Origin of the sequence: Priestia sp. TSO9 (genome assembly GCF_021029645.1) — a bacterium.
In the GTDB taxonomy this organism is placed as follows: domain Bacteria; phylum Bacillota; class Bacilli; order Bacillales; family Bacillaceae_H; genus Priestia; species Priestia megaterium_E.
The window spans coordinates 115,032-230,374 of sequence record NZ_JAJEKD010000015.1; the positions used below are offsets into that span (position 1 = coordinate 115,032).

Sequence of the window (115,343 nt, forward strand, 5' to 3'; positions counted from 1 at the left end):
ATTCTTCTGTTTCGTTTTTTACATCATATGTTTTTCCTGCTGTTAAAACATTTTCAACCACGAATTTTTTTGCATCTGTATGTATGCATTTTACTTGTTTAATTGTTGGACGATCGTTCCATTCTAAATGAATCATGTATGTACACTCCTTTGTTTTCATTCAAGATTCATTTTATCTTACTTGAAGTAAAAAAGAAACGGAGCGAATTTAAAAATTAAAAAATTCGCTCATGCACTTTTTTTTTGGCAACTGTTGCTTGTACAAACTGTGCCGTTTGTGCAACAATTGTGTCTTTATCAAAATCCATCGACGCAACATGGTAAGAGTTTCGAAGCATGTGCTGTCTTTTTTCTGCTGATTGAATATGGTTTAAGATATAAGCTGAATTCTCAGGCGGTACTACGTTATCAACTGTTGATGTTAGGACTAAAGCAGGGCACGTTACATAAGATAAGCGTTCTTTTGTTTCGTCCATTAAAGAAAGCAGCTCACGCATAGAGCGCACTGGTACTTTGTCGTACGTAATTTCATGTACGTTTGGATCCTTAATATCAGGATGATCTTCTTTTAAATAACGAGGCGTATGACGAGAGCGGTAAGGCTCCATTGAAGGAATGGACGTCATAGCCGGATTGATGGCAATAACTCCGTCAAGATCTAATCCTTGGCTTGCTGTATGAAAGGTGAGAGTGCCCCCCATGGACTGACCCAAGATAAATACATGACGGCATTCTTGCTTCAAACGCTGATACCCATTTAAAAAGTCCTGCTTCCATTCCTCATACGTTGTTTGTTCAATATCATAGTAGTGAGTACCATGTCCTGTTAGTCGCAAACCGTACACAGTAAAACCTTTTTCAGCTAATTCTTTTCCGATATATTCCATACTTTGAGGAGTCCCCATAAATCCATGAGAAACAAGTATACCAATGTCGTTGCCTTTATAATAAAAAGATTCTGCGCCTTGAATTACGTCATAACGTTCCATTTTCTTCACCCTTTATCACAAATTTTCTGACTAAATGAACTATCTTTATAATACACCTATAATTCCTATAAGTCAACTGGGGTATTTATTTTTTTGCGATTCAAAAAAACGAAGCAAGAATTATCTCTTGCTTCGTTCTTTTTGAATATGTGGAAATACTAGCTCAGCAAACGTATATGCTTCTTCTAGATGCGGGTAGCCTGATAAAATAAACGTATCAATTCCTAGCTCTTTGTACTCTTTTAACCGATCCGCTACAATTTCAGGACTTCCAACAAGAGCAGTTCCAGCTCCTTCTCGTGCTAAGCCAATGCCCGCCCATAGATTCGGAGCAATCTCCAGTGCACCTCGATCTTTTGTGCCGCTGTGCAAACTTGACTGTGTTTTTTGAGCAGTGGAGTCAAATGAGGCAAACTTATCTTGAAACGCTTTGATCGTATCATCATTAACATGTTTAATTAATTTATCTGCAGATTCCCACGCTTCGTCTTCTGATTCTCTTACAATAACGTGCAGGCGAATACCGAAGCGAATGTCCCTGCCTTCGTTTGCAGCTTTTTCTTTCATCTCATCAATTTTTGTTTTAATCACTGCGGGCGGCTCTCCCCATAACAAATATACATCTGCATGCTTTGCTCCTACTTCTTTTCCTGCCGGAGAAGATCCGCCAAAGTACAGCGGAGGATACGGTTTTTGGATAGGAGGCGATGGAATGTACGCGCCTGTTACATCAACATGTTCTCCTTTATAGTCCACTTTTTTTCCTTCCATTACATCTCGCCAAATCGTTAAAAATTCATCTGTTAACTCATAGCGTTTATCATGGCTTAAATAGTTACCGTACGTCGCTTGCTCCACGGGATCTCCTCCCGTCACAATATTTAACATAAGTCGGCCGTTTGACATTTGATCGAATGTCGAAGCCATCCGTGCTGAAAGTGTTGGAGACATTACACCTGGGCGAAGTGCAATTAAAAACTTCAGTCGATTCGTAACGGAAGCAAGTGCTGATGCAATCACCCATGAATCTTCACAATTTGAACCAGTGGGCAACAAAGCGCCGTCATATCCTAGATAATCCAGTCCATGTGCGATTTGCTTTAAGTAGTGAATGTCGCTTGTTCTGCTTCCTTCGGTTGTGCCTAGATAACGTCCGTCGCCTGCTGTAGGGAAAAACCATAAGATGTTCATTTCTATTTCCTCCTAAATATTCTCGTATTCTATATAAAGCGTTTTCATATTGTTTGTTCAATTCTTGTCCGTTAATTACAGAGATGCATTTTTATATTAGCGTATGTAATACGACTCTTTTTATTTATTAAATTAGTAAAATCATAATACCTCTTTAACCTATATGTCAAGTATGAATTGGAATAAAAAAACAAGAATTAAAAGTAATTCTTGTTTGCTTTATTTCCTCATACGTGAAGCCATCGCGTTAGCAAGGGTTGATTTTGTTGAGATATTTTCAAACGATAAACCTAAATGAGAAGCGGTAATTGCGATTTCAGGACGTACCCCAGAGATAGTTGATTCTACACCTATTAATTTTAATGCATCAATCAGCTGGAAAATCTGATGAGCAACCATCGTATCGACAATAACTACTCCTGAAATATCAATATAAAGGTGATTCACTTGCTGTTCAGCGCAGCGAGTTAACGTATTTTCTAAAATGCGGCGCGCTCTTGCTGTGTCGATATCCCCAACAAGCGGAAGAATCGCAATATGATCGCTTAATGGAATAACTGGCGAGCTCAGCTCATTGATCAACTCTTTGTGTGCTTCAAGCAACCGCTTTGAATGCTGATGGTGCTCTTCTACAAATTTATAAACGGTGATATCAAACACGCGTACAATTAATTCGTTCCATTCGTCTAGTTCTTCTTGCGTAATATCTTGCTCGTACTCTTCTACAAATTGATTTAAATACGTTAAATACTGTTTTCTAACTCGGAAAAATTCTCGAATAATATAATGAATAGGCGTTCTTACATGCTCTCCGTCTTCCGCAATCTTTAAAATCCACGTTTCAAATGAATCAAAAAATTCTTTTTCACTTTTTATAAATACATCGGCTATGTATAAATGAAATTCATTATTTTGACCTTTTAATACTGAAATGACTTCTGGATGAGTAGATGCATAAACCGATTCTGGGTCATTGTCTTCAATGCTTTCATACCATTCTTCCGTCAGTTGATCTGCATGCTTTAAAAAAAACATTCGAAGTGCTTCATTTTTATTCAAAACGATTCCCCTTTCCATACCAGCTACTACTATCATTATAATTCAACTTTTTCACCCTTACTAGTTTTATAAAAAGAGAAGAAAGAAAATTATTTTTTAAAATACGTGCAGTTTATGATTTTATGCTACATTGAAAATAGCTATAAAAACACAAAGGAGTTTTCAAATGATACGAACGTTAGCTCTTACGAACGATGACAAACTTGTGAAACATATACAATTAGATCAGATTCACGATCCCTCTATTCAGTACTATTGGATTGACTTTAACTGCCCTTCGGAAGAAGAAGCGCTGCTGCTTCAATCATCCTTTCACTTTCATCCGTTAGCGATTGAAGATTGCTTTCATTTTCTGCAGCGCCCAAAACTCGATTATTATGAAGGATACAGTTTTTTTGTCCTTCACTCGTTAAATCGTCAAACGTTAGAAGCTGAAGAAGTTGACCTTTTTATCGGCGAAAATTATGTGGTTACTTTTCATTTTCACCCGTCAGCTGCAATTGATAAAGTATGGGAAAAGCTGCTTCATACACCTTCGATTCAAGAAAAAGGGATAAGCTATCTTGCGTATTCTGTGATGGATAAAGTGGTAGATGAATATTTCCCCACTGTATATCAGATTGAAGATGAGCTGAATGATATAGAAAACATAGATGCAAAAAAATCGATCTCTGTTTTAATGGAAGATGTATTCAAACTTCGAAGTGATTTGCTGAAAATCAGAAGAACCATTTTGCCTATGCGCGATTTATTGTACCGTATTATAAATTCTGAACGCCTAGATGTTCATCCTGAACAAAAAAGGTATTTTAAAGATGTCTATGACCACTTATTAAAATTAGCCGATATGATTGAATCAAATCGGGAAATGACGTCTGATATGCGCGATAATTATCTTTCTCTTAATTCAAACCGGATGAATTCAATCATGATGACACTGACTGTTATTTCATCTATCTTTATTCCCCTTACCTTTATCGTTGGCGTATACGGAATGAATTTTGAAAATATGCCTGAGCTAAAGTGGCACTATGGCTATTTCTTTGTGCTTGGCTTCATGGGACTGATAACGCTGGGGTTAATTCTATGGTTCAAGCGAAAAGGCTGGTTTAATACTGATAAAGAGCAGAAAGATTGAAACATAACGAAATCAATCAAATGTAAAGACGAACAAATTGGATAAGTGAGCTAGTGCTGTCAATTTCCGCGCAAGACTTCGCTTTCCGCCGGCGGTCGATGAGACTCCTCGTCGCTTACACTCCTGAGGAGTCTCACCTGTTCCGCTTTTCCCGCAGGAGTCTTCGCCTTGCCTCTAATTAACAGCTATTACATACGGTAAATCTACGTTCACCATCACAATGAAAAAATCCGAACGAGTTGAATTCTCCGTTAAGAATCTCGATTGATTGTTCGGATCTCCTTTCAACGAAAATAGGTTTTCCCAGCTTCTTCTCTATGGAAAGATAATTAGTTATTTCCCGAAAATATCCATAAAATAACGTGCTTACGTTTCCTTTTTCTAAAAAGTTTCATAAGATAGTGAAAATAATGCTCAAAAAGCAGGCTGAAGTAGTGGATATTAAAGGCAAACACTTGCTAATGGATGCGTTCGAATGCGATGAAGTGATATTAAACGACCCCTCACTCTTAAGGAGAATTCTTGTTGAAGCTGCATTAGATGCAGAGATGGAAGTTTTGCACTGTTATTTTCACCAGTTTACGCCCCAAGGCATTACAGGGATTCTCGTATTAGCTACCTCTCACTTGTCTATTCATACGTGGCCAGAGGAAAACTACGCTTCATTAGATTTTTATACGTGCGGAGACAAAGAAATAATTGAAATCGGTTATGCGTTGCTGAAGCAATTAGCTTCAAAAAAAGCTGTTGTGTATTCGATTTCTCGGGGAATTCAACACATCGAAACTCCAACAAAAAATCGTCAGCATGCTGAAAGCACGCTTCTTCTCAATCGTGGAGATGACTCAGATCACGTTAGTCTACAGCAGATCTTATCAGGCCAGCACGACGTTTTGTTTCATCAAAAAAACTGTATTCAAGATATTCAGTTGATCAAAGCATCTGATATTCGAATGTATTTGGATGAACAGCTGCAATTTAGTTCATTAGATGAATATGCGTACCATGAAGCTCTTGTACATCCTATCTTTGCAGCTTCCTTACGTCCTAACCGCATTCTTATTCTAGGCGGTGGAGATGGTTTAGCTTTACGAGAAGTCCTTAAATATAAAGAAGTTAAAGAAATAGACCTTGTGGAAATAGATGCTGACGTTGTAAATGCTGCGATGAATGTAGAAGAATTAAAGAAGTTAAATCAACGCTCATTTGAAGATTCTCGTGTCACCGTTCATATTCAAGATGCTATTGACTACCTCTCTTTGAATTCAGCGTGTTATGACATCATCATTATTGACTTCCCTGATCCTACTAACAAAAAAATAAGTGCTCTTTATACAAAAGAATTTTACGCACTTCTCCAACGTTCACTATCGCGCAGCTGCTTGGTCGTGTGTCAGTCAAATTCTCCTAGAGACACACCTATCGTTTTTTGGAGCATTAATAAGACGATGAAAGCTTCTCAGTTTTATACGTTGAGCTACCACACCATTATTCCTTCTTTTGGAGATTGGGGTTTTCACATCGGCTCGAAAACACCTTTGTCTGCCCCTATACTCTCTACTGATGTTTCATCTACTACGCTGCCACCAGACTTTACTAAGCTAATGCGTTTTTCTCCCCATTCTCTTTCTAAAAAACAGTTTGCAGTTGTGAACTCTGCTGAGCATTTGGTTCTGCATAAAATATTTAAAAAAGAAGGCTTATATTTGTAAAAAAGAAAGCTTGGCTTATACATTCCTTTTCTTTTGACATACTAAAACAGTCTCGTCACCACTGTGCAACAGAAAGGATTGTTATGAGAAAAATTTCGGTTTTTGTTATCTTAGTGCTAACTGTTATTTTACCTTCCCCCGCTTTTAGCCAAGTGAAAGTGCCCGTCCTGATTTACCATTCTATTGATGCCTACACAGGCCACGGGGAAAAAGAACTGTATGTGACGCCTGAAAATTTTGAGAAACAACTTCTTTATCTCAAAAAGCAAGGATATACGCCGCTAACATTTGAAAAATGGCAGGAACTAAAGCGTGTGAAAAAACCTATATTTATTACATTTGACGATGGATATAAAAATAATCTTACTATCTTGCCTATTTTTCAAAGAGCAGCCAGCCCTCAATTTCATCCAGCGGCTACAATTTTTGTGATTTCAGATTTTATCGGCCGTCCCAACCGTTTGTCGCCAGCCGATTTAAAAAAATTTGTTGATTCAGGATTTTTTTCCATTCAGTCTCATACCGCTACTCATCCGGATTTAACTAAGACGAAAAATGTATCCTATGAGCTAGCTGATTCAAAACGAAAAATTGAAGCCATCACGAGCCAGCGCGTTATTGCTCTTGCTTACCCTTATGGAAAGTTCAATAGCCGCGTGGTGGAAGAAACAAAAAAGAATTATACATTTGGTCTTTCAACGATTCCAAAATTTTTCACTGAGAGCGGACAAAAGAATGAAAACTATCTTATTCCTCGTCTGTACGTCACGTATTCTACAACGATTGAAGATTTTGCTAAGATGCTAAAAGGAAGCTAGGAGAGGCTAGGACAAAAGTATTTTAGTTAAAGGAAAATCCGAACGATGAATTGAGATTCTTGATAAAGAATCTAACTCGTTCGGATTTTTTTATTGATAGGGTGAACACAGGTTTTATGTATGTGACTGCTTTTAGCTGATGATTGGAGGGCAAGACGAAGACTCCTGCGGGAAAAGCGGAATAGGTGAGACCCCGCAGAAAGCGAAGTCTTGCACGGAAATCAACAGCGGTGTCTCAAGCGATTTAGCTCATTTCTCCTATTTGTTCGTCTTTAGATGAGATGAATTTAGTTATGTCTCAGCCTCTTTTAAAATTTTGTTATTTCCAGCCCTCGCTCTTGCTGCCATTCAGCATAAAAAACTTCGCTGTATTTTTTAATTTTTTTGATTGCAAGCTGTTTTTTTAACCATTTTTCATCTACGTTTGCTTCTTTCAAGTTACCAGGCACTACTTTTCCATCCATAATTAAAGCAATAGGTAAATTGGTTTGAGAATAAGGAATGTTTAAATCATTTTTCGTTGGAGGGCTGAATTCGTGTTTAGGAGCGACGCTCACCTCTCCATTTGTTTCTAAAATGACGTATTCTGCTTCGTACAGTGAAAAATACCCTTGCTGTCTCATTAGATGCTGAAGCTGATTCAAGTCCAAGTTGTTTTTCCTAAGCTCTTTATAAAGGATTTTCCCCTTATAAATAATCATTGAAGGCTTTCCTTCAAGAATTCCTCTAAATCCTGTAAAGGTTTGAGATAGCTTTGTCACTGCGTAGATCAGAAGCCCCCAAATCAAAATGCTATAAAGAATTTCAGTTAACTCTACTCCTTTTTCAAGAGCTGCATCCCCCACAATATTTCCCAGGACAAGCGTTGTAATAAAGTCAAACGGAGTGATTTGAGCAAACTGCGTCTTACCTAAAAGCTTCAGCATAATAAATAGCGCTAAAAATCCACATATCAGTTCAATCGCAATATCTTTATACATTGATACCCTTCCTCTATAGCAAGCATGTTATAGTATCAGTTTGTATCATATGTGAGAGTGATAAACCTGACTTTTGATTTTTCTTCGTTCTCCAGTTATAGAACTTTTGATTAAGCTTTTTTCTTACTTGCATAGGTTTCTAACGTTGCATATTGATTAAAAATGGATGCGGCTGCTTTTTTCCCTACATATCTAAGGTGCCATGGTTCGTATTTATAGCCGGTAACCTGCTCTTCACCTTCAGGATATCGAATAATGAATCCGTATTGATACGCATTTTTTGAAAGCCAATGAGCTTCTGGTGTATCAGCGAAGCAGTCTGCTGCAGCACACATTCCGCTTCCTCCCGTGACATCGATTGCTAGTCCCGTTTCGTGTTCACTTGTTCCAGGGTAGGCGCTATAGGTGCGTGCTTGTTCTTCACCGTCTCGCTTTGCGTAAAATGCAAAAAGCTCTTTTTGACGCTCGTGAGATCGATAACCGGATACACCAAGTAAGCTGATTCCCTCTTTTTCAGCATCTCCGAAAAGTTCTTCAAGCGCTTGTGCCGCAGGCTTTCTAAGCATTCGTTTTTCTATTTTTTCGTTGAAGATAAACGGAACGTCGGCATAGACTAAATCAGAAGGCTGATAGGATTCAGGAAGCTGATGCTTTTTATTAACTAAAGCCGTAACCGATTCTGGATTGGCTATTACCACTGTTTCGTCTACATTAGATTTCGTTAAAGATGAAGAAGCTGATGGGCTTTCTAGTTTTTGAGCCTGTCCATTTTTTGTGAATTCTCTGGCAGGCTTTGATGAAGAATTGCTTGTTCCGCACCCTGCTATCATCAGCGTAAAAGCTAAAGAACAAATAAATAAAAAGTATTTCATGATGTCTTACTCCTTTCTGTATAGGCTTTTGATGCGCTACAAAAGCCTATACAGAAAGGATAAAATATAAATGTTTCTGTCTGTTATTCAGTTGTTTCAAACTTGTAAACACTCTTAAAAAAATTCAAGGTGTGAAAAAATAGAAATAGACTGCCTAAGCAGTCTATTCCAAAAAGATAATATACGTATGAACTTGATTTTGCGTAAAGCTCGATGCAACTAGTTTATTTCCTGATTGACTCCAAGCAAGCTGATCAGCAGCATAGTCTAAATTTAGGTTTAAGTGTGTAACATCTCCTGTTAATCCATCTGCTATGAATATCCCTTTATCTCCCTTTTTTTCAGAAATAAAGTTATAAGCTAATTTCGAACCGTCGGGAGACCAGCTTACACCAAAAATTTGAGTAGACAGAGCAAGCTGAAAGGCCTCTGATCCTTTTAAATCTGTGATAGACAGCGTTCTCGTTTGGGCATCTTTTTGCTGAACGAGCGCTAATTGTTTTCCGTTTGGAGACGGGATAATAGAAACCACATTATCTCGGATTTTTTCAGGGTCCGTCTGTTCGTTATGAAGAAAAAACAGCTTGTTGTTTACACCAATATAATAAATGCCACCTATTCCTTTAACTGCATCTAAGATTCGATCGTCTCTGTGCAACAGAGGTTCTGCTTCTCCTTTTACATTTGCTTTAGAAAGCTTTCCTTCCATTGTAATAAACATTACTTCTGAATTATTAAGCCACTCTCCGCTTGATGGATAGAGCAGAACATTCTTTATTTTAACTGTTTTTTTTGTTTGAAGGTTCATCATATAACCAAATGTATCTTCGCCTTTTGCTACTTTATAAAAAAGATATTCACCGTTCGGAGAAAGCTTCGCCGCATGTTGAATTTCATTGCTTGGATGCAACACAAAAGTAGACTTGTTTTTTAGATTATAAGTAGCTAAATTCTGTGCATATACTTCTTTGGGACCGAAATCGTGCGAACGAAATTGTTTATTTTCTTTACTAACAATCATTGTGTTTTCGTTTAAAAATTGAAACGCCCTTACGCCGTTAATATCCTGAACGTCTTTCACTTCTATTTTTCCATCTTTATCTACTTGGTCCAATACAGTAATTTTCTTGTCGGGTTTTTCAATGGTTTCTCTATGGCTTTCTTCTTGTCCGCACGATGTTAAAATAAGAAAAGTGCTTGCTATACATATCATTAATCTATACCGTTTCAATAACGGTTCACTCCTTTTAGCTAACTCATTTCTCTGTTTTCAAAGGAAACGACACTTTGAAAATCGTCCATTTAGAATCAGAATGATGCAGCTTGATAACGCCTTTTTGCTTTTCAGTTAAGTCTTTGGCTAATGCTAAGCCAAGGCCTGTACCTCCGGATAAACGCGACCGATCTTTATTTACGGTGAAAAATGGTTGAAATAATTTCTCTTCTGCTTCGGGTGGAATCCCTATTCCGGTGTTAGCTACATCCACAATAATAGAATTCTCTAAAGTGTAAGACGTTACTTCCACTTTTCCGCCTGGTTCATTATATTTAATAGCATTGTCAATTAAATTGATAAAAATGTGTATTAAGCTTTCACGATCAGCCCAAACAACTGCTTCTTTTATATTTGTATGAAGAGTCAAATCAAATTTAGCTGCTTTTCCTTTCATACGATCGCATATGTCTTCTATAAGCCGCTTCAATTCAACTTTCTCTGGCCGCTGCTCGAAATCATATTTCTCAAGCGCTGAAAGTTTTAAGATTTTATCTACCATTTCATGAAGGCGATTCGTTTCTTTACGAATATTTTGCACGCCGTCTTCCATAAGCTGAGGATCATCTCGATACATATCAAGTAAGTCAACATAAGCTTTGATCGATGTTAAAGGCGTCTTAAATTCGTGGCTGATGTTACCGATAAACTGCTTTTGCTGCTGTTCGAGAGACTGCAGTTTCGAAATAGCGAACTCAAGCTTTCTTTTTTCTTCATTCATTTGATCGATATTTTTTTCAATCGACGTACTCATAAAAAACAAGCCTTGACTGAGCTCTCCAAGTTCATCACGTCGTTTGAACGGCACATCAGTTAAATAATGGCCTTTTCGAATCTGCTGTGAAGTTTTTTGAAGCGTAGCGATGAGCGAAGCAATGCGGTAAAAATAAGCGTAGCCAATTAAAAAAGCTGCTGCTGCTGCAATCGTTCCTCCCATACGAAATAAGTGCCTAATATCAGCTATAAACTGTTGATTATTTTTGAGGGAATGGTCAAAACGAATGGCTCCAATAAATTGATTATCGATTGACACAGGTGCAAAGTAAATAAGGGAAGAACCCGAGATTTGATAAGCTATTTTTCCTTTCAAAGCATAGCTAAGCGTGTCAGAAACATCCACATCTTTTTGGCCGATGGGAATAGAGCTTCCTGCTTCCTGTCCTTTTTGATTATATAGGACTGTTTGCATTCCGCTTTGTGATGCAATCGAAGAGGCAAGACGCTGTCCTTTTTGCTGAAGAAAAGAATCTGTATTCAAAGACGTGTCACCGGTTACATAACTTTGACGAATCGTCTGCTCGGCTGCTTTGCTTTTTTGAATAAGTTCACTTTCTAGCTGATCACGCTGATTTGTCTCAATTCCTTTTAACACAAGTACGCTCAGTACGGTTACTGTTAAAATAATTAAAAAAGCAAGAACGAGCCCCATCTTAGCTTTTAGGCTGATTTTCATTCATTGATCCCTGCTGTCGCTTTATATCCAATCCCATATACCGTTTGAAGCAAATAAGGCTCTGCTGCTCCTACTTTTTTTCGAAGGCGCTGCATGTGAATGTCTACCGTACGTGTACCGCCTGCATAGTCCATTCCCCAGACAAGATCTAGTAAATCTTCTCGTGTGTACACTCTCTCTAAATTGGCAAGTAATAAAGCAATAAGATCAAACTCCTTTGGTGTAAGCTTTACTAACTCATTGGCAACATGTAACGTGCGCTGAATTAAGTTCACCTTCACTTTTCCCACCGTGATTTCTCCCACAGCTTCAGGAGCTTCATTTTTTTCCATTCGCCGAACAAGTGCTTTAGCTCTAGCTACAAGTTCTCTTACATCAAACGGCTTGGTCATGTAATCATCTGCGCCTAACTCTAAACCTAGAACTTTATCGACGATGTCATTTTTAACCGTTAACAAGATAATCCCCATTCCTCTTCGATTCTCAAGTTTTCGGCATACTTCGTAGCCGGTTAATTTCGGCATCATCACATCTAATATCATCACGTCAGGTTGAAAGCTTTTTACTTTTTCAAGTGCTTCTTCACCGTCAGATGCTGTGTCTACAATATATCCTTCGCGCTTGAAAGCATAAGATACCGCTGTAGCAATACTTTTTTCATCATCAACTACTAAAATCCTTTTATTCAATGTATCACGTACTTTCATTTGATATTTCTCTTTGTCTATCTTATCAAACAGCTTTCCCAAAAACATCTCCAAGTTGTTTCGAAATTGTAAACAAAAATAAATAGATTGAGACATAACAAAATCAATTCAATCTAAAGATGAACAAATGGGGGCAATGAGCTTGACTGCTCGCTACACCGCTGTTGATTTCCGTGCAAGGCTTCGCTTTCCGCTGGCGGCCGATGAGCCTCCTCGTCGCTTGCGCTCCTGCGGGGTCTCACCTGTTCCGCTTTTCCCGCAGGAGTCCTCTAATCAAGCACGAGAATAAACTAAACAGAGGAGATATACGTTTACCATCAACATAAAAAAATCCGAATAAAGTTGATTTTTCTTGAAAAATCTCGATTCATCGATCCAATTTTCCTTCAGCTAAAATCATGCTGTCTTAGCTTTTTATTCGCGTTATTATTCGTTTGTAAAAGGAAGGATTTTATGCGTATTCAAATATTGATGAAGCAGATCTATACGCTGCTCGCTGCTAATAAAACCAATGTATCCGTCCGGTCTAATAACGTACAGAGCATCTTTTTGAAGCCCTGCTTTCTTCAAGTAAGGGTTCCAAGAAAACTCGTGCAAGGAGAAGTCTTTTTCTTGCATGCTCTTTTTTAGCTTCTCTGCTGCTGTTCCATAGACATGTATTTGCCAGTTTAAAGACTGTAAAGATTCAAAATTCCTTTCTACATAAGGTAATCGATCACCACTTTGCACATTTGTCCCTTGCCCGCTGCTTAAGTCACTATTTCGATACTTAATGCGGATTTGAGATAAAATCGTAAATGCTTTGTGACGGGGATAAGGGAAACGAAATAAAAAGGATAGTACAGGCGGAAAGACATGCTTCCTAAAAAATTGACTCGTTTTATCTCGTCCCACCATTCGCTTAAAAGCGCGATCAGTTGTATTTACAAGCAGCTCTGCAAAAGGCAACCTTTCTTCTTCGTATGTATCTAATATGGAAAGTGCCGCTTTGCGTTGAAGGACAGCTGCTAATTTCCATGAAAGGTTGATTGCATCTCCAATTCCTGTGTTCATTCCTTGTCCGCCTGCAGGACTATGAATATGGGCTGCATCTCCACTTAGAAAAATACGTCCCTGTCTGAAACGACTTGCTACTCTGTGATGGATATGATATGTCGAGAACCAATTTATACCCTCAACCTGGGCACCAAATGTTCGTTGAATAAAAGCGTGAATGTTTTCAGCTTTTACATCGTTTTGATCCTCAAAAGCTGAAGGAATAATGCCAATCATTCGATACGTTCCTTGACTTCTAACAGGCATACAAATCAAAAATTCTTCATTGCTAAATGAAATACTGATTTTTTGATCCTTCATCACTTCACCAGAGCCGTGAACATCCATCACATAAAAATGCTGTTTATATTTTTCTCCTTTAAACTCTATCTGCATTTGCTTGCGAACTGTACTGTGTGCTCCGTCACATCCACAAATATACTTAAAATAAGCAGTTTCCTCTTGCTGGGCTTTTAATAAAGTTTTTACCCCTTCTCCGTGTTCAGCTAGAGATAGTAACTCCGTCTTCCATTCTACTTCAATCCCAAGATTTTTTAATTTGTCAAGCAGAAACCGCTCGTGGTCATCCTGTGGAAATGTAAGAACAAAAGGAAAAGGACTTAACCCTTCTCCTAAAGGTCCTAGATGAACTTTTGCTTTTATTTTATTCTTCACTCGGACGTATACATCTTCCATCTTAATCCCGCGGTTTATGACTTCATCTGCAAAACCGAACTGCTGATAAAATTCAAGGGTTCGCGGTAAAATAGCCATTGCCCGGGAGGCTTGCCCAGGCCCGGCGCTTCTGTCAATAATTCGAAAAGGAATGTTATGTCTGGCTAAATTGTAGGCCATAACGAGGCCAGTAGGGCCGGCACCAACGATTAAGATTTGTGGATTCATCATTATCTCTCCTTTTCATTCAGTTACAGTATTTTTTATATTGAGCGAGACTCCTCTCTTTTCACAGAAGATGCAGGTAAAGCAGAAGCAAACAGAGCACACAAACTTACTAAAGAAATAAGAGCTAGAGCAGATACAGAAGGATTCCATGTCAGATGTTTTCCAAAGAAAAATAGTTCTCTTACCCCATCTACCATAAATCTCATTGGCAGCCACGGATAAATCCACTCTCTATAAAAATCAGGCATAATTTCTGGGGCCATTGAAAGCAAAGGTGCGCCAAAAAATAGAACAATAACGAAAATCGGAAGTCCCTTTAGTCCTAGCCATGAAAGTACGGCTGATATCAAGGTGAAAAAACTGAAGTAAGCAATAGCTAAGAATAGTGCTGTATCCAAAAATGAAGGAACGCTTATTCCAACTACTTCAGCCAGCCACACGAGCCCGAAACCAGCAGCTAAAGCAAGTATAGCCCCGATGACTATGAACCCTACTTGGTTAACGATTTTCTCTTTACGAGAAGAAAACGTGATTTTTTGAAGGCTGAGGAAGACCATTGCAGCACCGGCTATACTTGCCATCCACAGAGGCTGAAATAATGAAACGGGGGCATTTCCGTTGACACTATGAGTCCCTGTTTCGTTTACGTTTATCACTGTCTTTTGAATCGGTGCAGCGAGTGCTAATGCTTGGCTTGCACTTAGTTGCGTTCCGTTTTGTTCAAATCTTTTCACTAGCTGCAAGCGCATATTTTCATTCATCTTATCAACTGCTCCGTTTAGCACCTGACTTGCTAGTGCTGAAGCAGCTGTATTCATTCCTTGATTCACTAACAATCTAATAGCAGGTGCATCAGGCTTAGCCGTCTGAAGAGTCGCCTGTTTTTTGGTGAAATCTTTTGGAATGATAAGCGCCCCATAGTATTTTTGATTATTTAAGCCTTTTTCCACTTCTTTAGTATTTGAGACAAAAATCCATTTAACTAAAGATTGTTCAGTACTTGCCCGTTTCATATTTTGTTCCATTTGATTTCCTATATTTACATTACCCTTTGCTGGAACTGTCATTCCTTCGTCAGCATTTACGAATGCAATTGGTAAATTCTTAGGTGCTGAGCTTGCTGAAGGAATTAAGGTTAGAATAAAGATAAAAATAACAGCTACTACTATAATTGGTGAAAAATATATAAGCTTTTGATTACCTAATTTCATATAGATCTCCCCTTTATGTTTTAAGGATATACACGTTAACGAAAAGATAATGTACATGGTGTTGATTAGTGATCACTATGTAAATTATAATGAATTTATCTGTATTCTCAATATGCAATAATAGCGGGAATGTCGATTACTTAACACAAAGCATATAACTGTTCATTATTAAAGAAAAAAGTAGGTGTTTAAAAGCTGTGGGGAATTCAAAAACAGATCGCAGAATTATTCGAACGAAAAGATTTATCCGAGATGCCTTGACAGAATTAATGGAGGAGAAAGGGTTTGAAGGCGTCACGGTCAGGGATTTGACGAAAAAAGCGGATATTAATCGCGGAACTTTTTATTTACACTACCAAGACAAATACGATTTGCTTGAAAAAAGCGAAAATGAAGTCATTCAAGAGATAAAAGAATTTATCAAAAAAGCAAATCCAAATGAGATTGTGTCTGCTAATTTGAAAGAACAGCCTTTACCGTTTATTATTGCACTTTTTGAATATATTCAAGAAAATGCGCGTTTTATGCAGGTTATGCTTGGTCCAAAAGGAAATCCTGGATTTCATCTTAAAATTAAAGAGGTGATGAAAACCAATATGCTGGAAAAATTAGAGCTTATGGATAATAAAACGTCTCCGCTTGTTCCACTTGAACATTTAATGGCTTATGTAACGTCAGCGCACCTTGGAATCATTCAGCACTGGCTAGAACAAGGCATGAAGCAGTCACCGCGAGAAATGGCTCTGACACTCGCTAGCATGACTTTTTTGGGTCCTGCTTATGTTGCAGGCATTAAGCGAACATAAAAAGAACCTGCTATTCTCTAAGAGAATAGCAGGTTCTTTTTATTAACCTTCTAGTAATAAAGATTCTGGATCTTCTAATAGTTCTTTAACAGTAGCTAGGAAGCTTACGGCTTCTTTGCCGTCAACGATACGGTGATCGTAAGAAAGTGCAATGTACATCATCGGACGATTTTCGATACGATCTTCATCAATTGCTACCGGACGAAGCTGAACTTTATGCATTCCTAAGATACCAACTTGAGGTCCGTTTAAAATTGGTGTAGACATTAATGAACCGAATACGCCGCCGTTTGTAATTGTGAACGTTCCACCTTGTAAATCTTTTAATGCTAATTTGTTGTCGCGCGCTTTTTTCGCTAAATCAACGATAGATCCTTCGATACCAGCGAATGTTTTACGGTCAGCATCACGTACAACTGGAACAACAAGACCGTCTGGAGCTGACACAGCAATACCGATATCATAGAATTTTTTAATTAATAACTCGTTGCCTTGAATTTCAGCATTTAATAATGGATACTTTTTAAGTGCTGCTACTACTGCTTTTGTAAAGAATGACATAAAGCCAAGTCTTACGTCGTGCTGTTCAAAGAATTTGTCTTTGCGTCGTTTGCGAAGAGCCATAACAGCCGTCATGTCTACTTCGTTAAACGTTGTCAACATAGCCGCTGTTTGCTGAACTTCAACGAGACGTTTGGCAATTGTTTGACGACGACGTGACATACGTTCGCGTTCAACAGGTTTGTCGCTATTTTCACTTGCCGCTGGAGACGGAGATACCGGGTTAGCTGGCTTACTTGCTTGTGCCTGCTGCTTTTGCTCATTTGATTTTTGATCTGCATATGAATCAATATCATGTTTACGCACACGGCCAAGAGGATCAGTAGTTGGTACTTGATCTAGCTTGATTCCGCGTTCTCTTGCTGCTTTGCGAGCTGCAGGAGAAGCAATTAGCCATTGTTTTTGGTTTCCTTGCTGAGGCGCTTCAGCTGCTGGCGCTACTTCTTCAACAGTTTTTTGCTGAGCTGGAGCCGCTTCTTGCTTTGGTGCTTCCTCTGCTGGTTTTTCTTCAGCTTTTGGTGCTGCTGGTGCTGAAGCTCCTTCTTTCGCTTCAAGACGTGCAATTGTTTCACCAACTTGCACTGTGTCGCCTTCGCCAGCAAGAAGTTCCGTTAGCACACCAGAGTCTTCAGCTGTAATTTCAACGTTAACTTTATCTGTTTCAAGTTCAACGATATAATCACCTTTTTCAACGAAATCTCCTACTTGTTTTAGCCACTGTGCAACTGTTCCTTCAGAAATTGATTCTGCTAATTCCGGTACTTTAATCTCTCCCATGGTTCATTCCCCTTCCTTATCGTGTAACAACGTCGTTAGCAATTTCATTTTTAGTTAATGCATCTTGTAAAATACGTTCTTGTTCTTGTCTGTGAACTGTTGGATCTCCTTCAGCTGGACTTGAGCGTCTTGTGCGGCCGATGTAGTCAACCGTAGCGCATTCTGGTGCTACTTCACGCAGTCGATCTTCTACATAGTTCCATGCGCCCATGTTTTCCGGCTCTTCTTGTAACCAGACAATTTCTTTTAAATTTTTATAGCGAGCAAAGATTTCAGCAATTACGCGTCTTGGGAACGGATAAATTTGTTCTAGACGAAGGACGTGTAGCCAATCTTTATCATCTTCTGCTTTGTTCAAGCGTTCCGTTAATTCACTGCTGATTTTTCCGCTGCACAGAACGATTCGTTCAACTGCATCTTCTTTTTTGCCTAGTCCAGGCTGTTCTACTACTAAGCGGAAAGAGCCTTTTGTAAACTCTTCAAGGTTTGACACACTAAAAGCATTGCGAAGCAAACTTTTTGGTGTCATAACTACTAGCGGTCTTACTTCTTCGCGCTGTAAAATGGCAGCTTGTCGTCGAAGTAAGTGAAAATATTGTGCAGCGCTTGTTACGTTTGCAATTGTCCAGTTGTTTTCTCCAGCTAGCTGTAAATAACGTTCTAGACGAGCGCTTGAGTGTTCTGGCCCTTGACCTTCATGGCCGTGTGGTAGCAATAAGACCATTCCAGATTTTTGTCCCCACTTAGCGCGGCCTGCTGCAATAAACTGGTCAATAATAACTTGACCTGCATTGGCAAAGTCACCGAACTGTGCTTCCCAAAGAACAAGCGTTTCAGGAGCAAATACATTATAGCCGTATTCAAATCCAAGAACGGATCCTTCAGATAATGGACTGTTACGAATATCAAAGGAAGCGCTTACGTTCTTCATTGCGTGTAGTGGTGAGTAAACATCCCCTGTCTTATGATCATGAAGAACAAGATGTCTATGTGCAAACGTACCACGCTCAGAGTCCTGGCCTGTAATACGAATTGGCGTGCCGTCTCTTAAAATCGTAGCAAATGCAAATGCTTCACCCAATGACCAATCTACGCTTTCATTTTCTTCAAACGCTTTGGCACGTTTAGATAAGATGCGATCAAGTTTTGGAAATACGTTAAATCCTTCAGGATATTTCACTAGCTCTTGATTCACTTCAAACAGCTCTTCTTTTGTAACAGATGTATCAATGTCTGAAATTCCTTTGAAGACTGCTTGTGGCATTTCCATAATTCTATGTTGCTTTTCAGCTTTTGGCGGTACTTTCTCATAAGCTGCTTTTAACTTTGCTTGTAACTCTTCATTAATTTGATCTGCTTGGCCGCTTTGAATCACGTTTTGTTCTTCAAGCTGCTTTGCATACATAGCACGAACGGTTGGACGTTTTGTCACAATTTCATACATCTTCGGCTGCGTTACAGACGGTTCATCCATTTCATTGTGGCCAAATCGACGGTATCCAATTAAATCAATCAAGAAATCTTTGTTAAAGCGTCTGCGATACTCATAAGCAAAATAAGCAGCAGCTAAACAGGCTTCCGGATCATCCGCATTTACGTGAACAATTGGAATTTCAAACCCTTTGGCTAAATCACTTGCATATTTCGTTGAACGAGAATCGACGCTTTCTGTTGTAAATCCAATCATGTTGTTAGCAATAATGTGGATTGTTCCACCTGTTTGATAACCAGTCAATTGATTTAAGTTCAGTGTTTCTTGTACAATACCTTCACCAGGGAACGCAGCATCTCCGTGAATTAAAATCGCGAACGATTTTTTTACATCTTGTTTTGGGTATCCATTCACATCACGCTCATCTTGAGCCGCTCTTGTAAACCCTTCCACAACAGGATTAACAAACTCCAAGTGACTAGGGTTGCTAGCCAATGTCAAACGAGCTCGAACTGTGTTCTCTGCTTTAATTTGTTTGTCGGCACCCAGGTGATATTTTACGTCCCCCGTCCAGCCGTAGTTGATACCGATTGAACCTTCTGAAGGAACTAATTCCTTGTTAGGTGCATGCTGGAATTCTGCAAAAATCATTTCATACGGCTTGCCTAATACGTGTGCCAATACATTTAAGCGTCCACGATGAGCCATACCGATATTAACCGTTTTTGGGCTTGTTTCCACTGAGCGTGCAATCAGTTCATCTACAAGTGGAATTAACATATCTACGCCTTCAATAGAAAAGCGTTTTTGTCCGACAAATGTACGGTGTAAAAATTGTTCAAAGCCTTCTACTTCTGTTAAACGCTTTAATACAGAAGTTCTTTTCTCATTTGAAAGAGGTTGGAAAATAGCACCTGACTCGACCATATCAGTCAGCCACTTATTCTCTTCCATGTTATGTACGTGATGGAATTCAAACGCAATGGTTTTTGTGTAGACATCTGTTAAATAGTTAATTGCGTCTAAACCATTTTTGACGTGTGATGGCGCATTCGTACATAAAATATCAACCGGAATTGATTTTAAATCTTCTTGCGTTAAATTGTAATCTTCCAAGTGAAGCAAGACAGGATCTTTCTTCTCGCTTTCAAGAGGCTTAATTGATGCGTATAGATGACCATAAGCACGGATGTTTTCCGCTAGCTTAATAGCCGATGCAATTTTAGATGTGTTAGCTGAAGGTGCAGCCTGTGCGTATTCAGCTTGCTGAACCTGCTCACTTTCGTTTAATGGAGGAGCACCCCAATAATCAAATAATTCTTTTAACTCTGGATCTACTAGATCTGACTGCTCTTCATATAACTCATACTGTTCTAATACATAGCCATAGTTCGGACCCAAAAATCCTTGCCAAGGCTCCCCTCTATTCGACGTTTCGTTACCCATGATAAAACCCCCAACGAGTTATAATAATTGTCGTACTCAACAATCTTTCCATTTTGAATGTCGATTACCTTATCGTCTGACATCTTTACAACGAGTGATAAATCTCACTGCGTGTGTATCTGATATCTGCTTATATTTTACCACTCTTTTACTCGTCAATCAAAATGAAATCGCTATATTTCTTTAATTTTTTTTACTTTTTTAATAGTCTTACTACTTTTTGAAAGCGTTTTATAAGTAAAGCTGATTAAAGGTCGAATCAAGTGTTAATTAATTGTTATTGACCTAGCTTTTGACAAAATTAAATTGCTTGAAATATATTTTATGACTATTAAAAAAAGAAGCAGCGTTTTGCTTCTTTTTTAAAACTCATCTATGATTTTTTCAACGTCTTCAAAATAACCATCATCTACTTCTGTAAGCTTGCTGCTTTTCGCCGCTTCGAGTAAATGAGTGAACCAAGTTAGTTCTACTTTCAAATGCATAATCGTGCGCATAATGATCGACAGATTTGCAATGGAATGATCCACCTTTTTAATTTGGTACAAATTTTGCATTTTTTCTAAATAAGCAGCCGTTTCCTCAATCTTTTTTTCTAAAGCAGAAGCCACTTGTCCTTGATCGACGTAAGAAGTAAATGAAAGCGCAGCATAAACTGGTCTATGCATATGCTCTTTTTTTAACAGCTGTTCAAAATAAAGGCGCTCAAATTCTTCTTTTCCTGCATCCGTGATAGAATAAACGGTCTTTTCAGGTCTGTTCGTCTCTCGAATCACATCGACTACTTTTACCAACTGATCTTTTTCGAGCGTATCAAAGGCATAATATAAAGAGCCGCTTGCAAGTTTAATATAGTGCTTCATTTGTCTTTCATTAATGGTTTGCTGAATTTCATAAGGGTGCTTATTTCCTTCCATTAATAAGCCCAGTATGACTAATTTAACACTCATAACACCTTTCACCTCTTGACATGCATCTTATTTAGTAAAAAAAGCACGAACATCTTCGCGCTTTTTCTATTTTTGAGCTGCAGGTTCCTTAGCTTCTACCCGCTTTTTAGGGGGAACTTCCACTCGTTCACTTCCCATTAAAAAGACAGTAATGATAGCTACTGCAATTGGAATAAGAGCAAGCATAAATGCATACGTGATCGATGTAGACATAGCATCAACAATCTTATCTAATATTTGAGGTGGAATGCTGTTTCGGGCACTTGATTGAAAAACTGCACTCGGATCTCCTATTTGAGGAAATGCTCCTTGTGATCCATTTCCCATACCTTGAAAATTGCGCTGCAGCTCATTTGTAAATGTATTGCTTTGAATCGTTCCAAAAATCGTAACTCCCAGCGTCATTCCTAAAGAACGCGCAAATGAGTTCGTTGAGTTGGCAGAACCTCTAAACTGTGGATCCAGCTTATGCGTTGACGAAGTTGGTAAAAGAGAAAAGCTAAATCCTACGCCAAACCCAGTCAAAATCATAAATACCGTCAGCATCCAACGAGGTGTATCAGGTTCCATTGTTCCTAATAAAAACATTCCTACTGCAAATGAAAAAACGGACATAATCATTAAGTTTCGAAAACTTGTTTTTGTTAGAAAAATCCCGCCGATAGCACTTCCTGCTACCGAGCCTAACATCATCGGAGTTAAAATTAAACCTGCATTTGTAGCAGAACCTCCATAGACAGCTTGAACAAAAATAGGAATAAATACCGTTAAAATAATAAACGTTGCTCCGTATAAGAAAGCGAGAATTTGTGATGTTGCAAATAAACGGCGTTTGAACATCCAAAACGAAATAATTGGTTCTTGCGCGCGTTTTTCCACAAAAAAGAAGAGTGATAGCGCCACAGCAAAGATAGCAAAAAGAGATAAAATTTGCGGAGAAGACCACTCGTACTCTTTTCCTCCAAGTTCAAGAGCAAACATTAAACTGACTACTGAAATTACAAGAGTGGCTGCACCAGCCCAGTCAATTTTTTGGTTTTTATGACTTGTTGATTCTTTATAAAAGCGCACAATAAAAAATAACGATAAAAGTCCAATCGGCACGTTCACATAAAACACCCAGTGCCAGCTGATGTATTCCGTAATGTATGCACCAAGAAGCGGACCAAAAACGCTTGCTGAGCCAAAAACGGCACCTAATAATCCCGTCATTTTCCCGCGTTTCTCGGGAGGGAAAATATCAAATACAATGGTAAAAGCAATCGGAAGAAGCGCTCCTCCTCCAATTCCTTGAATCGCCCGGTAAATACTTAGCTGCACAATGCTTTGCGCTAGGCCACACAATGCAGAGCCAAGTAAAAATACCGTCAATCCAAAAATAAAAAACCGTTTACGGCCGTACATATCGGATAGTTTACCAAATATCGGCATACCCGCCATCACGGCAACCATATAGGCAGACGTCACCCAAACAAACTTATCTAACCCGCCTAGATCAGAAATGATTTTCCCCATAGCCGTCGCTACGATGGTATTATCCATGGCTGACATAAAAATACCGAGCAGCAATCCTGCTACGATAAAACGAATATTTTTTTCTGATGAAACCATTTCAGTTCCTCCTTTCGCGTCATCTTTTTGATGAACAGAAATGATAGCTACTTAAATTATTATATTCAAATTTGAGTATTTTACAATCTTAAATGTGCTTTTTTTAGCAATAAACATAAGAAAAGCGTAATGGGTCCATTACGCTTTTACTGTGAGCTGAGGCTCTAATTCAATCTCAACATTTCCTTGAATGGCTCTTGAAATCATACAAGATGTTTCTGCTTTTTTTATAAGTCGATTGATTTTTTCTTCTTGAGCCGCAAATTCAGATGTGATGATAACATGAGGTTTATGAATAATTTTTTCGTATGTGAATACGCCGTTCGTCACGTCCACAATAGCTTCTGATTCCATCGTTAAACCCTCCTGACGGATTCCGCTTCTTTCGAACATCGCTGCAAGCGTGATGATGTAGCAAGTGGCTGCTGCCCCTAGCAGCATTTCATCTGGATTTGTTCCCACCCCTGGCCCGTCCATTTCTGGTGGAATAGAAATTTTTGTTTTTAATTGTCCTGATTCAATTGTACCTACTTCATTTCGGCCTCCTGGCCAATTTGCTTGCAAATGAAAGTGATGTTTTGCCATAGTTTATCCTTCTTTCTTCTATATAATGATGTGTACCTAGCGTACCCTTTTTATATATAAAATAAAAATGTTCTGCTTGTCACAGCAAAAAGACTGCTAAACGGCGCAGTCTTTGTTTTTTCTTAACTTAAAGGTACTTTCTTTTCGCTTTCAACGAAAGCTTTGATTAATGATGGCAGCCAGTCCCGCAGGTTTGTAAATGAATATCCCCAAAAGCTAGCCTTTTCATTGCTCATCGTCCAAGAATGATCTACTCCGTAAGGAGAACTATTTTCATCTGTTAAACGAGAGGTTGTTTTTGCGGTTTTATTCGCTGCTTGTTCAATATATGAAAATAAATTTTTGAGTGAAATAGTACCATTTGAACAAGCGTTAATCGGTCCTTTTAGCTTCTGTTCTGCACACCAGACTAAAAATTCACCGGCTTCTTCCTGTGAAATGAAGTTCATTTCTGCTTCAATAGCCGGTACACCAATTTCTTCTTCATGCATAATTTTTTCTACGTGAAAACGTAAACGATCCGTATAATCATCTTTTCCCATTACAATTGGAAAACGGACAGCCGTTACCGAAAACGGTGCTTTTTGAAAGAATACAGCCTCCGCTTGGCGCTTTCCTTCTTGGTAGGAAATATTTTCACGACGTGTATATGAAATAGGATACTTGTATGGGTCAAAATCTTCTTCATAACACGTTTTTTCTAAAGAACCGTATACTGAAAGAGTCGAGGTGAGTACATAGTGACTCGTACTATGACGAAAAGCTTCAACAGCCACAGCTGCGCCGTGTGAAGAATAGCATATTTGATCGAAGATAACATCCCATTTTCTTCCTCGTGTTGTTTCGATTACAGAATCTTTTTCTACACGATCAAGAAAAATCCGTTCAACTCGGTTGCCGAAATCATCTGGTGTTTTACCTCGCGTCGCTAACGTAACCTTAACTCCTTTAGAGAGCAATGTCTGGACTAAATTTTTCCCAAAAAAACGAGTTCCACCTAACACAAGTGCTGTTTTCATCCTTTTCTCCACCTTTCGTATTTGATATGGATAACCATACCATTATTATCCAACTTTTTTGTTCATAAAGCTATGAATCTTTCCGCTTATTTTTTTATATTCCCACCTATTTTTTCGCCACTGTCGTGTTAAGATGTACATATCTAACAAAAAGGAGCGACAGTGATGAAGCCTTCTCCACTTCCCCTTAACGAACGCCTTGTTGTTCTTGATATTATTCGGGGTATTGCTTTGCTAGGCATTTTCTTAGTAAATATCCCTGCTTTTGCTTATCCGATATTTATTTTTCAGCTGTACGATATTCCTTATGAATATAAAGGAATCGATGCTTATATTGATTTATTCTTGCTGCTGTTTGTTCAAGGAAAGTTTTTTACGATTTTCTCTTTTTTATTTGGACTTGGATGCGGAATCTTTTTGCGTAGAGCTGAAGAAAAGCATTACTTTGCCGCTGCTTTATGGTCCAGAAGAATGGCTTCTTTGCTATTAATCGGACTTTTTCATCTTGTCTTTTTCTGGTATGGAGACATTTTGCATGTGTATGCTATTAGCGGTTTTTTATTGTTGTTTTTTTATAATCGAAAAACCAAGACGATTTTGCTGTGGGCAATAGGCCTGCTATGCTTTTTTTATCTTTTGGCTTGCATGCAGTTTTTTATTCCAGCCCACGTCTTGCAGGAGGCTCAGTTGGAGTATAAGGTTTTACAAGAACATGCCTTAGTCCAATATTTATCCACCTACAGGCAAGCAGACTATTTATCTTGGCTGTTTTATCGTTTGAATGTTGAAGTGGTACCTATGCTATTAAATCTATCGTTTTCTATCTTTCCCGTATTTTCTATGTTTTTATTTGGCTTATATACTGCTAAAAAAGAATTAGTACATAGTATCGAACAAAATCGTTCTTTTTTTAAGAAAATTCAGTTAATAACAGGCGCAGCAGGTTTTACTTTAACTATTATTCTTGCTATCTTAAAACTAGAAATTTTAAAATATGGACTCTATCAGCAGGCGGCCATTCACCTTTTTACAAGTTTGAGCGGCATTTTTCTATGTTTTTTTTATCTTACCACCTTACTGTTATTCCTGCAATTTTCTCCTTACGCTTCGATGCTGGGTCTTTTTAAGTATAGTGGAACAATGGCATTAACAACTTACCTTAGCCAAACTTTAATTTGCCTGTGGATGGTTAGAGCCTTTGGTTTATACGGAACTCTTACCTTAACAGAAAGCACGATTATTTGTCTCATTATATATACACTCCAGCTTTTTTTTAATAAGTGGTGGCTTTATTATTTCTATTACGGCCCGTTTGAATGGTTATGGCGGAGCTTTACATACCGATCTTTCCCGCCTCTCAGACGGAATAGAAAAGCTTCAGCTTAACAGCAAATCGGCCTTCAAATTTGAAAGCCGATTTGTCTCCTTTACTGCAAAGGCGGTATGGTTATTCGTTTAATTCCATTTGTTTCAAACTCTCGTATATACTCCATTTCTCGATGAAAAATTTGCATAAAAACTTCATTTTTTATTTCTTTAATGGGTCCTATTTGTTCTATCACATCTCGTTTAGCCATGCGATAGGCTAGCGCTTCCCAAAACACTTCGTTATCGTATTCTCCAATAATATCTTGAAGAGAATCTTCATGTTCTTCTGTAAACATAACCTCACTGTTTAGCGTGTGAAAAGGTCCTTTTTCAAGGAAAGGCTCTGCATGAGAAAACATTTGTTTTTCTACATCCGTATATTCTTGTGCATGCTCATCTTCCACTCCAGAACATGCCGTGACCATCCAGTTACCTAAATAAATTAAATCCAGCAGTTGAAAAAAATGCGTTTCAGATAGTTGAAGTTCAATATCGTTTTTTACAGGAGCTTTTGACATAAGCGCGGATCTCTCCTTTAATTTTGAGGGTAGTTGCTACTAAATAAAATAGCTAAAAGGGTTAGTATGCAGGCTAGCAGGAAAACTGAAGAAATGGCTTCACCTCTTTTCTGTAGTGTGAAAATAGAGGTACTGACATCCAAAGAAGTGAATACGAAGGGTGTAAACTTATCATAATCGAAATAAAGACAAGATACAAGACTTTTTTACTAAATTTTATGACTATTTTCGTCATAAATACCTATTTTTGTTTTGTTTATACTAGAAAGGTCCGAACATTGCGTGCGGAGCTGCCCAAAATAAAAAAGCGCTGAATCAGGCGCTTTAACGGTGTAAAAAAATAGATAAACCAATAAAAAAAGCAGCTAAAATAAAATCAAAAATCCATTGCCACTTTTCACGTTTTAACAATACGTGCTCTACTCCTGATAACAGCGAACTTATACTAACCAAAACAAAAATAAAGCTTAATTGGTTAAACGAAAATTTAGTGACAAAATTTGATACAAGTATGACTGCTACGGTGATGAACAGTGCCATTTGACTTATAAGTACCCATTTAATTCTCTGTTTATATCCGTCTTTTAAAGCTTGTAATAAATCGTTGCTGATCACTCTCGCTAAACCCCTTTTGTATTCCTATCGTCAAAAGTAAGAACGCAGCAAAAAACGCTTCTCTGCATCTTAACTACTTAGCAAAACTAGCTATTAAATTGAAACATAAATATCGACTTGACTGTACTCAGGATCAATACAGCGTTCATCATATAATTCAAAATCCATTTTATAGGCACGATGATTTTTTTTAGCCCACTCGCGAATATAAGCCCAAGCCTCTACGACTACCTGTCTAGCTGGCCCAACAGCTGTTGTAAACACCATGTATTCACCTTCTGGGATGATGAACTCTCTCATATCATCTTTCAGTTCGCCCCCGGGTAAAACTTCATATCCGAGAGCAAATGTAAAATCCATTTTTTGATTGTATTCAAATTCTGTATAAAGAGCAAATGTATTGCCATTTACTTTATTGGCGATTTTATTAGCTAACTGTTGTTTATAAAAAGTCTGCCAGTGCTCAGGAATAAGACCTGTGCCCGTTTCTTCCACAGGTTCATCTGTTCGAATAGGCACTCCTACAACAGTAAATTCATTTACCTTGACTACTTTTTGACTTACAACTAAGTCAGTCAACATATTGAGCCCCCTTAATTCTTCTTTTTCTGTAGTTACAATGAGGGAAATACTTCTTAATATGCATTTTATTTGTATTCAAAGAAAACGTCAACCTTTTGTGCAAATCCCTTAACGAAGGGGCTGAAGATCATTCTTCTAAGCTATAAAAAAACGATTCTATTTTCCTTGTACACATCATACGTATAAGATACCCCTAATTTACAATAGAGTGAGGTAAAAAAATGAAGATCATTGAACTTGCCGAATTCATTAAAACAAGTAAAAAAACAACTAAACTTGCTCTTTCCTCTTCTACAGTACAGTATACATTAGAAACAGATGATTTGAAAATTGAATTAAAAACAGGCGGCACGAATAAGCGAATCGTGTTTTTTCGCATCTTCTTAAAAGGAACATACAAGGATTGGATTTGTTATCACCGGAACGAACATCATATTTACGAATTGTATCAAAATATTTCTTTATCCCCTCAACTGCAAAAGCAGCTTTTGTACGCTATTGCATCATAAAAAGAGCTGGCTTAGTTAGCCAGCTCTTTTTATTTATGCTGTAGCTTTGTAAATGAATGTTTATGCGGCTTCACATGTAATTTTCCCTTTGTCCATTGAATCCCTCTATATAAATAGTACGAGCACCAAAAAACTGCTGGAACGATAAGTACGTAGGCAACGACACTATTTGTAAAGAAAGAAGAATCTATAGAACGAAGCAATCGATAGGTCTCATTTAATATACATATATGCACGACATAAATGCCAACTGAATTTTTCCCAACCTTTGAAAAGAATGAGTTTTTGCCAAGGCTTGGACTGCTCAATACGAATAAAAACAATGATGCCGATAAAAAAATTGTAGAAATAAAATAGTCTCCGGGCTTGCTGTGCTGGATATTAACCAACCAGTAACGCTCGACGATCTCTAATGCTGAAAACACAAAAAAGCTGGCTAAATAAATCATTGGCCTTACGTTTAATACTGACAGAATTTGCTTACCATAAAGGGCAAACATAGCTCCTAGTACTGTATAGAACAAACCAAAGAACAGGGCATCTCTCGTTTGAAAAGAAAGTGGAAAAAATAAAGAATAAGACTGCCCAAATAACCCAGTTACATATAATACGGTGCTGATAAGCATTAATAAGCCAATCTTTTTCCATCGTTGAAATAAGAACACAATGACAACAGCCCAAATTAATGCAATCAAGTACCAAAGCTGAAATCCACTTGTGTCACTTCCATAATAAAAGATATCTTTGAATGTGATGGATGATGTTAAATAATCAGCTACTGCACCTTTTCGTTCTGCTAATGTTCCGTGGTTTTGAAATAAGCGCAGAACTACACCAAACAATAAATAAAAGACGAACCAACATGCATAAAGTTTTGAAATATTCCACGTGTATTTTTTTAAGTATGCAGAAGGCTTTGGATGTTTTTGAATTTTATTCATAAACAAGTAACCTGATACAATAAAGAAAAAAGGAACCGCGAATCGTGCAAATGTGTCAACAATGACATCTAGCACATTTTCCTGGTTCCCTAAAAAGAAATCGTCATGTGATGGATTAACATGGATACAAACCACAAACACTGTAGCAAAAAACTTAATAAAATCAATTGAATAATTACGTTCCATCTTGTTGTCAGCTCCTTAAAATAAACTCGAGCTCTATTTTAGCATAATTATCCAAACGAAAAAGAGATTTTGGTAAAATTAACCTTATAGTCATGGAAAAAATTTCTTAACTTCCAATATTCTAGTCTTGTTTACTTGTATGATGTCTTTCAATATTCCAAATAAATGATTCTAAAGAACTACAAAACAAAAAAAACAGATTACGCGTAACCTGTTTTTTAAATTAACATTTTCCATGCAAACTTATTATCTTGTTTAATATCGACTTCTTTTTCATGCAAAGCTTGCACATGCTGTTTAATTTGTTTGAGAAACAGCATTACTTCTCCGCTTGATACTGCAGCTGAGTTGAGAGATAACGAATGTTTTTTCGCAATTTTTAATTCCTCGGTTTCCACTGAAATGCTCACGTGGCGAAATAAGTGCCAAGGGTAGTAAACTGTTTTAAAAGATTTTGAGAAATAAATCCCTTTAGAACAAATGGTAATCCCCTCGGTTTTTTGAAGAGGATATGTATTTAAATGAGCTACAATTTTTTCTTTAGCAGGTAAATAGAGCCTGTTTCGCATCTCTTTTTCAACTTCTTCACATAGCTGTCCTTCTACCGACAACACATCTTTTGGATCAGGGGTTTGATGAATTTGAAAAGATGAACAAATAGAAGTTAATTCTTTTGAGGACACACACGGATATATATAGTCTTGACACATATATTCATGGGAATGAGTGCGAATAAATTTCTTGATTTTTTTTAATAGAGATACTAGCTTTCTAGCTGAGTAATCGTTTTGATTGACTTGAAACTTCTCCACGTCATTAAAACAAATCATTTCTTCTCTTCGAATGGTAATGGATTGAATGTTAGCGAACTCTTCCCATAACATTTTTCCTTTTTTCATCCCTCTGCTTTTCCAGTAAATCCCCTTATTTGTAAAGCAAACTCCCCTTTTATCTAGGCCTGCTATAAAAGAGCTGTGTAAATACGCAATTATTTTTTCTTGGGGCTGAAACTGAAAGTATTTGCTAGCCATTTTTTTGTAGAAACTAGGTATTTGCATTACATAAAATTGACTTTCTCTATAGATTAAGCATAAGTCAGTCAAATAATTAGTTTTCAGCGTCGCCACGCTCTCACTTCCTTTTTGAGTGTAAATAACCGTACCCATTTTTTTCTATTACTTTATAAACGTTTTTTAATGAAAAAAGTTTCAACTTTTTTTGTTTTTTATAAAAAAGCTTTAAATTGAAGCATTCCTTTCATCTAGGAGGTTATCTAATTACTCACTTATTCAATAATCTTATTTTAAACGTTCCCTACTTAATTAAGGAACTAAACCAGATAATAGTAATGCTTACCTGCTTTATCCAAATCATCCATTGTGAACAAAAACAAACCGCAGCGTTAAAACGCGATGCGGTTTGTTTTTTTAAGCTAAATAAGCTTCTTTTATTTTTTCATTATGAATTAATTCCGGTCCTTTCCCTTGCAGAATAATTTCGCCCGTTTGAATCACATAGCCTCGGTGCGCGATTTGCAGCGCTTGATAAGCGTTTTGTTCAACGAGTAAAATGGTCATTCCGCTTTTATTTAATTCCATAATGATTTCAAATATCTGTTCTACAATGATAGGAGCAAGCCCCATAGAAGGTTCATCTAGCATAAGCATGGAAGGGTTCATCATAAGCGCTCGCCCGATAGCTAGCATTTGCTGTTCACCGCCGCTCATCGTTCCTCCTTTTTGAGTCAACCTTTCTTTTAACCTTGGAAAATACGTGAATACTCTAGCCATATTTTCTTCTATTACTTTTTTATTAGAAAGTGAGAATGCTCCGATCGTTAAATTTTCTTTTACCGTCATCTTAGGAAAAATCTTTCTTCCTTCTGGTACGTGAGCTATTCCTAGCCGGGCCGTTTGGTGAGGAGGGAATTTCGTGATGTGGGTGCCTTTATACACGATACTACCTGCATTGACAGGAGCTTGACCGCTAATGGACTTTAGTGTGGTAGATTTACCGGCTCCATTGCTTCCGATAAGAGTCACAATTTCTCCTTCTTCTACATCAATCGTTATTCCTTTAAGCGCTTGGATTCCTCCGTAAAAGGTGTCAACTTCAGTTAACTTTAGTAGAGTCATGTGCTTTTCTCCTTTCTCTCTATCTCCTCTGCCGCTCCTTTTCCTAAATAGGCTTCGATCACTTTCGGGTGCGTACGGATATGTTCAGCGTTTCCTTCTGCAATTTTTATTCCATGATCTAATACAATAATATGATCAGAAATTTCCATGACGAGCTTCATGTCATGCTCAATTAATAAAATAGTTATTTCCCGGTCTTTTCGTATCGTGTGAATAAGATCCGTCAGCTCTTTTGTTTCACGCGGATTCATACCAGCAGCCGGTTCGTCTAATAATAACAGTGAGGGTCTAGTAGCTAACGCTCTGGCAATTTCGAGTCGGCGCTGCGCTCCATATGATAAGTTATTGGCTACTTCGTTATATAAAGCTTCTAGCCCAACGTATTCTAACAGCTTATACGCTTCTTTTTTAGCTGCTTTTTCCGCTCTTCTTGCTCGAGGTAAATTCAACAGCGTTTCAAAAGTGGTTGCTTTCAAATGATTGTGCATCCCAACTAACACATTTTCTAAAACCGTTATATTACTAAACAACCTGATGTTTTGAAATGTCCGAGAAATCCCTTGTTTTGATACGCTGTGAGGCTTTAGCCCTGTTATGGATTGACCATTTAACATAATATCACCTGAGGTTGGCTGATAAACACCTGTCACCATATTAAAAAACGTGGTCTTTCCAGCGCCGTTTGGTCCTATTACAGCTGTTATTGAATTTTTTTGAATATCCATTGTTACGTCTTGATTGGCAACTAAACCGCCAAAGGTCTTGGTTACATTTTTCACTTCTAAAATAGACAATTTCTTTCACCTCTATAGATTGACGTTTTTCTTAGCCGCTGAAATCACAGGCTGTATTTCTTCTTCAGCTTCTTCTTTCAGCTCTTTCAAATCGAACGTAGGCTGTTTAGCAGGAAGCAACCCCTGAGACCTGTATAGAGCAAATAGAATAAGAAGTCCGCCAAAAATAAATCGCTGCATTTTAGCTGGCGAAAGTGCATCTGGTATAGAGATAACCCCGTTTAAACTCAGTTGATTAAACCAATCAGTGAGCTCCGTCAATACTTGAAGATTAAGAATGGTTACAACCGCCGCTCCAAGTATGACGCCTGGAACGCTCCCCATTCCTCCTAAAATAACCATCACTAAAATCGTAATTGATTCTAACAGGGTAAAGCTGGTTGGATCGACAAACGTTTGCTTAGCGGCAAAAACAACTCCCATCATCCCTGAAAAAGAGGCACCGATAGCAAACGCAAGCAGCTTTGTTCTGACAAGGTGAATTCCCATCGCTTGAGCTGCAATTTCATTTTCACGAACCGCTTTCCACGATCGTCCTACTTTAGAATATTCAAATCGCCGTACAATAAAAATAACCGCAGCTAAGATGACTAATACTACATAATAAAACTGACTTGGATATACTAAGTTAATCCCAAAAATAGAAGGCGGCGTCACGGAGGACAGCCCCATTGCCCCGTTTGTAATATTGATTGGTTTATCCAAATTGTTAAACACAATTCGAATAATTTCCCCGAATCCAAGCGTAACGATAGCAAGATAGTCTCCTTTTACGCGCAGCACAGGTATACCAAGCAAAACTCCAAATAAAGCGGCTATTAGGCACCCTGCAATAATAAAAAACCAAAAGCTTTCTCCTGATAATGGGTACGTACCAAAAGGCATAAAATTAGCAGCTTGATTGGTCGCAAAAATTCCATACGTGTAAGCCCCAACTGCAAAGAAAGCAACAAATCCCAAATCCAATAATCCGGCTAACCCCACTACAATGTTCAACCCAAGTGCCATAGCAATATAGATGCCTACTAGTGTAGATACTTCCATATAGGATTCATAAGCAGGGCCTTGGCTAGCTGAAAAAGGGAGCAGCACAATTAAAATGACACCTGCTATTAGCCATTTTAATTTAGTAGAAAGAGACATAAAATACAGAAGTAATAATGAAAATAAAAGAAGTAAAAATGCGACAACGGACTTTTGGGCAAGCATTAAACTACCGCTTGTTGCAATTACATATATAAAAAATAGAATGATTTGCGCCTTTTTGTTTCCTTCAAGCCTACTCATTATTTTTTTCATCTTCATCACCTACACTTTTTCTGTAACGGCTTTTCCAAATAAGCCTTCTGGTTTAAAAATCAACACCAAAATCAAAATGGCAAATGCAAATACATCTTTATACTCTGCTCCTAAAACATTGCCGGTAATTGTTGATAAATTCGCAGCTGCAAACATTTCAAGAATGCCGAGCATTAGGCCTCCAAACATTGCGCCTCGTATATTGCCTATACCTCCTAAAACAGCTGCTGTAAAAGCCTTTAATCCCAATATGAACCCAATGTAAGGATCAATTGTTCCGTAATGAAGCGCAAATAACACACCGGTCGCGCCTCCTAGAGCCGAACCAATAAAGAAAGTAAGAGAAATAACTTTGTTTACATTAATGGACATTAATGAAGCTGTATCAGGATCTTGAGCTACAGCTCTCATTGCCATTCCCCATTTGGTCCGATTGACGAAAATTTCAAGTCCGATCATTAAGCAAAAAGCAACAAGTAACACTACGATAAACGTTACTTTAAATGTAGCATCATCAAATGATGATGAAAGAGAAGAAGCACTAACCGATACTTTTCCTGAAAATAAAGCAGGGGTATTAACAATATAGTTACCATTCTTAAGTTCCGTAATGAAGCGCACAAAATCCTGTAATAGAAACGACATTCCGATAGCTGTAATAAGTGTAATTAGTTTAGAAGACTTGCGCAGGGGGCGGTAAGCTACTCTTTCAATTCCCATACCAAGAAACCCAGTCGCAACGCTCGTAATAAGAAGAACTAAAATTAACGTCACAACAGCCGGAAAAGCTGCAATCCAACCTACGCCTGTTAACCCTATTAAAATAGCGGTTCCGATAAAGGCGCCTGACATAAAGATTTCGCCGTGTGCAAAATTGATGAGTTCTAAAATGCCATATACCATCGTATAACCTAGGGCAATAATTGCATATACAGCTCCTAATGTTAGTCCGTCAATTAACACTTGCGGCAGCGTTTGTATAATATGAGCAAACATATAACCTCGTCCCTTTCGTCCTATAAAATCGATTTTAAGAAAAGAAAGGTACGGAACATCCATACCTTTCTTTTCTAAGGTTTACTGTGAGATTTCTCCTTCTAATTTAGCTGGGTACGAAGGAGCGTCAAACTTATAGATAAAGATTTTAGCGTATTTATTGTCTCCTTTCTCATCAAATCCTACCTGTGTAAGTTCTCCTTTGTATTCTTTAATACCGCGTACGGCGTCACGTACTGCTTCATGAGAAGGAAGCTTTTTATCATTGTCTTCAATTGCTTTTTGAATACCTTGAAGCATAACTTTCATGGAATCATACCCGTATACAGAATATGACTCTACTTTTTTATTGAATTTCTTCTCATAATCTTTAGCAAATTGCGTCTTGGAAGCATCGCCTGCTACTGACGTAAGATACGTATCTTTTACAGCATCTCCAGCAATATCAACCAAAGTTGATGAGTCTAAGCCATCCCCTCCCATAAACTTAGCGGTAATTCCTTTGTCACGAGCTTGTTTAATTAAAAGTCCGCCTTCTGCATAAAGACCACCAAAATAAACGAGATCCGGCTTTTCTTTAGAGACTTGATTTAACACGCCGTTAAAATCTTTTTCTCCAACCGTAATTCCTTCAAATCCAACAATTTTTGCTCCTTCTTTTTCAGCTGCTGTTTTAAAAGCATCTGCAAGCCCTTGTCCGTAAGCAGTTTTATCTTGAATGACAAAAATATTTTTTGCTTTTAACTCTTTAACAGCATATTCAGCTCCTGCAGGCCCTTGGAAGTCATCGCGCGCTACAATGCGGTTAACCGTTTTTAACTTTCGGTCTGTTACGTCCGTTGCTGTACTTGCAGGAGAAATCATTGGAATTGAATATTTCTCATACGTTTCAGATGAAGGAATGGTAACCCCTGAATTTAAATGTCCTATCACTCCATAGACGGCTTTATCGGATCCGATTAACTGAGCGTTCGCTACGCCTTTTTTAGGATCGCCCTGATCGTCATACGGTACAAGCTGAAGTTTATATCCTAATTTTTTAAACGTGTCTTTTTCTTCATCAAGAGCTAGCTGAGCTCCCAGTTTGATTGCTTCACCTAATGTCGCACTACCTCCTGACAAAGGGCTTTGCGTAGCAATTTTAATAACATTGCTGCCTTTATCTTCTCCCGATGTACTGTTGCTCCCACAGCCAGCTACAAACCCTACCGATAAGACCGTTGTTGCTAAAATAGATAACATTTTTTTACTTAGCATGTAGTAATCGTTATAAAACGCTTAATAGCGGCCAGTCTTTTATAACGATTTTCCCTCCCTTTGTTCGCGTCTAGAACGCTTTTTATCTTTGCAACAAATGTCATTTCTGAAAACGGTGAAACAGCTTGCTGTTTATGTACATCTTTTTTCACATCCTTTCATAATAGATTTGCTCTCATATATAAAGAGAAACTAAAAATAGTAAAAATATAGTTATTTTTTACTATTATAAAAGGATAAACAGCAGTATTTCACCAAACTTGTCAGTAATAATGACACATATTTTTATAATTTTCTTAATTTTATAAAAATAATTTTAATTATATTCACTTATTTTTTGCGATATACTTTTTGGCTATATATATAACAAAAAAGCATGTCACCGTAAGGAAACATGCCGTGTAACTATTCAACCTAAAAAAAAGGTGCATAGTATGCACCTTTTATATGACCCTTTGTTTTCTCTTTCTCCCTAAGTTTAACTATTATTTCGTAATGCCTGTGATCCATCTTCCCCCGTTCGGATCTTAATCGCATTTTTTAATTCATAGATAAATATTTTCCCATCTCCAGGCTGACCTGTATTTAGTACTTTTCTTGCTTTATCAACAACGTCAGATACCGGAACTTCGCACACCACAATTTCTACTTTAATTCGTGCGTGCATATTGTCTTGTTTTTTAACGCCTCTATAAAGCTCCGTAATGCCTTTTTGCAACCCGCACCCCAGTGCATCCGTAACTGTAATACCGCTAACGCCGATTTTCGCCAGTTCTTGCTTAAGCTCTTCAAACTTTGAAGGGCGTGTAATAATTTCAATTTTTGTTAAAACATCACTCACTGTGCCCACCCCTTTTACATATTCGATTCGTGATACGCTCTTTCACCGTGCAGCGTAATATCAAGCCCAAGCGTTTCTTCTTCTTGTGTCGCACGCAGAGATACGATTAATCCAACCACTTTAACGATAATGAAGGTAGCAATACCGACAAATAGGTATGTTGCTACGATAGCCACCAGCTGTTTCCAAAGTAGACTTGGATCTCCGTAGAATAAACCATTCGCACCGGCGTCATTTACAGAAGTTGTGGCAAATAAACCTGTTGCAATACCTCCCCACGTTCCTCCAATACCGTGAAGACCAAATGCATCTAACGCATCGTCGTAACCGATTTTCTTTTTAAGTGAGAAGATACCCCAGAAACAAACTGCACCGCCGATAAAACCAATTACAATAGAGGCAAACGGTGTAACGAATCCACAAGCTGGTGTAATAGCTACAAGTCCAGCAATCGCTCCCGAAACGGCTCCAAGCAGCGTAGGTTTTTTATTGATAATCCACTCTACTACAAGCCAGCCGATAATTCCTGTTGCTGCCGCTGTATTCGTGTTAATAAAAGCCGTCATTGCAACGCTGTTAATAGTTAAAGAACTTCCAACGTTAAAACCAAACCAACCGAACCAAATCAGCATTCCGCCTAAAAGAGTTAACGGTAAATTGTGAGGTGCTGCGGCATCGGCATTTTTTCGTTTTCCAACAACAAGAGCTAGAATTAATCCTGCTACACCTGACGAAATGTGAACGACGTTTCCTCCGGCAAAGTCAATAGCTCCTAGTTCGCGAAGCCATCCGCCAACTCCCCAAACCCAGTGTGCAACTGGTGCATATACAAATAATGACCATAGGATAGCAAATAAGATAAATGCTGAAAACTTCATGCGCTCTGCAAAAGCCCCAGAGATAATAGCTACTGTTAGTACAGCAAATGTCAGCTGAAACATCATAAACATATTATGCGGGATCGTAGCACTGTAGTCCCCGTTTGGAGTGAATCCGACTCCTTTTAATCCTACCCAGTCCAAGTTACCAATAAAAGCATTGCCACCGGTCGAAAAAGCTAACGAATAGCCTGCTACTATCCAAAGAACGGATATAACAGCTAAGGAACCTACGCTATACATCGCGGTACTTAACATGTTTTTACTTCGAACCATGCCCCCGTAAAACAATGCAATAGCTGGTGTCATAATCCAAACCAATAATGCTGAAAAAAACATAAATACTGAATCGCCCATTTGCATGATGATTTCCCCCTTAAGTACGAATAAATAACCCCTAAATTTAATGTTAGATTATATAACATCTCTTGTTATGTTTACTATCATATTTGATTTATATGTATTTAGCAACTACTTTTTGCAAATTTATTCAGAAAACTTTTGTTTTTTTATCCTGTTTTCTTTTTTTTGTATTCTCCTATGTACACATAAGTTGAACTATTTTTTATTCGTGTTAGATTTTCTCACGTAAAAAATCCTCTTCTTGGAGTAGAAGAGGATTTTTCTTTACAAATACATATATACACCAGGCCCTAGAGGAATACCGAATATTGCAAAAATAAGCAACATAACAATCCAAATGCCTAAAAAAGCTAGAGTATAAGGAAGCATAAGTGAAATAATTGTGCCGAGTCCTGCCTTAGGCTCGTATTCTTTCATAAAGGCTAAAATAACAATCATGTATGGATTTAAAGGAGTAATTACATTCGTGGAAGAATCTGCTATTCGGTATGCTGCTTGAATAAATCCAGGGTTGTATCCTAACAGCATGAACAATGGAATAAAAATAGGTGCTTCTAGTGCCCATTGAGCGGAGCCGCTAAAAATAAGAAGGCTTAGAACAACAGTTAAAAATACAAAACCAACCACAACTGGAAGTCCAGTTAGATTTAGTGCTTTTAATGCATCTGCTCCTTCTACTGCAATCCACGTTCCAATATTAGTCCAATTAAAGTAAGCGATAAATTGAGCAGCCGCAAAAATAAGGACAATATAGCTAGCCATATCTTTCATCGAATCAGTCATATAAGCAGGTACATCTCTAGAACTTTTGATTTTCCCTACTGTTATTCCGTAAACAGAGCCAACTACCACAAAAAACAGCAGCGTAATCGGAATGATACCATCTAAAAAAGGAGAGGGAACAATTCCACCGTCTTCATTTCGTAGAGGAGAGTTGGGCCAAAATAAGAAAACAGCTAGTACAGCGACATAAATACATGTAGCAACGATACTGTTTTTTAATCCTTTTGCTTCTGCCTCACTAATTTCACCAAAATCATTGCGTTTTTTTCCTTTATAATTGCCCAGCCTAGGTTCTACAATCTTTTCGGTGACGATCGCCCCTATAACGGTCAAAACAAATACAGAAGACGCCATGAAGTACCAGTTCGCTGCAGGACTGACAGCGGCGCTTGGGTCAATTGTTTTAGCAGCTTCAGTCGAAATGCCTGATAACAATCCGTCGGTTCCGGATATAATAAGATTTGCTGTAAAGCCTGATCCCACCCCAGCAAATCCTGCTGCTAATCCAGCAAGCGGGTGCCTTCCTACTGTATAAAAAATCATTGCGGCAAGCGGAGGCACGATGACAAAAGCAGCATCTGCCGCTAAGTTGGCCATAATTCCTGTAAAAATGATGGCGTATGTAATAAGAGCTTTTGGAGCATTTAAAATCGTTTTCTTTATGGCCACTTCAAGCAGACCTACTTTTTCTGCAAGTCCGACTCCAAGCATCATAGCAAGTACAAGTCCTAGGGGCTTAAATTCAGTGAAATTGGTCAGCATCGATGTTAAGATATACTGAATGCCTTCATGCGACAACAAACTTTTAATTGGAAGAGTTTTATTAGTACCAGGATGGACCACCGTTACTCCCATACTATTAATAGCAACAGATGCTACTACGATAATAAGCGCTAGGCATACAAACAAAATAAAAGGATCAGGTAGTTTGTTTCCGAACACTTCTACTCTTCCTAATAGTTTGTCTAGAAAGGTTGTTGGGTGTGATTTTTGCTCTGTTTGCAAATTAGGTTGTGCCATGCTTTCTCTCCTTTTTCTTTTAGATTCTTTCCTTTTAATTACCAAAACACTATTAGTACATAATAATCTGAATATTTATATTATTCAAGTATTATTTTTAAGGGCTTTTTATTTATCTATTAAAACTAATAGCATTTAGATAAATAGAAAGGCAGAAGATATCATTTAATCGACAACAAAAAGCTCTCCGTTTGAAGAGAGCTTTTTGTTATTTCGCTATACTAGACGGAGCAGACTCTTTTCCTGACTCATTAACAGCTGTTACATAGTAACGAGACTGAGATGCGTCGGAATCAGCAAAGCTTTTTCGCTCAAATTCCGAAACGCTGCCAATATGGACAAATGTTCCGCCTGGTTTCTTTTTATAAATTCGATAACCGATAATATTGCCTTCTCGTACCGCGTACCACGTAAGCAAATTACCGCTCATCTTTACATGTGTAGGAGGTTGCGGGGCAGTTGCTTCACGCTCCAATTCTTTTGCTTGGTCAGCTTTTAGTTCTGTATAGACAACTAACCTCTCTTGATGGGTTCCTTCCGCACGGTCAAACGTGCCTGTGCACGTAATCAGATTTAAATTACGTTTGTTGCTGTACCCAAAAATTTCGTTTAGAGGTGCCTTATCTCGCGGATAGCTTTTTATACGTTTAACAACAAAAGTAAGCGTGGTCCCCTGTGCATCTCTTACGGTAATTTCATCGTCTTTTTTTAAGTTTTTTAGATTGTAAAAGACGGCAGGGCCGGTTTTACTGTCTACGTGTCCTGCTAATACAGCATTTCCTTTTACGCCAGGTTTAGCTCCTGGTTCAAACCAAGCAACTCCATTTTCTGTAGAGGGTGCTGCCATTTCACCGTTATCTAACAATCCTACTTCTTCAATTGAAGCCTCCACACCAATAGCAGGAATGGACACTTTTTCAGGGATGATTCCTTTGAATTCTTTGTTTAACTGTTTAGCTTCTGTTTTATGTTTTTTTAATACAGCAAATTCTTCTTCAAGCGTTACCCAGCTTTTTAGATCCTTTGATTGTGCTTCTTTCTCTTGTTGCTTAGCTGCAGCCTGTTGCTTTGTTTCTTTTGCTTCTACCATTTGTTCTTTAAAATATAGTCCGCCGCTAACAAGCAGGACTAAACTTAATATACAATAGGCAAAAACAATCGCTTTTTTCACATCGTCACCTCATTTCACAGCTGTTTATAAAAAAGAAGAGAGAACAACCTCTCTTCTTTTTTCAGGACTCTTGACTTGTAATCGATAGGGAAAAGGAGAAAAAATATTATTTGCTTACTGGTTTCTTGCGTAAAATAACTCCAGCTGTTAATACGGCTAATGAACCTAGTGCAATATAGATCGCTGTTAGTGGGTTCATCGTTGATTCAGATGCCCCGCCCATACCTGTTTTCGGCATATCTGTTGGCATAGCTGTTTCAGCAAACTTATCGGGGTTTTGTTTTACAATCGCTTCACCTAAAGCTTGGCCGACACCAAACATTAATTTATACCCTTCACGATACGTATCATAACTTCCAGCGTAGTCACCGGATGCATATTGCTCAAATGTTTTAATAACCGTATCTTCATGTGCTTTTATAGCTGCCTGTGCGTCTGCAGTTGGAAGGTTTCCATCTGTTGCTGTTCCTAAGAATGTACCAAATTCTTGCGCGAATTTATGGAGCTTATCTTTTGCAGCCTTTTCTCCTGCTTCATCGCCTTTTACTTGTGCACTTACTAATTCAGCTTGGGCATTGATGTGATCTCCTTGCCAAATTTTTTCGAATTGTGCAGCTCCTTCATCGCCGTATACTGAGCCGATTGCAGCTTTAAAATCTGCTGTGTTAGCATTTTCTAGCCAGCTGACGTAGTCGTAATCTTTTGAACCGTTAAACCCTTTTTCCATTCCCATTGTTGCTAACGCAAAATGTTCTGCTGCTAAGCTGTTTAATGAAGAACGTAAATCTGCTGCTGGTGTATCTACTTTGGTATTATCGAATTTATCGGGCATTTGCGTTACGATTGCATTTGATAACGCTTTACTAATGGCAAACATTTGCTGATATCCTTCGCGGTATGTCTTCGCGGCTGCCTCATAGTCACCTTCTACATAATCTTCAAACGTTTCTTTTACTTGATCTTCGTGCACGCGAAGCGCTTCTTTCGCAGCATCTTCAGGTAGTTTACCTTCCGTAGCAGTGCTTAGAAATTTAGCAAATTCATTCACGAATTGATCTACTTCTTTATCTACTTCCGCCATGGCTTCTTTGTCGTTTTCTTTTGTTGCTTTTACAAAATCATCTGTGTAATTGTTGTGTTCTCTAAAAATCCGTTCAAACTCAGCCGCTCCTTTATCACCATAGATAGAAGCAATAGCTGGTTCCATGTCGACGGCATTTTGATCGAGTGCTTTGAACGCAGCGTCAGCATCTTTAGAACCGTCATAGGCTGTTGTCATAGCGGCAACGGCAAGCGTAAAGTGTTCAGATAATAAGTAGTCTAAGTTCGCTCGTAGATCTGAAGCTTTTGTTACTGCCGTTGGTTTTGCTTCCTCTGCATTTGCAATAGTCGGCATCAATAGTGAAGCTCCTAGTACAGGGATCATTAATTTTTTACTTAATTTCATCATTTTCCACTCTCCTCATTTTTAGTTGATATACGCCACTTTTTTCATTCTTACTACATCTTAAACCATTAAATAGATTGAAGATTTTGAATATTCTATATATTAAACCTTCATGTTCCCTCACATTTAATGATTCTTTTTAGGAAGTATTCTCTTTCTATCTACTAAACGATTGCTGAGTGACGTTGGATCACTCTTTTTAAAAAAATTTTTAAAATGTCATCTTCTTGAAGAATTCCTTCCCTTTCTACTTATCTAACTGACGCTTTGTTCAGCTAGATCACTTTTTTCAAAAAGTTTTTACGCGCCTTTTTTCAAGAATTCCTTCCTTTTATACTTACCTAACGATCACCTTATTCTGTTGGATCACTTTTTAAAAAATTATTTTAAATTCAAAAGAAAAAGAAAGGTTTCTAGAGGAAACCTTTCTTTTTCTCTTTACTTATTTAAAAAATTCCACATCACGTCGTTTACTTCTTGAGGCTTTTCATGCTGAGGAGCATGAGATGCTTCAGCCAATCGATGAACAGATATGTTTGGCACATATTCTTCAATGCCATCTAAGTTTTCAGGCATAAACGTAGGATCTTGATTTCCCCAAATAATCTGTACAGGGATGTTTAACACTTCCTCTTCTAACGGAAACAAAGATTTTCTTTGAAGATCTTCTTCCGTGAAGATTTTTAAATTGCGGTAATAACTTAGCATGGACAGCACAGAGCCATTTTCCCAAGAGTTCATGTATGCTTGAACATCATCAGCTGTTAGATATCCTTTTTTTACACCTGGGTCGATCACAAGCTTACGCAAACCGGAGAAGTTGTCTCGTTCCATATAGTCCTGTGCTTCTTGTTTTTGAAACCATTTCATATACTCACTTGCTTTTTGCTGATTTTTATTTGTTCTAAGCTCACGCATAAATGTATAAGGATGCGGACCGTTAAAAGCAATTAATTTTTGTACATATTCCGGGTAGCGATAAGCAAATGTCCAGCCGATTCCTGCTCCCCAGTCGTGTACAACTAGCGTGCAGGAGCTATATCCTAAACCTTCAATCACTTGGCGGATATCTTCTACTAATACATCAATTTCGTATGATTCTAGTCCGCTTGGCTTTTCAGATAGATTATATCCTCTTAAATCCAAAGCAACTGTGTGGAAATCATTAGAAAATTCATCGATCTGGTGTCGCCAAATATGCGAAAAGTCAGGAAACCCATGAAGAAATAGCATAAGATCTCCTTGTCCCTTGCTTATGTAGTGCAGTTTAACGCCATTTACGTTTATATACTGTTTACTCATTGTTCATTTCCTCCTTTTATGTAGCTGTAGAGCAGTATAACGCTGTAAAAAATGAACGTCAATTCATTTGCTTCGTTCACTTCTTTTTATTTCCTTTTATGAATATAGTTAATTATTTAGAGTGCACCTTTTTTAAAGGAGTGGTTAACGATGGCTCATATGTATTCAAAGGGCTGGTTTGTTCAGCAGTTAAAAGCAGCCAACATCTCTAAAATTGATGGAAGAAAGCTAGAAAGTTATAAAACCTACATTCTTCGTAATTTATATGCTGAGCTTATAGAACAAGGTAAAATCAACGGCTAAAAGAGGTTGAGACATCACGAAATGAATCCCATCTAAAGATGAACAAATGGGATATATGAGCTGAACTGCTTGAGACACCGCAGTTGATTTCCGTGCAAGGCTTCGCTTTCCGCGGGCGGCCGCTGAGCCTCCTCGTCGCTTTCGCTCCTGCGGGGTCTCACCTGTTCCGCTTTTCCCGCAGGAGTCTTCGTCTTGCCCTCCAATCAACTGCTAGAAAGATTTACACACATGAAATCTACGTTTGTCCTAACAAAAAAACGAACCACTAATCAAAAGTCTTGATCAATGGTTCGTTTTACATTTCGTCTAAAATATTTTTGTCCCAGCCTCTTTTTTTACAGTGATTGCTCAATAAAAGATAATACGCGCTTTACATATTCTTTTTTATATACGTGATAATTTTGAACGTGTTCTGCTTTCTTAGTTTTCCAGAAGTGAAAAGCATCTGGATGCGTTTTAGCCATTTTTTCACTTTCGGTGTAAGGAATTTTTGTATCTCCTGTGCTGTGTATAAATAAAATTGGTCGAGGGTAAATATGCTCGACTGCTTTAATAGGACTAGCTTCAGCAGGATTTACATCTGCAATAACAGGAAGAATAGCAATGGTTAGCGGCGTAAACGGAAAGTTTGGTAAATGAGACCATACAGATAGATTTTCTTTTAAATAAGAGGTTAAATCACTAAAAGGACTATCGGCTACCACTGCTTTTACGTCGTCATCTTGAGAAGCTGCTAATAAAGAAGTGGCTGCTCCCATTGAAATGCCGTAGAGCACAATTGGCTCTTTTGTTGTTTCTTTCATCTTCTGAATAACGCCTAATAAATCGAGCTGTTCTTTTACACCAATCGTCGTTTGATTTCCTTCTGAGTCTCCTGAATCTCTGAAGTCAAACATGACTACTCGATATCCCGCTTTTACAAACTCTTTACTCAGCGGCAGAAAGCCAGCTCCTTGTGCTTCACGGTTATTTCCGTATCCATGTGACATAATAATGGTCGCTTTTGGCTGTTCCGTTGGTTTAATCATCCATCCTTTTAAATGGGTTATTCCGTCTTTGCTCAAAAATACTTGATTGCTATAGTACATGCCGTAATTACCAGGATTTTTCACAGCAGGATTTTTATCTAGTTTTGTCAGGCTTATGCCTACATAAAGAGAAATGGCCGTACAAAGTACAAAACAAAGAGCAACAAAGGATATCAGACTGATCCATATCGTTTTTTTCTTTTTACCTGTAGGGGTCTGTCTATTTAGAACTGGAGTCAAGCTTTTCCCTCCTTTTTATCTAAGGTCATTCTTCTCATTCTAACTCTTGCTGTCTCCCTTTTTCCATTTTAAAGCTAGCCCATCTATTTTATGGATAAAATTCGTTTTATTTTCCACATATTTTTTCGGTTCAAAGCGATAGCGATGCGCTAGCTCTATTTTCAACGTTTCGTATTCTTTTGCTGCATCAGGGTGAGTTCGCAGATAATCCCGAAACGATAGATGACGATTAATTTCGGGGTGGCCTTTTTCATAAACATGAACGTGGTGGGTTCTTTCGTTTCCACCTTTTTGGAAGTATCGTCTTCCTTTTATGCCGTTTTCACCTTTTGCTTCGTAACCAAGTTGTTCCATCTTTTGATTATATGTATCTACGTTTTTTATATCTTTCACTTCAATAAGTAAATCAATAATCGGTTTTGCGCTTAAGCCGGGAACAGCAGTGCTTCCGATATGATGAATCTCTAAAACTTGAGCTGACATTGTAGTTGTTAAGGTGGCAGCTTCTTTTGAAAATTCCTTTTCCCACGCGATATTATAAGGTGTCAGCTGAATTTCTCTTACGGACTTCATCTTCAATTCCTCCTTTTGCAACGAAAAAACTGCTTATTATAGAATAGCCTATAATAAGCAGTTTTTCATCATTTAACATGTTATTAAGTTTTATCTAGTAAACGCCTGCTTCGCTAAATTAACAATCGTCATATCATCCATTGGAGGGTTGTGGAGCCCAGCACGCACGTCTCTATAATAGCGCTGCAGCGGATTACTGCGCTGCAAGCTACGCGCTCCTACTATGCGCATGGCTTTGTCAACAACCGTACAGGCACTATTAGTCACCACGTGTTTGACAGCTGCTAACTCTCCCGCTAATGCTGCTCGTTCGCTTGTTTCATCCCATTTATTTGCCACGCTGTACATAAAATGACGCGCCTGCATGAGTTCAAGTTCTATCTCTCCTACTAAACGCTGCACATTTGGCAACTCGCTAATCGTCCCTTCAATACTATTAGGCGAATATTCTGTGGCAAATGCGACAGCATAATCTCTTGCTGCGATGGCTGTACCCATGTAGCAAGCTGGTATATGAAGAAGCCAGCCGCTTGGCTCATTCTTTTTAAAACCACCGAGGCGTTCAACAAGAAAGTCGCGTTTAATCTCAACGTTTTCTAGCACAAGATCATGACTTCCTGTCCCGCGCATTGCAATCATATCCCATGTTTCTTCTATTGAAAGTCCGCTTGTTTCACGAGGAATTAAAAATAAGCCGATCTCTTCTTCACCTTCAATGCTTGCTTTTACCAAAAAGTAATTTAACACTGGAGACATCGTGGTGAATGTTTTTCGGCCATTGATTCGCCAGCCTTCTTTTGTTTTTACGGCTGTCGTTTCCGGTTTTCCTCCTCGAGTAGGACTTCCTGTCTTCGGTTCAGTAGCAGCGGTGTTAATAAGTGCGCCTTTTTCTATTTCTTTAAAAATAAAATCGAGCATTTGCTGATTCCAAGGCTGTTTTTCACGCAAGTCCATTGTAATCCCCATATGCCATCCAATACTAAGAGCCGTAGAAGCGTCTCCTTGAGCAATTAATTCTTGAAATAATAAAAAATCATAAAGGCGCAATTCATCTCCACCATATTTGCTTTCGAGAGAAAGACGTGTATAGCCCGTTTCTTTTAACTCTTGAATATTTTCAAACGGAAACGTACCTTCTTCATCTATTTTAAAAGCTCGTTTCTTAAATTTTTCGACTAGAGGCAGCAATTTTTCATACGTAGACTTTTGATTTTTATTTACAAATGAAACACTCATTTGCTTCATCTCCTTTTTATATGACAGAGTGTCCCTATCGGATTAATATATAGTTCTTATCATAGCATACCTCACCTTTTCTGTGCATGTTTGGTGTGTTTATCTTTCTTGTTGAATCTATTCTTTTTCCAATTTAATGGTCTGTTTTACCTATGTATTCCATACATTTAATGGAATAAAAAGAAAGGAATGGTGTGAATGAATCAATGTCCAAAATGCGGTGCGAGTGCAAGCACAGACCAATTATTTTGCAATAACTGCGGCTTTTCTTTCACCGTGTCGCCAGCTGCAGCTAAGTATAAAAAGAGCTGGTATATTGGCGGGGGTATTGCGCTTATACTTCTTTTAACTTTTGTATTTTATTTCTTGTTCTCTAGCTCAGAAGAAAAGACGGCTGACCGCTTTATTGAGGCATTAGAATCGAAAGATACAGCTGTGTTAAGAGAGTTATTAGACTCTTCGCAGTCTACTATAGTTATTAATGACACATCTATTCAAGCTCTGTTGGATGCAACTTCCGATGGTTCTATTTTACGAGACGTTGAAAATGATTTGAAAAATAAATCAAGTATCTACTTTACAATAAAAGAACAGAAACATTCACTACTCTTCAAAAAACAGTACGTGGTTGTGCCGTCATCATATTATATCTCCCTCGCCACGCCAGAGGATGCAACGGTTACAGTCAATGATACAAAACAATCGATATCCAAAAATCAAACGCAAAAAATAGGGCCTTTTATGATTGGAAATTACCCGCTTACGGCTTCTTACGATAGCTCTTACGGAAAACTTACAGACCAAACGACTGTAAATTTCCACCGGCAAAAAGAAGAAAATATATCTGTTGTATTTAAAGGGACTTACGTCACAATCTCATCGAATAGAGATGACGCTATTTTATTCGTAAACGGAAAAAGCACAGGACTGCAGGTGAATAGCTCATCACAAATAGGCCCTGTTGCCACGGATGGAAGCATCACTGTTCATGCAGAAGTGCAAAAAGACGGCACAACGTTCAAAAGCAGTCCCTACACTATTCAAAGTGAAGAAAGTATTATGTTAAATATACAAACTCCGCCCGTCGAAAAGGAAAAAACCGTCATAAAAGAACGAGAAGTGATCGTGCCTGGGCCGCGCTCTTATGCTACTTCAAGCTCTTATATTCTTCCTGGTTCGGATTCTTACAAATTAAGCTATAGTGATATTAGCAGTTTGAGCTCGAGTGAATTAAGGCTAGCTCGAAATGAAATCTATGCGCGGCATGGGTATGTATTTAAATCGAAAGATCTTCAAGCCTATTTTTATGAAAAGTCATGGTATACCCCTGATTCATCATTCAGAGACTCCTACTTATCAAGCGTTGAAAAATATAACATTGATTTTATTAAATCATATGAGTAAGGTGGACTCCCCTTTTGCACAGGGGAGTTTTTTGATTGAAGCGAGTGCTTACTCCTACGCTTTTTACATACCATGATCCCTATACACGTTACTAAATTTCTTATAGCCTTCTTCATTCTTTTCACTGTAAAATATAAAGTAGATGTACATAAACTTACTACACGCATAAGGAGAGATGGAGAATGAATGGAATTGGACGACTTCCACAAAAGCTTAATGGACATTTGATTTTAGAAAATATTCAAGAAACCATGATCATTGCGGATAAAGACTATCGTGTGCAGTGGATGAATGCAAGAGCAATTGAAACACTCCAACCAGTACTCCCAATCTACCAGTTATCTCATATCGAAGAGTTAATTGGAAAGCATATGGACTTCTTTCATTCCAATTCTGAAGAAGCGGAAAAATTACTCACCTCTCTTCATACAACTTACAGAACGCGTATAACAATTGGAACTCAATATGTAGCAGAAGCTGTGATTCACCCCATTGATACAAAAGACGGCGAGCGTTATGGCTACTTACTTATGCTATTAGACTTTACAGATCAAGCCGAAGCAGAGCTTGAAAAAGAACGGTTAATTGAGGATTTGTCCACTCCTTTATTAAAGATATGGGACGAGGTTTTAGCTGTGCCCATTACCGGTAAGATGGATATAGAACGTGGAAAGAAGCTAACTGAAACGGTATTGGAGGCAGTTGTAAAAGAACAGGCGCGCTATTTGCTTATTGATTTATCTTCCCTTCATTCGTTAGATGAAGAACACGGTTATTATATTAACACGCTCCACGATGCTTTGCGTTTGATTGGTACCACTTGCCTTATTGTTGGTCTTTCTTCAAAAATGGCTCTCTCGCTTGTAGATTCTCAGTTTAATTGGCGGACATTTTCCACTGTCCAACAAAGCATCTCTTACATTTTAGAAAAAAAGAATTATCGTATTGCACCCATTTCATAAGCCATATCATTAAGTAATCCTCTCTCAATCGCTTTTTCCTTCAATCGGAAAAGGCGATTTTAGTTATGAGGAATTGTGAACGTTTAGGCACTTATCATCATAGGATACATTAATCAACCATAGAAAAGGGTGAGAGCATATGCCAAGTGTTATTAACATTTATAATTTAAAGATCAACAGTATCTCAAGCAACGGTTCTGTCAACATTGGCGAAGCACTCCACAACAGTCACACGGCCCATTCAAAATCCACTGGTACGAACTCTTCTTATGGCGATGTCTCACCTGCTTCCTCGAAAATGCGAAACATTTATATCGATCCTGATACAAATGACCAAACAGATATTGCAAACGTTGATCATGTCAATGGTTATCAGCAGTGATATAGGGCAATGCTTGTCAACAGCATGACGACAAACGGTGAATACATTCTCTCTAAATGCAATAGGCCGTTGGAGTAGAATGAATAAAAACAGTAAGGGGTCTCTTTATGCCTCTTCAAATTAACGTTTTTAATATCGTAACAAACGGTGTCACGCAAAACGCAAATATTGATTTTGGTTCCACCATTCAAAACAGTCACACGGCGAACTCAAAATTTAACGGAGCGAATTTTTCTCTAGGTAACTTCTCTCCTACTTGCTCTCAAATGAATACAGGCGTGTTAGATCCTGATGTAAGCGATCAAGATCAAATTGCAAACCCTTCAGCTCCAATTGGAAATCAAATTTAGCTTTAACAATTTTGTCGTTTTACTTGGCACATTACAAGGAGGTGTGTAAATATGTTTCCATTTGGAAAGTCTCCTTTTAAAGGAATGATGGAAAATATCCCAAAAGGAATGGCATCTAAAGACATGAATAAATATATTCAGCAAATGATTTCTTCTACGATGTCCCATTCTTTTCCGGATTTTATGCAAGGAAATGAATTCTTTAAGCAAGCCCAAGACATGATGAAAGAACAGCAGGATGTGGGAAATGAAGGTCATGGACAACAGTTAAGAAGATTTGATTCAAACGTCATCAATACATTAGATGAATGCATTGTGCAGTTAAAAATTCCTAACCGCGATATTGTATCAAGCATTAAAGTCTATCATACTCCATATCTGTGTACGATTGAAGGAATAGATGGAGAAGAATCCTTCAAAGAAGAAATTCAGCTTCCTTGTTCGGTTCGTAAAAAAGGTACACGCGCCGTATATCGTTCCGGAGTGTTGGAAATCCGGATGCCTAAACATGTTAATATTCCTATGTCTCAAATAGACGTCCACGATTTAGATTAAAGTGGACGTTTTTTTCTGTTTTCATGCATACATATAAAATAGAAAGCTGCAAAAGGCCTTGTTTTATTTCTTTTAAAGAAGGTGACAAATATGAATCATGGAAAATTTAAAAAGTGGCGCATTTAACCGACGCGATCCCTAAAATAGAAGAGCTTCATCAGCAATTAAATGAATCAGCTCACCTTATTCAATCACTGTCTCAACTGCACGAGCAAACAGCTCATTTACTATCAGCTATGCAGTCAGCTCCTAATTTCGAAGCTATTCAAAATCAGCTCTCTGCGTTAAAGGAAGAATCGTCCAATACAGCCTTATATGAGATGATGAAAACTCTTGACAAAAAGATTGATGAAGTAACTCAGCCAAAGCAGTCCATTGTTGTTGAAAAAATCATGGTCGAAAAAGTATTATTAGACAAAATTGATCTTAGTAATAATTTCGGCCAGCTAGGCATTAAAGATTTGACCGGTCACTTAAACATCGGCACCACTTACAGCGCTGACTCTGATCAAGTAGATGAAGAAGTCAAAGACTTGTTTTCTGTTAAGCTAAAAGAAAAAAAGATTGATGAACATACAACTGAGACAACGATGAGTTCAGGAGGTGAAACAGAAAAACCTGATGATCACTCCGAAGAATAAAAAATGACCGCTACTGCTTATTTAAAGCAATTGTCGGTCATTTTTGTTTCCATAAATAGTTGTAATTCTTTTTTAAGGCGTCCCATCAAGAACTCTGAAATTTCTTCTTGATTTTCTTCTTTATGATGAGATGATGCTACAACAATACGTCCTGTTTTTCCTAAGAAAGCCCGGTACTCAATTACCTTCATCGCAGCATGAAGTAAGTTCCCGTCCGAAAGCGGCGCATTTGTTAGTAGCACAATATTTACTTCGTTTTCTTTTTGTCCATGTGTCAGCACAGCCAGCCACGAGTAACCTTTATCGTCTTTTAAGCGAACTTCATGACTAGATAAAGACTCAGATTTCCATACCGCGTTAGCACTGTTTTGCTGTTGAACAATTTCTTGACACCAGTCTAGACCTGTTTCATTGGAACTCAGTGAAAGAGTTCTCAAAGGACGAACAAAGGATAAACATAGCTTGCCCGGTTCCTTTTGCAACTGATACAACTCATGGAAGTCCGTCTCTGGATATTGATAAGGCGGCACAAAAGCAATTTGTCGCTTATTCACAGCAGGATGGTGAAATACATGCAAATCAACGCCATATACTCTTTTTAACGTAGCTGCATCCTGAAAAATGGCATCCATCCCCGTTTCTTCTACTCTTCCATCTTTCAGTAACACGGCATTATCTGCAAACAGCGAGGCAATGTTGAGATCATGCAAAATGGCCAGGACCGTCAAGCTCATTTCCTGCTGTAAAGTTTTTAACAGCTGAAGTAGTTCCATTGTATGTTTTACATCTAAGTGATTCGTTGGTTCATCAAGAAGTAAGTAGTCAGGTTCTTGCGCTAGTGCTTTAGCCAGCAAAACCCGCTGTTTTTCTCCACCGCTTAGCGATTGAAAAGTATGGTTTCTATAGTGCCAGACGTTTGTTAATTTCATCACGCTTTCCACCACTTCTTCATCCTGTGCTGATACGGTGCTAAACAATCCTTTTGCCTGATAAGGATAACGTCCAAGTGAAACAATTTCTTGAACCGTAAATTCTAATCCAATTTGATTTTCTTGCGTCATGACTGCAACTTTTTGCGCCAGTTGTTTTGGTGAATAAGCCTTTACTGACTTTCCTTCCACCTTCACTTCTCCTGATTGAATGGTTAATACATTCATAATTAAGCGAATAAGCGTTGTTTTCCCGCTTCCATTTGGTCCTAGTAAAGCAACAAAAGAACCTTTGTCTACGGTGAACGTGATGTCACGAACGGTCGGCTGCTGCTTATCGTATCCTCCTGTCACATTATATAGTTCAATCATGATATTCCTCTCTTCCGCATACGTTCTTTTACAAGGAGCAGGGTGAAAATCGGCGAACCAATTAAGGCGGTTACAACTCCAATCGGCAGTTCACGAGGCTCTAATATCGTTCGTGCCAATAAATCTGCTAAAACCAAATAACTTCCTCCAATTAAAATAGAAAGCGGCAGTACATGCTTATGATTAGCTCCCGCTACGAGACGCACTACGTGGGGGATAACTAAGCCAACAAATCCAATTGCCCCAGATACTGATACCGCAGCCCCTGTTAATACGGATGCACCTATTAAAATCATTCTTTTTTTCTTCTTTACGTCTATTCCCATAAACTGAGCGGATTGATCGCCAAATGCTAAGCCGTTCAGCTCTTTTACGTGTAACAACAGCATAATTGTACCGATCAAAAAGAACGGCCCTAAAATTTGAATATGAGACCATCCCCGCATCGATACGCTTCCCATTAGCCAATATAAAACCTGCCTTACATCTTCTTCGGGAGAAAGAGCCACAATTAATGAGATAAGCGCGCTCATAAAGGATGATAAAATAATCCCCGCTAAGATGATGGTTTCATTGGCCAAATTGCCGCTTGCGAGCTTTGTAATACCAAAAACTAAAAGGAGAGTAATAAATCCAGATACAATACCGACTACAGGCAGCGTGAAGATAGATAAACCAAAAATACTCCAATGAAAATAAATTGCCATGACAGAGCCAAGGGTCGCACCTGAGGAAACCCCAATCGTGTAAGGGTCGGCAAGAGAGTTTCTTAATAGCCCTTGAAAGGCGGCCCCTGCTATCGAAAGCGACGCTCCTACTAAAAATGCCACCAGTACTCTTGGAAATCGAATTTGCCATATGATTAAATCCATGTTCTCTGGACCATGGTATAAGGATAGTCCGGTAAGGTGACCAATAATAATTTTAATTGTATCTCCTACGGTTAACGAAACTGTACCAATAAATACGCCCATAATCACCGAAACACATACAATAAATAAACTAACTATGTATAAGATAGATGCTTTGTTTAAAAAAATACGTTTAAAAATCAATACTTTCAGCTCCTCTAGGAAACGAGGCATGATGTTTTACATTACATTAACCATTCATTTTCCTGTCCATAAACCATGTTTCCACCCTATATAGAGTGGGAAACAATTATCTTTTATTTGTTGCGAGTGCTAGACTGTTGAACTAGGCAACGTAGCACAGCGTACTAAAGTTCTCGGTAAAAAAACAAGCGAAAGCCTCTACAAGCTATACTTTTTGTGCTTGCTCCGGGCTTTTATAGTTGTCTATTAAATGATACAGCTTTTCCATATCTACAGCTTCTCTCACATATGCTGCTGCTTTTGAAAAAGACTCCTCTTTTTGCAGACGGCTGTTGAATGTATCCGTAATAGGTGGCAATTTTTTATGTTTACGAATTTGATTAAGCAAAGCTCTGCGCAAAGCATCGTTATGAAACACATCATGAACATACGTGCCAATGATGTTTTCTTTAACCGTTCCTTCTTTTTGATCATCTACCACCGCAAAGGCTTCCGTCAAACTTTTAGAAACCGTCTTTCCCATATGAATTTCATAGCCTTCAATCGAAACCTTCTCACTCTCTAACTGAACATATCCAGAAACTCTTTCTGTTTTTTTGCTGGTTGTCATAACGGTTTCCACTGGAAGCAAACCCAGCCCTTTAATAGATTCAATCCGGGACTCTACTGCATCGGGGTCCGTAATCGTCTCGCCTAACATTTGATATCCCCCGCAGATGCCAATAACGTGAGCGTTCGTTGCGTTCAAGACTTGATTAATGGCTAGAGCCAGGCCGCTTTCTTGTAAAAACTGCGCATCTTCAATCGTATTTTTGCTTCCTGGTAAAACAATTAAATCAGGCGTACCTAGTTGTGATGGCTTGGTTACAAGCCTCACATGACAGTCTTCTTCTAAGCTTAAAGGATCGATGTCTGTAAAATTTGAGATGCGTGGGTACGAAATAACCGCAATATCAATTTCTTTTAACGGATTCACAAGGGTTGAGTAATTTCTGAGGGATAATGAATCTTCTGCGTCAATTTCCACGTCGTGCATATAAGGAATAACGCCTAGGACCGGAACGCCTGTGTATTCTTCAAACCACTTTAGCCCCGGTTTTAACAGTTCTAAATCTCCTCGGAATTTATTGATTAACACCCCGACAACTCTGGGCTTGTGCTCAGCTGGAAGCAATTGAAGAGTTCCTACTAGGCTCGCAAAAACTCCACCTTTATCAATATCTCCTACTAACACAACAGGCGCTTCTGCTATTTTTGCAACGCGCATATTTACGAGTTCCCGATCGTTCAAATTGACTTCGGCAGGACTTCCAGCGCCTTCAATCACAATTCGATCATAATGATTGGCGAGCTCTTTATAAGCTTCCGTGATAACGTTCAAACCTTCATTAAAAAATTCTTGCCGATACTGAAAAGCAAACATATTACGCAGCGGTTTTCCGTGAACGACAATTTGAGATTCATGATCACGAGTTGGTTTAATTAAAATAGGATTCATATTGGTTGTTGCTTCTACTCCAGCCGCTTCTGCTTGAATTCCCTGCGCTCTGCCAATTTCTTTTCCATCCATTGTAATGTATGAATTAAGCGCCATATTTTGCGATTTAAACGGTGCAGTTTGATAGCCGTCTTCTTTAAAAATACGGCAAAATGCTGTAGCAATCATGCTTTTTCCAGCGTCTGAGTGCGTTCCTTGAATCATAAGCGGTTTTCCTTTTTTCACTTTTTCCACTCCCTACCACATAAAAAAACCTTAACTGTAAAAGTCAAGGTTTGGTCATGCGCTCATTAACACATTGTCTTGACTTATTTCTCCCACCGAAAAATAAGGGGTTTTTAAAAGCAGGTCTCCTGGCTTATGCTTCATTTTACTTCTGCACCCTTCCTAGTTTGATTAGTGGGTCTTTGCAGGTTCATCCACATTTACAGTAGCGGGGGCTGCACCGGATTTACACCGATTTCCCTATTATCCTCCTTAGAGGCACTTTTAAAATCATTTATTCTTTATTGTAACGAATTTTATAACCATTCACAATAACGATTTTCTTCTATTATTATATATTACTGTGTTTATACTTATTTGGGTCTCGTATGCTATAATAACAATTATTTTCCAAACATCTTATGGAATAGCTAGGAAGGTGATCACAGTTGAAGAAAAAAATCATTTATGTCTTTATCAGCGTGTTTGTTCTTTATATAGCAATCATATCTTTTTGTATGTATCAAACTGCTCACAAGCCTGTTCCACAAAACGCAGATTATGTGCTTGTTTTAGGCTCTAAAGTAGATGGTGACCAAATGTCTCCTAGTTTAAAAGAACGAGTAAAGACGGCTTTATCTTATTTACAAGCACATCAACAAACAAAAGTTATCTTAACGGGCGGAAAAGGATCCGATGAAGAAATTTCTGAAGCAGAGGCAGCCTATCGTTTTTTGCGGAAAGAAGGAATTAAAAAGAATCGAATTATAAAAGAAGATCAGTCAACTTCTACTTTTGAGAATTTTACTTTTACTAAACAGAAAGTTGATATTCAACACAAAAAAGTCGTGCTTGTTAGCAGTGATTTTCATTTATTTCGCGCCTCTATTATTGCCAAACGTCAAGGCTTTGACGTTTATCCCTTAGGTGCAAAGACACCAAATTCAATTAAACTTCAAGCCTATTTTCGTGAGTATGCTGCTATTTTAAAAACATGGCTGTTTGATAAATAAATAGAGTAAGTACCTCTACAAATAAAAAACACGGCATGAATTCATGCCGTGTTTTTTATTAATCATCTGTATCGATAACTGCTTTTGGTAAACCTGTATATTTCGCCCAGTAGAAAATACCGAGTGAAACAAGAGCAATTAAAATTAAGTCAAGCGGGTTGCTTAGCACACCTTGTCCTCCACCAAATGAACCTAGATAAGAGATAACAAGCATAATAATATAATAAGCAACTAGCCACCATGCAGATTTAAGCTGCTGTGCAAACTTTACAACGTCAGTTGGTACGTATTTCTTAAACGCTACGTAGATAACAACCATTAGAAGCTGTGATCCTAGAAGCCAAGAAATTGTCGTCCACCCTGACCAATATACGATGTATGAACAGAAAATAAATGAAACAGGAGCAATAACGCTCATGCCTTTTAATTTAAAAGGTTTTTTAAGGTCTTTTGCATTTACTCTGAATGCAGCAGCTGAAATTGGCGCAATCGCATAAGACAGAATAAGTGCCACTGAACATACGTTTACTAGCGCTTCCCAAGAAGGAAATGGCAGTGTCCAGAATACGGACATTCCAAATGATAGCCATAGTGACGCACGTGGAATTCCTGTTTTCTTATCTACTTTTGAGAAACGTTTAAATAATGTTCCATTACGAGACCAAGCATAAACTAAACGAGAAGTTGTATTCATGAAGATGTTCCCGTTACCGCCTGGTGATAAAATAGCATCAAAAATAACAAGCGTTACTAACCAGCCAAGGCCTAAAATAAGTGCAATATCTTTAAATGGTAAAGAGAATTGCTCTTGAATTGTTCCCCATCCTCCTGATAGCATATCAGCCGGGATGTTACCAATGAACAATACTTGCAGTGCTGTGTAAATAATCGCTGAAAGTACAATACAGATAATGAGCGCGATTGGAATATTACGCTGCGGGTTTTTAACTTCACTGGCTACAGAAACGATAGGGTGAAGTCCTAGGTAAGCAAACATAACGCCACCTGTTGAAATGGCTGCTTGAATACCATTAAAACCAAACGGAGCAAAATCGCCAGTTGTAAAGTTAGCTGATTTAAAGTGATAAGCTAACACGACGATAATTGTAAGAGGAACCGCATATTTGAACACAGATATAATGACATTTGACTTAGCAAATGCTTTTACACTTACGTAGTTAATGATAAAAAATAGTGTTAATAACGCGAACTGAAATAACCAGCCGATTGTAGTAGGCGATTCAGAACCATGTTTAGTTAGACCAGGAAGCCAAAACGCAACATACTGACGTACAGCCGTTACCTCGATGGCAATCAAACTTGTGTAAGCAATAATGGTAATGAATGAAATTAAGTAACCCACTAAATGACCATGTGAGTAAACCGGATAACGGATAATTCCACCGGTACGCGGTAGCGCTGCTCCAAGTTCAGCATACACTAAGCCGATAAGTAAAATAATGACTCCGCCAATCAGCCACGAAAAACTCCCGGCTGGACCAGCCTTTGACGCTACGTTACTAACCGCAAATAACCAAGCGGAACCAAAAATAGCTCCCATCCCAATTAACGTTAGGTCAAGTAACGATATTGATTTTTTAAATTTTCCTTGATTTCCTTGATCAGACATAAAATCCTCCTTTAAAATTCCCACTCCACATATCTACGCCCTTGCGTCCGATATGGGATTCTTTACATCATCCTCCTCTTACTAAGACCTCACAAGTGGATATGTTAACAAATATTCTCTAAAAAACCAAGTTAAAAACTTTATTTTTTTACAAAACATCATTGAATTGCTTATGTATAGCGCATAAATTCCACCGAAGATTTGAGGACTACTCCTCCTATTTAACCGCATTTTTCTTAGATTAAACATAAAAGAATATTCAAACTATTTATCATAACAAAAGGGCTGAGGCATAACGAGATCAACCGCTAGAAGCAGCTACATACGCAAAACCTACGCTTGCCATCCCAATAAAAAAACCCGAACGATGAATCGTTCGGATCTTGCTTCAAATAAAATAATTTTGTCCGTGCCTTTTTTTGCTTATTTAAATACTTTTACACGTTCAGTTAGCGGTTGAAATTCTTTTTCTCCCGCAGGTGACACAGGATTACCAAATGGCATTTGAGCAATTAATTTCCATGAGCTTGGAATATTCCAAGCTGCTTTTACTTCATCGTCAATCAATGGATTGTAATGCTGTAATGTTGCTCCTAGGCCTTCTAGCTCAAGTGCTGTCCAGATCACATGCTGCAGCATGCCTGATGATTGGTTAGACCAAACCGGGAAGTTTTCGCTATAAGATGCGAACTGCTTTTGCAATCCTTCAACTACTTCTTGATCTTCAAAGAAAAGAACTGTTCCATAGCCGCTTCCGAATAAGTTCATTTTTTGATCCGTATCTGAAAAATTTTCAGCTGGAACAATTTTACGAAGCGTTTCTCTCGTAATATCCCATACTTTATCATGCTGTTCACCAAATAAAACAACTACACGTGCGCTTTGAGAATTAAATGATGAAGGAGTATGTTTTACCGAAAAATTAATAATTTCTTCAATTTTTTCTTCTGATATTTTTACATTTTTATCAATTGCATAAATAGAACGTCGGTTTTTAATTGCTTCATAAAAATCTTTTCCAACCTGTTGTTGATCACTTGATTTATCAAATAATTTATCTAAAAAACCCATTTTCCACACTCCTAATTGTTTGTTTTTTTAAGCTTAAATTGCATGTTTATACCCTTCCCCCTGATAAAAGGAGATAAACAAGATATAATGAATTCTTATATCTCTAATTCGAGATATTAAACTAAAAAAATATTAATTGAAATTTAATTACTTTATGTAACTTACTTTACAATGATTATTATTATCTGTCAACAGAAAAATTATTATTTCTTCTGTTGATTATCAAAAGAGGTTGAGACATAACGAAATGAATCCAATCTAAAATGAACAAATGGGATATATGAGCTGAACCGCTTTTTCCGCCGGAGTCTTCGTCGTGCCCTTCAATCAACTGCTAGAAGGAACGAAACAGGTGAAACCTACGTTTACCGTAACAAAAAAATGAACCACTAATCAAAAATTTGATCAATGGTTCATTTTTTCACTTCGTCTAAAATACTTTTGTCTTAGCCTTTTTTTTATAGATGCTTAATGTTCATAAATCATCTTTCGCGTCATTCCCCCGTCTACTACGAGGTTAGCTCCTGTTACAAAATCATTTTCAACGTTTGTTAAGTACATACACGCTTTTGAGATATCGGCTGGCGTTCCCACCCGATTAGACGGATGCTGCGTATGATCGATTTCACGAAGGCCATCGTAGTCAGATGTCTCAATCCATCCTGGAGAAATAGCATTTACTGTGATGTTGTCATCACCAAGTGAAATGGCAAGTGCATGAGTTAAAGCAACGATTCCTCCTTTTGTAGCAGCATAAGCTTCTGTGTGAGGTTCAGACATTGTAGCTCTTGTAGAAGCTAAGTTTACAATGGAGCCTCCGCTTTCGTTTTTTCTCATCACCTTAGCTGCTTCGCGAGAGGATAGAAACACGCTGCGCAGGTTCGTATTGATAATGTCATCCCATTCATCAATGGTTAGCTCATACGGTGATTTCCAGCGGGAAACGCCTGCATTATTAATCAAAATATGTATCGTCCTATAAGTACTGACCGTTTTTTCAACGAGATTTAAAATGTCGCCTTCTTTTCGGACGTCTGTTTTTACAAAAATTGCTTCTCCGCCTTGTCTTTGAATAGCTTCTGCGTGACGCTCTCCTTCGGTTTCGTCCACATCTGCCAATACCACTTTTGCTCCTTGTTTCGCGTATGCGCGGGATACCTCTTTACCTATTCCGTTCGCAGCTCCGGTAACAACAACAACTAAATCTTTAAACGACATAGCATCTCCTCCTTATACGCTTTATTCACTTTTTTCTTCGTCTTTAAACAAGTGATCCGTGACGAAAAGAGCAAATGTTTCAGCCGTTAACTTGCATCCAGAAGCTTTTGGATGACCTCCTCCTCCAAGATGCCCAACAATTTCTGCTAAGTTGATTTCGTCTTTTACTGCACGGAAGCCAATCTTTTGGCGTCCCATGTCCACCATAACGGAAAAGTCGATATCTTCGTTTTCTAGACACAGTGCATTTCCTAGTTCAGACTGATATGTATCTGCGAATACAATTCCTGCATTGTAGGCTGTGTTATCAATTTCAACCCTTTCTTTTATGATTTGTTTTTGTTTGTCATAAATGTATTTTTCAATCTTTTTTTCTTCTGCTTCTAGTAAAATTTCGTGTTTGTCCGTAAACGTAAATTCTTGATGTTCAGTATGGTACGATTCACGAAGCGTTTCTAGAATGGTTTCTTTAAATTCTTCATGCGGGATTAGGTAATATAGGTGATTAAGGCGCTTTGCTTTCAAGTTATTTTCGTGGAACCAGTCCCACGTATCGAATAAGCGTACAAGTTCTACGTATTCATCAAGCAACGCCGTTTTTTGAAGCATGTCGTGGCGCACTAAGTAGTCGTAGAAAAGAGATGTAGCTGCCGTCTTTTTACCGTTTTCATCTTCTGCAATAACATGAACCCAATCGTATTTCTCAGCTAGTGGAAGAGCAGAGATATGATGGTCAATAAGAGTGATTTGTTGACCTTTTTTTACCAGTTCATTTAATTTTTCCGCTACTTCCTCATTTACGCTAATATCCGTTATGTATAAAGCTGTGTCTCCATCGTTTTCTTCTTCAATAAAATGCGTCACTATGTCATTGATGCGGCCAATGCTTACCGTGCTGTAATCAAAGTTGTCGTCGCCAAACGCTAACCGACCCAATAGTGCTGGACTTACCCCGTCTAAATCGTTATGTGAAATTAATTTTATTTTTGTCATTAATCAAAACTCCTTTATTTTCAGTCGCCTTAGTATATGTACCGGCTTGTATATTATAGCAATTTCAGCATAAAAATGCTGTTATTTACTTTGAAGCAAAGTAATATACTCGCAATAAACAAAACTGAAGTAAACGCTTAGACTTAGACTTGCCTGTATCAAAAGAGATTGAGATATAACTATATCGATTCAATCAACAGCTAGAAACAACTACACACATGAAACCTACGCTCACCAATACCAATGAAAAAATCCGAACGAATGTGATTCTCCATCAAGAATCTCGATTCATCGTTCGGATTTTCTTTTAAATAACCTACTTTTTTCTAGCCTCTTTCCTCTTATTCTAAATTGCTGTGCTGCTTAAACGCCTGTTCATGATCCGTGTGGTTCAAATTCCCGTATTCTAAACAAATGGTATCAAATACAACGTGAGCACATTGATCAAATAACGAGCCAAGTGGCTGAATGGAAGCTGCTTCATTTTCGCTTCGGTATTTGGTTGCAGCAGGAATATGCAGCAGCTCATCAGTATGAGCAGTTAACGGTGATTCTGTACTAGCTGAAATGCCGATAACGGAACATCCTACTTCTTTGGCCTTTTTAGCTACACTCACCACTTGCTGTGTTTTTCCTGAACCAGATACAGCCACCAACACGTCACCTGCTGCAATCGAAGGAGTAATAGTCTCCCCTACAACATATACTGTCGCACCTAAATGCATCAGTCTCATCGCAAATGATTTGCCCATTAGCCCAGAGCGGCCTTCGCCTATAACAAAAATTCGTTTCGCTTGGTAAAGTGAAAACGCTACTTCTTCTATTTGCGGTTCTTTTATGTGATTCATTACGGCCGTAATTTCGTCTAAAATCGTTTGTGTTTTTGTCATTATACGTTCCCCCTGCTCATAAATAAGTCTTGAAATTCAGCAGATGCCTTTGCCACATCCGCACTTTTTGTAATCGCTGATCCAATAATTGCGACGTTCGCTTTCATTTGAATTAATGATGCTGCTGAGGCTGGATTAATTCCTCCTGCTACTGCTATTTGGGCACCTGAATGAAAATATTGCCGCAAATTTATTTGACTCAGCGATTTTCCTTCTTTTTCTTGCTCGTCTTTGCTGATATGATGGCAAAAAATAGCGTTTCTATAAATACCTACTTGTTTTTGCGAACTGCTTGACGTGTTTAATAAATCCACCATCATTTTTTTATTCCATTTTTCGCTGACATTTGCGCAAGTCTCTATCGTAGGTAAAGGTGATACGCCCATGACTGTTGCTATATCTGCTCCTGCTTGATAGCACATGGTAAATTCATACTCTGCGTTATCAATCGTTTTAATATCTGCTACAATCGTCTTGTGCGGAAATGCCTGTTTGATTTTATAAATACTTTCAATTCCATACTCTTTTATAAGAGATGTACCTACTTCAATCCAATCAACGGAGGGTTCTGCCAGCTTGGCAAGGATGATAGCTTCTTCAATTGTGACGCGATCTAATGCTAATTGTATCTTCATATTTTTTCTCCTCACTTCTACTAAACCGGTTTAGTGATAACGTAAAAAAACTAATATTTTGATGAGCTAAAAAGAGCACGCCATGGGCGCTCTTTTCAGCTTAATGCGACAAAGTTGTTTCTCGAATAATTAATTCACACTCATACTGGTACTCTTCATAAGCTATCTTTTCTTTCAAAATTTGTTTAATAAGTAAATCTGCTGCTTTTGTTCCCATATCAAAAGCGGGCTGCGAAATCGTCGTAACGGCAGGCGTTGCTACATCTGCGTAAGGAATATTATCATAAACAATTAAAGATAAATCATTTGGGATATTAAATCCGTGTTGTTTAATAAATTTCTGCACTTCAATGAATACTAAATCGTTTCCAGCAAGCAGCGCTGTCGGCGGATTATCGGCTGCAAATAGCTTCTTAAGCGCTTTTTGCATGTCCGCTTTTTTGCAGTTGATAATCATGGATTCATTTACAGGCATATTGGCTGATGTTAACGCTTCTTTGTACCCTTCTACACGTTCAATCCGGGGTGTAATAGTTAATGGTTCTGTAATGATCGCTATATGCTTATGTCCAAGCTCGAGGAGATGCAAAATAGCCTGTTTTGTGGCTTCTTGATTGTTTGCCACTACGGATGGAATTTTCCCTTTTACATCATGAATTTTACGGTCCATAATAACAACCGGATATTCTTCTTTGATCATCTGCTCATAAAGAGAAGTATTGGCTCCTGTTGGAAATAAAATAAGGCCATCTACTTGCTTGGCTTTTAACATATTAATATATTTCTTTTCTTTATCAGGGTCATCATCTGCGTTACAGATGATGGCATGTATATCTTGTGAATGGCAATAGTCTTCAATTGCACGAATGACTTCAGTAGAAAACCTGTGCATAATATTCGCGACAATAATCCCAATCATCGACGTTCGCTTTTGTTTTAAGCTCCTTGCTAGATAGTTGGGCTGATAGCCGAGTGTATCAATCGCTTCTTTAATTTTCTTTCGTGTTTCTTCGCCCATATATTCATACCGCTTGTTAATGTATTGTGATACGGTACTTTTGGAGACATTTGCTGCTTTTGCAACGTCCAGCATAGTAACTTTTTGCATCATAATCCGTCCTTTTCATTCAATCCCTAAAATTATGCTACTCCTAGTGTAAACGAAAAAAACGAAAAAGGAAAAGCCTTCTTGCTAGCAGAAGGCTTTATTTATTAAGCGTACGCAAGCCTAGCTTCTTGAATTTCATGAGTAAAACGCTTCGCTTCCTTTGTTACTTGAAGTAAGTATTCAGGAGTTGGAAGCTGCTTTCCATCCACTAATGTGCTTCCTGCCCCAATAGCAGCTGCTCCAGCTTTAATATAAGCTCCTGCATTTTCAGCCGTAACGCCGCCTGTTGGCATTAATGGAATATGAGGAAGCGGTCCTGCTATATTTTTAAAATAAGCGGGGCCTACTACGCTTGCCGGGAAGACTTTAATCATATCTGCACCGCATTCATAGGCTGTTAAAATTTCAGTAGGTGTAAAAGCGCCCGGCACGCTAATGACGCCGTACCTTTTAGCCGTTTTAATTGTTCGTTCATTAACCGTAGGAGAAAAAATAAATGACGCTCCTGCCATAATAGCAATTCGTGCTGTTTCTTCGTCTAGAACAGTTCCTGCTCCAATAAACATCGAGTCGTCAAATTCATTTTTCAACTCTTTAATAACCTCTACAGCAGCAGGGTTTTCCATTGTAATTTCTAGGTTTGTTACTCCGCCTTCTTTTAACGCGTAGGCAAGCGGAATAATCCGCTCAGCACTTGCTCCTCGAATGACCGCTACAATACCGCTACTTGTAATTTTCTCAATATGCATTTCCATTCTCCTTTTTTATCGTTACATTAAGCCGTTGTTTCGACTGGCTTTACACTTTGAACTTCTCTTGGCTTTTTCGTTGCGACAATGGTTAAAACTGCCGCAAGGAATAATGATCCAGCCATAAAGATATATGAAGCGCCAAATCCTCCTGTTGATCCATTTAAAAATCCTACAATATAAGAACCGGCAAATGAACCAAGTGCACCCATGCTATTAATTAAAGCCATTGCTCCACCGGCAACATTACGGGGTAAAATTTCAGGAATAATCGCAAAGAACGGTCCGTACGGAGCGTACATCGTTCCTCCGGCGATAACGAGTAAGGTAAAAGAAAGCCAGAAGTTGCTTGTGCCAACTAAATAAGATCCGTAAAAAGCAAGCGCTCCTACTAATAAGAACGGCCATACAAATGCGCTTCGTTTTAAAAACTTATCTGACAGATATGAAACCGTTAACATTAATACAACTGCTAATACGTAAGGAACGGACGCTAACCAACCTGTTTTCACTATACTCATGTTAGGCGCTGCTTTAATAATAGACGGAAGCCACATAACAAATCCGTAGACGCCTATACTCCATAAAGCGTATTGAATGCTTAATAAAATGACAGTACGATTTTTGAAAGCTTCTTTATAGCCTTTAACAGGTTTGATTCCTTCTTGTTCTTTTTGCAGCGCATCGTGTAAATCTGCTTTTTCTCTTTTCGACAGCCAGCCTGCATCTTTTGGCTCGTCATTTACTAGTTTCCACCATAAAAATGCCCAAATAACAGCTGGAAAACCTTCTAAAATAAACATCCATCTCCAGCCAAACGATTCTAGCAAATACCCAGAAACAATAGACATCCAAAGAACGGTTGCCGGGTTTCCTAAAATTAAAAACGTGTTGGCTCTAGAACGTTCTGCTTTTGTAAACCAGTGGCTTAAAAACACGAGCATAGCAGGCATAACGGCACTTTCGACCACTCCTAAAGCAAACCGGATAACAAACAAAAATCCGACGTGGCTTACCATACCCGTAGCTGTAGCAAGTGCTCCCCATAAAATCAGAGACCAAAAAATCAGCTTTTTAGCGCTTTTATTTTCAGCATAGTGAGCGCCTGGAATTTGGAAAAAGAAATAACCTAAGAAAAAGAGAGATCCTAATAAAGACGAAATACCTGGCGTAATATGAAGGTCTTCTGCCAGCCCTGCCGCTGCTCCAAACCCATAGTTTGCACGGTCTAAATATGCAAGGCTATACGTAATAAATACGATAGGAATTAACCGAAGCCATCTTTTTTTTGCTAGCTGCTGTTTCATTATCACTTCACTCCTTGTTTTTGGGATTCCATATATCTTTGTAACTGCTGTTCGGTTGGATATCCGTCGTTATCTCCAGGGCTTTGTACAGCTAATGACCCAATAGCATTTGCCCTCCTTAGAGACTGAGTAAGAGAATCATTTTGAAGAAGTCCGCTTAACAGTCCTACTGCAAAACCGTCTCCTGCTCCGACTGTATCAACTATTTGTTTCACTTTTATTCCTTCAACTATCCCTTGCTCTTTAGCCGTCTTAAAAAAGGCTCCCTGTTCACCTAGTTTAATAACGACAAGCTCTACGCCTGCATCTAAATAGTAAGAAGCAATGTCTTCTGGGTTTTCGTAGCCGGTTAAGATTTTTCCTTCTTCAATACCCGGCAGAACGTAGTTTGCTTGTTTAGCAGCTTCATTGATTGTAACAATCATTTCTTCTTTCGATGCCCAAAGAGTGGGTCTAAGGTTTGGGTCAAAAGAAACCGTTCTTCCAGCTGCTTTCATCGATGTAAGTGCATGTAGAGCAAAATCGCGCATACTTGCTGACACAGCAAGCGGTATGCCTGTCATATGCATATGTTTTGCCGCTAAAAAATAATTTTGATTAAAATCGCTTGAGTGCAAGTGACTGGCTGCTGAATTTTTTCGGAAGTAACAAACTTCCGGATCTCCCACTTCCACTTTTGATTTAATTTGAAAGCCTGTTGCATGCTCGCTATCTATTAGTACACAATCGGTGTTGACTGACTCCTCTTGTAGCCTTTTCATAATAAACGTACCGAAAGGATCGTTGCCGACTTTGCTCACCCAGCCTGCGCGCAGACCGAGACGAGCGATACCAATTGCTACATTTGTTTCTGCTCCGGCCAGTTCTTTCGTATAATGCTTAATCTCATGCAGCGGTCCTGGTTGTTCTGCCATGAACATCACCATTGCTTCTCCGAAGGTAATAACGTCTAATGAATTCATTGAACTTCCTCCTGTTCTACTGCTTGCACCAATGAAATGAAGCCGGGGATTTGTTCCGGTTCACCGATTGGAAACTCTAAAGCTTTAAAAATCGAATGAGAAAACCCTTTCAAAATATCTTTCCACATTTCATTTGAATCGTTCGATATAGCTGTTGTCACTAGCTCTCCGCTATTTTTTATGATGTGTTTAATATGAATATAGCCTACAAATGACCTTAGCATTTTGATTGCTTCTTTGGGTTGTTCATGTACATAAAGCCAATTACCAATATCAAACGTCATGGAAACAGGAACTTCGTAAGCGTTATCAAAAAATGCATGCAGAGATGCTATGTTGCCTCCGTGACTGGTTTGATCGTTTTCTACAAATAGGCGTAAAGCTGGAAATGCTTCTAATAGCTGCTGTAAATCTGCCATAGGCGATTGGGGCTGATAAAAACCAAGAGAAACTTTTACCCACTGAGCGCCAAGTGATAAGGCTTCTTCAAGAATAGCTTTTAATTCTTGTGTGTTTAACTCTCCATTTTCTCTCCAGAGTTCAATTGGAGCCGAATATACTGTAAAAAGCGGATATTTTTTTAATTCTTCGGCAATAAGCTTAATCTCTTGATCTACTTTTTTCATTAACTCTCTTCGAATTTCCACTCCATGTACTTGCTGCTCATATATTTTCCCAATCATGGTGTGCTGAAAGCCTGTTGTTTCGAATGCATTTAACGGGATAATGATACTATTCATAAATCGACCTACCTTTCTTATTATACTAACTAACCACTTACTAAACCGGTTTAGTAAATCGATTTATCTAAATTATAAGACTATTGAAAGCGCTTTTCAAGCTTTTTTTATAAATTATAAAAAAAAGAAACAACACAGCTTTATGCCGTGTTGTTTCTTAGTGATCATCTGTACTTTTTACTAGATTGCGATCTTGCTGGTAAATATCATAAATCAAAAAGCTAAAGCCATAGTACAAGATTATGATGACAACTGACTTCGTCATGATAAATAAAGCGCCTAGCCCGATACCAACTAACAGCGTCTGGACACTTAAACGGTCACGCTGGAAAGCTAGCTGTGATAGGAAATAACCAATACCAATTAAAACGGCCAATACCCATGTGTTTTCAATGGCTAATATATAGTGACTATATAAATAAAAGCTAGGAAAATAGACGGTGCTTTCTACGAAGCTGGAAATACCGCTGTATGCTAGCCACCACTTTTGCTCTCTTTCTGTTTTAGGAACGGTTGCCTCAATTGACGTGGGCATTTCCTGTTCCACAAAAACCGTTTCTCCATGATCTTTCATCCATTGAAGCATAATGGAAAGAACGATAAAGCCTGCAAAGATTAAAAGCAGCAAATATTCAATCCACGCTGGATACGGAGCCGTGCGATGAATCGTATCGAGATATACTCCCTGTAATCCTAACATAGAAATTGGAACCCTATGGTATACCATCACCGCAATATAAAATAGTAAAATTAGCACATAAAAAAAGAACTGTTCTTTGTAGTAGCGAATTTTTTTGCCTTCTGAAGCAATTCGCTTAACAGTCACGCTTTCCAAGTACGGACGAATAATGCTTATGATAATAATAAGACACGTAAATACAATCATATAGTTATGTAATCACCTTTTCAACTTCATTATGTAACATTTTTTCCATCCGCAAGAACAGGTGGTTAACAGCCTCTGTCCTTTCTTATAGTACCAAAAAACTAAACTTTTTGACAATCCTGATTTATCAATTAGGAAGAGGAAATAAGCGTAGCTACATTGATACCGCTAATTGTGACCATAGGAGACCCTCCGCCTGGATGAGTCGTTCCTCCTACAAAATATAAGTTTTTAACATCTTTTGAGACGTTGCTTGGCCGAAGAAAACTATCCATTTTCCGATTTGAACTCACGCCGTACAAAGCACCTTTAAATGCCCCAAACGTTTGTTCAATTTCATATGGAGTAACAATTCGTTCATGTACAAGCGAGGGCTCAATATCTAAACCAAACTGAGAAAGCTTGCGATAGACAACTTCTCTGTAAGCGTTCATTTCTTCTTGATTCTCTTCTTTCACAGCAGGAGCATTCACTAAAATAAATAAATTATCACCCGGTGCTACCGTGTTATCGGTATATGAAGAATTACAAATATAGATGGTGGGATCGGTTGGAAGCGTTTTTTGCTGAAATAACTCATAAAATTCCTGTTTATAATCCTGAGAAAAATACACTTGATGATGAATCAGCTGAGAAAAGCGCTTCTTAACAGCTGCCATAATCACATAAGCTGATATGGAAGGCTCAAATTCAGCTGCTTTTTTGTTTTTAAAATGAGGTCTATCCTGTTCTTTTACAAGTGCCGGGTAGGCTTTTAGCAAGTCGCCGTTCACAATAACGATATCCGCGTCTATCTTTTCTTCTCCATTTACTTCCACTCCGACAGCCCGTTTATTTTTTACGATTATTTCAGTAACGCTGCAGTTTGTATACAGTTTTCCTCCAGCTTTTCGGAAAACATGTCCCAGCCCTTTTGCAATTCTAGTATTTCCTCCTTTTACATAGTACACCCCATCATTCATTTCTAAGTGTCCAATCAGTGAAAACGTAGCGGGTGATGTATAAGGTGAAGATCCGATATAGGTTGCATATCGATTAAATGCATTTCGAATGTTTTCGTTTCGAAAAAAACGCTGATGAAACGTATCTACTGTTTCGAACGGCCTTACTTGCAGCAACGCTTTTAATAAAGAAGGGTTTGTGTAATCTTTCCACGATGAAAATGTCCGGTAGAAAAATTGGCTTTTTGCAACGTCGTATATTCTTTTTACTTCTTTTAAATAGGCAGGGTATTGCTCCGCAGCAAAGGGATCGAGACGTTCAAGCTGCTGAATCATTTTTCTTTCGTCTATAGACATGGAAAATTGTGAGCCGTCGATGAAAAAATTATTCGTATGATGGGTTAGTTTGACAAGAGGCATATAGTCTTCTGGCCGTTCACCCGCTTGCTCAAATAACCACTGAAAAACTTCGGGCATTGTAATGGTATTAGGCCCAAAATCAAAAGAATACTCTCCTAGCTGCACAGGCATCATCTTTCCGCCTACATGCTCGTTTTTTTCCACAATTGTGACATCGAACCCTTTTGTTTGAAGAAGAACTCCTGCAGCTAATCCGCCCAATCCTGCCCCGACTATTAGTACTTTTTTCATTGATAATGCCTTCCTTTCCATTCATATCCCTGCTTTTTTCGTTCACGCTTCATGGAATGATTCATCAGCAGCATGAGCGCAATTGCCGACGCCGGCATCGTACAAAACAAAAGCCCTTTTTGCTGAGCCGACCGGTCAATTAAAAACCGCTGAAAAAGCATAATGCAAAAAGGCAGAATCCAAAGCAAGTTGCCTGTGAATCCTCCTGCTATAAAAAAAGGAAGCGGCAGCACATAGTAACAGGCAAAAAAAACGCTTAGTACCCAAACCGCTTTAGCAGAGCGGCCCAAACCTACAAAGATGTTTTTAGCAAAACCGTTCCATACTTCTTCTCTTGTTTCATACATATAACAGCTAACATGAGAGGTAATATTAGCTAAAATGACGCGATATTTCTTTTGCTTAAAAAGCTGGGCCAGGTGTACATCTTCTACTAGTGAAGATTTGACGGCTTCATGTCCTCCTACGGCCTCGTAAGCTTCTTTTTTTATAAACATAAAAGCACCGTGAGCAGCTGAAGCTTTGCTCATCTTGTTACGATTAGCTACGACAACCGGTAAATAACTAAAAACAACCACATGCTGAAGCGGAACAACCAATGCTTCTAACCACGTTTTTACGGGAAAACGTGGGAAACCTGTTAAAAGAGCAGCTTTTGTCGCTTGTGCTGTGGCTAAAGTATGTTCTAGCGTACGTTCTTTTAGTTCTACATCTGCATCTACAAACAATAAATAGTCCCCATTTGCAGCTTGCGACAGCTGATGACAAGCATGAACTTTTCCGACCCAGCCCTCTCCCAGCTCTTTTCCTTCTATGATGGTAAACCTCGGATCGCCGTGAATTTCTTTCAACAGCTGTGGTCGTGTTTGATCTGTGGACTGATCGTCTAGTATGACACATTCTAGATTGCTGTACGTTAATCCTTTAATAGAGGAAATGATTCGTTTTACATTTCGTTCTTCATTTCGCATTGGAATCAAAATAGAAATGAGAGGCTGAGGGGTTTTGGAATCCGGCTCGTATCTTTTTAATTTAGGCATTGCTTGAATATTTACAATGGTTAAAAGCAGCATAAAAATAAATAAAAGCACATAGTAAATCATTCTTTCACCTTCGCTTTCCACCACGTTAACCATTCACTAAGCGTCTTTTTTCCTTTTAATAAAACCGTAAATTCCTCATCGTTTTCTTGAATTATTTTCTGTTTCTGATGATCGAGCTGAGCAGTGACTGCACCGCCTAGCGTGTTGGTTATCTCTTCTCTTGCCTTAGCTGAGTCGTAAAAAACAGCTTGCCCTACCCAGATAAAAAGCTCTGGTCGCTGATCATGGCGAAACGTATAATAATACGTAATGGGAATAACTTCAACGTCAGAATGCTTTTTTAGAAGGAAAGCAGGTCCTTCAGAAAAAGTTAACGGTCTTTTTTCAAGATGCTCTTCTTTTCCTTGAGGAAAAATAAGCACCGCTTTTTTCTCTTCTAACAGCTTACTGGCAAACCTTAACGATTCCACCGTGTGCTTCGGAGACGCTGCATTTACTGAAAAAGCTCCGATTCGCTGAAAAAAAGGAAAATCCTTCATTCCTTGTTCAGACATCATAGCGTATAGATCTGTTTTTAATACCGCGTTATTTAAATAAAATGTCACTAAACCGTCCCACCAGCTGGAATGATTAGCAATTAATAAGATTTTTTTATCTTTTGGGAGCCCTTCTATATGTAAATGAATACGATAAAATTGCTTTTTAAGCTGATATGTGACAAACAGTTGAAAAAATCGCTCAAATATTGAGTTTTTCTTCGGGTAAATCATAGGCGAGTCTCCTTTTTATACACAATATAAAGAATAAGAAAAGGAATCATCGTCAGCCATACGACAAGCCATAGGCCATTTGCTAACGCTACAATAACAAACATCATGACAACTGCACTATACAAAAATACCATTCTTCTTTCCCACACTGGATTTTCCTCTTTAGGAGACTTAGCTAAAAAGAAATATACGACCAGCTGAATGAAGAAAGACAATAAAAACCAGCCGGAGAAATTTGATAAAGGAATATTATAGTAAAAGCTGTCCCCTTCCCACACCCAATATTGTTTAACAACATAAGCAACAGGATCAATAGCCAAATCCATAATAACAGCAAAAAGCGAACTAATGACTGCATAGGCAATTCCATGGACAATAAACGGCAGTTCCATACGTTTCATAATTCCGAGAGCTAATATTCTGCTTGTAATCACAACCATAAACCAAGCCGAACCAATGGTCAGAGGAACCCCTAAAATTTTGGCGCCAAAATCTTTTTCATAATCGTAGGATCCAAATAAAAATCCATACTTAACACCTAGACTTTCGATATAAATAGATGCGCCTGTCACAAATATCGCAACGAGCAGTGCCCGCCTTACTCCATAAGCTTTAGCTAGATAAATAAGAGCAAGAAGACTGCTCAAGTGTAAAAAGACCGCGTTTGCCCATTCTAACCATGAAGGCAGCAAATCGAAGGAAAGCAAGACGACTCCGCATACGTACCAGATAAGAAAAAAACGATAAATACCATTTGTGATCATCCTCTATCCACCTTCTCTCCAGCTTCTTTTTGTCAAAGTGCTATTATATAAGCTTGTACACATTCTCTCCATTTTCAATGTGCTCTTTTTTATGAGTAGTCCCCGCTCTCTTAAAGTTATGTAAAAACAGCCACTGTTAGTACGTTCCCTAAATAAGAGACTTTATTACTTATTTATAAACAAAAATAAAATAAACGTCCATTAAAATCTACTGATGTATAGATTGTAATGACGTTTATTTTTTCTTATGTATATACACTTCTAATAGCTTTTTGACAATGAGTCCGACAACAAGTCCGGGTATAACAGACAGCATAGGAAGCCAAATCGGCCCTATAAAAACACCGCTGATGGTTGTTACTGAGGAATACATAATGCCTACTGTAACAAAATAAGCACAGGAGACAAAAGGAATAAATGTAAATCTCGATGCGCCGTTTTCTGCCTCTTTAACAGCATCCCAAATTGCAAAAAAATACAAACATGGATAAAACATTAACCATTGCATGTTCATTACCTCTAGGGACTGCCTTGTTTCTCCTAAAAAGCTTAAGCGAATGCCTTCATTAAAATTTGCCCCCACATTAATGAGAAATTCAAGTACAATAAACAAAATTCCTTTTATATGTTTTTTGTTTAGTAATTGGCCAAAGCCCGGCAACGCAATGCTCCATAAAAGAGCTTCTAGTCTAGTCACGTTCTGTCCTAACATTTTGACGTATAAAAGAACTCCACAGCATGATATCAGTAGAAATTTTGTCCATAGTTATCAACCTCACAATAATTTACTCATAGTTTTTGTAAATGTAAAATTTTTATACTACATCTCCTTTAATATTTGTAACTTATTGTAAATTGATAAATAGTTTAGCTATTTGACCAGACGTTTTTGTTTAGAATTTTCCGTTTATTAAAACAAAAGCGTACGATATACTAGTTTTATACGTACGAAAGGATGAGAAAGCTGACATGGAAACAAGTTTTTTTTCAATTTTAATACTAGGGTTTTTTTAGGAATCAAGCATGCTCTAGAACCAGATCATATTATCGCTGTATCAACCATTGCTTCAAAAAGTAAAAAACTGTGGCGCTCTTCGCTTGCAGGAGTATACTGGGGGATTGGTCATACGCTTACGCTGTTTATTTTTGGCATGATTTTAATGGTGTTAAAAAGCAGTATTTCTGAACGGATGAGCATGTCACTTGAATTTTTAGTGGGCATTATGCTCGTTTACCTCGGTTTTACCTCACTTCTGTCTTACAAAAAACAAATACATACGCATCACGAAAAAACGTCTTATTTAAAGTCACTGGGCATTGGCTTTGTTCATGGACTGGCCGGAAGCGCAGCGATGGTGGTATTAACGATGAGCACCGTTACTCACGTATGGCAAGGTGCTCTGTACATTGTCATTTTTGGAATCGGCACTTGTCTTGGCATGCTGTTATTTACAACGGTTATTGGAATTCCATTTGTTACAACTAAAAAGCAAGTCACGTTAAACCGTTGCTTAATGCAGGTAACAGGCGCTGTCAGCATTATATTTGGCCTTTATTATATGTACAATTTAGGTGTAAGCGACGGATTATTTAGCCTGTGGTTCTAAAAGCGAATGAGACATAACAAAAACAATTCAATCTAAAGACGAATAAGCAGGACAAATGATCTGAACTGCTTGTTCCACAGCTGTTGATTTCTGTGCAAGACGTTGCTTTGTCCTCTAATCAACGTCTAGAAGGAACTACATACAGAAAACCTACGTTCACCCTAGCAATAAAAAAATCCGAACGAATTTGATTCTCCATTAAGAATCCAGCTCGTTCGGATCTTCCTTCAACTACAATACTTCTGTCCCAGCCTCTTTAATACTTACGCAAAAGTGATACTTCAGCTTTTAGTAAATGCTGTCGGAACAATCCGTATACTTTAGCGATTATGTCTTCAACTTCTTGTGTACTAGCAGCTAATATTCGAATAGCACATCCAGGGATTCGAAGTGCGGAAGCTCCTACTTTACACCCAGCCTCTTCGCACAGCTGATGTACTTTCGCTATAAATGCGTCGTCGGCGTTTGGATGAACAATGATAATCGATCCAAAATGAGTATACCCTTCCATTTTCATCATGCCGCGCAAATGGCTTTCTGGCTTCAAGTATAAGTGATCGTATACCTTCAGCTGCTCGTTTACATACAGTTTAAGCTTGGAACGCATAGAGGTATATTGAAACAGCTGCCCGTCCGGCGACCACCCCGGGGTGATGCTGTCACACATAAACAAAGCAGCGTTTTGTGCCATATGAACCGTTATTTCTTGGACAAATGCAGCATTTTCATACAAAATAAGCGGGTCTGGTATATATTCCATGATGGCTTGTTCTTCAAGGGTTATACACGTTTCTTGTAAAACAGCTTTGTTCGGTGTTTTGTACACCTTTGTCGCAGATTGAGTAGTAGCCGTCAGCTGGGCATTTTTCTCTACCGTTATCATCGTTTTATACTTGTCTCCGCTCACGTATCCTCCGCCTACGTGAAGCATATAAACAAAAGGTGATTCAGGAGTCAGGTAAATAGGTCTGGCAACTTTGAAAGCACCGTAATGGTACGTATCTTTAATAACGGTTCGCTCACTGTTTCTTTCTGCTCGAAGCTCTAAATAACCCGTGTAGCTCATGATTCAAGGCCGATTAAAAAGGCCTCTTTTTTAATCCATTCTATCACTTGGTCGAGCCCTTTATCTTCTTTTAAATTGGTGAAAACAAAAGGCTTGTGCCCTCTTGCTTGGATTGTATCTTTTTCCATTACTTCTAAACTGGCTCCTACATACGGGGCTAAATCTGTTTTGTTGATAATGAATAAATCAGATTTAATCATTCCTTGACCGCCTTTACGCGGGATTTTTTCCCCTTGTGCTACGTCGATGATATAAATCGAAAAATCAACGAGCTCTGGGCTAAACGTTGCAGCTAAATTATCTCCTCCGCTTTCTACAAAAATAAGTTCAACATCGGGGTGACGTTCCACTAACTCATCGATCGCAGCAAAGTTCATAGATGCATCTTCTCGAATGGCCGTGTGAGGACATCCTCCTGTTTCTACTCCTACGATACGATTTTCTGGCAAAATACTGTTTTTTACTAGAAATTGCGCGTCTTCTTTTGTATAAATATCGTTTGTAACGACTGCCATGCTTAGCTGTCCTTCTAGTGCACGCGTTAATCGTTCTACTAACATTGTTTTCCCTGCACCAACAGGTCCACCAATTCCAATTTTAATTGCATTCATTTTTTACGCCTTCATCGTTAGAAGGCCTTCCCTCCTTTTTTATGACATGAACAATCGGACATGCAATTGTTCATGCTGCATTTGAGCGATTTCTAACCCTGGTGTCACGGCACCAAATTCCTCTTGATCCGCTTGTAAAATATGCTGAAGTGCTTGCTGCAGCAGCGGTTGAAAAAGAACGAGCGTTTTTTGTCCATCCGTTTGACCGATTGGTATGCCGCGAACAGCATTTTGAATTAACGAAGAAATGCTAGCGTACAAGTGACTTAAAATTGCCTCTTCTCTTGTGATATTTAACTGCAGGCTGGCTAACGCAAATACAACAGCAGGATGTCCATACGCCTTCTTTGCTTTTACCTCACTCATATACGTTTCTAAATAAGAGCCTTGAAATAACTCTAAGCAAAGTTTTAACATGCGCTGGCCCACGCGTCTTGTCCCTTCTCTTGTTTCTTTTGACAAAGCAAGAGCGTATAATTCATGATCCACTCTCATAATTTCGTTAAACTGGTCATGAGCCGCATATTCATAAGCCAGTCTGCATGCTAAGCCGTCCGTATACGTCAGCTGAACATCAAGGTATGTACGAAGCGCTTCCTGAAAGGTTTCTGTGTTGTGAATTTGATCTCGCTGAATATACGTTTCAAAGCCAAACGAATGTGAAAATGCACCGGATGGAAAATTTGAATCACATAGTTGAATCAGCGAAAGCAATGAATTAGTCATGACTGTGTCCGATATGCTTAAAAGCTTGTTTTACTTTTCTTTTTTCGCGCTTATAGGGAATATCAAGCTGCTGGAGCAATTCTTCGACTAAATAATCGTACTGTACGAGCATGTCTCCACCTTCAAACTGTGCTGGCAAATGTCGGTTGCCAAGCTGATGAGCAATTTCTCCCATTTGCTGAATATCAATCGGCTGAATGGTTAAAATATCGTCTGCCACCACCTGAACAACAATCATATTGCTTTCATCCATAAACAGCACGTCGCCATCAGTGAGCTCGCGATTTTCTTTTAGACGAATTCCCAGTTCCTTACCGTGATCTGTTACAACGCGCTGAACGCGTTTTACTAGGTGATCACTTTCGATATATACCTTTTCTATATGCGGAGCCCGTTTTTCTAATGTTGCCATATTTCCGATAATTTTTTCGATTACCATTTCTTTCACCTCAAAATAAAAAGTATCGCTGCGCCATAGGCACAACTTCTGCTGCTTCACATGTAATCATTTGTCCATCTACTTTTACTTCGTACGTTTGGGGATTAACTTCAATTTTAGGCATTTCCCCGTTTAACTTCATATCTGTTTTTTTTAATTGACGAATATTTTTAACCGGTTTAAGCAGCTTTTGTAACCCCAGTTTCTCTCCCACTTTGTTCTCGTAAGCTGCTTTTGACACAAACGTAAGAGACGTTTTAGCTCTTGCTTTTCCATAAGAAGCAAACATCGGACGGTATAAAACCGGCTGTGGAGTTGGAATTGAAGCGTTAGGATCTCCCATTAAGCTGTGTGCAATCAAACCGCCTTTTACAATCAAGTCAGGCTTTATTCCAAAAAACGCTGGCTCCCATAGGACTAAGTCAGCCATTTTCCCTGTTTCTACTGATCCTACGTATTCGGAAATTCCATGAGCAATAGCTGGATTAATCGTATATTTAGCTACATAGCGTTTGACACGTGCGTTATCCCCAACTTCGCTGTCACCATCAAGTTTCCCTCGCTGCTTTTTCATTTTGTCAGCTGTTTGCCACGTTCTTGTAATCACTTCTCCTACACGTCCCATTGCTTGGGAATCTGAAGAAATCATACTGAATATACCTAAATCGTGTAAAATATCTTCAGCTGCAATCGTTTCTTTGCGAATGCGAGAATCAGCAAAAGCGATGTCTTCTGGTACAGAGGGATCAAGATGATGACATACCATGAGCATATCTAAATGTTCTTCAAGCGTGTTGACAGTATAAGGTCTTGTTGGATTAGTTGATGATGGAAGCACGTTTGGAAAGCTTGCCATTTCCATAATATCAGGTGCATGTCCGCCTCCAGCTCCTTCAGTATGATAGGTATGAATGACGCGATCGCCAATCGCTGCAATCGTATCTTCGACAAAGCCGCCTTCATTTAAAGTATCTGTATGAATCGCAATTTGAACATCGTAATCGTCTGCTACCTGTAAGCTTGTGTCAATAGCAGATGCCGTGGTTCCCCAGTCTTCATGAAGCTTTAGTCCAATCGCTCCAGCTTCAATTTGCTCAATTAAAGGCTCTTTGGCACTTGCATTCCCTTTTCCTAAAAAGCCAATATTCATTGGAAATGCTTCAGCAGCTTCAAGCATTCGTTCAATATGCCAAGCTCCGGGTGTACAAGTTGTCGCTTTTGTTCCTGTAGCCGGTCCTGTTCCTCCTCCAATCATTGTGGTAACGCCAGAAGCAAGAGCAGTTTCAATTTGCTGCGGACAAATGAAATGAATATGTGCATCAATACCGCCGGTGGTTATAATTTTTCCTTCAGCTGCAACCACTTCTGTACTCGCACCAATGATGATGTCTACTTCATTCATCAGCAGGGGATTGCCCGCTTTTCCGATGGTTTGAATGAGCCCATCTTTTATTCCAATATCTGCTTTATATATGCCTGTATAATCAACAATAATTGCATTTGTCAATACTAAGTCCGCTGCTTCGCTTCGTGTTGCAAGAGGATGCTGCCCCATTCCGTCACGAATGACTTTTCCTCCGCCGAACTTTACTTCATCTCCGTACGTGGTGAAATCTTTTTCAATTTCAATAAATAGCTCTGTGTCTGCTAAACGAACCGCATCTCCAACGGTTGGTCCAAACATATCTGCATACTGACGTCGCGACATTTGAAAACTCATCTTATACATCTTCCTTTCTATCAGAAAGCGATCTGTTTGTTTTATTGTTAAGACCGTAGATTTCTCTTGTTCCCGAGAAAGCAACGAGATCGACTTCTTTTGCATCACCTGGTTCAAAACGAACGGCTGTGCCGGCCGGAATATTTAAATGATAGCCAAGCGAAGCTTCGCGGGGGAACTCGAGCGCAGCATTCACTTCAAAAAAATGAAAGTGTGACCCTACTTGAACAGGTCGATCGCCTCTGTTGATTACAGTCACGCTAATTGATTTCTTTCCGTTATTACATGTGATTGGGTCTTTTTTTAAGAAATATTCCCCTGGAATCATATCTTTCCCTCCTCTTAACGAATTGGATCGTGCACAGTGACGAGCTTGGTTCCGTCTGGAAAGGTAGCTTCCACTTGAATATCATGAATCATTTCCGGAATACCTTCCATTACATCTTCTCGTTTTAAAATCTTGGTCCCTTCTCGCATTAGCTGTGCTACCGTCTTGCCATCACGAGCTCCTTCCATAATTTCATATGTAATAATAGCTACTGCTTCGGGATAATTAAGTTTTAATCCTCTTGTTTGACGGCGTCTTGCTAAGTCTGCAGCTACGACAATCATTAATTTTTCTTGTTCTCTCGACGTAAGTTTCAATGAAAGCTTCCTTTCTGCTAATCTATTTTCTAATTAACATCAAATGTGACATTTTCTAACACAAAATACATAACTAATTATAGTAAATTTTCTGACAAAAAACAAAGAATTTATCTCTTCCGATAAAAAAAAGATGAGCATATTTGCTCACCTTTTACTTTTCTGAAATCGCTTGTGTTTTCCATTTCTGCAGGTGTTTCCAGCCCAAACCTTCAGCCAGCTGACGTTTTGCATAGTCTACTCCTTTTTCAATAGAAGCTTCATACCCGAATAAATAATAGCGCAAGCCAGCGTTTAATACTACTTGATTATAGACGTAAGTCAGTTCGGAAGAAGATTCACCTTCCAGAATGCGCGTCACATATTCCGCTTGTTTTTCAACGCTTATTTTCTTTTCAAAGTGCTCTTCTTCCACAAACAGTCCGTATTCTTTTGGATTGACAATAAACGACTCCATCTCTCCTTCTGAGATCGTAAAAACAAAGCTGCTTCTATGTACAGGTACATCTTCTGATCCTTCTATCCCTTGTACCACGTATACGTGTTTGAAAGGCAGAGAAGCAAAAATAGGCACAATCTTATTAATGGCTGTACGGTGAAAAGCGCCCATCATTAAAGAAGAAGCATTCGATAAGTTTAGTAGTTTTTCAACCGTATTAATAAGTGTCCTTACACCAATTTCATGACGAACTTGTTTGATGCGGCTAAGAGGATAAGAGATTGTTTCGGCATTTACAAAGCCAATTTTTAACGTTTCAAACGCATGACCGATGTCGTCAATCGTTTGAGCTTGAGGGATCTGTAATGAATGAAGTACGTCTTCAATCGTTGTTCCAAACTTTGGAGGAAGCGCTTCTGTACAGTGTAAAAAAGCTGGCACACCTCTTTCAGCTAATAAAATCGATACAGGAATGGTCGCAAAAAATGAATTCCTCCCTGCATAAGGGCTTGCAAAATCAATTGATTTATCTTTTAACGGCTGAGACAGCGGTATTTCTTTTGTTTTTTCACGAAAAGCATGAACGAATCCCAATAGTTCATCTGCATTTTCAGTTTTAATACGTTCCGCGATAAAAAAAGCAGCGATCTGAGCATCCGTAGCTTGTCCAGAAGCGATTAAGCGAGCTGCTTCTTTTGCTTGTTCATACGTTAAGTCAGTTGATCCCCTTTTTCCGCGCGCTATTTCTTTGATAAATTGCTGCATATCGTACACTTCCTTTTTAACTGAATATTTGTACATTGTATCACATATTTTCTTTGTTCCTTAGATTATCTTCTATCAGGTACGCAAACTGCTAAAAAATATGAAATTAAAGGAAAAGCACTAGTTCTTTTATAACCTAATATAGTATAATTTATCTGCTATACTATTATTTGGATATTTGGGGGACTTTACAAATGAAAAAAGAGAAACTACTTGTACCATTTATAGCGGCATCTGTTTTAGTAGGAGCATCGGTGACAACGCCTGTTTTTAGTCACTCTGCTTATGCTGCTTCTTCTGTCAGCGTTTATCAAAAAGACGTTAATTCGCTAGCAGATTATTACGCACCATTTTATAAAACCGTAGAAAAAAAGCTAAAAGAAATTGAAGGAATAAAAGATGACGAAAAAGCGTTAGCTGCATATGATCAGCTTGCGGATCAAATTGACCAGTTTCTAACAAAGACTGATAAAAATTACGCGATGAATCACCTTAATTCAGAAGCTGATCAGCTTCAAGGGTATTTATACGACAGCTTAATTGCTCTTTACAATTACATTGTGGATCTTGAAGACTATGCGTATGGAGATGTAAGTGACGCGGAATTTAATAAGATCTCTGCAAATTTTGAAAAAGAAATCAACGCATACAATACGCAATTTCAGCAAAAAGCGAAGAGCTATAAAACGAAGCGAAAAGTAACGTTTAACGCAAATATGAGTTATTTGCTTGATGAAGATATTCAACCTTCACCAACAGCTCCATCTACACCGGCTGATAGCAATGGCACCTACACGGTGAAAAAAGGAGACACGCTGACAGCAGTCGCTAAAAAGTACGGCATGACGGTAGCTGAATTAAAAAAATTAAACAACTTAAAAACAGATGCGCTAAAAGTTGGACAAGTTCTGAAAGTGAAAAGTGCAAGCGCACCTTCGCCGGCTCCAGCACCTCAAACTTCTGTTAGTGCAAAACAGCAGCAAATTGTATCGTATGCCAAAACGCTAATTGGAAAGCCATATAAATATGGAGGCACGACACCAAAAGGTTTTGATGTATCAGGGTACACACAGTATGTATATAAAAACGCGGGTTCAAATATTTCTATCCCTCGTACAGTAGCAGATCAGTATAAAAGCGGCACGAACGTAAAGCAAAACAGCCTGCAGGCTGGAGATTTAGTTTTCTTTAAAAACGGCAAATCCGTTTCAGTCGTAGGAATTTACCTAGACAAACAAGAATTCATTTATGTCAGCAGCAAAGGCGTTAAAACGCAATCACTTTCAACAGCTTACTGGAAAAACAGCTATGCGGGAGCAAAGCGTATTATAAAATAAAAAGAGGTGCCATAAGGCACCTCTTTTGTTTTACTAGCTATGTATTTCTAATACTAGACTAGCAATTTTATAAAGAACTTCTTAGTTCATAACCGTGATTTTAACAGATTTTCTTCCGAACTGTTGAGCATCACCTTCAGCAGGAACGAATACATCAATTCGATTGCCTTTAATTGCTCCACCTGTATCGGCAGCTACAGCTTCACCATAGCCTTCTACATAAACTTTCGAACCTAATGGAATAACACTAGGGTCAACAGCGATTACTTTTTGATTTGGATTTGCTTTTAAATCCACTCCTGTAGCAGTTGTACCGCTACATCCAGCACAATTAGCCGTATAGGCAGTTGCTTCAACTGTCATTGATTTGCCGCTGGCTTGTTGTGACGATTCAGCAGGTTGTTGTTCTTTTTGAGCCTGTTCAGCTTGAGCTTGCTGCTGCTCTTTTTGAGCTTGTTCAGCTTGAGCTTGCTGCTGCTCTTTTTGAGCTTGTTCAGCTTGAGCTTGCTGCTGCTCTTTTTGAGCCTGTTCAGCTTGAGCTTGCTGCTGCTCTTTTTGAGCCTGTTCAGCTTGAGCTTGCTGCTGCTCTTTTTGAGCCTGTTCAGCTTGAGCTTGCTGCTGCTCTTTTTGAGTTTGTTCAGCCGGCGCTTGAGCTTGCTGAGCTTCTGGAGCAGCCTGGGCTACTGAAGGGCTTGATTGCTGAGCTTGGCCGTTTGGAGACTGAATTTTTAATTGTTCGCCAGGATAAATTAAATCCGACTTCAGTCCGTTCCATTCTTTAATTTGATCTACCGTCACGCCGTATTGCTGACTGATGGACCATAATGTGTTTCCTTGCTGAACTTTGTGCGTCATTTCTTTTATAGTAGCTACGTTTAATTCTTGATTTGGATAAATAATATTAGATGTTAAGTTATTTGCATCTTTTAGCTCGTCTACGCTCACGCTGTTCTTTTGAGCGACTTTCCATAACGTATCACCTTTTTCTACGTGATACGTTCCGCTTGTAGAAGCAGAAGCTGCACCTACAAATCCCGCTGAAAGGATTGCTGTTGTTCCTAGAGTAAATATAAATTTTTTCATTACGAATACCTCCTTATTTACTCAATGATTGAATGATATCATCCTCACATTTCACAGCCGTTACAGAGCCATGCTACTTTTATTACAAAACTTAACAAAACGGAACGTCTAAACGTAATATTTCTGATAATTTGGCTATATGATGAAACGTTTCTACTTTTTACTGCTTTTTGTTGTTGTTTTTACCAAAATAGTTAAATTTCTCTATCATGGCTGGCTATGCCTCTTCTTTTTTATTGACCATTTAACGGGTATATTAAGTTTTTTTCATAACAAAAAAAGAGGTTGGAAATGAATCCAGTCAACTGCTAGAAGAAACTACATAAATGAAACCTATGTTCACCATAACAAAAAAAGCGAACCGCTCATCAAAATTTTTGATGAGCGGTTCGCTTTTCAATTCGGCTAAACTACTTTTGTCCCAGCTTTTTTATTTCTTGTTAAATCCTTGCTTTTCAACAAACTCTTTCATATACATACGCTTAGGATTGGAAAGCATTTCAGCCATTTGACCAGTCCACGTGTCTTGGCGTTTGCCATTTGTTCTTTCGTTGTAATAAGCAGAAATTTCTTCGTTATACGCTGTTAATTCTTTTTTCGTCTGCTCATCATTCGGCTCATATGTTTCTTCATGATACACATGTTTAAATGGTAAGCGCGGCTTTTTATCCGTAATACCCGCTGGATGCCCAACCGTTAGACCAAATAACGGGATTACATGATGAGGCAGTTTTAACACTTTGCTTACTTCTTCTAATTCGTTACGCAAACCGCCAATGTAACAAGCTCCAAGCCCCATTGATTCAGCAGCAAGCGTTGCATTTTGCGCAGCAAGGGCAACGTCAATAATAGCTACCATAAACTGCTCTGTGCTTTCGAGCGCTGTTGATAAATCTTTTTTCTCCATTTCCGCAATGACATCATGACGATGAAAGTCAGCGCAAAATACAAAGAAGTGTCCATTGGTTTCTACGTAAGGTTGATTTCCTGCTAATTGAGCAAGCTTTCGCTTCGTTTCTTTATCTTTTACTCCAATAATGGAATACGCTTGAATATAGCTTGATGTGGAAGCTGCCTGTGCGCTTTCTACAATCGTCTGAATTTGCTCTTCGGACAATGGTTTGTCTTCATATTTGCGAATAGAACGATGATTTAAAATCGTTTCAATAACTGAGTTCATATTATAATCTCCTTTTACTTCATTTAACCTTCTACAGATGTTATGTCTACAGTTAGTTTATCGAATGTAAAAAGAAATAACCAATGTTCTGCTTAAAATTGATTTTGACTTGTCTCATATCGATACAGCTTAAAATGATCTGCAAGCACGCGATCTACTTTTACTTCTAAGCTGTCTACATATTCGTCCATTCGTTTCATCAAGCGGTTTCGTTTCACATCATTTTCTAAAATGTTCTTAAGCTGCTGTTCAAAGGCTTCAGCATCATTAAGCGGTATCAGCAGCTCTTTTTCTTTTAGATATTCAATGTTAATTTGTTCTTGACCGGGAAGAGACGAGTGAATAAAAATAGGTAGTCTCTTGTGAAGGGCTTCGCTAATTGTCACTCCGCCCGCTTTTGTGACAATCGCATCTGCTCCCTCATATAAATCATTCATTTTCTCTCTCGATTTTACATACGAGACCGCTTTAATTCTCGGGTGATTTAATTTTATTAGTTCTTGATACAACTTTTTGTTTTTTCCGCACAGCACATAATACATATACGTACAGTTTTGCGGAAGCTGCTGAAGCATTTTGCGTACATTTCCAAGGCCGGAATTCCCTCCGGCAATCAGTATATGTTTCTGTGGCATGAGATGGTCAATCCGTCTTTTTAAAAACGCTTTATGAACCGGAATGCCCGTTACATAAATAGAAGACTCTTTTACACCGTGAACGTTTTGTAAAAACGCTTTTGTATCCTGATCAGGCACGCAGTGAAGCTCAATTCCATTTTTACCCCATACGTCGCTTACTAAGAAGTCGGTGTATACGTTTATAATAGGAAGATCAATGATGCCTTTTTCTTTTAACCCGCTTAATACACAGGAAGGAAAGCTGTGGGTACAAACAATGACATCCGGCTGCTCTGCATCAATTAATTTCTTCATATGGTATTCGATAATCGGCCACTTTTTCACAACAAAATCATCCATCGTATGGTCGTTTTTTTTGTATACATGACCGTAATAAAATTTTTCAAACTGCTTTGGAAAAACAGAAATCCATTTCATGTATATCGATGAAATCATTTGTTCAAGCGGTTTGCTCCAATAGCTTAAACAATCAATTTTTTGACAAATAACGTGCGAAAAACGCTCCATGATGGCATCCATAACGGCGTCTGCTACTTGGTGATGACCAGATGGCATCTGAAAAAGCGGTAGAAATAAAACCTTCCTCATTGACCATCCCTCCTCTCAAGACGTTTTCGGTTTCTTGTTCTTTTTATAAGTAAATAAATGACGAAAAAAGCTACAGCGCCCATGATAATATACGAAATATGAATTCGATCTCCTACATAGTAACCTAGAATCAGAAAAGAAAGGACCCATACTAGACTTCCTACTACCGATAACAATAAATAAAGTAAAAACGGATAGCGACTTACTCCCGCCATATATGGGCTAATCTGACGCAAGCCTGGAATATATAAACCAAATAAAATGGTCCATATCCCGTATTTATGGTAGCTGCCGCTTGCCGCTTCAATTTTCTCTTTGTTTAACCCTACGTATTTTCCGTATTTATCAAAAAATGGGGTTCCCGCATACCTTCCTAGCCCATAAGCAGTAAGCATTCCAGTTATAACACCTAAAAAAGCAAAAAGAGATGATTCGTATAAGTTCAGCTGATGTTTGGCAATAAACATGCCTAATAATATTAAAAATGATTCTTCAGGCGCTGGAATTCCAACAATCCCACAAAAAAGTACAAGTAAAATAACAATATAACCATAAGAATGTATATACTGAGAAATAATTGTTAAGTCCACTGCTCGCTCCTCTATTTACGATTGATTCATCAATTGCTGCATGGTTATACTTTCATATCCTTGCTGTTTTAAGTAAGGTAAAAATTCTTCTAACGCCGCAATCGTCATTTCAGGTGCTTTTTCATCTGCTCCCGGGGTATCTCCATTATCGTGTAAAACAAAAATGGCTCCATCTCCTACTTTACGCATTAGTTTTTGAACTAATGCCGTTTTCGTTGTTTTTAGTGTCCAATCCTGAAAGATTCCTGTCCAGATCACAAGGTGATATGGCTTGGCCATTGATAAACTGCTCATATTTAAATGTCCCCACGGCGGACGATAAAAAAGCGGCTTTTGATTTGTTACTTTTTCTATAACCTGTGCACATTGATGAATTTGTCTTTTTAATTGCCAAGGTGTTTGCGTCCATGCACTCACATGGCGATGATGATGTATAGCTACTTCATGTCCTTCATCGATCATCCTGTTTAAAATAGACGGGTGCTTTTCCCCTAGTTCTCCCACAATAAAAAAAGTAGCTTGCATTTCATGCAGTTTGAACAAGTCCAAAATTTTTGGCGTATAAACAGGATGAGGCCCATCGTCAAATGTTATAGCTATTTTATGCTTTTTTGCCCCTTTTATTATGACTGATGGATGATAGCGACGGTAAAGGGTTTGCGAAATAATGGTATATACACATATAACCATTAGAACGAAAAATAAAACAATAAAAAAACGAGTCATATGCTTTTAACCATCCTTTTAAATTTAAATCCTGCATTTATTATAACGGTTTACTCAGCCTTTGGTTTCATTTTTTTGTGATAGAAGTCCGGAATTTTAAAATAATTTGATACTTCACCTAAAAATAGCTGTTCTGCAAGGATATACCGGAAATAAAATGATATCATAAAATTTCCCTTCATTCAGTAAAAAAAGTACTTTTTACCATTTATATCTATCTTTTGTATGATAACTGTCATTGTTTTTTAAAAATAAAAAAACTTCCCGCACCTGTGCGGAAAGTTTTTAAGTTAAAATTTTGACCGATACCATTTTTCAGCTGCTTCAATTTCTGTTCGTGTTAACTGATGACCAAATGATTCCCAATGCACCTGTACGTCCGCTCCGGCTTTTTCTAAAAGCGCAGAAAGTTCTTCCGTTTCTGATGCTGGGCAAATAGGGTCGTTTGTGCCTGCGCCAATAAAGATAGAAGCGTCGGTCTTAGGCACTTCAATTCCTCTTCTTGGAACCATTGGATGAAGAAGGGCTGCCCCTTTCAAAGAATTCTCATAATGAAATAGCAAACTTCCTGCAATATTGGCACCATTTGAGTAGCCTACAGCTACGATGTTGTTTCGGTCAAATGAATATGTTTCAGCCGCTTCATCTAAAAATTGATGAAGGTCTTTTGTACGTTCAATTAAATCTTCTATATCAAATATTCCTTCTTGTAAACGTCTAAAGAAACGGGGCATTCCGTTTTCTAATACATTTCCTCTTACAGATAATACGGAGCAAGAGGAATCAATCATATCTGCAACAGGGAGCAGATCTTGTTCTGTACCTCCTGTACCATGCAACAGCAATAAAGTCGGTTTCGTTTCGTCCGTCCCTTTTTTAAAAATATGTTTCACGTATATCCACTCCTTTTAAATATCTCGAATTAAAGATAATTTCATTATAAGAACTTTCGAAGCATTTGTAAAGGAACCACTGTCAAAGAAATACCTGTATGTTTTGCTGGCAGTATCACATAATACTGAATAACTTCATATGGCTATTGCTCATATGCAGCTAGGTATTTAATTCGTTTGACTTATAACGGGGAAAGAAATATTCCACTTTTAGCTAAGTGCTCCGGTCAAAAGGTGGATAATGATCAAAACTCACCCGTCCTCCGTCGTATAAAAAGTGCCCTAGTCTGATAAATTAGTTAATTTTTGCTTTATTTCGTTACTTTCAACAGATATCAGCATTTATACCCGAACGTACTAAATCGTATTTCGTATACGTGTTATAACAACTTTTTTCTATGAGAAACAGAAAGTAAAATACCAGCTTGTTTTTTCATAAAGGGGAACAAAGCCCCGAATGGTGCTTTATACGACTTTATTTGACAAACACAAATTTATGGGTAAACTAAGTTCAGATGATTGTATTTCACTTCGTTTCAGTTTTAATAAAAAAACGAAGCATCTGCGAGTAAGCAAAAAATAACTGCGTAAAGAGCTATTTATGTCAATCATCTTATACCCTAAAAACTTACCTGCACTTGAATAATAGCCTTTATTAAACTTAGCGCGTCAGCTTGTGAACGTTAATACTTTATCATCCATTTCTCTGTTAAAAGATTGAATGGGTCAACAAACTTCAGCATTCTTTACATAACGACCTTGTAAAGACGAAGAATGTAGCTATGTGTGAACATGGAATTATTACTTAGTGGAGTGAACCAACATGAGGAAATTTATTTTAGCCTTTTTAGTCGTTGTTTTAATTGTAATGCTAGGAGTTACCTATGTATTAAAGCAATTTCAGCAAACGGCTGATTTATCTTACTCGAAACTGCAGTCGGTTCAAAGTACGGTAGTCTATGACAAAAATGACCGTAAGATTGACGAATTGTATAAAACCGTTCCCCGTCAAAATGTTTCGAGCAATGAAATTCCCGATTATGTAAAAATGGCGTTTGTTGCAACGGAAGACCGTCGCTTTTACAAGCATTTTGGGATTGATTTACAAGGTATTGGCCGCGCCCTTTTTACGAACATTGTAACAATGAGTAAAGCTGAAGGCGCAAGTACCATTACACAGCAGTTAGCAAGAAATCTTTACTTATCTAGTGATAAGACCATTAAACGTAAAGTAGATGAAATGTTTCTCTCACTAGGCTTAGAAAGACAATTTACAAAAGATCAAATCTTGGAATTATATTTAAATCAAATTTATTTCGGAAGCGGTGTATATGGTATTGGTGCAGCTTCTCAGCTTTATTTTAATAAGCCTGTATCAGATTTAACCGTAGGCGAAGCTGCGCTTTTAGCAGGACTGCCGAAAGCGCCGAGTACGTATTCACCAAGCAATAGTACAGAAAAAGCGACATCCCGACGAAACGTTGTATTAAAACTGATGCATGACCAAAACGTTATTAACGACACGCAGTATCAGCAAGCACTAAACGAACGTGTTGTAAAGCCAAGCATTCCGGTCAAAAAAGCAAGCCAAAATCAGGCCTTTATTGATTACGCGATTAAAGAAGCTGCTCAGGAGTACGGCGTATCAGCGGACGATCTTTATGAAGGCGGCTATGCGATTTACACAGATTTTGATCCTAATTTACAGGAATCGATTAATAACTCTGTAGCAAATCATACGTTCCGAGATGATGACATCAACAGCAAAGTAGAAGTAGGAATCTCAGCTGTCAATCCTAAAACGGGCGCCATTTCGGCTATGTATGGAGGACGCAGCTATGAGCGGAACGGCTTAAACCGCGCTACTAGCGGCTATCAGCTTGGCTCAGCTATTAAGCCGTTAGCTGTATACGGTCCTGCATTAGAAACTGGAGACTATACGCCAACTTCACTGTTAAGTGATGAACGTCAGGACTTTGGCGGTGGATACAGTCCTAAAAATGCAAATGGACAATATCAAGACCATGTTACAATGCGTCAAGCGCTTACTCGTTCGCTTAACGTTCCAGCCGTGTGGCTTTTAAAAGAAATCGGTATTAGTAAAGGTGCAAAATTTATGGAAAAAGCAGGACTTCCTCTTGAAGATAATGATAAGAAGCAGCTAGGACTTGCTCTTGGAGGAACGACAGCGACGTTCTCACCTCTTCAGTTAGCACAAGGATATACAACGTTTGCTAACAAAGGTGTTATGACTAAGCCTTATGCAATTCGAAAACTTGAGATGCGCGGCGGTGCAGTGAAAAAGCCCGATATTCAGACAGAGCAAGTAATGAGTGAAGAAAATGCAGATACGATGACATCTATGCTGCAAGATGTTATTGAAAAAAGCTATGGAACAGGTGTTAACGCTCGTTCTTCAAGAGATGCTGCAGGTAAAACCGGTACAACTAACGATGACAAAGATGCTTGGTTTGTCGGGTATACCGATGATGCAGTGGTCTCTATCCACGCTGGCTTTGATAACGCCAATTCTACGCAAGAAAAGAAGTACTTATCAGGCGGCGGCGGACAAGATCCTGCTACACTGTTTAGCTCAATTATGAATAACTGGTAACCAAAAAACCTCCAACTTCACTGTTGGAGGTTTTTTTAAGATAAATGCGTTTTATGCTTAAGTGAAAAAAAGGAAACGTTAATGACTTTACAAATCGTTACATAATGGAGAACCGTCAAGACAACCACGCCGCAGTTCATCCCGATAATAATTCCCTGCATGCCAATATTTGTTTGTGATCCTAAGAAAAACATCAGGGAAAAAGACACAATATGAGACCATATCGTATGATAAAAAGCATCTTTTACATAGCCAAGGCCAATTAAATAAGCCTGAAGCGGAACGGCGAAGAAGTGAAAAAGAAAATACGGCCATAAAGCCTTTAAATAGTACACCGCTTCTGTAGAATGAAAAAACAAGTTGGTAAGCGGCTCAGCAAAGAAATACATCGCCACTATAGACGGAATGCCATATAAAAATGTCATTTGCATGCTTTGAGTCAAAAGTCTTTGAAGCTGTTCTTCCTGATTTTTCGCATGAGCTTCAGATACAGCGGGTATGAGTGCTACTAAAAGAGAATGAGCAAAGAAAGCCGGAAAAAAGCCGATCGACATCGCTACCCCTGTTAGCATACCAAAATGCTGCGTGGCCCCGGTTAAAGTCATGCCCGACAAAACGAGCGCGTGTTTGATTAAAAACGGCTGAACAGCATTACATACCGCATTAAATAAACGCAGTCCCGTGGTCGGAAGTGAGACGCCTAACAGCTTTTTCCGAATCTCACTTGGAGAAAGCAGAGGTCTGTGCCCTCTTGATAAAACACTTAACTGAGTAACATACGTGATAAAAAAATAAAGTAAAATAACAGCTTCGGTTCCAATTAGCGTACAAATCGCAATAAACAGCGACATTTTAACATCTGTGAAAGCAAACATTTGAAAAACAATAAATAAAATCGTTAGCTGAAAGGCTTTGCGGATAAAATTAGACACGGCGATAGTCGTCATATTATTTTTACCCGTAAAATATCCACGAAGCACGGCTGAAAATGAAACGACCGGAATGAAACATAGTACAACCCATTTTAAGTAAGGATGATAGTGACTAAAAAATGGAAAGGCTGCTAATACGGCCAGTGTAATAAAAAAGATTCCCAAGCTCACAGCAGTCGCAAAAATGGTGGCATGCTTCATCATATGCTGATGTTCTTTGCGGTGATGTTCGGCCAAAAATTTAGAAATAGAAATAGGCAGTTCTAAGTTGGCTACCGTGGCAATAAGAAAAATGATAGGAAGAACAGTCATGTACATGCCCATGCCTTCCCTACCTAATTCTCTAGCAAGCACCATATTTACAAGAAATTCAATTAACTCTCCTGCAAAGGCAGCACCTGCTAGAATAAACGTTCCTTTCAAAAAAGTGTTCATCTCGTTATCTCCTCTATTTCCCGTCCTTTTTCATCACTACCTCTTCTCTCTATGTATATGACAAGCCCAATACGAATTATTTGTCTAACTGTATTTTTTCGGTGTACAAGTTCTTGTATAATGTTCAACCTATGTGAAAAAAAACCGTTATATACCTTTTTCACATAGGAAATTCATTCATTTCTTATCTTTTGACTCTTGAGACTTACATAGAAAAACAGAAGACGCAATGAGCCTGCTGATTGCTAACGGGAATAGAGCATGTTGTTTTAATGTAACAAATTCACATATTAGTTAAGCGTCTTTATTCACTATTTTCTGTGGATGCACTTCTTTTTTTGACACCGAAGCGTTTTTGCCTAGTACAACCGAAAAGACAACAATTATTGCTATAGCAAGAGTAAAAAGTGTAATTGTTTCGCCTAGAAATAGAGCTGCAAACAGAATCATTAAAAATGGCTGTAAATATTGAACCTGGCTAACTCTGGCTATTCCACCCATAGCCATCCCGCTGTACCAAGCAACGTATGCTAAAAATTGACTCACTACTGAGAGATAAATCAAACTAACCCACGCTTGTAAAGGCGCATGGAGCATTTCAGCTGTAATGCTTAGTCCCACTGGAATCATAAAAAATGGTGCACCGATGATAATGGCCCAAGCAATTACTTGCCAGCTGCCTAATTCTCTTGCTAACACCCCTCCTTCTGCATAGCTCAGTCCAAGTATCAGCACCGCTGCTAGTAAAGCTGCATCGGCAAACTGCAGTTGACCGAATCCGAGGTGAAGAGCATACACGATAACAGCTGCCGAACCGATTATACTTGAGACCCAGAATTTTAAAGAAGGACGTTCACTCCCTCTAAACATCGCAAAACCGGCTGTGGCTAATGGTAAAAGAGCGAGTTCAACCGCTCCGTGAGAAACAGGCAATGATTTCATTGCCCAAGAAGTGAGCAGAGGAAACCCTAAAACTGCGCCTAAAGCGACGATCAGCAGACTTTTAAATTGGCGAAGAGAAGGAAATTTTTCTTTTCGTACAATCAATATCACAGCTACTAAAACAGCAGCTACAGCTGTTCTTCCTAAACCGGCGACTGTCGTTCCGAAATACTTGACTGCAATGCTTGTAGAAGGAAGGGTTAAGCTAAAACAGATAACGCCTACTAATCCCAACAATACGCCCATTTTCTCTCTAATTTCTTTTTGCATCTTACCCTACCCCTGTCTTTTTATTTTTCAGAACTGTACCATTTTTCTAAAAAAAGTTCTGATATAATTAAAAGGATAGCGCAGGACAACTACTAAAATAAATCATTCTTTTACCTATCTGTACGGGTACAAATTAAAGGAGTAGGACCTATGAGTGTGAAATATCTAAAAATCATGGAAGAAATTAAGCTTGGCCTAGCAAATGGATCGCTTATTGCAGGTGGTAAACTCCCTTCTGTTCGCCGACTCTCCCAACATTTTTCGTGCAGCAAGAATACCGTTATCAAAGCGTACAGCGAACTAGAAAAAGAGCATTTAATTTATTCTGTTCCTAAAAGCGGCTACTACGTTGTGGCGGAATTTCAACATAAGACGAATGAAAATGAAGTGATTGATTTCTTGTCTGCGGGCCCAGATAAAAACGTTATGCCTTATCTTGAATTTCAGCATTGTATAAACCAAGCGATTGAACACTACAAAGAAGAGCTTTTTACATACTCTGATCAACAAGGCTCTTACTCATTGCGGGTACAGTTAGTGAAACACTTGCAGAACCTACAGGTGTTCACTCAAGCTGAAAGGTTAGTTGTTGTATCCGGGTCTCAGCAAGCTCTTCACTTACTAGTTTCTATGCCTTTTCCAAATGGAAAAAATAATATCTTAATTGAGCAGCCCACTTATTTCGGTTTTATCGAGTCTCTTACGCTGCACCAAGCTACTACTTTTGGGATCGGGCTATCGATGGAAGGGATTGATCTTGATCATTTAGAGTACATTTTTCGAAACAATGATATAAAATTTTTTTATATTATTCCAAGGTTCCACAATCCTCTTGGGCATTGTTATACAAATTTTGAGAAGAAAAAAATCGTGGAGCTAGCCGAAAAATACGATGTATATATAGTGGAAGATGACTTTTTGGGCGACCTTGATCCGGATGCAAAATCAGATCCTTTATTTTCTTTTAATCCTTCTGGACGAGTCATTTACATTAAAAGCTTTTCGAAAATTTTTCTTCCTGGTTTACGGATTGCTGCTGTTGTGCTTCCTTCGTTAATGAATAGTAACTTTTTACGATATAAATTCAGTTCAGATTTTAATAGCTCAGCGCTTTCCCAAGGTGCTCTTGAAATATATTTAAAAAGCGGCATGTTTACGAGTCATCTTAAAAAGATAAAAGAGGTATACCATACCAAAATGCAAACTCTTGTAGAAGCATGTGATTCACTGCTACCCGCTCATACACATTTTTCTAAACCAACTTCAGGATTCTATTTATCCATTAGTTTGCCTGAGCATGTGAAAGCAAAACAGATCGTTCACATGCTAAACGAGCAGCACATATATGTTGATGATGCTTCTAGATTTTTTTTACCAGAATACAAACGAGACACTCTTCTCCGATTAAGCATCTCACAAGTAAATACGAATACAATCAAACGAGGAATTGAACAGCTGGCTCAGTGCATTACTTTAATTGATGATAGAAAACATCATCCTATTCCAAATAACCTTTTCCCTTTGTAGAATGGGAATTCAATGGACATACTAAACGAAAAGAAGCCAAGGAATTAGCATCCTTGACTTCTTTTATTTAACCGTAACGGTTATAAGAGGCATATTATGCGTCCCTTTTGCAGAAACATGTGATTGCACGGTATACGTGCCAGGCTCAGCGAAAGATGTTTGTATTTCATATACACCTTCTTCTACTTGTTTAGGCTTTAACATCTTCCCTTTCCCTTCGCCATCTTTTTTCTCTATTTCAAATTCAATCATTTCAACATCATCATTTTTCACTTTTTCGTCTCCATATGTAACTTCAGCTTTGTAGGTACCGCTTTCATTTTTCTGCAACGCTTCTGGACCTTGAAGATTTACATTCAACGGTTTTGGCTGCTCAGCATTTGTGCTTTGAGCAGGTTCCTGACCACAGGCCGTTAAAAGTAAACAAAGACTGATTATAGATATACTTATTCTTTTTTTCATGTATTCATCTCCTTTTTAAATCCTTTCTTTAACTATAACGCGTATTAACAAGAAAAAAATGAATTTTTCTAAAAAAGAAGGATTTTTAAAGATTTTTTAAGAAAAAAAGTTCATACTGATGCTAACTAGTTTTTTCCAAGGAGGAAGAAAATGAATTTAGCTAAATCTCCAGCTAAAAAATCATGGCTACAGACATTAATTAAAAATAAAAGTGAGCGCAAAAAAGTGATCTTTATCTTTACTATGTCTTTTTTACTAGTTGTAGCAGGGCTTATTTACATCCCTATTTATAAACATTCCCTTCCACTCGATTTTAAAATATATGAAGGGAATTTTAAAGAGCTTGGTTCAATCGCACGAATTGGTTTCTTTGCAGCTTTAGCCATTTATCCTATTTTTTTATTATTAAAATGGAAACCGTTATCGCACATAAAAAAAGGAAATTTTGAGTTCAAACCGCTTATCCAATTTTTAGTCAAGTATGTTCGTCAGTGGCACGTTCCCGTTGCTCTTATATCAACGGCCTTGATTATTTTACATGGTATATGGCTTTAATAAAAGGATTTCAAGCAAATTTTACGTACTTTTCAGGAATTATTACGATGGCTGTTCTAGCTTGTTTACTCGTGATGGGCGTGAAGCGCTATAAGCGTACAGATAAAAAGTAGCATCTTAAATTTGCTATCTCTTTTTTGGTTTTGTTTATGATTCATGCTACCTTTTCATAACTTGCCATTGTTTAAAGTTTTTTTATATAGGGTACAGTTCACAATGAATACATGACATGTATCACTATACGTTTTACATCATTTAGGAGGTATAAACATGGCAAGAGTGTTAGCTGTATTATCAAGCGGATACGAAGAGAAAGATTATCACACAGGTTGGTGGGCAGAAGAATTATTTGCTCCGCTGCAAAAGCTTGAGGACGCAGGGCACACCGTTGGTTTAGCCTCACCTTTTGGAGGTAAGCCGGAAGTAGACGTTCGAAGTATTTCAGAAGACTTTGATCCAGACGGAACGTATAAGAAATTATATGAATCAGGAAGAGCGGATCAGACAATGAAACTTGAAGAAGTAGATGCTGAGAACTATGACGTTATCTTAGTAGTAGGCGGCCACGGCGCTATGTTTGACTTAGCAAAAAATGTGGACTTGCATGCACTTATGAACAAAGTGTACGACAACGGAGGTATTTTAGCAGCTGAGTGTCACGGACCTTCTGTTTTTGCTTTCTTGAAAGGATCCGAGGATGAACTGTTAATTAAAGGACTAGACGTAACCGGTTATCCTGATGAAATTGAACCGGAAGAAGTACTTCCCTTTTTACCATACAGTTTAGAACAAGAACTTCGTGAAGTGGCTAACTACATCCCTGAAAGGGATAAAAAAGCATATGCCGTTTGGGCAAATGATCAAATTGTCACAAGCCGAGATCCTTTTTCTTCTGAGTTAATGGGTGATGAATTAGTTAAAAAGCTAAATAAATAAACTAAAAAAAGACTGCTCGAAAGCAGTCTTTTTTGTTTGTTCTATAGGGATGTTTGAAACTGCTGCTCTACCAAACGCCGGTAAAAAGAATGAGAGGCTAACAGCTCTTTATGCGTTCCGCTTCCTGTAACCTGCCCTTCTTCTATTACAACAATTTGGTCCGCATTAATAACCGTAGATAGACGGTGGGCAATGACGAGTGATGTGCGTTCTTTCATTACCGTTTCCAATGACTCTTGCACAAGCTTTTCTGATTCGGAGTCCAAGCTAGCTGTCGCTTCGTCCAGTAGTAAAAACTGGGGATTGCGTAACAGCGCTCGGGCAATTGCAATACGCTGTCGCTGTCCTCCTGAGAGATTAATACCTCTTTCTCCAATCATTGTTTCATATTGATTTTCGAAGGACTGAATGAAATGATGAGCATTCGCTAACTTCGCTGCTTCTTCTATTTCTTCATCCGTCACATGCCGCTCTAATCCGTAAATGAGATTTTCTCGAATTGTTCCTGCTAAAATCGGAGAATCCTGCTGAACATAGCTAAACAGGTGACGCCACGAACGTAAGTTGACGTTTTGACTGTCTGTTCCATCCAAGAATATGCGCCCCGATGAAGGCTCATAAAAGCGTTCAATAAGTGAAAAAACAGTAGATTTTCCAGCTCCGCTAGGTCCAACAAAAGCGGTAACTTCTCCTTTTTTAGCAGAAAATGAAACTGCCTGCAATACTGGTTTATCTTCATATTGAAAAGCAACTTTATCGAACCTTAAACTCCCTACCTGTTCAAGCACTTCTCCATTTTCATAGTTTTCTTCTTTCTCAGCTAATATATCAAAGATTCTTTCTGAAGCGCCTTTAGTTTGCTGAAAGCTCGTAACAAATCGGGTAAGTGAACCAACCGGAACCATAATTTGAAAAAGGTAAAGAACAAAAGCTACCAGCTCTCCTGCAGTGATAAATCCCTCACTCACACGGTATGCACCAAACCCGACGATGGCAATCATAACAGCGGTCATCACCGTGCTAATAATCGGGGTAATGATGGCTTCAATTTTAGCTCTCTTTACACCGAAGAGGTAGAGTGACTGAAACGATTGTAAGCCGGAATCAACTTCTTTTTTCTCTGAACCGGATACTTTAATCAAGCGGATTTCACTCAGCATTTGGGCTAAAAAAGCCGTAAGCTTAGACATTTTATCCTGCTGCTCACGTGAAATTTTATGTATTTTTCGGGCTAGCGGCATAACCAGTACAAACATAACGGGAATAACCGCTAATAAAATGAGCGTCATGGGTACATCAAGCGTAAATAAAATAACAATGGCAACGATAATAGATAAAATATTTTTAACAAAGTCAATCATTTCTGTTGACAATAAATTCATCACAATGGTTGTATCATTTGTAATGCGGCTTACCATTTCACCGGAACGGTTTTGGTCGTAAAATGAAACCGGAAGCTTTATGAGCTTGTTCCACACTTTACGTCTGAGTTCTTTTACAACACCTTGCCCTACTTGAGCAAGGAGATAAAGAGATACTGCGCTTGTTACCATTTGAGCAGCAAATAAACCAAGGAGCCCTGCTATAAGCTGAGGTGAGACGCCTACTGTAATTTTCTCCATTACTTCTTTAATGACAAGAGGAATAGAAAGCGACGCTCCGGTATTAATTAAGGCCAGTATGAACGAAATGAGTAGCTTTCCTGTCGGAGGGTTCGTTAGCAACCATAATTTTTTAAATGAAAAATGAATTCCTTTTTGCGTATTCATCTTAGTTCCTTTCTAATTCTTTTAATAGGTGGTATACACACTTTAGGCAGACACCACGCACTTTACCTTCAAAGTTCTATCTTATTTTACACCATTTCCTTTTTCAACCTGAACTTCTAAGCTTTTACCTATTTTTCAAACTCGTCTATACGAAAATGACAAGCTGGTCATATACTATGGTACACTGAATTCTTTTACTAGATGAGAGGTTGAATAAGAATGTCTGTTTATATTAAATCTATTTCTATTGGCACAATTTCTGGCGGGATCGTTATTTTTGGAAACGCAGGAAATATATCGCCTCCAAGCGGCTCTACGTCCGGCTCTGGTTCTAGCTCTAGTTCCCAAATGCCGATGCCTCCTTCTCCGGAAAAAGGCCCGAGAGATAACACCACTTTTAATGGCTAATAAAAAACAGTGAGGTAATTCTCACTGTTTTTAGACTTGAATACTTGTCATCATCGCAATATAAAAAGCAAAAACAAACAAACCCGCACTTAATACGCTAAGCCATACTGTCTTTTTGTAAAAACAAATAAGTAAATACACAAAAAACAGCAGTGCGACAAATAAGAATAGGATTCCTACAATCGTTACGTGAAACGTTAGAGGGAGCGTCACTTGTTTCCCATAGATAAATGGAAGAATCGATGAATCCATTGCCATATGACTTATATTAGTTGGCGGCGATTGCGTCACCATCATAGCTGTAAATAAAAAAATGATAAGCAAAATAATGCTTTCTGCTCGAATCCACATCACGGGCTTATATTCTGGATGTTTTATCGTTTTTTTCATAAGAAAGCCATTGATGACGGCAAATGCAAGCAGCGGAATAATCGTAATATGCTTTAGTAAAAGAGACTGCCCGTAATCTGTAGCCCATGAATTTACATAGTTGGACAGCCCCATGATAATGACCATCGAAATGAACCCACTTAATGAAAGAAGCACAAAACAAGCGATTGCAAAAGGCGTAAACCAGCTTAAGAAACTTTTCCAATTGGAGGTTTCTTTTGAAAAAGCGGCAACAATCAGAACCACCCCTCCCCACAGTCCAACTGCTAAAATATGAAGAGAATGAGAAAGCATGCCGCTAAGCGCAGAAGCCGATGCTGCGTGACTTGCGTAGGCGATTCCTCCCACCAAGGCTACAGTCAGTAATGTATACACATGAGGGTGGCTCTCTATTGAAACAGCAACCATACATAAAATAGCAATCAGCACAACAAAGATCCAGGCGTGTCCCGTTCTTGTTTCCAATAATACAAGACGAACTGTTTCACCTAACCCTCTTATTTTTGAAAAAGATAAAATAATCTCAAGCGAATTTCCAACCGAAAAAATAGCGATAGCCGCTGCACTTGCAAGTAGCCATCGCTTTGATAATAAAATTGTTGGCTTTTTTGTAAGCGGTACATATTGCAGTACGGCAAATCCTAATAATAAGGAAAGACCTACGTATGTGAACCACTCAAAAACAGGCAACAAAATACTCATCTTTTTAAGCCTTTTTCTTTCTGAAGATTAAGAGTAATGCTCCAACCACCACTACAATAGCAATAATCATGATAACAAAAAACGATGAAGAATCATTGTTCTCTGTTTTTTCATCATTTGCTACTGCACTTTTTTGGTGCTGTTCAGATTGCGTGGCGCCTTGCTTTTTTTCACTATCTTTTCCGGCTGCTTGAGTGCTTTCTTCTTTCGCCTCATCTTTCACATCTACTTTAAAAGCAATCGAATCTTTCATTACATGACCATCTTCCCCTACAATTTCCCAGTTCACTTCGTAAGATCCGTTTTCAAGAGGCTGATCAACAGAAGCTATTAAATCATGATCCTCTACTTTTTGCGATGCAAGTGAAACTTTTTGTCCATCTTTTGTAACGGTCACAGTACTGATTTTCTCGATGTGTGTTTCAAAGGTTAATTTAATTTCTTTTAGAGGAGCTGTAACAGTTGCACCATTTTCCGGCACGGTTGTTTGCACATGTGTATGAGCAAAACTAACTGTCGGAACAGCTAAAAAGCATGCTAAAAGTAAACCTATTATTTTTTTCATATTTATGACTCCCTATCTCTTTTTTCTTTTTTCATCATATCCAAAAATGTTTTTATGTAGACGTTTCCGAACACGATCTATTTTCCTAGTAAGTGTACTCCTTTTTTACTCAGTCTCACAATAACTATTCCCAATTCGTTATAAAATGTTCACAATTCCTAGGAAAGGTGCTGCTGTAATTTTTTGAATATTCTTTCAGACTATTCTTGAATATAGTAAAATAGTTAAATAAGATGGCTGACTTTTTTCTAGCTTAAAATCCCATACAGAAAGGATAGAAACAATGAAAAAGTATACATGCCCTTGCTGTGGTTATCAATCGTTAGACAGTGATGGTGACTATGATATTTGTGAGATATGTTTTTGGGAAGACGATCCGTACCAAAAGCTGAATGCCAATGAATTAGGAGCCAACTCTATTTCTTTAATAGAAGCTCAGGAAAATTTTATAGTTTATGGAGCGTGTAATAAAGAAAGCTTACAGCACGTGAGAAAGCCTTCTGTTCAAGATGTAAAAGATTTTAACTGGAAACCTATTATAAGTCACGAGTAGCGAAACTAGTTTATAAAAAAAGAATGCTTGTGAAAGCATTCTTTTTTTGATTCAGTAAGAAGTGGAAACAAATGTAGAAAGCACATTTGTAAACCTATAAAAAGTTTGAGTTTTAGACGAAGTTCTTCCTTTTGAAGTGAATGAATGAAACATAGCACTTCGCAGCGGTTGGCTAATCTCCAATTGAATACTTTTCCCGGTACGATTTTTATTTGCAATATTTCCAGGTTTAATGCCTGCAATCTCATCGTGCCCTTTTGTAATCAGTTCCGCGGGAAATCCATTTTGATTTAATAATTGCGTTAATTTTTTTGCACGCTCCCGGTCAGTTCCCCCCACAAAAATATGTTTTTCATTCCCAGAATACCCGTGAAGAGATAAAACATTATCATACTTGCTTACCATCTTACGCGCTGTGGGCTCATCAAAATGAGTGCTTGTGAGGTGCAGGTCTCGTGATCCTTTCGACTTTAACGATTCGAATAGGTAAAGAGCATTTTGTTTGCCAAGCTCTTGGGCAATTTCGCTTGTCCCCCCTTCAATTCCTCCACGGTGTGGAGCAAAGATAAGGACAGGGCTTTTCGTTTTTTTGGTCGTCACTTTATAGCTAGCTGAAGGCTCGTGCTGTGAGAGCTGCTTGAAATTTTGATATTTATCAGTTGACGCACTAGATGTATCTTGAAAAGGTGAAATGAATAAAACGAGTAGACAGATACATAAGGTAGAGAAACTTACTAAACGATAGCTTTTCAATTTGTACTCCTGCTTTCCGTTGTGTAATAAGACCTAAAGCATTAGAATCTTAAAAAAACCAAAAATAATATTATAGTAGTCTTATTTACTTATCGTTACAAATTATAATTTATTTAATAGTTCTTAATACCTATTTATGCTATTTAAAAAAACTTCAGCGCATATTCACTGAAGTTTTTTTGCTTTTATTTATTTAAAGCAAGCGCCAAACTAATTTTATCCAGCCAAAGAAGGCGATCCATAAAGGTATGCTCAAAGATGTTCCCCACGCTAAACCAATTAAGAAGTTTCCTCTTTCAATCATACAAACCACTCCTTATGAACATTGTAGGTGAACAAGTACAATTCTATACCTTCACTATAACAGAAAGCGCTTTCATTTAATAGTCACTTACACGTTTTTAGTTCTATATTCATACAGAAAACCGGATTTCAAGTAGATAAAAGGTGATATATAAGAAAATGAATAATGACAAGGTGTAAAAGTATAATAATCTACTAAAAAAAAGAAACCTTCTTTGAAGGCTTCTTTTCTAGGTGTTTTTTATTGTTCGCCGCTGCGCTGCAAGCGATTCTCAATAAATAGGCGCTCAACAAATTTATTTAGCTGTGCTTGATACAAACGGCGCTCATCTAGTGTTTTTGCGTCTTGTATTTGCTGCTTAAAGCGTTTGATTTGCTGTCTTTGTTCAACCGTTACATGATGAGAAAGAAGCATAGGTCCCCCTCCATTTCACTAACGTTTAAATTAAGTAAACCAAGGTTTACCAAAACAAACAACAAACCTGTTAGCTTCTCTTACATAAATTTTTTATTCAGCCTCTTTAGCCCCAACTAATGCTAAACCTGGACCGTACGGCGTGGTATGAACATCTAACATTAATTCATTTGTATAAGGTACAATAGAAGTTTCCATTGCTACTTGTACTCCATCGACTTCATACATTTCATCATTTTCAAAAGGCTTTTCAAAAGCTAACCCAATATTAGGGATTTCACAGCTAATTCCTTTGAAATACAAGCGAATTCCTGTTATCTCCTGCTCTTCAAGTATATTGTTAATTAATTGTTTTGCTTCTGGTGTAATATGCATAACTAACCCTTCTTCCTTTAAATACTCTTGCTCTATCCTATCATATCTTTAGAGTTTTTAAAGAGAATAACTGCAATTTAAAAGCATTCTGATTATTATTTAATAATTATTATAAATAAGTATTGATTTTAATTTGATATTTGATATAATATGAACATAAGATAAAAACAACTCATTAGGAGGCTATTAACTATGAATTTAGAAAACGTATTGAACCAACAAATTGCCGATTTTAACGTATTGTATACGAAGCTACATCGCTTTCACTGGTATGTAAAAGGGCCTCAATTTTTTACGCTTCATGAAAAATTTGAAGAATTCTATAATGAGACGGCGGACTATATAGATGAATATGCAGAACGATTACTAGCCATTGGAGGAAGCCCAATTGCTACAATGGAGCAGTTTTTACAAACAGCTACTCTTTCTGAAGATGGGGACGAACAAACGAGCGAAGAAATGGTAGAAACCTTAATTAACGACTATACGCTGCTTGTTAAAAGTTTAAAAAATGGAGTTGAAAAAGCAGAAGCAGCGCATGATCACGTAACAGCTGACTTATTCATTGGAACAATCGGTAACATTGAAAAACATATTTGGATGCTAAAAGCTGCTTTACCTGTAAAAACATCCGTAAACGCATAAAAAGAGCCTAAGCGGCTCTTTTTTACGTTTGCTGATTTACTTTTTTTTGTCTTTGCAGCCACATAAAAAAAGACATATCATCGTGAATGTCATCTTCTAGCACAGCCTTATAGACATGATCACTCGTATAATAGCGATTATATCCGCTTTGCTGCTTGAAAAATAAAATGCATTCCCGCTTCTTTTCAGTGAGAAGTGATTTTAATAACTCTTGTTTCTCAACTTTGCTTTTCACGATATTTTGTGGAAGCACGGAAATATCAAGCTTCCACTCTTCTCCCTTCTGAATCATATACACACTCCACTGATACTTATCTTTTTCATTAGCAACTATCATCTTATAAGGGTTAAAGCGCTTTGTAAGCTGATACCCCATGTGAAAAATAGATTCTTCATCCATTTCATCATTTCCTACGTAAAAATTAATGATGCGATTTGTCATGACATTTAACTCAAAACTCTCCCCTGAGAGAGGACAACCATATTCTCTTAACAGGTCCAATAAATGATTGGATACCACCAGTTGATTTGCTTCGTGTTTTAATTCACTTGAGTATGACAGCAGCTCATTCATGTTTTTTGATTCCCCTATCTATAGATCGTGAATTGTTATTGATATTCGCTTTTTTTTCATAAAACCCTTTCACTTTTACCCTTTAATTAAATAACTAGTTGTAAATTAAGTTATGTAGAGCAACATTTTATGAATAAACCAAGTTTGAGTATAAAATCCGAAGAAGTTTAAAGACTATAGTTGATACCGATTTTAAGGAGGACTTAGTATGAATAATCACGAACTTCCTACAAACATGCAAACTGGAGCTGTCCCCCCTCAATTGAACCATGGAGGGCATGAACTATTTGACGTTCATGAAACACTAGCCGGCTCGATTAATGTAATGGATCAGTTTATGATGTTTAGGCAATATGTAAAAGAACAAGAGCTGCTTGATATCATTGATCGGCAATATCAGTTTATTTTAAATGAATATAATTTAATCGTAGAAGCTTTTTCTACTGGTCAAAAGCCGACCGGCTCTACACATGTATATAACATGAAGCAGTCTCATACCTTTGTTTATGGCTTAAAGCCTTCGCAGCCTAAAAAGCCGAATCAGTCCGTTGAGGAAATTAATGAAAAAGGCATATCAGGTCATATGCTAGGTCTAGTTAAGTCTCAAGCATCTCTTTTAACCATGACCGCTTTAGAAATAACAAATCCTGTTGTTCGTCGAATATTCGGAGACAGTGTTCCTAATTGGATTGAAATGGCTTATGAAATTTCTCTTTATCAAAATAAACACCATTATTATCAAGTGCCGCAGCTTGCAAAAGAAGATATGCAGCAAATGATCACAAGTTTTGCAAAAGCCACTGCCTCTCCTCAGATGCCTAATAACCATAACCTGCATTAATTAAAAAGAGGCCGGGGCAAACTATTTTAAGTAAAGGAAGATCCGAACGATGAATCGTTCGGATTTTTTCATTAGTATGGTGAATATAGGTTGTTTAGAGTTGCTTCTAGCTGTTGATTGGAGGGAAAGCGTAGACTTGCACGGAAATCACTAGCAGTGTAACCAAACGACCCGTACTAGATCATTTACTCAGTTTATTCGTCTGTAGATTGTATTGATTTTGTTATATCTCAATCTCGTTTTTTGTGTATATTTCAGAAAATGACAAAAAACTATGCATTTTGAATTATTTTCTGAATATTTGTAGTATTTTGATTAATTATGCATTATAATAAATATAACCAATAGAAAGGAGTGAGAGATGCATCATATATACTCGGATTACAGTTAAAGGAGGTGTCATAACACGCTCGCAATACGTTTGCTAAAAGTCAGTTGAACTGTAGAACCGATATGTGATAGACCATGATGGTAAAGTTAATATTAATTCCCCTAAATGAACATGTAACATAATAAACTGCTTCTTATTCTTTTTAAAGATAGAAGCAGTTTTTTTATGTGCGTTTTTCTTTTCCGGATTTAATACATGTTTTCTCCACTTTGGCTAACACTTAAGATATACATTTACGTACAAGGTGGTGACTTTAATGATCGCCGTAAAATTACTATTAGTCGCAGTTTTAATTGCATTAACTGCTTTTTTTGTAGCGACAGAATTCGCTATTGTAAAAGTAAGAAGTTCAAAAATTAATCAGCTTCTAGAAGAAGGAAATAAAAAAGCCGTCTCTGCCAAACATGTTATTACGCATCTAGATGAATATCTATCCGCTTGTCAGCTTGGTATCACCATTACGGCTCTCGGGCTTGGTTGGCTTGGTGAACCGACGCTAGATCGGTTGCTTCACCCTCTTTTTACTACCTTCCATACGAATGAGCCGCTTGCTGGCATTTTATCTTTTGTCATTGCATTTGTTGTTATTACTTTTTTACATGTTGTCTTGGGAGAATTAGCTCCTAAAACGTTTGCTATTCAAATGGCTGAACAAATTACGCTGAACTTTGCAAAACCGATTATCGTGTTTTACAAACTTATGTATCCGTTCATTAAAATATTAAACGGCTCAGCTCGTATGTTGACCAAGGTTTTTGGTATAACCATGATTTCAGAAAATGAAGCTGCTCATAGTGAAGAAGAGCTGCGCATTTTGTTATCTGAGAGCTTCGAAGGCGGCGAAATTAATCAATCCGAATATCGATATATGAGTAAAATTTTTGATTTTGATGATCGTTTAGCTAAAGAAGTAATGGTTCCTCGTACGGAAATTGTGAGTGCTTCCAAAGACGACGTCGTAGAGGTTTTTTTGCAAATCGCAAATGTCGAAAAATATACGCGCTATCCAATTGTTGAAGATGGGGATAAAGATAAAGTAATCGGTCTTGTTAATATCAAAGAAATTTATAATGATATTGTATTTAACGAAAAAGACGGCACCAATACGTTAGAATCGTACGTCAAGCCTATTTTTAAAGTAATTGAAACTGTACCTATTCATGACTTGCTTGTAAAGATGCAAAAAGAACGTATTCAAATGGCTATTCTTTTTGATGAGTATGGCGGAACCGCTGGGCTTGTTACAGTAGAAGATATTATTGAAGAAATTGTAGGAGAAATTCGAGATGAGTTTGATACGGACGAAATTCCTTATGTACAAAAAATTAAAGATGATCATTATATTCTTGATGGAAAAATGCTCATTAGCCAAGTAAATGATTTACTCGGTACGGATATTAGCGATGAAGAAGTAGATACCATTGCCGGGTGGGTGTTAACCGAAAAGTTTGATGTGACCAAAAATGATATCATTCAGCATGAGCAATTTTACTTTAAAGTTCTGATTATAGAGGATTTTCACATTAAGTATATAGAAGTAAAAAAAAGAAAGAAGAAAGAAAAAAAGGATGATCATCATTAATCATCCTTTTTATTTATTCAAAATCCCTTTTACCAATCGTCTCCTCCATCAAAAAAATCTCCATCCAACAGATCCTCTCCGGCTTCTTCAATATCTTCTCCAATTTCGCCAAGCGCCGAGTCTTCAAACATATCATCCATCAAATTCTCAATGAGCAGTCCGCCTAACATACCGGCTGCAAAGCCTCCCATTGCTCCTCCCAAACCGCTCATACGTGGGTGGTGTGAATGCTGATCATAGTGAGAAGGCTTATAATACTCATAGTCTCGAGGATTTTCCATCATCTCTTCCATCGCTTCTTCCAGCAAGCGAGCGATAGTGGATGGCTGGCTTAGTTCATCATTTGTAAAAAAGAGTTCGTTTTTTATTTCCCTCTCTCGGCCGAAAGAAGGCAAATCCAGCTCCAATAACACGCGAATACCTTCTCGTTCAATGGCTACCTCAAACTCAACCTCATTTACATACCCCTTTAAGAAGTCCGTAGGAAAAAATGCAAATTCTTGTTTGTATCCGTTAAATTTTCCTGAATGATGTTTTTCTCTAAACCCAAGTGCTTCAAATCCCTCTACTAACTGATATAAGCTTTTTGGAGCTTTAATGCGCACAGGATCCCGGTCTGTTGAGTCTACTCCCCCTTCAATATCTAAGTGTGTCTTAAAGAAATAGCTGACGTTGCTCGCAGAGATTGGAAGATCCAAAGGTAAATGATATGTAAATGGAATTTCTTTTTTCTCGCCTTCATTAATTGTAAATGAAGAAGCTGCGCGCAGGCTTTCCACACGATGTGTATGCATTTGACCGCTTTTCATTTGAACTTCAAGCCAAAATTCAACATCAATTAAATTAATATGTTGCTGAACGTTTCCACCTTGGATGATAATAGCTCCTTCAATTACATGACCGAGCGTATAGGCCGTTTCATTTAGGCGTAAATCTACTTTGGCAGCTCCAACTCCAATTTTAGCAAACATTTTTTTAAACATTTTTTTTCCTCCTCCAAAATGCTCTTACTATATATACGAAGTATACCGTTTATAAGTTTCAACTTACAAAAAAAGAACTCAATTTCTTGAGTTCTTTCTGCTAAATCAACGCTTCATTTTAATTCAATTATTTATTAAATTAAAACACCCAGCCCCAACAGCAGCGACGTCTTTTACAACCACCGTGACCTCCGCCGTGGTTGCCGCCATGATTACCGCCGTGACCTCCGCCATGACAACCGCCATGATTACCGCCATGACCTCCGCCATGGTTACCGTCGTGACCTCCGCCATGGTTGCCCCCATGATGGCATTTTTTATGTCCAGAACGATGATCATCATCATGTTTAGGACAATGATCGTTATGCTTATAATCGTTATGACAGCATTTTCCTTCATGGCTGCTTCTTGGATCATAGCCAGAAGTTTTGTAATAATACTGATTAGAACACCAGCAACACTTCTTTTTATTGTTGTAACTCACATAAACCATCCTTATCTATAAATAAGATTTATATAGGCAATTTTATACCTATATATAAATAGATTATGTAAACTAGTACAAGGAAGTGCATTGCTGTGGGCCATGACCTAAGCCTGTTTTTAGGAGTATGTACGGGGGAGATAAGACAAGAAAAAAAAGCCATCTAGAGATGGCTTTTTTATATTTGATTTTTCACTTTACTTGCGCTTTCTGCATAAAACTCTAGAATTTCTCTTCTTCTCACAATTCCAATAAATACACCTTGATCATCCGTTACAGGAACAAAATTTTGGTCAATTGCCTTTGAAAGGATGTTTTGAACTTCATCATATATAGCAACTGGGTTATAATCTTGATAGCGGTCAATCTCTGTTAATTTAATATTTTCCGTATCTTGAAAGCGATAGTCTCCTAGGCTTTTTAACTTCCAAAGAAGATCTCCTTCAGTAAGAACGCCCACATATTTACCATCATCGTCAACTAGCGGAACTGTAGAATAGCGATGATACTCCATTTTTTCAAGAGCCTGTCTTAATGTGGATTGAATATTTAGTGTTACAACATCACTTTTTGGTACTAAGAAAAATGCAATATTCATTTTTTAATCTCCTTTTCCTTACCCGCTCATCTTACAATTTCTATTTATTTTTTCAGTTTTCGGCTTATTTTAATGTTTTAATCATACAAAATGCAGCTCGCAGTTATCTTACATTTACAACTATAAGCTGTCAATCCTAAGCTATGTAATTTTGACTTCTTATTTTCTTTATTACAGTACCCGTTTTCTAAATAATCAAATCCTAATTTTTAGAAAAACACGTCTAGTTAAAATAGTGGTTCCTGCAGCTGCTTCTTTATACTAATAAGGGCCGGAAGAGCTACTTTCAGCTCTTCTTCTCTGCGATAAGAACGCAACTGAACCTCATTATATGCTCTGTTTATACTTGTTGACTCATGAAAAAATCCCACATGATTCGACTAGCGTTGGGGCCTTTAGGGTCTGTATAGCTGCCCGCTGAGTTCCCTCCTGACCATGCATGACCCATTCCATTGATAATATATTTATCAATAGCCAATTCTCCCTTGCTGCTTTCGTAGCGATATGTTGTATAATCCCGTCCAAAGAGAATTTTTTCTTCTCTCGTTTTAACCGGGCTATCTTGAATCCATCCATCTATTCTTCCGTTATAAGCAAGATTATTCGTTGTAATCCACTGGTGAACCACTTGATCTGCATTGGCTACATTTACCGTAGAATCAGCGTTACCATGAAATACAATGAGCGGCAGTGGCTTTGCCCGTTTCCCCATTTGCTGATAAGCAATTCTCCCTTGTTTAACGGGGGAAGGACCTTTACTGGCCATGACAGAATACGCATTAAATACGTTAAGAGCCGCCTGATATTCGATACCTGCTGACACACCTATTCCAGCAAACAGTTCTGGATACGTTACCCCCATAACGATGCTCATTGCTCCTCCTGCTGACAGACCGGCAATAAACACTTTATTTTTCTGAATAAAGTGCATGTTTTGGACTTTTTTTACAATTCCTGCGATAATAGCTGGTTCGCCAAACCCTCTAATTTGATGAAGAGGTTCAAACCAGTTCCAGCATTTATTCATATTTGAGTTAGAAGACTGCTGTGGATATACGACAATAAATTCTTTTTCGTCGGCGAGCTCGTTCATTTGCGTGCCTATTGCAAAATCATCTGCATTTTGTGTACATCCATGCAGCATAACCATTAGTGGGTAAGATTTTAAAATATGATAGGATTTAGGTAAATAGACCTTGAATTTTTTTCCTTTATGAGTATATGTTTTAAATGATTCAGATGACGCTTCTTGTTGTTCACTTGAAGACACAAGCGTTGACGTATTTATAACATTAGGTAGTGAACCCAACATGGTACCCCTCCTCTTTTTGTCAACGTTTTCATTTTTCTTCCCAATTACGTCCTGTATTACAATACTACATATTATTTCGTTTTTTTGCACGTTCTACATACTCTGAGAGTACAACTTGTTTTGGTTTTAAGCCGTTTTTTATCTTCTTAAAATTTGGGATTTTTTTGCTATATATATACTTTATTACTATATATGAAAATTGTCACTATAATCATGAAAAAAGGACAAACATGCCGTTTGCCCTTTTATTTGGACCCTGATGTTTAAATACCCTTTGCCGAATTAAGCCTCTATACTTTTATTATATGATGCTCCCTATCATTTATATGAATTTATTGCTCTTCATGTTTAAATCTGTAACTTTTACTATTTCATACTCTGCTTTTTATTCACCAGTTCTATCGTAGCAAACGGCAAGGTGCAGGTACGGAAGCCACGTTGAAAAAGAAGAATCTTAAAGAGCAAATATTTTTGTTTAACCTCTGCTTCGTTCGCAACAATCGTACAAGGGCTGATTGTAATCACTCTTTTCCCCTCCGTTTGCTTAAATAGGTATAGCAAAGAGATGCTATTGGAGTAGATTCCTTTATTTTGCATACATTTTTTAGAAAACTATGGTAAAAATAAGACTTATCATATGGAGGTGAATAAATTGGCAAATATCCCAAAGGATACTGAACCCTACTGGCGCGATCATTTAAAGTTTCCAACATACCCATCTCTTTCAGAAAATCGAAAAGTTGATGTTGTAGTAGTAGGAGGCGGTATTAGCGGTATTACAACAGCTTATTTATTACAAAAAGAAGGACTGAACGTGGCGTTAATTGAAGCTGATAATATTTTAAATGGTACAACCGGTCACACAACAGCAAAGATTACAGCTCAGCATGACGTTATCTACGATGAGCTGCTTTCACACATTGGCGAAGAAAAAACGCTGCTGTATTATAAAGCAAACGAACAAGCTCTGCAGTTTATGAAAAACTTAATTCAATTGGAAAACATTGACTGTGATTTTTCGGTACAAGATGCTTACTTATACGGAGAAACGCTGGAGTTTGATCATCGAGTTCGTAAAGAATTTCGAGCTTATCAGCGATTACATATTCCATGTGAATTTGCAACAGAGCTTCCTTTTAATTTTGATATTAGGGCAGCAGCTATTATGAAAGATCAAGCTCAGTTTCATCCGTTAAAATATCTGCTTCATTTAGTCAAAAAATTCACAGAAAGCGGCGGATTGATTTTTGAAAACACCGTAGCAACGGACGTAGAAGAAAGCACGGCGCCCACCGTTGTCACAAGAGACGGCCATCGAATTTCTTGCAAATATGTAGTGGCGTGTTCACATTTTCCATTTTATGATGGAGCGGGCTTTTACTATACGCGCATGTATGCCAAACGTTCGTATGTGTTAGCAGCAAAAGTTGAACAAGCTTACCCTGGAGGCATGTATTTAAGTGCTGATCAGCCTACTCATTCGCTGCGTTCAACAAAAGTTGACGGAGAAGAACTCATCTTAATTGGCGGAGAAGGCCACAAAGCTGGACAAGGAATTAATACTATGTTCCACTATGAGTCCCTTCAGAGGTTCGCCGAAGAAAATTTTACTGTTCAACATTTTCGTTACAAATGGTCTGCACAAGATTTATTTACGCTTGATAAAATTCCATATATCGGTCCCATTAAAGAAAGCAAGCCAAATATCTTTATTGCCACCGGATTTAAAAAATGGGGCATGACTCATAGCACCATTGCAGCACATATTATTCGAGATGCAATAACCGGAAAAGACAACCCATATGCAGAGTTGTATAATCCATCTCGTTTTTATGCGGACCCTAGCCTTAAGCATTTCTTTCGTCAAAATCTTGATGTGGCTGAACACTTTATTACCGGTAAGTTTTCAATGCCTGAAAAAGGACTGGATCAGCTCCAAAATGATGAAGGGTCGGTCGTATATGTAAACAGCAAACGTACGGGGGCTTATAAAGATCCTCAAGGGAAGCTTCACTGCGTCGATACTACATGCACGCATTTAGGATGTGAAGTGAATTGGAACGCTGGTGACCGCACGTGGGACTGCCCTTGTCACGGTTCTCGTTTCTCTTACGACGGATCTGTGGTAGAAGGCCCTGCTAAAAAGCCGCTTACACCAGTGGATGTCAATTCAAGCGATAAAAAAAGCACGCCGTAGGGCATGCTTTTTTTATCATTATCAATGGATTCACATTTGAGTTTACTCTTTACATCCTTCTTTTCTAAAGTATCGATTATACACCAAAACCATTGCATAAATGACTAAAAAAGAAAACGTAAAGATAATTAACCTTCCAGATTCAGGGACATGATCAAGATAGTCTGTTTCAAAAAACATAACAAACATCAAAAATGGCAATAAAAACAAAAACCAAATAAAATCTCGATCCATAAACATTTTTATAAAAAATAAAATGGCCCCGATGTAGACAATCATCAAAAACATAATCATTCACCAAATTCTATTTAATACTAGAGGTGTTGTAATGATTATATCGGATTTCTCCGGCGAAATATAGAGTCATTGGTTTTAATTTTATAAATTCCTTACAACTTTCAAACTGCTATTTTAACATAATAAGGGAATTTACTGCTGTAAAGACTCTAAGTGAGCAAAAAACTGCGGGTAAGAGACGGATACCGCGTCACGATTTTCAATAATTGTTTCCCCTTCTGCAATACAAGAGGCAACAGCGAGCATCATACCGATACGGTGATCTCCGTGGCTGTTTACATTTGCTCCGTGAAGTTTTGCACCTCCGTGAATAATCATTCCATCTTCCGTTGCTTCAATGTTAGCGCCCATTTTGGTTAACTCATTCACTACCGTATCAATACGGTTTGTTTCTTTGACTTTTAACTCTGCAGCATCTTTAATAACTGTAATTCCTTCTGCTTGCGTGGCAGCTAGTGCAATAATTGGGATTTCGTCAATTAAGCGTGGAATTAAGTCTCCGCCTACTTCCGTACCTTTTAAGTGAGAAGCTTCTACAACTAAATCTGCATAGGGTTCCGCTGTTTCTTTTGTTTCTTTGACTGTCTCGATCGAAGCGCCCATATTTGAAAGCACATCTAAAATACCCGTTCGAGTCGGATTCATCCCCACTTTTTGAATTTCAATGCGGCTGTTTGCAATAATAGCCCCCGCTACTAAAAAGAATGCAGCTGACGAAATATCACCAGGCACTTCTACATGCGTTCCTCTTAACGTTTGACCGCCTTCAATTGAAACCGTTAAGCCTTCTTCTTTCACTTTAACACCGAATGCCTCTAGCATACGTTCTGTATGATCACGCGATTTCGCCGGTTCCGTTACAGAAGTTGTTCCTTCCGCCTGCAGTCCAGCAAGTAAAATAGCTGATTTTACTTGTGCGCTTGCAACAGGAGATGTATAGTGTATGCCTTTTGCTTTCCCACCACGAATAACAAGCGGTGTAAAATTAGCGTCTTTTCGGCCGTCTAAATGAATATTCATATCACGAAGCGGACCGGTTACACGCTTCATAGGGCGTTTGGCAATAGATTCGTCTCCAATCAATGTTGAATGAAAGGGTGTATTTGCTAAAATCCCCATCATAAGGCGAATCGTTGTGCCCGAATTTCCAACATCTAAAATATCAGATGGCTCTTTTAGAGCTTGTATACCTTTTCCTTTTACTACGACGCTTTGTTCATCAATCATTTGAATATCTACACCTAATTTTTGAAAGCAGGAAATGGTGCTAAGGCAATCGTCTCCTGGCAAAAATCCGTTAATCGTTGTTGTTCCTTCTGCAATCGAACCAAACATGACGGAACGGTGAGAAATGGATTTATCTCCTGGAATTTGAATCGTTCCTCGTAAAGCTTTTACTGTCACAATACGTCTCTCCTTTTATGCGTGAAGCGAATCACGAAATTCTTTCGCATCTGAAAAGTAATCAAATAATTCGTGACCGTCACCTTTTTCTACTAATAGTTTTACTTGTTCCATTTCTTTCATCCAGTCATCAAGCAATGTTAAAAGCATAGAACGGTTTTGTTTTAGTATATCTCTCCACATATGAGGGTTGCTTGAAGCAATTCTCGTAATATCTCGAAAACCGCCTGCTGCCATTTCCGTGACAAGATGATTCTGTGCTGAATATCCTTTTACTTGTCTTACAAGACTGGTCGCAATCACATGAGGTAAATGACTGACAACTCCAGTGATTTGGTCATGAGTAGCTGCATCAAGCGGTACAAATTGTGCACCTGTAGGCTCTAGCAAATGCATAAGCGCATCTATTTTTTCTTTTTGCTCATTTTCAAACGGCGTTAAAATATAGCGCGCCGAACAAAATAAATCCGCTCGTGCATTGACTGCACCGCTCGTATGAGAACCAGCCATCGGATGTCCGCCAATAAATGAAATACGTTTTTTATTCAGCGCTTCGGCTGATTTCATAATTTCACCTTTGGTACTTCCGACATCCGTTACGATAACCGTTTCTTTAAGCTTCCAAGTAGAAAGGTCGTGTATCCATGCTGTCGTGTACTCTACTGGAGTAGCAAGCACGATATAATCTGCTTGGGCTGCTTCTGTTTTTATATCTTCAGCTACATAATCAACGATACCTAGCTGGTTGGCTACTTGTACTTCATTTGTATTGATATCAGCTCCAACGACTGTGACGTGACGATGCTTCTTCATAGCTAGCGCTAATGATCCTCCAATAAGACCGACGCCAATAAGTAATACACGTGTTTTCACCTTTCATTCTCCTCTATTCATTAAAATTGCTTTGCGTATTCTTCATGTTTTTTTACGTTTTCTTGAATTAACTGAATTCGATCTGCCCCAAATTGATCGATAATAGCAGATGCTAGTTCCCAAGCAATCACTGATTCTGCTACGACCGCTGCCGCCGGTACTGCACAGCTGTCTGAGCGTTCAATACTTGCAGCAAATGGCTCTTTTGTATCAATATCTACACTTTGCAGCGGCTTGTATAAGGTAGGAATAGGTTTCATGACACCTCGCACAACAATCGGCATCCCAGTTGTCATGCCTCCTTCTAAACCTCCAGCATTGTTCGTTTTACGCGTATAGCCGTTTTGTTCATCCCATAGAATTTCATCATGGACTTCACTTCCCGGTCTGCGAGCTACTTCAAATCCTACGCCGATTTCAACGCCTTTAAACGCGTTAATGCTCATAATAGCAGCAGCTAGCTTTGAGTCTAACTTACGATCATAGTGCACGTAACTTCCCACTGCAGTTGGCATTCCTTCTACTACTACTTCCACTACGCCACCAATGCTGTCTCCATTTTCTTTT

At 38.3% G+C, this 115,343-nt stretch carries 117 protein-coding genes, 1 pseudogene and 1 riboswitch (2 of these 119 cut by a window edge); of the genes and pseudogenes, 28 read left to right on the plus strand and 90 right to left on the minus strand.

Annotated features, from left to right (window positions below; translation table 11 throughout):
* The 4 genes from LJC66_RS15335 to LJC66_RS15350 form a co-directional block, all read right to left on the minus strand.
* Nucleotides 1-136, minus strand: partial view of a DUF6501 family protein gene (locus tag LJC66_RS15335; RefSeq protein ID WP_013057578.1) — the 5' portion only. Its footprint begins 65 nt before the window's first position; only the first 136 of its 201 coding nucleotides appear in the window; it begins with the start codon at nucleotides 134-136; its stop codon lies off the left edge, out of view.
* Nucleotides 137-215: 79 nt separating this feature from the next.
* Nucleotides 216-989, minus strand: a complete 774-nt coding sequence (locus tag LJC66_RS15340) for an alpha/beta hydrolase (protein ID WP_116513967.1) — start codon at nucleotides 987-989, stop codon at nucleotides 216-218.
* A 120-nt stretch (nucleotides 990-1,109) separates the two neighbouring features.
* Nucleotides 1,110-2,180, minus strand: coding sequence for an FMNH2-dependent alkanesulfonate monooxygenase (gene ssuD, locus LJC66_RS15345; protein ID WP_230932938.1), 1,071 nt, complete (start codon nucleotides 2,178-2,180; stop codon nucleotides 1,110-1,112).
* Nucleotides 2,181-2,399: 219 nt separating this feature from the next.
* On the minus strand, nucleotides 2,400-3,275 hold the full coding sequence (locus tag LJC66_RS15350; RefSeq protein ID WP_372586380.1) for an STAS domain-containing protein: 876 nt from the start codon (nucleotides 3,273-3,275) through the stop codon (nucleotides 2,400-2,402).
* A 130-nt stretch (nucleotides 3,276-3,405) separates the two neighbouring features.
* Between LJC66_RS15350 and corA the strand changes: the two genes are divergently transcribed.
* From corA to LJC66_RS15370, 4 genes are all read left to right on the plus strand, one after another.
* Nucleotides 3,406-4,377, plus strand: a complete 972-nt coding sequence (corA, locus tag LJC66_RS15355; protein WP_195696674.1) for a magnesium/cobalt transporter CorA — start codon at nucleotides 3,406-3,408, stop codon at nucleotides 4,375-4,377.
* A 410-nt stretch (nucleotides 4,378-4,787) separates the two neighbouring features.
* On the plus strand, nucleotides 4,788-6,089 hold the full coding sequence (locus LJC66_RS15360; protein ID WP_230932939.1) for a polyamine aminopropyltransferase: 1,302 nt from the start codon (nucleotides 4,788-4,790) through the stop codon (nucleotides 6,087-6,089).
* A gap of 83 nt (nucleotides 6,090-6,172) precedes the next feature.
* Nucleotides 6,173-6,907 carry a polysaccharide deacetylase family protein gene (locus LJC66_RS15365; protein WP_230932940.1) on the plus strand — a complete coding sequence of 245 codons (735 nt, stop codon included), beginning with the start codon at nucleotides 6,173-6,175 and terminating at the stop codon, nucleotides 6,905-6,907.
* Between the two features lie 139 nt (nucleotides 6,908-7,046).
* Nucleotides 7,047-7,187, plus strand: a complete 141-nt coding sequence (locus LJC66_RS15370; RefSeq protein ID WP_230932941.1) for a hypothetical protein — start codon at nucleotides 7,047-7,049, stop codon at nucleotides 7,185-7,187.
* A 28-nt stretch (nucleotides 7,188-7,215) separates the two neighbouring features.
* Here LJC66_RS15370 and LJC66_RS15375 read toward each other — a convergent pair whose 3' ends face one another.
* From LJC66_RS15375 to LJC66_RS15395, 5 genes are all read right to left on the minus strand, one after another.
* On the minus strand, nucleotides 7,216-7,887 hold the full coding sequence (locus LJC66_RS15375; protein WP_230932942.1) for a DUF421 domain-containing protein: 672 nt from the start codon (nucleotides 7,885-7,887) through the stop codon (nucleotides 7,216-7,218).
* A 110-nt stretch (nucleotides 7,888-7,997) separates the two neighbouring features.
* Nucleotides 7,998-8,759 carry a M15 family metallopeptidase gene (locus tag LJC66_RS15380; RefSeq protein WP_230932943.1) on the minus strand — a complete coding sequence of 254 codons (762 nt, stop codon included), beginning with the start codon at nucleotides 8,757-8,759 and terminating at the stop codon, nucleotides 7,998-8,000.
* A 163-nt stretch (nucleotides 8,760-8,922) separates the two neighbouring features.
* The gene (locus LJC66_RS15385) at nucleotides 8,923-9,990 is read right to left on the minus strand and encodes a TolB family protein (RefSeq protein ID WP_230932944.1); all 1,068 of its coding nucleotides are present in this window, start codon (nucleotides 9,988-9,990) and stop codon (nucleotides 8,923-8,925) included.
* 25 nt (nucleotides 9,991-10,015) lie between these two features.
* Entirely contained in the window at nucleotides 10,016-11,485 is a 1,470-nt protein-coding gene (locus tag LJC66_RS15390; RefSeq protein WP_230932945.1) for a sensor histidine kinase, read from the minus strand.
* On the minus strand, nucleotides 11,482-12,174 hold the full coding sequence (locus LJC66_RS15395) for a response regulator transcription factor (protein ID WP_230933714.1): 693 nt from the start codon (nucleotides 12,172-12,174) through the stop codon (nucleotides 11,482-11,484). Before LJC66_RS15395 ends, LJC66_RS15390 begins: the two co-directional genes overlap by 4 nt.
* A 160-nt stretch (nucleotides 12,175-12,334) precedes the next feature.
* Here LJC66_RS15395 and LJC66_RS15400 point away from each other — a divergent pair, with 160 nt between their 5' ends.
* Entirely contained in the window at nucleotides 12,335-12,481 is a 147-nt protein-coding gene (locus LJC66_RS15400) for a hypothetical protein (protein ID WP_230932946.1), read from the plus strand.
* A gap of 137 nt (nucleotides 12,482-12,618) precedes the next feature.
* Here the strand turns inward: LJC66_RS15400 and LJC66_RS15405 are convergent, their stop codons facing one another.
* Complete coding sequence (locus tag LJC66_RS15405; protein ID WP_230932947.1) at nucleotides 12,619-14,133, minus strand: FAD-dependent monooxygenase; 1,515 nt, start codon at nucleotides 14,131-14,133, stop codon at nucleotides 12,619-12,621.
* Nucleotides 14,134-14,165: 32 nt separating this feature from the next.
* Nucleotides 14,166-15,341, minus strand: coding sequence for a YhgE/Pip domain-containing protein (locus tag LJC66_RS15410; RefSeq protein ID WP_230932948.1), 1,176 nt, complete (start codon nucleotides 15,339-15,341; stop codon nucleotides 14,166-14,168).
* Between the two features lie 197 nt (nucleotides 15,342-15,538).
* Between LJC66_RS15410 and LJC66_RS15415 the strand changes: the two genes are divergently transcribed.
* The gene (locus tag LJC66_RS15415) at nucleotides 15,539-16,147 is read left to right on the plus strand and encodes a TetR/AcrR family transcriptional regulator (RefSeq protein WP_195696666.1); all 609 of its coding nucleotides are present in this window, start codon (nucleotides 15,539-15,541) and stop codon (nucleotides 16,145-16,147) included.
* Nucleotides 16,148-16,189: 42 nt separating this feature from the next.
* On the opposite strand, the gene odhB is transcribed toward LJC66_RS15415, so the two are convergent.
* The 6 genes from odhB to LJC66_RS15445 form a co-directional block, all read right to left on the minus strand.
* The gene (gene odhB / locus LJC66_RS15420) at nucleotides 16,190-17,485 is read right to left on the minus strand and encodes a 2-oxoglutarate dehydrogenase complex dihydrolipoyllysine-residue succinyltransferase (protein ID WP_230932949.1); all 1,296 of its coding nucleotides are present in this window, start codon (nucleotides 17,483-17,485) and stop codon (nucleotides 16,190-16,192) included.
* A gap of 16 nt (nucleotides 17,486-17,501) precedes the next feature.
* The gene (sucA, locus tag LJC66_RS15425; protein ID WP_195696665.1) at nucleotides 17,502-20,363 is read right to left on the minus strand and encodes a 2-oxoglutarate dehydrogenase E1 component; all 2,862 of its coding nucleotides are present in this window, start codon (nucleotides 20,361-20,363) and stop codon (nucleotides 17,502-17,504) included.
* A gap of 362 nt (nucleotides 20,364-20,725) precedes the next feature.
* Nucleotides 20,726-21,313 (minus strand): PadR family transcriptional regulator, encoded by a 588-nt coding sequence (locus tag LJC66_RS15430; RefSeq protein ID WP_230932950.1) that lies wholly within the window; start codon nucleotides 21,311-21,313, stop codon nucleotides 20,726-20,728.
* Nucleotides 21,314-21,379: 66 nt separating this feature from the next.
* The gene (locus tag LJC66_RS15435) at nucleotides 21,380-22,924 is read right to left on the minus strand and encodes an MDR family MFS transporter (protein WP_230932951.1); all 1,545 of its coding nucleotides are present in this window, start codon (nucleotides 22,922-22,924) and stop codon (nucleotides 21,380-21,382) included.
* Nucleotides 22,925-23,062: 138 nt separating this feature from the next.
* On the minus strand, nucleotides 23,063-23,509 hold the full coding sequence (locus LJC66_RS15440) for an OsmC family protein (protein ID WP_050689767.1): 447 nt from the start codon (nucleotides 23,507-23,509) through the stop codon (nucleotides 23,063-23,065).
* A gap of 122 nt (nucleotides 23,510-23,631) precedes the next feature.
* Nucleotides 23,632-24,528 carry an NAD-dependent epimerase/dehydratase family protein gene (locus tag LJC66_RS15445; protein WP_195696662.1) on the minus strand — a complete coding sequence of 299 codons (897 nt, stop codon included), beginning with the start codon at nucleotides 24,526-24,528 and terminating at the stop codon, nucleotides 23,632-23,634.
* A 165-nt stretch (nucleotides 24,529-24,693) separates the two neighbouring features.
* Here LJC66_RS15445 and LJC66_RS15450 point away from each other — a divergent pair, with 165 nt between their 5' ends.
* Entirely contained in the window at nucleotides 24,694-25,914 is a 1,221-nt protein-coding gene (locus LJC66_RS15450; RefSeq protein WP_230932952.1) for a DUF418 domain-containing protein, read from the plus strand.
* A 41-nt stretch (nucleotides 25,915-25,955) separates the two neighbouring features.
* Here the strand turns inward: LJC66_RS15450 and LJC66_RS15455 are convergent, their stop codons facing one another.
* The 3 genes from LJC66_RS15455 to LJC66_RS15465 form a co-directional block, all read right to left on the minus strand.
* Nucleotides 25,956-26,414, minus strand: a complete 459-nt coding sequence (locus LJC66_RS15455) for a hypothetical protein (protein WP_050689770.1) — start codon at nucleotides 26,412-26,414, stop codon at nucleotides 25,956-25,958.
* Nucleotides 26,415-26,738: 324 nt separating this feature from the next.
* Nucleotides 26,739-27,029: a hypothetical protein gene (locus LJC66_RS15460; RefSeq protein ID WP_013057601.1), complete on the minus strand. Its 291-nt coding sequence runs from the start codon at nucleotides 27,027-27,029 to the stop codon at nucleotides 26,739-26,741.
* A gap of 93 nt (nucleotides 27,030-27,122) precedes the next feature.
* On the minus strand, nucleotides 27,123-27,611 hold the full coding sequence (locus tag LJC66_RS15465) for a GyrI-like domain-containing protein (RefSeq protein WP_195696659.1): 489 nt from the start codon (nucleotides 27,609-27,611) through the stop codon (nucleotides 27,123-27,125).
* Nucleotides 27,612-27,832: 221 nt separating this feature from the next.
* Here LJC66_RS15465 and LJC66_RS15470 point away from each other — a divergent pair, with 221 nt between their 5' ends.
* Nucleotides 27,833-28,120 carry a hypothetical protein gene (locus LJC66_RS15470; RefSeq protein ID WP_028409073.1) on the plus strand — a complete coding sequence of 96 codons (288 nt, stop codon included), beginning with the start codon at nucleotides 27,833-27,835 and terminating at the stop codon, nucleotides 28,118-28,120.
* Nucleotides 28,121-28,149: 29 nt separating this feature from the next.
* Here LJC66_RS15470 and LJC66_RS15475 read toward each other — a convergent pair whose 3' ends face one another.
* From LJC66_RS15475 to LJC66_RS15535, 13 genes are all read right to left on the minus strand, one after another.
* Nucleotides 28,150-29,247 carry an acyltransferase gene (locus LJC66_RS15475; RefSeq protein WP_075420842.1) on the minus strand — a complete coding sequence of 366 codons (1,098 nt, stop codon included), beginning with the start codon at nucleotides 29,245-29,247 and terminating at the stop codon, nucleotides 28,150-28,152.
* 218 nt (nucleotides 29,248-29,465) lie between these two features.
* A complete protein-coding gene (locus LJC66_RS15480; RefSeq protein ID WP_230932953.1) occupies nucleotides 29,466-30,146 on the minus strand; it encodes a hypothetical protein in 681 nt (226 codons plus the stop codon).
* Between the two features lie 528 nt (nucleotides 30,147-30,674).
* Nucleotides 30,675-31,382: an ABC transporter ATP-binding protein gene (locus LJC66_RS15485; protein WP_042992066.1), complete on the minus strand. Its 708-nt coding sequence runs from the start codon at nucleotides 31,380-31,382 to the stop codon at nucleotides 30,675-30,677.
* Nucleotides 31,379-32,176 carry an ABC transporter ATP-binding protein gene (locus tag LJC66_RS15490; protein ID WP_115654233.1) on the minus strand — a complete coding sequence of 266 codons (798 nt, stop codon included), beginning with the start codon at nucleotides 32,174-32,176 and terminating at the stop codon, nucleotides 31,379-31,381. The genes LJC66_RS15485 and LJC66_RS15490 overlap by 4 nt, the downstream gene beginning before the upstream one ends.
* A 12-nt stretch (nucleotides 32,177-32,188) precedes the next feature.
* A complete protein-coding gene (locus tag LJC66_RS15495; protein ID WP_230932954.1) occupies nucleotides 32,189-33,475 on the minus strand; it encodes a branched-chain amino acid ABC transporter permease in 1,287 nt (428 codons plus the stop codon).
* Nucleotides 33,476-33,484: 9 nt separating this feature from the next.
* On the minus strand, nucleotides 33,485-34,471 hold the full coding sequence (locus LJC66_RS15500) for a branched-chain amino acid ABC transporter permease (RefSeq protein ID WP_014459527.1): 987 nt from the start codon (nucleotides 34,469-34,471) through the stop codon (nucleotides 33,485-33,487).
* A gap of 81 nt (nucleotides 34,472-34,552) precedes the next feature.
* Complete coding sequence (locus LJC66_RS15505) at nucleotides 34,553-35,728, minus strand: branched-chain amino acid ABC transporter substrate-binding protein (RefSeq protein ID WP_230932955.1); 1,176 nt, start codon at nucleotides 35,726-35,728, stop codon at nucleotides 34,553-34,555.
* Nucleotides 35,729-36,206: 478 nt separating this feature from the next.
* Nucleotides 36,207-36,569, minus strand: a complete 363-nt coding sequence (locus LJC66_RS15510; RefSeq protein ID WP_195696653.1) for a P-II family nitrogen regulator — start codon at nucleotides 36,567-36,569, stop codon at nucleotides 36,207-36,209.
* 14 nt (nucleotides 36,570-36,583) lie between these two features.
* Complete coding sequence (locus LJC66_RS15515; protein WP_013057612.1) at nucleotides 36,584-37,810, minus strand: ammonium transporter; 1,227 nt, start codon at nucleotides 37,808-37,810, stop codon at nucleotides 36,584-36,586.
* Nucleotides 37,811-38,074: 264 nt separating this feature from the next.
* Complete coding sequence (locus LJC66_RS15520; RefSeq protein ID WP_230932956.1) at nucleotides 38,075-39,613, minus strand: AbgT family transporter; 1,539 nt, start codon at nucleotides 39,611-39,613, stop codon at nucleotides 38,075-38,077.
* A 208-nt stretch (nucleotides 39,614-39,821) separates the two neighbouring features.
* Nucleotides 39,822-40,784 (minus strand): sortase domain-containing protein, encoded by a 963-nt coding sequence (locus LJC66_RS15525; protein WP_230932957.1) that lies wholly within the window; start codon nucleotides 40,782-40,784, stop codon nucleotides 39,822-39,824.
* Between the two features lie 106 nt (nucleotides 40,785-40,890).
* Complete coding sequence (locus LJC66_RS15530; protein ID WP_014459522.1) at nucleotides 40,891-42,234, minus strand: hypothetical protein; 1,344 nt, start codon at nucleotides 42,232-42,234, stop codon at nucleotides 40,891-40,893.
* A gap of 435 nt (nucleotides 42,235-42,669) precedes the next feature.
* Nucleotides 42,670-43,533: an alpha/beta fold hydrolase gene (locus LJC66_RS15535; RefSeq protein WP_230932958.1), complete on the minus strand. Its 864-nt coding sequence runs from the start codon at nucleotides 43,531-43,533 to the stop codon at nucleotides 42,670-42,672.
* Nucleotides 43,534-43,683: 150 nt separating this feature from the next.
* Here LJC66_RS15535 and LJC66_RS15540 point away from each other — a divergent pair, with 150 nt between their 5' ends.
* Nucleotides 43,684-43,836 (plus strand): YflJ family protein, encoded by a 153-nt coding sequence (locus LJC66_RS15540; protein ID WP_097825168.1) that lies wholly within the window; start codon nucleotides 43,684-43,686, stop codon nucleotides 43,834-43,836.
* On the opposite strand, the gene LJC66_RS15545 is transcribed toward LJC66_RS15540, so the two are convergent.
* From LJC66_RS15545 to LJC66_RS15560, 4 genes are all read right to left on the minus strand, one after another.
* Nucleotides 43,795-44,043: a hypothetical protein gene (locus LJC66_RS15545; protein WP_195696649.1), complete on the minus strand. Its 249-nt coding sequence runs from the start codon at nucleotides 44,041-44,043 to the stop codon at nucleotides 43,795-43,797. The genes LJC66_RS15540 and LJC66_RS15545 overlap by 42 nt on opposite strands.
* 128 nt (nucleotides 44,044-44,171) lie before the next feature.
* A complete protein-coding gene (locus LJC66_RS15550; protein ID WP_230932959.1) occupies nucleotides 44,172-45,104 on the minus strand; it encodes an alpha/beta hydrolase in 933 nt (310 codons plus the stop codon).
* Between the two features lie 39 nt (nucleotides 45,105-45,143).
* Nucleotides 45,144-45,677, minus strand: a complete 534-nt coding sequence (locus tag LJC66_RS15555) for a GrpB family protein (RefSeq protein ID WP_230932960.1) — start codon at nucleotides 45,675-45,677, stop codon at nucleotides 45,144-45,146.
* A 90-nt stretch (nucleotides 45,678-45,767) separates the two neighbouring features.
* A complete protein-coding gene (locus LJC66_RS15560; protein ID WP_230932961.1) occupies nucleotides 45,768-46,913 on the minus strand; it encodes an acyl-CoA dehydrogenase family protein in 1,146 nt (381 codons plus the stop codon).
* Nucleotides 46,914-47,111: 198 nt separating this feature from the next.
* Here LJC66_RS15560 and LJC66_RS15565 point away from each other — a divergent pair, with 198 nt between their 5' ends.
* The 6 genes from LJC66_RS15565 (at nucleotide 47,112) to LJC66_RS15590 (ending at nucleotide 51,207) form a co-directional block, all read left to right on the plus strand.
* Nucleotides 47,112-48,317: a TcaA 3rd/4th domain-containing protein gene (locus tag LJC66_RS15565; RefSeq protein WP_230932962.1), complete on the plus strand. Its 1,206-nt coding sequence runs from the start codon at nucleotides 47,112-47,114 to the stop codon at nucleotides 48,315-48,317.
* 182 nt (nucleotides 48,318-48,499) lie between these two features.
* Entirely contained in the window at nucleotides 48,500-49,279 is a 780-nt protein-coding gene (locus tag LJC66_RS15570) for an STAS domain-containing protein (protein WP_195696645.1), read from the plus strand.
* Between the two features lie 139 nt (nucleotides 49,280-49,418).
* Nucleotides 49,419-49,661 carry a spore germination protein gene (locus LJC66_RS15575; protein WP_013057625.1) on the plus strand — a complete coding sequence of 81 codons (243 nt, stop codon included), beginning with the start codon at nucleotides 49,419-49,421 and terminating at the stop codon, nucleotides 49,659-49,661.
* A 107-nt stretch (nucleotides 49,662-49,768) separates the two neighbouring features.
* Nucleotides 49,769-50,011 (plus strand): spore germination protein, encoded by a 243-nt coding sequence (locus tag LJC66_RS15580; RefSeq protein ID WP_013057626.1) that lies wholly within the window; start codon nucleotides 49,769-49,771, stop codon nucleotides 50,009-50,011.
* A gap of 51 nt (nucleotides 50,012-50,062) precedes the next feature.
* A complete protein-coding gene (locus LJC66_RS15585) occupies nucleotides 50,063-50,566 on the plus strand; it encodes an Hsp20/alpha crystallin family protein (protein WP_014459514.1) in 504 nt (167 codons plus the stop codon).
* A 113-nt stretch (nucleotides 50,567-50,679) separates the two neighbouring features.
* Nucleotides 50,680-51,207, plus strand: coding sequence for a hypothetical protein (locus LJC66_RS15590; RefSeq protein WP_230932963.1), 528 nt, complete (start codon nucleotides 50,680-50,682; stop codon nucleotides 51,205-51,207).
* Nucleotides 51,208-51,224: 17 nt separating this feature from the next.
* Here LJC66_RS15590 and LJC66_RS15595 read toward each other — a convergent pair whose 3' ends face one another.
* From LJC66_RS15595 to LJC66_RS15605, 3 genes are all read right to left on the minus strand, one after another.
* Nucleotides 51,225-52,508: an ABC transporter ATP-binding protein gene (locus LJC66_RS15595; protein ID WP_230932964.1), complete on the minus strand. Its 1,284-nt coding sequence runs from the start codon at nucleotides 52,506-52,508 to the stop codon at nucleotides 51,225-51,227.
* Entirely contained in the window at nucleotides 52,505-53,563 is a 1,059-nt protein-coding gene (locus LJC66_RS15600; protein WP_230932965.1) for a FecCD family ABC transporter permease, read from the minus strand. Before LJC66_RS15600 ends, LJC66_RS15595 begins: the two co-directional genes overlap by 4 nt.
* A 205-nt stretch (nucleotides 53,564-53,768) precedes the next feature.
* The gene (locus tag LJC66_RS15605; RefSeq protein WP_230932966.1) at nucleotides 53,769-55,295 is read right to left on the minus strand and encodes a cobyric acid synthase; all 1,527 of its coding nucleotides are present in this window, start codon (nucleotides 55,293-55,295) and stop codon (nucleotides 53,769-53,771) included.
* Between the two features lie 92 nt (nucleotides 55,296-55,387).
* Nucleotides 55,388-55,567: riboswitch (cobalamin riboswitch) on the minus strand.
* A 147-nt stretch (nucleotides 55,568-55,714) separates the two neighbouring features.
* Between LJC66_RS15605 and LJC66_RS15610 the strand changes: the two genes are divergently transcribed.
* Nucleotides 55,715-56,278, plus strand: a complete 564-nt coding sequence (locus tag LJC66_RS15610; protein WP_195696641.1) for a YdcF family protein — start codon at nucleotides 55,715-55,717, stop codon at nucleotides 56,276-56,278.
* 58 nt (nucleotides 56,279-56,336) lie between these two features.
* Here LJC66_RS15610 and LJC66_RS15615 read toward each other — a convergent pair whose 3' ends face one another.
* The 17 genes from LJC66_RS15615 to LJC66_RS15695 form a co-directional block, all read right to left on the minus strand.
* Nucleotides 56,337-57,908, minus strand: a complete 1,572-nt coding sequence (locus tag LJC66_RS15615; RefSeq protein WP_013057634.1) for an APC family permease — start codon at nucleotides 57,906-57,908, stop codon at nucleotides 56,337-56,339.
* A 423-nt stretch (nucleotides 57,909-58,331) separates the two neighbouring features.
* Nucleotides 58,332-58,979: a nitroreductase family protein gene (locus tag LJC66_RS15620; protein ID WP_230932967.1), complete on the minus strand. Its 648-nt coding sequence runs from the start codon at nucleotides 58,977-58,979 to the stop codon at nucleotides 58,332-58,334.
* A 468-nt stretch (nucleotides 58,980-59,447) separates the two neighbouring features.
* Nucleotides 59,448-60,197 (minus strand): SDR family oxidoreductase, encoded by a 750-nt coding sequence (locus LJC66_RS15625; protein WP_230932968.1) that lies wholly within the window; start codon nucleotides 60,195-60,197, stop codon nucleotides 59,448-59,450.
* Between the two features lie 21 nt (nucleotides 60,198-60,218).
* Complete coding sequence (locus LJC66_RS15630) at nucleotides 60,219-61,190, minus strand: DHH family phosphoesterase (RefSeq protein WP_195696638.1); 972 nt, start codon at nucleotides 61,188-61,190, stop codon at nucleotides 60,219-60,221.
* Between the two features lie 341 nt (nucleotides 61,191-61,531).
* Nucleotides 61,532-62,080: a 6-phospho-3-hexuloisomerase gene (hxlB, locus tag LJC66_RS15635; protein ID WP_028412834.1), complete on the minus strand. Its 549-nt coding sequence runs from the start codon at nucleotides 62,078-62,080 to the stop codon at nucleotides 61,532-61,534.
* Nucleotides 62,080-62,715 carry a 3-hexulose-6-phosphate synthase gene (gene hxlA / locus LJC66_RS15640; protein ID WP_195696637.1) on the minus strand — a complete coding sequence of 212 codons (636 nt, stop codon included), beginning with the start codon at nucleotides 62,713-62,715 and terminating at the stop codon, nucleotides 62,080-62,082. The genes hxlB and hxlA overlap by 1 nt, the downstream gene beginning before the upstream one ends.
* A 100-nt stretch (nucleotides 62,716-62,815) precedes the next feature.
* A complete protein-coding gene (locus LJC66_RS15645; RefSeq protein WP_195696636.1) occupies nucleotides 62,816-63,826 on the minus strand; it encodes a LacI family DNA-binding transcriptional regulator in 1,011 nt (336 codons plus the stop codon).
* A gap of 101 nt (nucleotides 63,827-63,927) precedes the next feature.
* On the minus strand, nucleotides 63,928-64,572 hold the full coding sequence (locus LJC66_RS15650) for a bifunctional 4-hydroxy-2-oxoglutarate aldolase/2-dehydro-3-deoxy-phosphogluconate aldolase (protein ID WP_057235406.1): 645 nt from the start codon (nucleotides 64,570-64,572) through the stop codon (nucleotides 63,928-63,930).
* Between the two features lie 26 nt (nucleotides 64,573-64,598).
* Complete coding sequence (locus LJC66_RS15655) at nucleotides 64,599-65,879, minus strand: MFS transporter (protein ID WP_195696635.1); 1,281 nt, start codon at nucleotides 65,877-65,879, stop codon at nucleotides 64,599-64,601.
* Nucleotides 65,880-65,881: 2 nt separating this feature from the next.
* The gene (locus LJC66_RS15660) at nucleotides 65,882-66,841 is read right to left on the minus strand and encodes a sugar kinase (protein WP_230932969.1); all 960 of its coding nucleotides are present in this window, start codon (nucleotides 66,839-66,841) and stop codon (nucleotides 65,882-65,884) included.
* Nucleotides 66,838-67,581 (minus strand): sugar phosphate isomerase/epimerase family protein, encoded by a 744-nt coding sequence (locus tag LJC66_RS15665; RefSeq protein ID WP_230932970.1) that lies wholly within the window; start codon nucleotides 67,579-67,581, stop codon nucleotides 66,838-66,840. Before LJC66_RS15665 ends, LJC66_RS15660 begins: the two co-directional genes overlap by 4 nt.
* A gap of 157 nt (nucleotides 67,582-67,738) precedes the next feature.
* Nucleotides 67,739-68,467, minus strand: coding sequence for a hypothetical protein (locus tag LJC66_RS15670; RefSeq protein WP_230932971.1), 729 nt, complete (start codon nucleotides 68,465-68,467; stop codon nucleotides 67,739-67,741).
* Nucleotides 68,468-68,598: 131 nt separating this feature from the next.
* Entirely contained in the window at nucleotides 68,599-70,059 is a 1,461-nt protein-coding gene (locus LJC66_RS15675; protein WP_230932972.1) for a phytoene desaturase family protein, read from the minus strand.
* A complete protein-coding gene (locus tag LJC66_RS15680; protein WP_230932973.1) occupies nucleotides 70,056-71,195 on the minus strand; it encodes a glycosyltransferase family 2 protein in 1,140 nt (379 codons plus the stop codon). The genes LJC66_RS15675 and LJC66_RS15680 overlap by 4 nt, the downstream gene beginning before the upstream one ends.
* Complete coding sequence (locus tag LJC66_RS15685) at nucleotides 71,159-71,872, minus strand: lysophospholipid acyltransferase family protein (RefSeq protein WP_230932974.1); 714 nt, start codon at nucleotides 71,870-71,872, stop codon at nucleotides 71,159-71,161. Before LJC66_RS15685 ends, LJC66_RS15680 begins: the two co-directional genes overlap by 37 nt.
* On the minus strand, nucleotides 71,869-72,636 hold the full coding sequence (locus LJC66_RS15690) for a carotenoid biosynthesis protein (protein WP_116514009.1): 768 nt from the start codon (nucleotides 72,634-72,636) through the stop codon (nucleotides 71,869-71,871). The genes LJC66_RS15685 and LJC66_RS15690 overlap by 4 nt, the downstream gene beginning before the upstream one ends.
* 235 nt (nucleotides 72,637-72,871) lie before the next feature.
* A complete protein-coding gene (locus LJC66_RS15695; protein ID WP_230932975.1) occupies nucleotides 72,872-73,333 on the minus strand; it encodes a hypothetical protein in 462 nt (153 codons plus the stop codon).
* Between the two features lie 272 nt (nucleotides 73,334-73,605).
* Here LJC66_RS15695 and LJC66_RS15700 point away from each other — a divergent pair.
* Nucleotides 73,606-74,243, plus strand: a pseudogene (locus LJC66_RS15700) (HoxN/HupN/NixA family nickel/cobalt transporter).
* Between the two features lie 256 nt (nucleotides 74,244-74,499).
* Here LJC66_RS15700 and LJC66_RS15705 read toward each other — a convergent pair.
* The 8 genes from LJC66_RS15705 to LJC66_RS15740 form a co-directional block, all read right to left on the minus strand.
* Complete coding sequence (locus LJC66_RS15705) at nucleotides 74,500-75,309, minus strand: urease accessory protein UreD (protein WP_230932976.1); 810 nt, start codon at nucleotides 75,307-75,309, stop codon at nucleotides 74,500-74,502.
* A complete protein-coding gene (ureG, locus tag LJC66_RS15710; protein WP_013057654.1) occupies nucleotides 75,306-75,920 on the minus strand; it encodes an urease accessory protein UreG in 615 nt (204 codons plus the stop codon). The genes LJC66_RS15705 and ureG overlap by 4 nt, the downstream gene beginning before the upstream one ends.
* A gap of 39 nt (nucleotides 75,921-75,959) precedes the next feature.
* Nucleotides 75,960-76,646 carry an urease accessory protein UreF gene (locus LJC66_RS15715; RefSeq protein ID WP_230932977.1) on the minus strand — a complete coding sequence of 229 codons (687 nt, stop codon included), beginning with the start codon at nucleotides 76,644-76,646 and terminating at the stop codon, nucleotides 75,960-75,962.
* On the minus strand, nucleotides 76,639-77,085 hold the full coding sequence (gene ureE / locus LJC66_RS15720) for an urease accessory protein UreE (RefSeq protein ID WP_075420876.1): 447 nt from the start codon (nucleotides 77,083-77,085) through the stop codon (nucleotides 76,639-76,641). Before ureE ends, LJC66_RS15715 begins: the two co-directional genes overlap by 8 nt.
* 10 nt (nucleotides 77,086-77,095) lie before the next feature.
* On the minus strand, nucleotides 77,096-78,805 hold the full coding sequence (ureC, locus tag LJC66_RS15725) for an urease subunit alpha (RefSeq protein WP_230932978.1): 1,710 nt from the start codon (nucleotides 78,803-78,805) through the stop codon (nucleotides 77,096-77,098).
* Between the two features lies 1 nt (nucleotide 78,806).
* Nucleotides 78,807-79,133 carry an urease subunit beta gene (locus tag LJC66_RS15730; RefSeq protein ID WP_013083758.1) on the minus strand — a complete coding sequence of 109 codons (327 nt, stop codon included), beginning with the start codon at nucleotides 79,131-79,133 and terminating at the stop codon, nucleotides 78,807-78,809.
* Between the two features lie 14 nt (nucleotides 79,134-79,147).
* Nucleotides 79,148-79,450 carry an urease subunit gamma gene (locus tag LJC66_RS15735; RefSeq protein WP_013057659.1) on the minus strand — a complete coding sequence of 101 codons (303 nt, stop codon included), beginning with the start codon at nucleotides 79,448-79,450 and terminating at the stop codon, nucleotides 79,148-79,150.
* A gap of 154 nt (nucleotides 79,451-79,604) precedes the next feature.
* Nucleotides 79,605-80,654, minus strand: coding sequence for an anthranilate phosphoribosyltransferase (locus tag LJC66_RS15740; protein WP_230932979.1), 1,050 nt, complete (start codon nucleotides 80,652-80,654; stop codon nucleotides 79,605-79,607).
* 194 nt (nucleotides 80,655-80,848) lie between these two features.
* On the opposite strand from LJC66_RS15740, the gene LJC66_RS15745 reads away from it, so the two are divergent.
* On the plus strand, nucleotides 80,849-81,991 hold the full coding sequence (locus tag LJC66_RS15745) for a C40 family peptidase (protein WP_230932980.1): 1,143 nt from the start codon (nucleotides 80,849-80,851) through the stop codon (nucleotides 81,989-81,991).
* An 81-nt stretch (nucleotides 81,992-82,072) separates the two neighbouring features.
* Here the strand turns inward: LJC66_RS15745 and LJC66_RS15750 are convergent, their stop codons facing one another.
* The 6 genes from LJC66_RS15750 to LJC66_RS15775 all read right to left on the minus strand — a co-directional run bounded on the left by LJC66_RS15750 (nucleotide 82,073) and on the right by LJC66_RS15775 (nucleotide 87,689).
* Entirely contained in the window at nucleotides 82,073-83,074 is a 1,002-nt protein-coding gene (locus LJC66_RS15750; protein ID WP_230932981.1) for a 3D domain-containing protein, read from the minus strand.
* Nucleotides 83,075-83,504: 430 nt separating this feature from the next.
* On the minus strand, nucleotides 83,505-84,254 hold the full coding sequence (nfsA, locus tag LJC66_RS15755; protein ID WP_153254509.1) for an oxygen-insensitive NADPH nitroreductase: 750 nt from the start codon (nucleotides 84,252-84,254) through the stop codon (nucleotides 83,505-83,507).
* A gap of 92 nt (nucleotides 84,255-84,346) precedes the next feature.
* A complete protein-coding gene (locus LJC66_RS15760) occupies nucleotides 84,347-85,480 on the minus strand; it encodes an MGDG synthase family glycosyltransferase (RefSeq protein ID WP_195696625.1) in 1,134 nt (377 codons plus the stop codon).
* Complete coding sequence (locus tag LJC66_RS15765; RefSeq protein ID WP_230932982.1) at nucleotides 85,477-86,070, minus strand: DedA family protein; 594 nt, start codon at nucleotides 86,068-86,070, stop codon at nucleotides 85,477-85,479. The genes LJC66_RS15760 and LJC66_RS15765 overlap by 4 nt, the downstream gene beginning before the upstream one ends.
* Before the next feature lie 15 nt (nucleotides 86,071-86,085).
* Nucleotides 86,086-86,796, minus strand: coding sequence for a polysaccharide deacetylase family protein (locus LJC66_RS15770; protein WP_195696623.1), 711 nt, complete (start codon nucleotides 86,794-86,796; stop codon nucleotides 86,086-86,088).
* Nucleotides 86,797-87,086: 290 nt separating this feature from the next.
* Nucleotides 87,087-87,689: an alpha/beta hydrolase gene (locus LJC66_RS15775; RefSeq protein WP_230932983.1), complete on the minus strand. Its 603-nt coding sequence runs from the start codon at nucleotides 87,687-87,689 to the stop codon at nucleotides 87,087-87,089.
* Nucleotides 87,690-88,512: 823 nt separating this feature from the next.
* Between LJC66_RS15775 and LJC66_RS15780 the strand changes: the two genes are divergently transcribed.
* Nucleotides 88,513-90,303 (plus strand): transglycosylase domain-containing protein, encoded by a 1,791-nt coding sequence (locus tag LJC66_RS15780; RefSeq protein WP_230932984.1) that lies wholly within the window; start codon nucleotides 88,513-88,515, stop codon nucleotides 90,301-90,303.
* A 35-nt stretch (nucleotides 90,304-90,338) separates the two neighbouring features.
* Here the strand turns inward: LJC66_RS15780 and LJC66_RS15785 are convergent, their stop codons facing one another.
* Complete coding sequence (locus LJC66_RS15785; protein WP_116514018.1) at nucleotides 90,339-91,670, minus strand: polysaccharide biosynthesis protein; 1,332 nt, start codon at nucleotides 91,668-91,670, stop codon at nucleotides 90,339-90,341.
* 294 nt (nucleotides 91,671-91,964) lie between these two features.
* A complete protein-coding gene (locus tag LJC66_RS15790) occupies nucleotides 91,965-92,882 on the minus strand; it encodes a DMT family transporter (RefSeq protein WP_230932985.1) in 918 nt (305 codons plus the stop codon).
* A gap of 150 nt (nucleotides 92,883-93,032) precedes the next feature.
* On the opposite strand from LJC66_RS15790, the gene LJC66_RS15795 reads away from it, so the two are divergent.
* On the plus strand, nucleotides 93,033-94,409 hold the full coding sequence (locus LJC66_RS15795; RefSeq protein ID WP_230932986.1) for an aminotransferase-like domain-containing protein: 1,377 nt from the start codon (nucleotides 93,033-93,035) through the stop codon (nucleotides 94,407-94,409).
* Between the two features lie 63 nt (nucleotides 94,410-94,472).
* Here the strand turns inward: LJC66_RS15795 and LJC66_RS15800 are convergent, their stop codons facing one another.
* On the minus strand, nucleotides 94,473-94,871 hold the full coding sequence (locus tag LJC66_RS15800) for a FixH family protein (RefSeq protein ID WP_195696619.1): 399 nt from the start codon (nucleotides 94,869-94,871) through the stop codon (nucleotides 94,473-94,475).
* A gap of 150 nt (nucleotides 94,872-95,021) precedes the next feature.
* Between LJC66_RS15800 and LJC66_RS15805 the strand changes: the two genes are divergently transcribed.
* Both LJC66_RS15805 and LJC66_RS15810 read left to right on the plus strand, forming a co-directional pair.
* On the plus strand, nucleotides 95,022-95,426 hold the full coding sequence (locus tag LJC66_RS15805) for a hypothetical protein (RefSeq protein WP_230932987.1): 405 nt from the start codon (nucleotides 95,022-95,024) through the stop codon (nucleotides 95,424-95,426).
* Between the two features lie 270 nt (nucleotides 95,427-95,696).
* Complete coding sequence (locus LJC66_RS15810; protein ID WP_230932988.1) at nucleotides 95,697-96,362, plus strand: type 1 glutamine amidotransferase domain-containing protein; 666 nt, start codon at nucleotides 95,697-95,699, stop codon at nucleotides 96,360-96,362.
* Between the two features lie 41 nt (nucleotides 96,363-96,403).
* Here the strand turns inward: LJC66_RS15810 and LJC66_RS15815 are convergent, their stop codons facing one another.
* Nucleotides 96,404-98,131, minus strand: coding sequence for an ABC transporter ATP-binding protein (locus LJC66_RS15815; protein WP_230932989.1), 1,728 nt, complete (start codon nucleotides 98,129-98,131; stop codon nucleotides 96,404-96,406).
* A 219-nt stretch (nucleotides 98,132-98,350) separates the two neighbouring features.
* Here LJC66_RS15815 and LJC66_RS15820 point away from each other — a divergent pair, with 219 nt between their 5' ends.
* On the plus strand, nucleotides 98,351-98,539 hold the full coding sequence (locus LJC66_RS15820; RefSeq protein WP_028412801.1) for a hypothetical protein: 189 nt from the start codon (nucleotides 98,351-98,353) through the stop codon (nucleotides 98,537-98,539).
* A 30-nt stretch (nucleotides 98,540-98,569) separates the two neighbouring features.
* Here LJC66_RS15820 and LJC66_RS15825 read toward each other — a convergent pair whose 3' ends face one another.
* Together LJC66_RS15825 and LJC66_RS15830 are read right to left on the minus strand one after the other, a co-directional pair.
* Nucleotides 98,570-99,631 carry a copper resistance D family protein gene (locus tag LJC66_RS15825; RefSeq protein WP_230932990.1) on the minus strand — a complete coding sequence of 354 codons (1,062 nt, stop codon included), beginning with the start codon at nucleotides 99,629-99,631 and terminating at the stop codon, nucleotides 98,570-98,572.
* Nucleotides 99,632-99,635: 4 nt separating this feature from the next.
* Nucleotides 99,636-100,196 carry a copper resistance CopC family protein gene (locus LJC66_RS15830; RefSeq protein ID WP_195696616.1) on the minus strand — a complete coding sequence of 187 codons (561 nt, stop codon included), beginning with the start codon at nucleotides 100,194-100,196 and terminating at the stop codon, nucleotides 99,636-99,638.
* 283 nt (nucleotides 100,197-100,479) lie between these two features.
* Between LJC66_RS15830 and LJC66_RS15835 the strand changes: the two genes are divergently transcribed.
* Nucleotides 100,480-100,749, plus strand: a complete 270-nt coding sequence (locus LJC66_RS15835; protein ID WP_013057680.1) for a CPCC family cysteine-rich protein — start codon at nucleotides 100,480-100,482, stop codon at nucleotides 100,747-100,749.
* 51 nt (nucleotides 100,750-100,800) lie between these two features.
* On the opposite strand, the gene LJC66_RS15840 is transcribed toward LJC66_RS15835, so the two are convergent.
* The 3 genes from LJC66_RS15840 to LJC66_RS15850 form a co-directional block, all read right to left on the minus strand.
* The gene (locus tag LJC66_RS15840; protein ID WP_230932991.1) at nucleotides 100,801-101,502 is read right to left on the minus strand and encodes a poly-gamma-glutamate hydrolase family protein; all 702 of its coding nucleotides are present in this window, start codon (nucleotides 101,500-101,502) and stop codon (nucleotides 100,801-100,803) included.
* A gap of 544 nt (nucleotides 101,503-102,046) precedes the next feature.
* On the minus strand, nucleotides 102,047-102,220 hold the full coding sequence (locus tag LJC66_RS15845) for a hypothetical protein (protein WP_013057683.1): 174 nt from the start codon (nucleotides 102,218-102,220) through the stop codon (nucleotides 102,047-102,049).
* A gap of 93 nt (nucleotides 102,221-102,313) precedes the next feature.
* Entirely contained in the window at nucleotides 102,314-102,595 is a 282-nt protein-coding gene (locus tag LJC66_RS15850; protein WP_230932992.1) for a Fe-S cluster assembly protein HesB, read from the minus strand.
* A 192-nt stretch (nucleotides 102,596-102,787) separates the two neighbouring features.
* Between LJC66_RS15850 and LJC66_RS15855 the strand changes: the two genes are divergently transcribed.
* A complete protein-coding gene (locus LJC66_RS15855) occupies nucleotides 102,788-103,240 on the plus strand; it encodes a Dps family protein (RefSeq protein ID WP_230932993.1) in 453 nt (150 codons plus the stop codon).
* A gap of 22 nt (nucleotides 103,241-103,262) precedes the next feature.
* On the opposite strand, the gene LJC66_RS15860 is transcribed toward LJC66_RS15855, so the two are convergent.
* Complete coding sequence (locus LJC66_RS15860; RefSeq protein WP_230932994.1) at nucleotides 103,263-103,814, minus strand: hypothetical protein; 552 nt, start codon at nucleotides 103,812-103,814, stop codon at nucleotides 103,263-103,265.
* A gap of 208 nt (nucleotides 103,815-104,022) precedes the next feature.
* Here LJC66_RS15860 and LJC66_RS15865 point away from each other — a divergent pair, with 208 nt between their 5' ends.
* Entirely contained in the window at nucleotides 104,023-104,655 is a 633-nt protein-coding gene (locus LJC66_RS15865) for a spore coat protein (RefSeq protein WP_195696612.1), read from the plus strand.
* Nucleotides 104,656-105,302: 647 nt separating this feature from the next.
* Complete coding sequence (locus tag LJC66_RS15870; RefSeq protein WP_060746966.1) at nucleotides 105,303-106,628, plus strand: hemolysin family protein; 1,326 nt, start codon at nucleotides 105,303-105,305, stop codon at nucleotides 106,626-106,628.
* Between the two features lie 29 nt (nucleotides 106,629-106,657).
* Here the strand turns inward: LJC66_RS15870 and LJC66_RS15875 are convergent, their stop codons facing one another.
* The 5 genes from LJC66_RS15875 to LJC66_RS15895 all read right to left on the minus strand — a co-directional run bounded on the left by LJC66_RS15875 (nucleotide 106,658) and on the right by LJC66_RS15895 (nucleotide 110,530).
* Nucleotides 106,658-107,611: a sporulation protein gene (locus LJC66_RS15875; RefSeq protein WP_028409139.1), complete on the minus strand. Its 954-nt coding sequence runs from the start codon at nucleotides 107,609-107,611 to the stop codon at nucleotides 106,658-106,660.
* 123 nt (nucleotides 107,612-107,734) lie between these two features.
* Nucleotides 107,735-108,010, minus strand: a complete 276-nt coding sequence (locus LJC66_RS15880; protein ID WP_230932995.1) for a hypothetical protein — start codon at nucleotides 108,008-108,010, stop codon at nucleotides 107,735-107,737.
* Between the two features lie 263 nt (nucleotides 108,011-108,273).
* On the minus strand, nucleotides 108,274-108,693 hold the full coding sequence (locus tag LJC66_RS15885) for a CBS domain-containing protein (protein WP_013057690.1): 420 nt from the start codon (nucleotides 108,691-108,693) through the stop codon (nucleotides 108,274-108,276).
* Between the two features lie 340 nt (nucleotides 108,694-109,033).
* A complete protein-coding gene (locus LJC66_RS15890) occupies nucleotides 109,034-110,005 on the minus strand; it encodes an extracellular catalytic domain type 1 short-chain-length polyhydroxyalkanoate depolymerase (RefSeq protein WP_028409141.1) in 972 nt (323 codons plus the stop codon).
* A gap of 366 nt (nucleotides 110,006-110,371) precedes the next feature.
* Nucleotides 110,372-110,530, minus strand: coding sequence for a hypothetical protein (locus LJC66_RS15895; RefSeq protein WP_195696610.1), 159 nt, complete (start codon nucleotides 110,528-110,530; stop codon nucleotides 110,372-110,374).
* 127 nt (nucleotides 110,531-110,657) lie between these two features.
* Here LJC66_RS15895 and LJC66_RS15900 point away from each other — a divergent pair, with 127 nt between their 5' ends.
* Entirely contained in the window at nucleotides 110,658-112,202 is a 1,545-nt protein-coding gene (locus LJC66_RS15900) for an FAD-dependent oxidoreductase (protein WP_230932996.1), read from the plus strand.
* A 42-nt stretch (nucleotides 112,203-112,244) separates the two neighbouring features.
* Here LJC66_RS15900 and LJC66_RS15905 read toward each other — a convergent pair whose 3' ends face one another.
* From LJC66_RS15905 to aroC, 4 genes are all read right to left on the minus strand, one after another.
* Nucleotides 112,245-112,490, minus strand: coding sequence for a hypothetical protein (locus LJC66_RS15905; RefSeq protein ID WP_013057694.1), 246 nt, complete (start codon nucleotides 112,488-112,490; stop codon nucleotides 112,245-112,247).
* A 141-nt stretch (nucleotides 112,491-112,631) separates the two neighbouring features.
* Nucleotides 112,632-113,903: a 3-phosphoshikimate 1-carboxyvinyltransferase gene (aroA, locus tag LJC66_RS15910; RefSeq protein WP_230932997.1), complete on the minus strand. Its 1,272-nt coding sequence runs from the start codon at nucleotides 113,901-113,903 to the stop codon at nucleotides 112,632-112,634.
* A gap of 15 nt (nucleotides 113,904-113,918) precedes the next feature.
* Nucleotides 113,919-114,776 (minus strand): prephenate dehydrogenase, encoded by an 858-nt coding sequence (locus LJC66_RS15915; RefSeq protein WP_028409144.1) that lies wholly within the window; start codon nucleotides 114,774-114,776, stop codon nucleotides 113,919-113,921.
* 20 nt (nucleotides 114,777-114,796) lie between these two features.
* Nucleotides 114,797-115,343, minus strand: the end of a protein-coding gene (gene aroC, locus LJC66_RS15920) for a chorismate synthase (RefSeq protein WP_230932998.1). 620 nt of this gene lie beyond the right edge of the window; 547 of the gene's 1,167 nt are visible here — the last part of the coding sequence; the start codon falls outside the window, past its right edge; it ends in the stop codon at nucleotides 114,797-114,799.

Coding starts and splice junctions, on each gene's coding strand:
- LJC66_RS15340 (WP_116513967.1), bottom strand. CDS start 989: ATGGAACGTTATGACGTAATTCAAGGCGCAGAATCTTTTTATTATAAA.
- ssuD (WP_230932938.1), bottom strand. CDS start 2,180: ATGAACATCTTATGGTTTTTCCCTACAGCAGGCGACGGACGTTATCTA.
- LJC66_RS15350 (WP_372586380.1), bottom strand. CDS start 3,275: ATGATAGTAGTAGCTGGTATGGAAAGGGGAATCGTTTTGAATAAAAAT.
- corA (WP_195696674.1), top strand. CDS start 3,406: ATGATACGAACGTTAGCTCTTACGAACGATGACAAACTTGTGAAACAT.
- LJC66_RS15360 (WP_230932939.1), top strand. CDS start 4,788: ATGCTCAAAAAGCAGGCTGAAGTAGTGGATATTAAAGGCAAACACTTG.
- LJC66_RS15365 (WP_230932940.1), top strand. CDS start 6,173: ATGAGAAAAATTTCGGTTTTTGTTATCTTAGTGCTAACTGTTATTTTA.
- LJC66_RS15370 (WP_230932941.1), top strand. CDS start 7,047: ATGATTGGAGGGCAAGACGAAGACTCCTGCGGGAAAAGCGGAATAGGT.
- LJC66_RS15375 (WP_230932942.1), bottom strand. CDS start 7,887: ATGTATAAAGATATTGCGATTGAACTGATATGTGGATTTTTAGCGCTA.
- LJC66_RS15380 (WP_230932943.1), bottom strand. CDS start 8,759: ATGAAATACTTTTTATTTATTTGTTCTTTAGCTTTTACGCTGATGATA.
- LJC66_RS15390 (WP_230932945.1), bottom strand. CDS start 11,485: ATGAAAATCAGCCTAAAAGCTAAGATGGGGCTCGTTCTTGCTTTTTTA.
- LJC66_RS15405 (WP_230932947.1), bottom strand. CDS start 14,133: ATGATGAATCCACAAATCTTAATCGTTGGTGCCGGCCCTACTGGCCTC.
- LJC66_RS15410 (WP_230932948.1), bottom strand. CDS start 15,341: ATGAAATTAGGTAATCAAAAGCTTATATATTTTTCACCAATTATAGTA.
- odhB (WP_230932949.1), bottom strand. CDS start 17,485: ATGGGAGAGATTAAAGTACCGGAATTAGCAGAATCAATTTCTGAAGGA.
- sucA (WP_195696665.1), bottom strand. CDS start 20,363: ATGGGTAACGAAACGTCGAATAGAGGGGAGCCTTGGCAAGGATTTTTG.
- LJC66_RS15430 (WP_230932950.1), bottom strand. CDS start 21,313: ATGAGTGTTAAATTAGTCATACTGGGCTTATTAATGGAAGGAAATAAG.
- LJC66_RS15435 (WP_230932951.1), bottom strand. CDS start 22,924: ATGGTTTCATCAGAAAAAAATATTCGTTTTATCGTAGCAGGATTGCTG.
- LJC66_RS15440 (WP_050689767.1), bottom strand. CDS start 23,509: ATGGCAAAACATCACTTTCATTTGCAAGCAAATTGGCCAGGAGGCCGA.
- LJC66_RS15445 (WP_195696662.1), bottom strand. CDS start 24,528: ATGAAAACAGCACTTGTGTTAGGTGGAACTCGTTTTTTTGGGAAAAAT.
- LJC66_RS15450 (WP_230932952.1), top strand. CDS start 24,694: ATGAAGCCTTCTCCACTTCCCCTTAACGAACGCCTTGTTGTTCTTGAT.
- LJC66_RS15455 (WP_050689770.1), bottom strand. CDS start 26,414: ATGTCAAAAGCTCCTGTAAAAAACGATATTGAACTTCAACTATCTGAA.
- LJC66_RS15465 (WP_195696659.1), bottom strand. CDS start 27,611: ATGTTGACTGACTTAGTTGTAAGTCAAAAAGTAGTCAAGGTAAATGAA.
- LJC66_RS15470 (WP_028409073.1), top strand. CDS start 27,833: ATGAAGATCATTGAACTTGCCGAATTCATTAAAACAAGTAAAAAAACA.
- LJC66_RS15475 (WP_075420842.1), bottom strand. CDS start 29,247: ATGGAACGTAATTATTCAATTGATTTTATTAAGTTTTTTGCTACAGTG.
- LJC66_RS15480 (WP_230932953.1), bottom strand. CDS start 30,146: ATGAAAAAAGGAAAAATGTTATGGGAAGAGTTCGCTAACATTCAATCC.
- LJC66_RS15485 (WP_042992066.1), bottom strand. CDS start 31,382: ATGACTCTACTAAAGTTAACTGAAGTTGACACCTTTTACGGAGGAATC.
- LJC66_RS15495 (WP_230932954.1), bottom strand. CDS start 33,475: ATGAAAAAAATAATGAGTAGGCTTGAAGGAAACAAAAAGGCGCAAATC.
- LJC66_RS15500 (WP_014459527.1), bottom strand. CDS start 34,471: ATGTTTGCTCATATTATACAAACGCTGCCGCAAGTGTTAATTGACGGA.
- LJC66_RS15505 (WP_230932955.1), bottom strand. CDS start 35,728: ATGCTAAGTAAAAAAATGTTATCTATTTTAGCAACAACGGTCTTATCG.
- LJC66_RS15515 (WP_013057612.1), bottom strand. CDS start 37,810: ATGCAAATGGGCGATTCAGTATTTATGTTTTTTTCAGCATTATTGGTT.
- LJC66_RS15520 (WP_230932956.1), bottom strand. CDS start 39,613: ATGGCACAACCTAATTTGCAAACAGAGCAAAAATCACACCCAACAACC.
- LJC66_RS15530 (WP_014459522.1), bottom strand. CDS start 42,234: ATGATGAAATTAAGTAAAAAATTAATGATCCCTGTACTAGGAGCTTCA.
- LJC66_RS15535 (WP_230932958.1), bottom strand. CDS start 43,533: ATGAGTAAACAGTATATAAACGTAAATGGCGTTAAACTGCACTACATA.
- LJC66_RS15540 (WP_097825168.1), top strand. CDS start 43,684: ATGGCTCATATGTATTCAAAGGGCTGGTTTGTTCAGCAGTTAAAAGCA.
- LJC66_RS15555 (WP_230932960.1), bottom strand. CDS start 45,677: ATGAAGTCCGTAAGAGAAATTCAGCTGACACCTTATAATATCGCGTGG.
- LJC66_RS15560 (WP_230932961.1), bottom strand. CDS start 46,913: ATGAGTGTTTCATTTGTAAATAAAAATCAAAAGTCTACGTATGAAAAA.
- LJC66_RS15565 (WP_230932962.1), top strand. CDS start 47,112: ATGAATCAATGTCCAAAATGCGGTGCGAGTGCAAGCACAGACCAATTA.
- LJC66_RS15570 (WP_195696645.1), top strand. CDS start 48,500: ATGAATGGAATTGGACGACTTCCACAAAAGCTTAATGGACATTTGATT.
- LJC66_RS15575 (WP_013057625.1), top strand. CDS start 49,419: ATGCCAAGTGTTATTAACATTTATAATTTAAAGATCAACAGTATCTCA.
- LJC66_RS15580 (WP_013057626.1), top strand. CDS start 49,769: ATGCCTCTTCAAATTAACGTTTTTAATATCGTAACAAACGGTGTCACG.
- LJC66_RS15585 (WP_014459514.1), top strand. CDS start 50,063: ATGTTTCCATTTGGAAAGTCTCCTTTTAAAGGAATGATGGAAAATATC.
- LJC66_RS15595 (WP_230932964.1), bottom strand. CDS start 52,508: ATGATTGAACTATATAATGTGACAGGAGGATACGATAAGCAGCAGCCG.
- LJC66_RS15615 (WP_013057634.1), bottom strand. CDS start 57,908: ATGTCTGATCAAGGAAATCAAGGAAAATTTAAAAAATCAATATCGTTA.
- LJC66_RS15620 (WP_230932967.1), bottom strand. CDS start 58,979: ATGGGTTTTTTAGATAAATTATTTGATAAATCAAGTGATCAACAACAG.
- LJC66_RS15625 (WP_230932968.1), bottom strand. CDS start 60,197: ATGTCGTTTAAAGATTTAGTTGTTGTTGTTACCGGAGCTGCGAACGGA.
- LJC66_RS15630 (WP_195696638.1), bottom strand. CDS start 61,190: ATGACAAAAATAAAATTAATTTCACATAACGATTTAGACGGGGTAAGT.
- hxlB (WP_028412834.1), bottom strand. CDS start 62,080: ATGACAAAAACACAAACGATTTTAGACGAAATTACGGCCGTAATGAAT.
- hxlA (WP_195696637.1), bottom strand. CDS start 62,715: ATGAAGATACAATTAGCATTAGATCGCGTCACAATTGAAGAAGCTATC.
- LJC66_RS15645 (WP_195696636.1), bottom strand. CDS start 63,826: ATGATGCAAAAAGTTACTATGCTGGACGTTGCAAAAGCAGCAAATGTC.
- LJC66_RS15650 (WP_057235406.1), bottom strand. CDS start 64,572: ATGCATATTGAGAAAATTACAAGTAGCGGTATTGTAGCGGTCATTCGA.
- LJC66_RS15655 (WP_195696635.1), bottom strand. CDS start 65,879: ATGAAACAGCAGCTAGCAAAAAAAAGATGGCTTCGGTTAATTCCTATC.
- LJC66_RS15660 (WP_230932969.1), bottom strand. CDS start 66,841: ATGAATTCATTAGACGTTATTACCTTCGGAGAAGCAATGGTGATGTTC.
- LJC66_RS15665 (WP_230932970.1), bottom strand. CDS start 67,581: ATGAATAGTATCATTATCCCGTTAAATGCATTCGAAACAACAGGCTTT.
- LJC66_RS15670 (WP_230932971.1), bottom strand. CDS start 68,467: ATGATTGTATTTACGTGTCTTATTATTATCATAAGCATTATTCGTCCG.
- LJC66_RS15675 (WP_230932972.1), bottom strand. CDS start 70,059: ATGAAAAAAGTACTAATAGTCGGGGCAGGATTGGGCGGATTAGCTGCA.
- LJC66_RS15680 (WP_230932973.1), bottom strand. CDS start 71,195: ATGGTTAACGTGGTGGAAAGCGAAGGTGAAAGAATGATTTACTATGTG.
- LJC66_RS15685 (WP_230932974.1), bottom strand. CDS start 71,872: ATGATTTACCCGAAGAAAAACTCAATATTTGAGCGATTTTTTCAACTG.
- LJC66_RS15690 (WP_116514009.1), bottom strand. CDS start 72,636: ATGATCACAAATGGTATTTATCGTTTTTTTCTTATCTGGTACGTATGC.
- LJC66_RS15705 (WP_230932976.1), bottom strand. CDS start 75,309: ATGAGCTACACGGGTTATTTAGAGCTTCGAGCAGAAAGAAACAGTGAG.
- ureG (WP_013057654.1), bottom strand. CDS start 75,920: ATGAATGCAATTAAAATTGGAATTGGTGGACCTGTTGGTGCAGGGAAA.
- LJC66_RS15715 (WP_230932977.1), bottom strand. CDS start 76,646: ATGACTAATTCATTGCTTTCGCTGATTCAACTATGTGATTCAAATTTT.
- ureE (WP_075420876.1), bottom strand. CDS start 77,085: ATGGTAATCGAAAAAATTATCGGAAATATGGCAACATTAGAAAAACGG.
- ureC (WP_230932978.1), bottom strand. CDS start 78,805: ATGAGTTTTCAAATGTCGCGACGTCAGTATGCAGATATGTTTGGACCA.
- LJC66_RS15730 (WP_013083758.1), bottom strand. CDS start 79,133: ATGATTCCAGGGGAATATTTCTTAAAAAAAGACCCAATCACATGTAAT.
- LJC66_RS15740 (WP_230932979.1), bottom strand. CDS start 80,654: ATGCAGCAATTTATCAAAGAAATAGCGCGCGGAAAAAGGGGATCAACT.
- LJC66_RS15745 (WP_230932980.1), top strand. CDS start 80,849: ATGAAAAAAGAGAAACTACTTGTACCATTTATAGCGGCATCTGTTTTA.
- LJC66_RS15750 (WP_230932981.1), bottom strand. CDS start 83,074: ATGAAAAAATTTATATTTACTCTAGGAACAACAGCAATCCTTTCAGCG.
- nfsA (WP_153254509.1), bottom strand. CDS start 84,254: ATGAACTCAGTTATTGAAACGATTTTAAATCATCGTTCTATTCGCAAA.
- LJC66_RS15760 (WP_195696625.1), bottom strand. CDS start 85,480: ATGAGGAAGGTTTTATTTCTACCGCTTTTTCAGATGCCATCTGGTCAT.
- LJC66_RS15770 (WP_195696623.1), bottom strand. CDS start 86,796: ATGACTCGTTTTTTTATTGTTTTATTTTTCGTTCTAATGGTTATATGT.
- LJC66_RS15780 (WP_230932984.1), top strand. CDS start 88,513: ATGAGGAAATTTATTTTAGCCTTTTTAGTCGTTGTTTTAATTGTAATG.
- LJC66_RS15785 (WP_116514018.1), bottom strand. CDS start 91,670: ATGAACACTTTTTTGAAAGGAACGTTTATTCTAGCAGGTGCTGCCTTT.
- LJC66_RS15790 (WP_230932985.1), bottom strand. CDS start 92,882: ATGCAAAAAGAAATTAGAGAGAAAATGGGCGTATTGTTGGGATTAGTA.
- LJC66_RS15795 (WP_230932986.1), top strand. CDS start 93,033: ATGAGTGTGAAATATCTAAAAATCATGGAAGAAATTAAGCTTGGCCTA.
- LJC66_RS15800 (WP_195696619.1), bottom strand. CDS start 94,871: ATGAAAAAAAGAATAAGTATATCTATAATCAGTCTTTGTTTACTTTTA.
- LJC66_RS15805 (WP_230932987.1), top strand. CDS start 95,022: ATGAATTTAGCTAAATCTCCAGCTAAAAAATCATGGCTACAGACATTA.
- LJC66_RS15810 (WP_230932988.1), top strand. CDS start 95,697: ATGGCAAGAGTGTTAGCTGTATTATCAAGCGGATACGAAGAGAAAGAT.
- LJC66_RS15815 (WP_230932989.1), bottom strand. CDS start 98,131: ATGAATACGCAAAAAGGAATTCATTTTTCATTTAAAAAATTATGGTTG.
- LJC66_RS15820 (WP_028412801.1), top strand. CDS start 98,351: ATGTCTGTTTATATTAAATCTATTTCTATTGGCACAATTTCTGGCGGG.
- LJC66_RS15825 (WP_230932990.1), bottom strand. CDS start 99,631: ATGAGTATTTTGTTGCCTGTTTTTGAGTGGTTCACATACGTAGGTCTT.
- LJC66_RS15830 (WP_195696616.1), bottom strand. CDS start 100,196: ATGAAAAAAATAATAGGTTTACTTTTAGCATGCTTTTTAGCTGTTCCG.
- LJC66_RS15835 (WP_013057680.1), top strand. CDS start 100,480: ATGAAAAAGTATACATGCCCTTGCTGTGGTTATCAATCGTTAGACAGT.
- LJC66_RS15845 (WP_013057683.1), bottom strand. CDS start 102,220: ATGCTTCTTTCTCATCATGTAACGGTTGAACAAAGACAGCAAATCAAA.
- LJC66_RS15850 (WP_230932992.1), bottom strand. CDS start 102,595: ATGCATATTACACCAGAAGCAAAACAATTAATTAACAATATACTTGAA.
- LJC66_RS15855 (WP_230932993.1), top strand. CDS start 102,788: ATGAATTTAGAAAACGTATTGAACCAACAAATTGCCGATTTTAACGTA.
- LJC66_RS15860 (WP_230932994.1), bottom strand. CDS start 103,814: ATGAATGAGCTGCTGTCATACTCAAGTGAATTAAAACACGAAGCAAAT.
- LJC66_RS15865 (WP_195696612.1), top strand. CDS start 104,023: ATGAATAATCACGAACTTCCTACAAACATGCAAACTGGAGCTGTCCCC.
- LJC66_RS15870 (WP_060746966.1), top strand. CDS start 105,303: ATGATCGCCGTAAAATTACTATTAGTCGCAGTTTTAATTGCATTAACT.
- LJC66_RS15875 (WP_028409139.1), bottom strand. CDS start 107,611: ATGTTTAAAAAAATGTTTGCTAAAATTGGAGTTGGAGCTGCCAAAGTA.
- LJC66_RS15880 (WP_230932995.1), bottom strand. CDS start 108,010: ATGAAGGAAAATGCTGTCATAACGATTATAAGCATAACGATCATTGTC.
- LJC66_RS15885 (WP_013057690.1), bottom strand. CDS start 108,693: ATGAATATTGCATTTTTCTTAGTACCAAAAAGTGATGTTGTAACACTA.
- LJC66_RS15890 (WP_028409141.1), bottom strand. CDS start 110,005: ATGTTGGGTTCACTACCTAATGTTATAAATACGTCAACGCTTGTGTCT.
- LJC66_RS15905 (WP_013057694.1), bottom strand. CDS start 112,490: ATGTTTTTGATGATTGTCTACATCGGGGCCATTTTATTTTTTATAAAA.